General features: G+C 71.1%; 80 protein-coding genes, 4 pseudogenes and 1 riboswitch (1 of these 85 only partly in view). Of the genes and pseudogenes, 41 read left to right on the top strand and 43 right to left on the bottom strand.

Going from position 1 to position 94,711, the window contains the following annotated elements; all coding sequences use genetic code 11:
- The 8 genes from ACTMTU_RS31845 to ACTMTU_RS31880 all read left to right on the top strand — a co-directional run.
- A protein-coding gene (locus ACTMTU_RS31845) for a thiamine pyrophosphate-binding protein (protein ID WP_441266895.1) crosses the window boundary here: on the top strand, nucleotides 1-1,444 show its 3' portion. The gene continues 182 nt to the left of window position 1, outside the view; only the last 1,444 of its 1,626 coding nucleotides appear in the window; its start codon lies off the left edge, out of view; it ends in the stop codon at nucleotides 1,442-1,444.
- A gap of 57 nt (nucleotides 1,445-1,501) precedes the next feature.
- The gene (locus ACTMTU_RS31850; protein WP_441266896.1) at nucleotides 1,502-2,437 is read left to right on the top strand and encodes a PDR/VanB family oxidoreductase; all 936 of its coding nucleotides are present in this window, start codon (nucleotides 1,502-1,504) and stop codon (nucleotides 2,435-2,437) included.
- A 40-nt stretch (nucleotides 2,438-2,477) separates the two neighbouring features.
- Nucleotides 2,478-2,714 carry a recombinase-like helix-turn-helix domain-containing protein gene (locus tag ACTMTU_RS31855; RefSeq protein ID WP_441266897.1) on the top strand — a complete coding sequence of 79 codons (237 nt, stop codon included), beginning with the start codon at nucleotides 2,478-2,480 and terminating at the stop codon, nucleotides 2,712-2,714.
- A gap of 2 nt (nucleotides 2,715-2,716) precedes the next feature.
- Complete coding sequence (locus ACTMTU_RS31860) at nucleotides 2,717-3,733, top strand: Rieske 2Fe-2S domain-containing protein (protein ID WP_441266898.1); 1,017 nt, start codon at nucleotides 2,717-2,719, stop codon at nucleotides 3,731-3,733.
- A gap of 90 nt (nucleotides 3,734-3,823) precedes the next feature.
- On the top strand, nucleotides 3,824-4,696 hold the full coding sequence (locus ACTMTU_RS31865) for a helix-turn-helix domain-containing protein (protein ID WP_441266899.1): 873 nt from the start codon (nucleotides 3,824-3,826) through the stop codon (nucleotides 4,694-4,696).
- A gap of 161 nt (nucleotides 4,697-4,857) precedes the next feature.
- The gene (locus ACTMTU_RS31870) at nucleotides 4,858-5,622 is read left to right on the top strand and encodes an SDR family oxidoreductase (RefSeq protein ID WP_441266900.1); all 765 of its coding nucleotides are present in this window, start codon (nucleotides 4,858-4,860) and stop codon (nucleotides 5,620-5,622) included.
- A gap of 243 nt (nucleotides 5,623-5,865) precedes the next feature.
- Nucleotides 5,866-7,050 (top strand): low temperature requirement protein A, encoded by a 1,185-nt coding sequence (locus ACTMTU_RS31875; RefSeq protein ID WP_441266901.1) that lies wholly within the window; start codon nucleotides 5,866-5,868, stop codon nucleotides 7,048-7,050.
- A gap of 80 nt (nucleotides 7,051-7,130) precedes the next feature.
- Nucleotides 7,131-8,576, top strand: a complete 1,446-nt coding sequence (locus ACTMTU_RS31880) for a glyceraldehyde-3-phosphate dehydrogenase (protein WP_441266902.1) — start codon at nucleotides 7,131-7,133, stop codon at nucleotides 8,574-8,576.
- 65 nt (nucleotides 8,577-8,641) lie between these two features.
- Here ACTMTU_RS31880 and ACTMTU_RS31885 read toward each other — a convergent pair whose 3' ends face one another.
- A complete protein-coding gene (locus ACTMTU_RS31885) occupies nucleotides 8,642-9,697 on the bottom strand; it encodes a maleylacetate reductase (RefSeq protein ID WP_441266903.1) in 1,056 nt (351 codons plus the stop codon).
- Nucleotides 9,698-10,236: 539 nt separating this feature from the next.
- Here ACTMTU_RS31885 and ACTMTU_RS31890 point away from each other — a divergent pair.
- A complete protein-coding gene (locus ACTMTU_RS31890; RefSeq protein ID WP_441266904.1) occupies nucleotides 10,237-10,611 on the top strand; it encodes a hypothetical protein in 375 nt (124 codons plus the stop codon).
- A 125-nt stretch (nucleotides 10,612-10,736) separates the two neighbouring features.
- Here ACTMTU_RS31890 and ACTMTU_RS31895 read toward each other — a convergent pair whose 3' ends face one another.
- The 3 genes from ACTMTU_RS31895 to ACTMTU_RS31905 form a co-directional block, all read right to left on the bottom strand.
- The gene (locus tag ACTMTU_RS31895) at nucleotides 10,737-11,867 is read right to left on the bottom strand and encodes a PP2C family protein-serine/threonine phosphatase (RefSeq protein ID WP_441266905.1); all 1,131 of its coding nucleotides are present in this window, start codon (nucleotides 11,865-11,867) and stop codon (nucleotides 10,737-10,739) included.
- 127 nt (nucleotides 11,868-11,994) lie between these two features.
- The gene (locus ACTMTU_RS31900; RefSeq protein ID WP_005320750.1) at nucleotides 11,995-12,198 is read right to left on the bottom strand and encodes a cold-shock protein; all 204 of its coding nucleotides are present in this window, start codon (nucleotides 12,196-12,198) and stop codon (nucleotides 11,995-11,997) included.
- Nucleotides 12,199-12,430: 232 nt separating this feature from the next.
- Nucleotides 12,431-13,435, bottom strand: coding sequence for a glutathione S-transferase family protein (locus ACTMTU_RS31905; RefSeq protein WP_441266906.1), 1,005 nt, complete (start codon nucleotides 13,433-13,435; stop codon nucleotides 12,431-12,433).
- A 190-nt stretch (nucleotides 13,436-13,625) separates the two neighbouring features.
- Between ACTMTU_RS31905 and ACTMTU_RS31910 the strand changes: the two genes are divergently transcribed.
- The gene (locus ACTMTU_RS31910; RefSeq protein WP_441266907.1) at nucleotides 13,626-14,576 is read left to right on the top strand and encodes a GNAT family N-acetyltransferase; all 951 of its coding nucleotides are present in this window, start codon (nucleotides 13,626-13,628) and stop codon (nucleotides 14,574-14,576) included.
- 4 nt (nucleotides 14,577-14,580) lie between these two features.
- Here the strand turns inward: ACTMTU_RS31910 and ACTMTU_RS31915 are convergent, their stop codons facing one another.
- On the bottom strand, nucleotides 14,581-17,550 hold the full coding sequence (locus ACTMTU_RS31915) for an ATP-binding protein (RefSeq protein ID WP_441266908.1): 2,970 nt from the start codon (nucleotides 17,548-17,550) through the stop codon (nucleotides 14,581-14,583).
- Between the two features lie 357 nt (nucleotides 17,551-17,907).
- Here ACTMTU_RS31915 and ACTMTU_RS31920 point away from each other — a divergent pair, with 357 nt between their 5' ends.
- A complete protein-coding gene (locus ACTMTU_RS31920) occupies nucleotides 17,908-19,047 on the top strand; it encodes an isoafricanol synthase (protein ID WP_441266909.1) in 1,140 nt (379 codons plus the stop codon).
- A 52-nt stretch (nucleotides 19,048-19,099) separates the two neighbouring features.
- Here the strand turns inward: ACTMTU_RS31920 and ACTMTU_RS31925 are convergent, their stop codons facing one another.
- Both ACTMTU_RS31925 and ACTMTU_RS31930 read right to left on the bottom strand, forming a co-directional pair.
- Nucleotides 19,100-20,170 carry an alcohol dehydrogenase catalytic domain-containing protein gene (locus tag ACTMTU_RS31925; protein ID WP_441266910.1) on the bottom strand — a complete coding sequence of 357 codons (1,071 nt, stop codon included), beginning with the start codon at nucleotides 20,168-20,170 and terminating at the stop codon, nucleotides 19,100-19,102.
- 164 nt (nucleotides 20,171-20,334) lie between these two features.
- A complete protein-coding gene (locus ACTMTU_RS31930; protein ID WP_441266911.1) occupies nucleotides 20,335-21,342 on the bottom strand; it encodes an NADP-dependent oxidoreductase in 1,008 nt (335 codons plus the stop codon).
- Nucleotides 21,343-21,443: 101 nt separating this feature from the next.
- Here ACTMTU_RS31930 and ACTMTU_RS31935 point away from each other — a divergent pair, with 101 nt between their 5' ends.
- Complete coding sequence (locus tag ACTMTU_RS31935; protein ID WP_441266912.1) at nucleotides 21,444-22,370, top strand: LysR family transcriptional regulator; 927 nt, start codon at nucleotides 21,444-21,446, stop codon at nucleotides 22,368-22,370.
- Nucleotide 22,371: 1 nt separating this feature from the next.
- Here the strand turns inward: ACTMTU_RS31935 and ACTMTU_RS31940 are convergent, their stop codons facing one another.
- Nucleotides 22,372-22,695, bottom strand: a complete 324-nt coding sequence (locus tag ACTMTU_RS31940; protein WP_441266972.1) for a hypothetical protein — start codon at nucleotides 22,693-22,695, stop codon at nucleotides 22,372-22,374.
- Between the two features lie 146 nt (nucleotides 22,696-22,841).
- On the opposite strand from ACTMTU_RS31940, the pseudogene ACTMTU_RS31945 reads away from it, so the two are divergent.
- Nucleotides 22,842-23,606: pseudogene (locus ACTMTU_RS31945) on the top strand (PP2C family protein-serine/threonine phosphatase); the annotation flags it as partial.
- A 16-nt stretch (nucleotides 23,607-23,622) separates the two neighbouring features.
- On the opposite strand, the gene ACTMTU_RS31950 reads toward ACTMTU_RS31945, so the two are convergent.
- From ACTMTU_RS31950 to ACTMTU_RS31965, 4 genes are all read right to left on the bottom strand, one after another.
- Nucleotides 23,623-24,744 carry an amidinotransferase gene (locus ACTMTU_RS31950; RefSeq protein WP_441266913.1) on the bottom strand — a complete coding sequence of 374 codons (1,122 nt, stop codon included), beginning with the start codon at nucleotides 24,742-24,744 and terminating at the stop codon, nucleotides 23,623-23,625.
- Nucleotides 24,745-25,048: 304 nt separating this feature from the next.
- Complete coding sequence (locus tag ACTMTU_RS31955) at nucleotides 25,049-25,888, bottom strand: aldo/keto reductase (RefSeq protein WP_441266914.1); 840 nt, start codon at nucleotides 25,886-25,888, stop codon at nucleotides 25,049-25,051.
- Nucleotides 25,889-26,066: 178 nt separating this feature from the next.
- Nucleotides 26,067-26,366, bottom strand: a complete 300-nt coding sequence (locus tag ACTMTU_RS31960; RefSeq protein ID WP_441266915.1) for a hypothetical protein — start codon at nucleotides 26,364-26,366, stop codon at nucleotides 26,067-26,069.
- Nucleotides 26,367-26,640: 274 nt separating this feature from the next.
- A complete protein-coding gene (locus tag ACTMTU_RS31965) occupies nucleotides 26,641-27,081 on the bottom strand; it encodes a hypothetical protein (protein ID WP_441266916.1) in 441 nt (146 codons plus the stop codon).
- A gap of 277 nt (nucleotides 27,082-27,358) precedes the next feature.
- Between ACTMTU_RS31965 and ACTMTU_RS31970 the strand changes: the two genes are divergently transcribed.
- A complete protein-coding gene (locus ACTMTU_RS31970) occupies nucleotides 27,359-28,255 on the top strand; it encodes an RNA polymerase sigma-70 factor (protein ID WP_441266917.1) in 897 nt (298 codons plus the stop codon).
- Nucleotides 28,256-28,399: 144 nt separating this feature from the next.
- On the opposite strand, the gene ACTMTU_RS31975 is transcribed toward ACTMTU_RS31970, so the two are convergent.
- The 5 genes and pseudogenes from ACTMTU_RS31975 to ACTMTU_RS31995 all read right to left on the bottom strand — a co-directional run.
- Complete coding sequence (locus ACTMTU_RS31975; RefSeq protein ID WP_441266918.1) at nucleotides 28,400-29,035, bottom strand: DUF305 domain-containing protein; 636 nt, start codon at nucleotides 29,033-29,035, stop codon at nucleotides 28,400-28,402.
- Nucleotides 29,036-29,123: 88 nt separating this feature from the next.
- Entirely contained in the window at nucleotides 29,124-29,543 is a 420-nt protein-coding gene (locus tag ACTMTU_RS31980; RefSeq protein WP_441266919.1) for a DUF6153 family protein, read from the bottom strand.
- 419 nt (nucleotides 29,544-29,962) lie between these two features.
- Entirely contained in the window at nucleotides 29,963-30,325 is a 363-nt protein-coding gene (locus ACTMTU_RS31985; RefSeq protein ID WP_441266920.1) for an ArsR/SmtB family transcription factor, read from the bottom strand.
- Nucleotides 30,322-30,768, bottom strand: a complete 447-nt coding sequence (locus ACTMTU_RS31990; protein WP_441266921.1) for an SRPBCC domain-containing protein — start codon at nucleotides 30,766-30,768, stop codon at nucleotides 30,322-30,324. The genes ACTMTU_RS31985 and ACTMTU_RS31990 overlap by 4 nt, the downstream gene beginning before the upstream one ends.
- Nucleotides 30,769-30,944: 176 nt before the next feature.
- Nucleotides 30,945-31,868: pseudogene (locus ACTMTU_RS31995) on the bottom strand (iron chelate uptake ABC transporter family permease subunit); the annotation flags it as partial.
- A 97-nt stretch (nucleotides 31,869-31,965) separates the two neighbouring features.
- A riboswitch (cobalamin riboswitch) is annotated at nucleotides 31,966-32,162 on the top strand.
- 38 nt (nucleotides 32,163-32,200) lie between these two features.
- On the opposite strand from ACTMTU_RS31995, the gene ACTMTU_RS32000 reads away from it, so the two are divergent.
- From ACTMTU_RS32000 to ACTMTU_RS32030, 7 genes are all read left to right on the top strand, one after another.
- Nucleotides 32,201-33,229: an ABC transporter substrate-binding protein gene (locus ACTMTU_RS32000; RefSeq protein ID WP_441266922.1), complete on the top strand. Its 1,029-nt coding sequence runs from the start codon at nucleotides 32,201-32,203 to the stop codon at nucleotides 33,227-33,229.
- Nucleotides 33,230-33,273: 44 nt separating this feature from the next.
- The gene (locus tag ACTMTU_RS32005) at nucleotides 33,274-34,239 is read left to right on the top strand and encodes a FecCD family ABC transporter permease (RefSeq protein ID WP_441266973.1); all 966 of its coding nucleotides are present in this window, start codon (nucleotides 33,274-33,276) and stop codon (nucleotides 34,237-34,239) included.
- Nucleotides 34,236-35,018: an ABC transporter ATP-binding protein gene (locus tag ACTMTU_RS32010; protein WP_441266923.1), complete on the top strand. Its 783-nt coding sequence runs from the start codon at nucleotides 34,236-34,238 to the stop codon at nucleotides 35,016-35,018. Before ACTMTU_RS32005 ends, ACTMTU_RS32010 begins: the two co-directional genes overlap by 4 nt.
- A gap of 116 nt (nucleotides 35,019-35,134) precedes the next feature.
- The gene (locus ACTMTU_RS32015) at nucleotides 35,135-35,644 is read left to right on the top strand and encodes a DinB family protein (RefSeq protein WP_441266924.1); all 510 of its coding nucleotides are present in this window, start codon (nucleotides 35,135-35,137) and stop codon (nucleotides 35,642-35,644) included.
- Between the two features lie 256 nt (nucleotides 35,645-35,900).
- Complete coding sequence (locus tag ACTMTU_RS32020; RefSeq protein WP_441266925.1) at nucleotides 35,901-36,125, top strand: hypothetical protein; 225 nt, start codon at nucleotides 35,901-35,903, stop codon at nucleotides 36,123-36,125.
- Nucleotides 36,126-36,220: 95 nt separating this feature from the next.
- Nucleotides 36,221-36,679, top strand: a complete 459-nt coding sequence (locus tag ACTMTU_RS32025) for a CBS domain-containing protein (RefSeq protein WP_441266926.1) — start codon at nucleotides 36,221-36,223, stop codon at nucleotides 36,677-36,679.
- Between the two features lie 161 nt (nucleotides 36,680-36,840).
- Nucleotides 36,841-37,242 (top strand): hypothetical protein, encoded by a 402-nt coding sequence (locus ACTMTU_RS32030; protein WP_441266927.1) that lies wholly within the window; start codon nucleotides 36,841-36,843, stop codon nucleotides 37,240-37,242.
- Nucleotides 37,243-37,323: 81 nt separating this feature from the next.
- Here ACTMTU_RS32030 and ACTMTU_RS32035 read toward each other — a convergent pair whose 3' ends face one another.
- From ACTMTU_RS32035 to ACTMTU_RS32050, 4 genes are all read right to left on the bottom strand, one after another.
- Nucleotides 37,324-38,352, bottom strand: a complete 1,029-nt coding sequence (locus ACTMTU_RS32035; protein WP_441266928.1) for a LacI family DNA-binding transcriptional regulator — start codon at nucleotides 38,350-38,352, stop codon at nucleotides 37,324-37,326.
- Between the two features lie 73 nt (nucleotides 38,353-38,425).
- The gene (locus ACTMTU_RS32040) at nucleotides 38,426-39,262 is read right to left on the bottom strand and encodes an ATP-binding cassette domain-containing protein (protein ID WP_441266929.1); all 837 of its coding nucleotides are present in this window, start codon (nucleotides 39,260-39,262) and stop codon (nucleotides 38,426-38,428) included.
- Entirely contained in the window at nucleotides 39,262-40,254 is a 993-nt protein-coding gene (locus tag ACTMTU_RS32045; protein WP_441266930.1) for an ABC transporter permease, read from the bottom strand. Before ACTMTU_RS32045 ends, ACTMTU_RS32040 begins: the two co-directional genes overlap by 1 nt.
- Before the next feature lie 101 nt (nucleotides 40,255-40,355).
- Complete coding sequence (locus ACTMTU_RS32050; protein ID WP_441266931.1) at nucleotides 40,356-41,369, bottom strand: sugar ABC transporter substrate-binding protein; 1,014 nt, start codon at nucleotides 41,367-41,369, stop codon at nucleotides 40,356-40,358.
- Nucleotides 41,370-41,646: 277 nt separating this feature from the next.
- Between ACTMTU_RS32050 and ACTMTU_RS32055 the strand changes: the two genes are divergently transcribed.
- Both ACTMTU_RS32055 and ACTMTU_RS32060 read left to right on the top strand, forming a co-directional pair.
- Nucleotides 41,647-42,609 carry a carbohydrate kinase family protein gene (locus ACTMTU_RS32055; protein ID WP_441266932.1) on the top strand — a complete coding sequence of 321 codons (963 nt, stop codon included), beginning with the start codon at nucleotides 41,647-41,649 and terminating at the stop codon, nucleotides 42,607-42,609.
- 221 nt (nucleotides 42,610-42,830) lie between these two features.
- Nucleotides 42,831-45,389 (top strand): GH32 C-terminal domain-containing protein, encoded by a 2,559-nt coding sequence (locus ACTMTU_RS32060; protein ID WP_441266933.1) that lies wholly within the window; start codon nucleotides 42,831-42,833, stop codon nucleotides 45,387-45,389.
- Between the two features lie 101 nt (nucleotides 45,390-45,490).
- Here ACTMTU_RS32060 and ACTMTU_RS32065 read toward each other — a convergent pair whose 3' ends face one another.
- Together ACTMTU_RS32065 and ACTMTU_RS32070 are read right to left on the bottom strand one after the other, a co-directional pair.
- On the bottom strand, nucleotides 45,491-45,760 hold the full coding sequence (locus ACTMTU_RS32065; RefSeq protein ID WP_441266934.1) for a hypothetical protein: 270 nt from the start codon (nucleotides 45,758-45,760) through the stop codon (nucleotides 45,491-45,493).
- A gap of 444 nt (nucleotides 45,761-46,204) precedes the next feature.
- On the bottom strand, nucleotides 46,205-46,657 hold the full coding sequence (locus ACTMTU_RS32070) for a DUF7144 family membrane protein (protein ID WP_441266935.1): 453 nt from the start codon (nucleotides 46,655-46,657) through the stop codon (nucleotides 46,205-46,207).
- Nucleotides 46,658-47,126: 469 nt separating this feature from the next.
- Between ACTMTU_RS32070 and ACTMTU_RS32075 the strand changes: the two genes are divergently transcribed.
- The 3 genes from ACTMTU_RS32075 (at nucleotide 47,127) to ACTMTU_RS32085 (ending at nucleotide 52,622) form a co-directional block, all read left to right on the top strand.
- The gene (locus ACTMTU_RS32075; RefSeq protein ID WP_441266974.1) at nucleotides 47,127-47,534 is read left to right on the top strand and encodes an SHOCT domain-containing protein; all 408 of its coding nucleotides are present in this window, start codon (nucleotides 47,127-47,129) and stop codon (nucleotides 47,532-47,534) included.
- 226 nt (nucleotides 47,535-47,760) lie between these two features.
- Nucleotides 47,761-51,495, top strand: coding sequence for a S8 family peptidase (locus tag ACTMTU_RS32080; protein WP_441266936.1), 3,735 nt, complete (start codon nucleotides 47,761-47,763; stop codon nucleotides 51,493-51,495).
- A 134-nt stretch (nucleotides 51,496-51,629) separates the two neighbouring features.
- Nucleotides 51,630-52,622, top strand: coding sequence for a helix-turn-helix domain-containing protein (locus tag ACTMTU_RS32085; RefSeq protein WP_441266937.1), 993 nt, complete (start codon nucleotides 51,630-51,632; stop codon nucleotides 52,620-52,622).
- A gap of 88 nt (nucleotides 52,623-52,710) precedes the next feature.
- Here ACTMTU_RS32085 and ACTMTU_RS32090 read toward each other — a convergent pair whose 3' ends face one another.
- The 3 genes from ACTMTU_RS32090 to ACTMTU_RS32100 form a co-directional block, all read right to left on the bottom strand.
- Entirely contained in the window at nucleotides 52,711-54,081 is a 1,371-nt protein-coding gene (locus tag ACTMTU_RS32090) for a chloride channel protein (RefSeq protein WP_441266938.1), read from the bottom strand.
- Between the two features lie 171 nt (nucleotides 54,082-54,252).
- Nucleotides 54,253-54,942 (bottom strand): potassium channel family protein, encoded by a 690-nt coding sequence (locus tag ACTMTU_RS32095; RefSeq protein WP_441266939.1) that lies wholly within the window; start codon nucleotides 54,940-54,942, stop codon nucleotides 54,253-54,255.
- Nucleotides 54,935-56,278, bottom strand: a complete 1,344-nt coding sequence (locus tag ACTMTU_RS32100) for a TrkH family potassium uptake protein (RefSeq protein ID WP_441266940.1) — start codon at nucleotides 56,276-56,278, stop codon at nucleotides 54,935-54,937. The genes ACTMTU_RS32095 and ACTMTU_RS32100 overlap by 8 nt, the downstream gene beginning before the upstream one ends.
- Before the next feature lie 247 nt (nucleotides 56,279-56,525).
- Between ACTMTU_RS32100 and ACTMTU_RS32105 the strand changes: the two genes are divergently transcribed.
- The gene (locus tag ACTMTU_RS32105; protein ID WP_441266941.1) at nucleotides 56,526-56,705 is read left to right on the top strand and encodes a hypothetical protein; all 180 of its coding nucleotides are present in this window, start codon (nucleotides 56,526-56,528) and stop codon (nucleotides 56,703-56,705) included.
- A 218-nt stretch (nucleotides 56,706-56,923) separates the two neighbouring features.
- Here the strand turns inward: ACTMTU_RS32105 and ACTMTU_RS32110 are convergent, their stop codons facing one another.
- Nucleotides 56,924-57,289 carry a hypothetical protein gene (locus ACTMTU_RS32110; RefSeq protein WP_441266942.1) on the bottom strand — a complete coding sequence of 122 codons (366 nt, stop codon included), beginning with the start codon at nucleotides 57,287-57,289 and terminating at the stop codon, nucleotides 56,924-56,926.
- A 435-nt stretch (nucleotides 57,290-57,724) separates the two neighbouring features.
- On the opposite strand from ACTMTU_RS32110, the gene ACTMTU_RS32115 reads away from it, so the two are divergent.
- A complete protein-coding gene (locus ACTMTU_RS32115) occupies nucleotides 57,725-58,768 on the top strand; it encodes a LacI family DNA-binding transcriptional regulator (protein WP_441266943.1) in 1,044 nt (347 codons plus the stop codon).
- Nucleotides 58,769-58,855: 87 nt separating this feature from the next.
- On the opposite strand, the gene ACTMTU_RS32120 is transcribed toward ACTMTU_RS32115, so the two are convergent.
- Genes ACTMTU_RS32120 through ACTMTU_RS32130 form a run of 3 tightly spaced genes read right to left on the bottom strand, consistent with a single transcriptional unit; the run spans nucleotide 58,856 to nucleotide 62,336 of the window.
- Complete coding sequence (locus tag ACTMTU_RS32120) at nucleotides 58,856-59,566, bottom strand: TSUP family transporter (protein ID WP_441266944.1); 711 nt, start codon at nucleotides 59,564-59,566, stop codon at nucleotides 58,856-58,858.
- Entirely contained in the window at nucleotides 59,563-60,951 is a 1,389-nt protein-coding gene (locus ACTMTU_RS32125; protein ID WP_441266945.1) for an amidohydrolase family protein, read from the bottom strand. The genes ACTMTU_RS32120 and ACTMTU_RS32125 overlap by 4 nt, the downstream gene beginning before the upstream one ends.
- Entirely contained in the window at nucleotides 60,948-62,336 is a 1,389-nt protein-coding gene (locus ACTMTU_RS32130) for a uracil-xanthine permease family protein (protein WP_441266946.1), read from the bottom strand. The genes ACTMTU_RS32125 and ACTMTU_RS32130 overlap by 4 nt, the downstream gene beginning before the upstream one ends.
- Before the next feature lie 368 nt (nucleotides 62,337-62,704).
- Here ACTMTU_RS32130 and ACTMTU_RS32135 point away from each other — a divergent pair, with 368 nt between their 5' ends.
- Both ACTMTU_RS32135 and ACTMTU_RS32140 read left to right on the top strand, forming a co-directional pair.
- Nucleotides 62,705-63,541 (top strand): endonuclease/exonuclease/phosphatase family protein, encoded by an 837-nt coding sequence (locus ACTMTU_RS32135; RefSeq protein ID WP_441266947.1) that lies wholly within the window; start codon nucleotides 62,705-62,707, stop codon nucleotides 63,539-63,541.
- Nucleotides 63,542-63,730: 189 nt separating this feature from the next.
- Nucleotides 63,731-64,306, top strand: coding sequence for a dihydrofolate reductase family protein (locus ACTMTU_RS32140; protein ID WP_441266948.1), 576 nt, complete (start codon nucleotides 63,731-63,733; stop codon nucleotides 64,304-64,306).
- Here the strand turns inward: ACTMTU_RS32140 and ACTMTU_RS32145 are convergent.
- A complete protein-coding gene (locus tag ACTMTU_RS32145; protein ID WP_441266949.1) occupies nucleotides 64,303-65,295 on the bottom strand; it encodes a GlxA family transcriptional regulator in 993 nt (330 codons plus the stop codon). The two genes, ACTMTU_RS32140 and ACTMTU_RS32145, sit on opposite strands and share 4 nt — an antisense overlap.
- Nucleotides 65,296-65,367: 72 nt before the next feature.
- Here ACTMTU_RS32145 and ACTMTU_RS32150 point away from each other — a divergent pair, with 72 nt between their 5' ends.
- A complete protein-coding gene (locus tag ACTMTU_RS32150) occupies nucleotides 65,368-66,711 on the top strand; it encodes an MFS transporter (RefSeq protein ID WP_441266950.1) in 1,344 nt (447 codons plus the stop codon).
- A 204-nt stretch (nucleotides 66,712-66,915) separates the two neighbouring features.
- Nucleotides 66,916-68,805: an ATP-binding cassette domain-containing protein gene (locus ACTMTU_RS32155; RefSeq protein WP_441266951.1), complete on the top strand. Its 1,890-nt coding sequence runs from the start codon at nucleotides 66,916-66,918 to the stop codon at nucleotides 68,803-68,805.
- A gap of 59 nt (nucleotides 68,806-68,864) precedes the next feature.
- Here ACTMTU_RS32155 and ACTMTU_RS32160 read toward each other — a convergent pair whose 3' ends face one another.
- Together ACTMTU_RS32160 and ACTMTU_RS32165 are read right to left on the bottom strand one after the other, a co-directional pair.
- A complete protein-coding gene (locus ACTMTU_RS32160) occupies nucleotides 68,865-71,069 on the bottom strand; it encodes a tetratricopeptide repeat protein (RefSeq protein ID WP_441266952.1) in 2,205 nt (734 codons plus the stop codon).
- 70 nt (nucleotides 71,070-71,139) lie between these two features.
- Entirely contained in the window at nucleotides 71,140-71,523 is a 384-nt protein-coding gene (locus tag ACTMTU_RS32165) for a hypothetical protein (RefSeq protein WP_441266953.1), read from the bottom strand.
- Between the two features lie 574 nt (nucleotides 71,524-72,097).
- On the opposite strand from ACTMTU_RS32165, the gene ACTMTU_RS32170 reads away from it, so the two are divergent.
- Together ACTMTU_RS32170 and ACTMTU_RS32175 are read left to right on the top strand one after the other, a co-directional pair.
- Nucleotides 72,098-73,678 carry a GMC family oxidoreductase gene (locus ACTMTU_RS32170; RefSeq protein WP_441266954.1) on the top strand — a complete coding sequence of 527 codons (1,581 nt, stop codon included), beginning with the start codon at nucleotides 72,098-72,100 and terminating at the stop codon, nucleotides 73,676-73,678.
- A gap of 468 nt (nucleotides 73,679-74,146) precedes the next feature.
- On the top strand, nucleotides 74,147-74,911 hold the full coding sequence (locus ACTMTU_RS32175; RefSeq protein ID WP_441266955.1) for an acetyltransferase: 765 nt from the start codon (nucleotides 74,147-74,149) through the stop codon (nucleotides 74,909-74,911).
- On the opposite strand, the gene ACTMTU_RS32180 is transcribed toward ACTMTU_RS32175, so the two are convergent.
- A complete protein-coding gene (locus tag ACTMTU_RS32180; RefSeq protein WP_441266956.1) occupies nucleotides 74,889-75,878 on the bottom strand; it encodes a translation initiation factor 2 in 990 nt (329 codons plus the stop codon). The two genes, ACTMTU_RS32175 and ACTMTU_RS32180, sit on opposite strands and share 23 nt — an antisense overlap.
- Before the next feature lie 60 nt (nucleotides 75,879-75,938).
- On the opposite strand from ACTMTU_RS32180, the gene ACTMTU_RS32185 reads away from it, so the two are divergent.
- Genes ACTMTU_RS32185 through ACTMTU_RS32195 form a run of 3 tightly spaced genes read left to right on the top strand, consistent with a single transcriptional unit; the run spans nucleotide 75,939 to nucleotide 83,823 of the window.
- Complete coding sequence (locus ACTMTU_RS32185; RefSeq protein WP_441266957.1) at nucleotides 75,939-80,483, top strand: peptidase C14 caspase catalytic subunit p20; 4,545 nt, start codon at nucleotides 75,939-75,941, stop codon at nucleotides 80,481-80,483.
- Nucleotides 80,484-81,866 (top strand): hypothetical protein, encoded by a 1,383-nt coding sequence (locus ACTMTU_RS32190; RefSeq protein ID WP_441266958.1) that lies wholly within the window; start codon nucleotides 80,484-80,486, stop codon nucleotides 81,864-81,866.
- Between the two features lie 13 nt (nucleotides 81,867-81,879).
- A complete protein-coding gene (locus ACTMTU_RS32195; protein ID WP_441266959.1) occupies nucleotides 81,880-83,823 on the top strand; it encodes a pentapeptide repeat-containing protein in 1,944 nt (647 codons plus the stop codon).
- A gap of 531 nt (nucleotides 83,824-84,354) precedes the next feature.
- On the opposite strand, the gene ACTMTU_RS32200 is transcribed toward ACTMTU_RS32195, so the two are convergent.
- From ACTMTU_RS32200 to ACTMTU_RS32210, 3 genes are all read right to left on the bottom strand, one after another.
- Nucleotides 84,355-85,239, bottom strand: a complete 885-nt coding sequence (locus ACTMTU_RS32200; RefSeq protein WP_441266960.1) for a fructosamine kinase family protein — start codon at nucleotides 85,237-85,239, stop codon at nucleotides 84,355-84,357.
- 152 nt (nucleotides 85,240-85,391) lie between these two features.
- Nucleotides 85,392-86,303, bottom strand: a complete 912-nt coding sequence (locus ACTMTU_RS32205; RefSeq protein WP_441266961.1) for a DMT family transporter — start codon at nucleotides 86,301-86,303, stop codon at nucleotides 85,392-85,394.
- Nucleotides 86,300-86,869, bottom strand: a complete 570-nt coding sequence (locus tag ACTMTU_RS32210; protein ID WP_441266962.1) for an SDR family NAD(P)-dependent oxidoreductase — start codon at nucleotides 86,867-86,869, stop codon at nucleotides 86,300-86,302. Before ACTMTU_RS32210 ends, ACTMTU_RS32205 begins: the two co-directional genes overlap by 4 nt.
- Before the next feature lie 7 nt (nucleotides 86,870-86,876).
- Between ACTMTU_RS32210 and ACTMTU_RS32215 the strand changes: the two genes are divergently transcribed.
- The gene (locus ACTMTU_RS32215) at nucleotides 86,877-87,308 is read left to right on the top strand and encodes a TetR/AcrR family transcriptional regulator (protein WP_441266963.1); all 432 of its coding nucleotides are present in this window, start codon (nucleotides 86,877-86,879) and stop codon (nucleotides 87,306-87,308) included.
- A gap of 292 nt (nucleotides 87,309-87,600) precedes the next feature.
- On the opposite strand, the gene ACTMTU_RS32220 is transcribed toward ACTMTU_RS32215, so the two are convergent.
- Nucleotides 87,601-88,665 (bottom strand): GNAT family N-acetyltransferase, encoded by a 1,065-nt coding sequence (locus ACTMTU_RS32220; RefSeq protein ID WP_441266964.1) that lies wholly within the window; start codon nucleotides 88,663-88,665, stop codon nucleotides 87,601-87,603.
- 30 nt (nucleotides 88,666-88,695) lie between these two features.
- On the opposite strand from ACTMTU_RS32220, the gene ACTMTU_RS32225 reads away from it, so the two are divergent.
- Nucleotides 88,696-89,160: a MarR family winged helix-turn-helix transcriptional regulator gene (locus tag ACTMTU_RS32225; RefSeq protein ID WP_441266965.1), complete on the top strand. Its 465-nt coding sequence runs from the start codon at nucleotides 88,696-88,698 to the stop codon at nucleotides 89,158-89,160.
- 133 nt (nucleotides 89,161-89,293) lie between these two features.
- Here ACTMTU_RS32225 and ACTMTU_RS32230 read toward each other — a convergent pair whose 3' ends face one another.
- The 4 genes and pseudogenes from ACTMTU_RS32230 to ACTMTU_RS32245 form a co-directional block, all read right to left on the bottom strand.
- Nucleotides 89,294-89,731, bottom strand: coding sequence for a cytidine deaminase (locus ACTMTU_RS32230; RefSeq protein WP_441266975.1), 438 nt, complete (start codon nucleotides 89,729-89,731; stop codon nucleotides 89,294-89,296).
- Between the two features lie 24 nt (nucleotides 89,732-89,755).
- Nucleotides 89,756-90,017: pseudogene (locus ACTMTU_RS32235) on the bottom strand (IS630 family transposase); the annotation flags it as partial.
- Between the two features lie 305 nt (nucleotides 90,018-90,322).
- Nucleotides 90,323-91,126 (bottom strand): maleylpyruvate isomerase N-terminal domain-containing protein, encoded by an 804-nt coding sequence (locus ACTMTU_RS32240; RefSeq protein ID WP_441266966.1) that lies wholly within the window; start codon nucleotides 91,124-91,126, stop codon nucleotides 90,323-90,325.
- A complete protein-coding gene (locus ACTMTU_RS32245) occupies nucleotides 91,123-91,737 on the bottom strand; it encodes a TetR/AcrR family transcriptional regulator (RefSeq protein WP_441266967.1) in 615 nt (204 codons plus the stop codon). The genes ACTMTU_RS32240 and ACTMTU_RS32245 overlap by 4 nt, the downstream gene beginning before the upstream one ends.
- A 71-nt stretch (nucleotides 91,738-91,808) precedes the next feature.
- Between ACTMTU_RS32245 and ACTMTU_RS32250 the strand changes: the two genes are divergently transcribed.
- Together ACTMTU_RS32250 and ACTMTU_RS32255 are read left to right on the top strand one after the other, a co-directional pair.
- Nucleotides 91,809-92,597 carry an SDR family NAD(P)-dependent oxidoreductase gene (locus ACTMTU_RS32250; RefSeq protein ID WP_441266968.1) on the top strand — a complete coding sequence of 263 codons (789 nt, stop codon included), beginning with the start codon at nucleotides 91,809-91,811 and terminating at the stop codon, nucleotides 92,595-92,597.
- A gap of 297 nt (nucleotides 92,598-92,894) precedes the next feature.
- Nucleotides 92,895-93,656, top strand: coding sequence for a CBS domain-containing protein (locus ACTMTU_RS32255; protein ID WP_441266969.1), 762 nt, complete (start codon nucleotides 92,895-92,897; stop codon nucleotides 93,654-93,656).
- Nucleotides 93,657-93,898: 242 nt separating this feature from the next.
- Here ACTMTU_RS32255 and ACTMTU_RS32260 read toward each other — a convergent pair.
- A pseudogene (locus tag ACTMTU_RS32260) lies at nucleotides 93,899-94,579 on the bottom strand (IS701 family transposase); the annotation flags it as partial.
- Nucleotides 94,580-94,711: the final 132 nt, after the last annotated feature.

A 94,711-nucleotide genomic window follows, 5' to 3' on the forward strand; every position in this document is an offset into this window, starting at 1 on the left:
TGCCCGCGGCGGCATCGGCTGCGCACTGACCTCGACCGGCACCGGCGCGGGCAACGCGGCCGGTTCGCTGATCGAGTCCCTCAGCGCTGGCAGCTCCGTGCTGCACGTCACCGGCCAGGTCGAGAGCGAATACCTCGGCAGCGGCCGGGGGTTCATCCACGAGACCAAGGACCAGCTGGGCATGCTGCGCGCCGTGTCGTCGTACGCGGCGAGCGTGCCCGACACCGCGCAGGCCGGCCGGATCCTGCGCGAGGCGGCGCGCGCGGCGCTCGCCGTGCCGGGTGGTCCGGCGAGCGTCGAGTGGCCGATCGACCTCCAGTACGCGGCCCAGTCCGACGCTCCCGCCGAGCTCCCCGCACCGGCCCTCCCCAGCCCCGGGGACGGCGAAGTCGCCGTCGCCGGCGCGCTGCTGGCCTCCGCACGCCGCCCGCTGATCTGGGCCGGCGGCGGAGCCACCGGTGCCCGCGGCGAGCTCGTACGGCTGCTGGAGGCCACCGGGGCGGGCCTGCTCACCTCCAACTCCGGCCGCGGGGCGGTCCCGGAGGACCACGGGCAGGTCGTCGGCAACTTCGCCACCACCCCCGCCGCCCGCGCGCTGCTCGCGGACGCGGACGTCCTGCTCACCGTCGGTACGCACTTCCGCTCCAACGAGACAGCCGACTACACGCTCGGGCTGCCCGCGGCCCACATCCAGATCGACGCCGACGCGGCCGCGCTCGGCCGCGTCCACCCGGCGACGCACGGCCTGCACGGCGACGCGGCCGTGGTCCTCGGCGCCCTGCTGCCGCACGCCAGGCAGGCGGAGGCCGGCTGGGTGGAGCGGGTGGGGGCCGTACGTACCGAGGTGCGGGCGGCGCTGCACGACGGCATCGGCCCGCAGGCCGCGATCTGCGACGCGATCCGTGCCGCGCTGCCCCGGGACGCGGTCGTCGCCCGTGACGTCACCATCCCGTCCAGCAGCTGGGGCAACCGGCTCCTGGAGATGTACGACCCGAGGGACAACGTCTTCCCGCGCGGCGGCGGCATCGGGCAGGGCCTCGGCATGGGGATCGGCGCGGCGCTCGCCCGGCCCGGCGCGCCGACCGTGGTGATCGCCGGTGACGGCGGTCTCGCCGTCCACCTCGGCGAGCTCCTCACCCTCGCCCAGGAACGGCCGCGTCTGACGCTGATCGTGTTCAACGACGGCGGCTACGGCGTGCTGCGCAACATGCAGGACCGCTACGGCGAGCGGCGCTCCGGCGTGGACCTCAAGGCGCCCGACTTCGAGCTGCTGGCCCGCGCCTGCTCCCTGCCGTACCTGCGGATCTCGGCCGAGGAGCACGCCGCACCGGTGATCTCCGAGGCGGTCGCCTCCGACGGGCCGACGCTGGTCGAGGTCGATCTCGAGGCGCTCGGCCCGATGAAGAACCCGTTCACCCCGCCCGTGAGGATCCCGGGCCGGTAGTTCCGGACCCTCGAATCCCGCCCGTACTGCCCACTGCCGGTAAGGAGGCACCAGGCCATGAGCGAGAACACGCTGCAGCTGATCGTCCGACGTATGACATGGGAGGCCGAGGGCGTGCTGTCCGTCGAACTCGCCCACCCCGACGGCAAACCCCTGCCGGCCTGGACGCCCGGCGCGCATCTCGACGTCCACGTCGGCGGCCAGGTCCGCCAGTACAGCCTGTGCGGTGACCCGCACGCACCGGACGTCTACCGCGTCGGCGTCCTCAACGAGCCGTCGTCGCGCGGTGGTTCGCGGTATGTGCACACCACGCTGCGTCCCGGTCAGACGGTGACCGTGTCCGAGCCGCGCAACCACTTCGCCCTGGAGGACGCCGAGGGCTACGTCTTCGTCGCCGGCGGCATCGGGATCACACCGCTGCTGGCGATGGCCCGGGACGCGGGCCGCCGGGGTGCGGCGTGGCGGATGGTGTACGGCGGGCGGAGCCGCGCCTCGATGGCGTTCACCGCCGAACTCGCCGCGTTGGGCGGCGATGTGACGCTGGTGCCGCAGGACGAGCAGGGCCACATCGACCTGGACGCGGCGCTCGCGGACCTCGGCGAGGGCACCCTGGTCTACTCGTGCGGCCCCGAACCGCTGCTCGCCGCCGTGGAGGGCCGGTGCCCGGAAGGCCGGCTGCGGCTGGAGCGGTTCGCCGCTCCAGTCGTGGAACGCGACGGCGACGACGCGGCGTTCGAGGTCGAGTGCCGCGCCTCCGGGGTGACCCTCAGCGTCGGCGCGGACGCCTCGATCCTCGACGCCGCCGAGGCGGCCGGCCTGAGCGTGAACAGTTCCTGCCGGGACGGCATCTGCGGTACGTGCGAGACGCGGGTGCTCGACGGCACCCCCGAGCACCGCGACTTCCTGCTCAGTGAGGCCGAGCACGCCTCCGGCGCCACGATGATGATCTGCGTCTCGCGGTGTGCCTCCGGCCGGCTCGTCCTCGATCTGTGACCCCGTGGCCCCTCTTTCCCCCGCACTTTCAGGAGACACCGTGACCGACACCGCCACCGGCGCCTGGCCGTACCTGGACGTCCACCAGTCCCGTACCCACGAGCCGACACCGTACGAGTACCGACTCGCCGCCACCCTCGAGGAGATCTTCACCGAGGAGGGACACGAACTGGCCGACGTGGTCCGCGGCCTCAACGCGCGCAAGGTCCACGCCGCCGACGGCACGCCGTGGACCGAGAAGACCTTCCGCGCCGAGATGAACCGACTGGGAGCCTGACCATGACGCTGTCGACGTCCGCCACCGCGGACCACATCTACGCCAACGGGCTGCGCAACCAGTGGCACGCCGTCGTCCCCTCGCACTTCGTCGCCCCGGGCGCGATGCGCAAGGTGACCGCCCTCGGTGAGCAGTGGCTGCTGTTCCGCCGCTCCGACGGCGCCCTGTCGATGCTGGCCGACCGCTGCCCGCACCGCGGCGCGCCGCTGTCGCTCGGCAAGCACCTCGGGGACCGGGTCGCCTGCTGGTACCACGGCGTCGAGGTCGAGACGGACGGCACGGTCTCCTCCGTGCCGGGCCTGCCGGGATGCAACCTGGAGGGCAAGAAGCTCGTCACGTCGCTGCCGGTCCGTGAGGCCGCGGGCGCGATCCTCGCCTACTTCGGCGACGAGGAGCACCCGGAGCCGCCGGAACTGGTGCTGCCCGAGCCGCTGACCGATCCGGGCACGGACGCGTTCCTGTGCTACGCGGAATGGAACGTGCCGTGGCGGTACGCCATGGAGAACCTGCTCGACCCGATGCACGGGGCGTTCCTGCACCACGAGTCGCACACGATGTCCGACGGCGACACCACGGCCAAATTCCGCATCCGGGAGACCGACCGCGGCTACTTCTTCGAGAAGACCGATCAGCGGGGCGTCAACTTCGACTGGGTGGAGCTGTGCCGGACCGGTGTGGACTGGGTGGACCTGTCCATCCCGTACCCCCCGTCCGCCGGCCCGGGCGGACCGTTCGGCATCGTCGGCATGGCCTGCCCGGTCGACGCCGGACGCACCGGGGTCTTCTTCTGGCGCTACCGCCGGGTCGAGGGCTGGCAGCGCGACACCTGGCGCTTCCTCTACAGGACGCTGATCGAGAAGCGCCACTGGGAGGTGCTGGAGCAGGACCGGGTGATGCTCGAGGCGATGCCGGCCGACGCTGACCAGCAGGAGAACCTGTACCAGCACGACCTGGGCGTGGTGCGGCTGCGCCGGCTGTTCCGGGCGGCTGCGGAGGAACAGTCCTCCGCGGGCGCCTGAGCGCCGAACGGGCCGCCCGCAAAATGACGCCTGTAGGGCCGGACGCGGCGGCGGACGCCGCGTCCGGCCCTTCGGGAGGACAATGGCGGGGTGAGCGATTCGCACATCAAGCCTCACCTGCGGTGCCTGCACGGAAGCGGGGCCGACCTCGATCATGCCGTGGTCGAACGGTCGGTGGAGCGCGCGGCAGGCCTCTCGGACACGGCGCCACTGCCGGTCGGTCCGCCGGTGCACGTGCTGGTGGTGCAGACGGGCAGATCGGCGGATCTGCGCTGGTCCGCGGAGGGGACACCGCGCAGGGAGCGGTTCCATCCTGGGGAGGCCCTGGTCAATCCGGCGGGCTGGGCGTCGCGGCCGCGCTGGCAGGAGGACGTGGAACTGCTGCTCCTCGGCATCGACCCACTGTGGCTGGAGAAGCTGGCCGTCGAGGGCGGCGCCAAGGGACCCGTCGAGCTGGTTCCGCGGTTCCACTTCACCGATCCGCTGCTGAAGATGCTGCTGGAGCGGCTGGCGGCGGAGTACGCGGGCCCCGGCCCGGCGGACACCCTCTACGCGCAGTCGCTGGTACAGGCGGCCGCAGCCGTCGTCCTGCGGGTCGCCGGGGAAGGAGGGTCCCCCGGAAGCCGCGACGGCGGGCTGCCGCCCCGCCGACTGGCGGAGGTCTTGGACTACATCCACACCAACCTGGCCCGACGGATCCGGCTGGCGGACCTCGCGGCCGTGGCGGGGGTCAGCGAATCCCATTTCACCCGGGTCTTCCGGACGTCGACCGGCGAGTCACCGCACCGGTACGTGCTCCAGCGGAGGCTGGAACACGCGCGTCGCGAACTGACCCGCACGGACAGGCCGATCGCGGAGATCGCGGCAGAGGCGGGGTTCGCCGACCAGAGTCATCTGACGCGGATGATGCGGCGCCACGACGGCGCCACACCGCGGATCCTGCGCGACGGCGGCCGGGGCTGACCGCCGGGGCACGTCCGGGGCATGTGGTGAGTGCTTTGTTCCACGGCTGATCGGATCGTTCAAGATCGGTATGCCTGTTCCTGGCGAACCTGTAGGGGTCGCACGGCCACGGAACCCACCGGGGCCGCGCCTTCCAGCCACGACAACCGCAGGTGGGAATCATGGTCAACACACCGGACAAGACACTCGACGGCAAGGTGGCCTTCGTCGGCGGCGCGTCCCGCAACCTCGGCGCGCTCATCAGCACCACCCTGGGCGCCGAGGGCGCTCGGGTCGTCGTGCACTACAACAGCGACTCCTCCCGGGCCAAGGCGGAGGCCGTGGCCGACGAGATCAACGCCGGTCCCGGTGAGGCGTTCGCGATCCAGGCCGACCTCACCCGGATGTCCGAGGTCGAGCGCGTCTTCGACGAGGTCCTGAACCGGTTCGGCAAGCTCGACCACTGCGTCAACACCGCCGGCATGGTGCTGAAGAAGCCGCTGACCGAGATCACGGAGGAGGAGTACGACCGGATGTTCGCGGTCAACTCCAAGGCCGCGTTCTTCGTCATGCGCGAGGCCGCCCGCCGCATGGAGGACGGGGGCAAGATCATCACCATCGTCACGTCGCTCTTGGCCGCCTACACCGGCCTCTACTCGTCGTACGCCGGCAGCAAGGCACCGGTCGAGCACTTCACCCGGGCCCTGTCGAAGGAGCTGTTCGGCCGGAACATCTCGGTCAACAACATCGCCCCCGGTCCCATGGACACCTCGTTCTTCTACCCTGCGGAGGACGACGACTCGATCGCGTACCACAAGTCGTCCGCCATGAACGGGGACCTCACCAAGATCGAGGACGTCGTTCCCTGGGTGCGGCACCTGCTCACCGACGGCTGGTGGGCGAACGGCCAGACGATCTTCCTCAACGGCGGTTACACCACCCGCTGAGCCTTCCGCCGAGGAGGTGGTGGGCCGCGGCGCGGCCCACCACCTCGTCCGCGACGGGTGTGGTACTCACAGGGTGCCGGGTCCGCCCGGAGGAACGGGCGCACCCGGTGGCCCCCTCACCGGCCCCGGACGGCAGAAGAACCACCGGCAGAAGAATCACCACCCATGGAACCACCGGCCACTTCGGCAGCGAACCGTGCCCCAACCTTCCCCCGCCCCCCTCACGGCTGAGAACGTGCCCCCATGAGCCAGTCACACTCCGCCGCCGGTGCATGGCACCGGCCGATGGTCGCCCGTCTCGCGAGCGAGCAGCATCGCACCGCCACCGCGCTGGAGCTGTTCTTCGACCTGTGTTTCGTCGTAGCAGTCGCCCAGGCCTCCGCGGCCTTCGAGCACGAACTCGCCGAAGGACACGTCGGCCACGGTGTCCTCGGATACGCGCTGGTGTTCTTCGCGATCTGGTGGGCCTGGATGAACTTCACCTGGTTCGCCTCCGCCTACGACACGGACGACGTCCCCTACCGGCTCCTCACCCTCGTGCAGATCACCGGCGCGCTCGTCCTGGCCGCCGGAGTCGCGGAAGCCCTCGAGCACGACGACTTCACCGTCATCACGTGGGGCTACGTCATCATGCGGCTCGCGATGGTCACCCAGTGGCTGCGCGCCGCGCACTCCGATCCCGAACGGCGGCGCAGCTGCCTGCGCTACGCGGTGGGCGTCCTGGTCGTGCAGGTCGGCTGGGTGGCCCGGCTGGCGTTGCCCGACGACGGCGGGCTGCCCACCTTCCTGGTCCTGGTCGCGGCCGAACTCGCCGTCCCCGTCTGGGCCGAGAGCGCGGTCACCACCACCTGGCACCCCCACCACATCGCCGAGAGGTACGGACTGTTCACCATCATCGTCCTCGGCGAGACCATCACGGCCTCCACCACCGCCGTCCGCACGGCCCTCGACACCGACGCGGCCCTCGGCGACATCGCGACCATCGTCGTCGGCGGAGTGCTGACGGTGTTCGCCCTGTGGTGGCTCTACTTCATGCAGAACGCGCCGCGCCGGCTGACCACCCTCAGGACCGCGCTGCTCTGGGGCTACGGCCACTACGCGGTCTTCGCCTCCGCGGCCGCCGTCGGCGCCGGCCTCGCCGTGAACGTCGCCCATGCCACCGGCCACAGCCACCTCACCGACCGTGGTGCCACCCTCGCGTACACCGTCCCGGTCGCCGTCTTCCTCACCATGGTGTGGCTGCTGCACCACCGGGCCGCCGAGCTCCGCAGCCGGACGGACCTGATCCACCCGGCGGCCGTGCTGGCGGTCCTGGCCTCCGTCTTCACCCCCGCACCCGTCCTCGTGACGGGCATCGTCACCTCCGCCCTCGTCGCCGCGACGCTCGTGCTGGCGCGGCGCGCGGAGAAGGCCGCCGCAGCGGCGTGATCGCGCCCGGTGGACCCCCGTCAAGATCGAAAAGACGGGGGGTTAGCATATGAGCGCCACCTAGCTCGAAAGATAAACCTGTGACTGTCAACGAAGACGCGTTCACCAACTGGAAGACCCGCGAGGAGATCGCGGAGTCGATGATCCCGATCATCGGGAAGCTGCACAGGGAGCGGGACGTCACCGTCCTGCTCCACAGCCGCTCCCTGGTGAACAAGTCGGTGGTCAGCATCCTCAAGACCCACCGGTTCGCCCGGCAGATCGCCGGTGAGGAACTCTCCGTCACCGACACGATGCCCTTCCTGCAGGCCCTTACGACGCTCGACCTCGGCCCCTCCCAGATCGACCTCGCCCTGCTCGCGGAGGCGTACAAGGCCGACGACCGCGGACTGACCGTCGAGGGCTTCACGGCCGAGGCCGTGGCGGGCGCCACCGGCGCGAACAAGATCGAGCGCGGCGAGGGCCGTGACGTCGTCCTGTACGGGTTCGGCCGCATCGGCCGCCTCGTCGCGCGCCTCCTCATCGAGAAGTCCGGCTCCGGCAACGGCCTGCGGCTGCGCGCGATCGTGGTGCGCGGCGGCGGTGAGCAGGACCTCGTGAAGCGCGCCTCGCTCCTGCGCCGCGACTCGATCCACGGCCAGTTCCAGGGCACGATCACCGTCGACGAGGCGAACAGCACGATCGTCGCGAACGGCAACGAGATCAAGGTCATCTACGCCAACGACCCGTCCGAGGTCGACTACACGGCGCATGGCATCGACAACGCCATCCTGATCGACAACACGGGCAAGTGGCGCGACCGCGAGGGCCTGTCCAAGCACCTGCGCCCCGGCATCGACAAGGTCGTCCTGACCGCTCCGGGCAAGGGCGACGTCCCCAACATCGTGCACGGCGTCAACCACGACACGATCAAGCCGGACGAGCAGATCCTGTCCTGCGCGTCCTGCACCACCAACGCGATCGTCCCGCCGCTGAAGGCGATGGCGGACGAGTACGGCGTCCTGCGCGGCCACGTGGAGACCGTCCACTCGTTCACCAACGACCAGAACCTGCTGGACAACTACCACAAGGCCGACCGCCGCGGCCGCTCCGCGCCGCTCAACATGGTCATCACCGAGACCGGCGCCGCCTCCGCCGTCGCCAAGGCTCTGCCCGACCTCAAGGCGCCGATCACCGGCAGCTCGATCCGCGTGCCCGTGCCCGACGTCTCGATCGCCATCCTGAGCCTGCGCCTGGGCCGCGAGACCACCCGCGACGAGGTCCTCGACTACCTGCGCGACGTCTCGCTGCACTCGCCGCTCAAGCGCCAGATCGACTTCACCACGGCTCCCGACGCGGTCTCCATGGACTTCGTGGGCTCGCGTCACGCCTCGATCGTCGACGCCGGCGCCACCAAGGTCGACGGCGACAACGCGATCCTCTACCTGTGGTACGACAACGAGTTCGGCTACTCGTGCCAGGTCATCCGCGTCGTCCAACACGTCTCCGGCGTGGAGTACCCGACCTACCCGGCCCCGGCGGTCTGAGCCCGGCTGCCGAATAAAGCTGTGTCCTCACCCCCTGCGAGGCGGCAGGGGGTGAGGACACTGTGCTACCAGGCGCTGTGCAGGAGCCGGGTCACGGCCTCGGTCTCCGGCGGCCGGGGATTCGGATACGGCCGGTCCGCGACCCGCTCCGCCACGGCGCGCAGGGCATCGCGCGGAACTCCCAGGGCCCGGAGCGTGGTGGGGCCGTCGTGGCCTGCGGCGAGGCGGCCGACGACCTGGACCGGATCCCCGCCGGTGATCCGCTCCAGGCGGGCGGCGGCCTTCGGCGCCGACGGGAGATTGAACGCCATGACGTGCGCCAGCAGCATCGCGTGGAGTTCCGCGTGCGGCAGGTCGAACATCCCGCCGAGGACGTGCGCGAGTTGGTGGTGCAGCCCCGTCCGGGTCCGGGCCAGGCACAGGCCGGCGAGCCAGGCCGATTCCTGGAGCCGTTGGCGGTCCCGGAGCGCCGTCAGGTCGGCGAGGACGTGCGGGAGCGCGGTCAGGATGCCGTCGGCCGCCTCTGTCGCGAGGGCGTCGCTCAGGGCGGTCGCGTCCGGTGCCCAGAGCGCCTCGACCGCGTGGGCCAGGGCGTTCAGGGAACTGGTCAGCGTGAGGCCCGCGGGCATCGTCAGCGTCAGCTCCGGGTCGTAGACGACCGTCCCGGGCGTGATGGCCGGGTCGCGTCGCGTCGTCTTCACTCCGTTCTCCGTCTCGCCGAGGACGGGCGTCACCTCCGAGCCGGCGTACGTGGTCGGGACGGCGACCTGCGGCATCCCCGTCCGCGCGGACAGCGCTTTGGCGAGCCCGACGGCAGAGCCGCCGCCGATCGCCACCACGACGTCCGCCGACGTCCTGTCCACGACCTCCATCGCCTTGTCGGTCACGGCGACCGGGGTGTGCACGACGGCTCCGTCGAAGCGTGCCGCCGACCGGGGGCCGAGTGCCCCGGCGAGTTCGTCGGCCGCCGCCCGGGCCGACCCGGTCGCGACCAGCAGCACCCGCCGGGCACCGAGCCGCTCGATCTCTCCGGGTATGCGGTGGCGTGCGCCCGGACCCAGCAGGACGCGGGAGGGCGGCGTCTCGTGGACGGTCACGGGAGCTGCGGGGTTCTCGGACATCGGTCGGTGCCTCCGCGTTGCCGTACTCGGACGTGACGAGGACGAACGCCCGCATCTTGCCACGCGGACCGTGCGGTTCGCGTCTTCGCCCAGGTCCCGAGCTTCCCACGCCGGCGGAATCGGCCCGGACGACGGTGTTCCCCGGGTGCACGGGCCCGCCGCAGGCGGCACCTGCTCGCCTGCGCCAGACGGACGCCACAACCTGGCCGGCCATGACCTCGGGAGGGTCGGGGGCGCAGCGACGCAAGGTGGTCCCGCACGAAGTCCGCCGCCTTGCGGATCGATTCCTCGGCACCCGCCACCGTCGGCCTGCGGCGGCGGGGGCCGGACCCACGAAGCGCGGGGCGGCAGGGCGCTGGGCGAGGTGGGCACGCTGCCCGACGGATGCGAGGCCGACTACGGAACGCGAGGAAGCCCACGGATGAGACCATGTGTCCGCGACCGTGGGGGGCGCCCTGGCGCTGCCGTCCTGCCGGCCACGGACTGAGCGGCCCGACCGGAGCACCGGCGGCACCGCACTGCGGCACCTGGAGGGAAGCTTGGGGCAGAGCGGGACAACGGAAGTGCGCCGCCCGGAGCGCACACGTGCCGAGCGGCTGACCCAAGGACTGATCGTCGCCGTGGCGTCGGTCCTCTCGCTCGGCCTGCTGGCCGGACCAGCGGTCGTCTTCGGCACGACTGCCTGGCACCTGGTCACGGGGCCCGGCACCGCCGCGTTCAGCCGGATCGCGGCGCCGACGATCTTCCTTGCCCTCCTGGCGCTGCCGCTCGTCCTGGCCCGCGTGGCGTTCCGCTCGGGCCGAGGCAAGGGCCAGGAACGGCTGACGGCTGCGGTCGCGGCGGCACTGACGCTCCTTGGCACGTCCGTCGTGCCGTTCGCGGCTCTGTTCCTGATCTTCGTGCACGCGGACTGACCTCCGGCCACGACGGTCCACCCGACGTCCGAAGGGGCGGGCCTGTCGACGATCTCCGGCCGCTGCCCAGCGTTCTCGGGTCCCGCGAGAGCGATCCGCCGCGGCCACCGGCCGCCCACCCTTCGTCAGGTCTCTCGGGCCGGCGCGGCACGCGAGACGGCCACCATCGCGGCGTCGTCGCCCAGGTTCCCACCGGCCGCGTGGTCGAGCAGGTCCTGGCGGAGGCGGCCGAGGAGGGCCTGCGGGGTCAGGCCCGCGCAGTTCGGGAGACGGTCCATGAGCGGGAAGAAGGTACCGGCCCGGTCACGGGCCTCGATGACACCGTCCGTGTACAGCAGGAGGGTGTCGCCGGGCTCGAAGGCGAAGGTCTCTGCGGTGAAGGCCGGCCCCACGAACTCGGTGAGCCCGAGCGGCGGGACCGGATGGCGCACCTCCAGAGCGACGACCTTCCCGTCGCGCAGCAGCAGGGGCGGCGGGTGACCGCAATTGACCAGGTCGACGGACGGCACGTCGTCGGGGACGTCGAGCACGGCCGCGGTGATGAACGCCTCGGTGGGCGTGCCGCCGGGCCCGGTCGCACCGGGGTCGTCGAGGTCGGAGGAGACGGTTCCCTCCAGATAGGTGACCAGCGCGGGAAGGTCGGCCTGCCGGTGCGCGGCGCCCCGGAAGGCGCCGAGAAGGAGGGCGGCGTCCCCGACGGCCTCGAGGCCCTTGCCGCGGACGTCACCGATGAGGAGCCGGGTCCCGTGCGCGGTGCGCGCGGCCGCGTACAGGTCGCCGCCGATCTGCGCCTCGGCCTCGGCGGCCAGGTAGACGGAGGCGATGCGCAGGGGGCCGACCCGGTGCGGCAGCGGTCTCAGCACGACCTGCTGCGCGGCCTCTGCCACCGAACGCAGCTGGACCAGCTCCTTCTCGTGCCGTTCCCGCAGGTGGGCGAAGAAGGTGACGAACACCGAGATCAGTATCAGGGCGATGAGCTGGAAACTGTGGTTCAGGTCGATGAGGCTGGTGCGGACGATCGCGACCACGGCCTGGGCCAGGACGGCGACCGCGCCGATGCCGGCGGTGATCCGCGGGCCGGCGAACGAGGCCGTGACGGCGGGGGCGGCTGCCAGGAAGGGGCCCAGGTGGACCTCGGGGGGCGCGAGGATGTCCACCACCGTGACCGTCACGATCAGCGCGAGGACCACGGCCAGCAGCGTGTGGCCCGTCTCCCATGGCCGGGTGTGAATCCCGCGCGGCGCCCGATGCCCCATGCCTCCTGGATACACCCGCACCGGGCTCGGCACCTCCCCGCCTCAGCGGTGGGGAGGCGTGTCCGGGCACGACGGCGCCCCCGGCACATGGTGCCGGGGGCGCCTGTTCGCGCGAGGTGCCGTCAGGTCAGACCGGACGGACGTTCTCGGCCTGCGGGCCCTTCGGGCCCTGGGTGATGTCGAACTCCACCTGCTGGTTCTCCTCGAGAGAACGGAAGCCGGAGGCGTTGATCGCGGAGTAGTGGACGAAGACGTCGGGGCCGCCGCCGTCCTGGGCGATGAAGCCGAAGCCCTTTTCCGCGTTGAACCACTTCACGGTGCCTGAAGCCATGCTGCTCTCCAATTTCGGACGCGGGGCACCGGCTGTCCGATGCCCTCTGGGTGAGGTGATCGCCCTGGTCCTCGGACTGCTGAACAGCAAATGCGCCCACGGGAACTCCCCGTGAGCGCACGAGACTTCGGAACCACGACTGCTGTACCTGAAACTACCCCATGAGTGACCGCCCGGCCACAGAACGCGGCTGCGGAAATCCTCACGGCGCACAGGTTGTCCTTCATCGGGCCTACGACCTTCCCGTAACGGCCGGCACTTCCTCCCCCGGTGCGACCGGCCCCGGCGGCGTGCCGTCGCCGAACGGCCGCCCGCCGAGCGCCGCACGGTCGTGCGGCTCGAGCCAGCCCGACAGATCCGGGCCGGCCGGCACGATCCCGGTCGGGTTGATGTCGCTGTGCACCAGGTAGTAGTGCCGCTTGATGTGGTCGAAGTCGACCGTGTCACCGAAGCCGGGCGTCTGGAACAGGTCACGCGCGTACGCCCAGAGCACCGGCATCTCGGACAGCTTCTGCCGGTTGCACTTGAAGTGGCCGTGGTAGACGGCGTCGAAGCGCACCAGCGTGGTGAACAGCCGTACGTCCGCCTCGGTGATCGCGTCGCCGACGAGGTACCGGGACGCTTCGAGCCGCTCCGAGAGCAGGTCGAGCCGGGCGAAGAGGCGGTCGTGCGCCTCGGCGTACGACTCCTGCGAGCCGGCGAACCCCGCCCGGTAGACGCCGTTGTTCACGTCCTTGTAGACCACCTCGTTCACCGCGTCGATCTCCGGCCGCAGCTCGGGAGGGTAGAGCTCCGGTGCCCCGTCGCGGTGGTGGGCCTTCCATTCCAGTGACATGTCGATCGTGATCTGCCGGAAGTCGTTGGTCACGACCTTGCCGGTCGGCACGTCGACGAGGGCCGGCACCGTGATGCCCCGGTCGTAGCCGGGATCGCGGGCCAGGAACGCCTCCTGGAGCCGTTCGATGCCGAGCACCGGGTCACGGCCGTCGGGGTCGAGATCGAAGGTCCAGCTGCGCTCGTCGTGCGTCGGCCCGGCTATGCCCATCGACAGCACGCCCTCCAGCCCGAGCAGCCGCCGTACGATCACCGCCCGGCCGGCCCACGGGCAGGCCCGGCTGACCACCAGGCGGTAGCGGCCGGGTTCCACGGGGAAGCCGTCGCGTCCGTCCGCGGTGACGCGGGTGGTGATGTACCGGCTGTCACGCGCATACTCCCCGCCAGGGTTCACATAACTCACGCCCTCCCCCTACCCAGGCCCGACAGCGCCGAACGCGGCGACCGGAAGCGACCGGGAAGTACGGTGCGGTGGAGCCGGTCAGGCCAGCCGCGGCCCGGGCGGTCCGAAAAGGGCTGTGGACCGACGGCCGCCTGTGTGATCATCGCGGGGCGCCGCACACCGTGGCGCACCCCATGCCCCCGGAGGCCTTGTGCTCGTCCGCTCCATCACCGCCGCAGAGTCCGAACGCGTCGCCACGTTCCTCGCAGAGCCGCCGCTCGACTGGATCAGCGCGGACCGCTTCCGCGAGGACTGGGAGACACGGCAGTACCGGCCGGAATGGACGTGGACGGCCGAGGACTCCCACGGCGAGCTGCTCGGGCGGGCCCTGTGGTGGGGCCGCACGGACGCGGAGCTTCCGGTGGCTCTGGACTGCCTCCATGTCCGCGAAGGCGCACCGGACCGCGCGGCGGTGGCCGTGGCGCTCCTCGAGGCCGGCCACCGCGCGTTCCGGGAGCGTGGTGCCGAGCGGGATCCGCTCTACAACCTCGCGCTTCCCCGGGGCCGGCGCGGCGACGCCGGCACGGTGGCCGCGGTCGAGTGGCGGCGCCTCGCAGCCCACCGCGCCGGGCTGACCGAGGAGGTCGAGAGACTGCGTTACGAGTGGACGCCGCAGGCGGGCCTGCCCGAGGCCGGCACCAGGCTGACGTTCGCACCGGGTGACGACGCCGCGTTCCTCGACGCGTTCCGCCGTCTCGCCCACGGCAGCCTCGACGTCCGGACCGGGCGTGAACTGGCCGCCAAGAACGCGGACGTCCAGGCCCGGGAGGACATGCAGTTCTATCTCGACGCGCCCGGCGAACGGGACTGGTGGCGGCTCGCGTACACGGCCGACGGCACGCTCGCGGGCCTTGCCATACCGTCCAGCACCGGCGGCACCAACCGGAACGTCGGATACCTGGGCGTGGTCCCCGAGTTCCGCGGGCGTGGGCTGATCGACGAGGTCCTGGCCCACATCACCCGTTTCCAGGCGGCAGCCGGTGCGGAGCGGATCACGGCCACCACGGACACCGTGAATCTGCCGATGGCCGCGGCGTTCGACCGCGCCGGCTACGAGGTCACGGAGATCCGCCTGGTCCTGGAGCAGCCGCCGAAGCCGTGACCCGTCACGACGCCGCGGGGTCGTGACCCCGTGGGGCCGCCCGGGAGGCCGGGACCTCGTCGGAGTCGGGTCCCGCGAGCAGCCGTGGGAGTCCCGCCTGATCGCAGCCGGCCTTCAGGTATATGTCGGACAGCATCCGGGTCACCACCGGGTCCGCGGTGCCCAGCGCCTCCGCGATGCGGGCATTGGACCAGCCGCGGGCGGCCCATTCGGCCACGGTGCGCTCCTGCACGGTGAGTGAGTCGGCTGCCGCGGTGTGCGGCTGGAGCGGCCATATCCCCGTCGCGTCCAGTTCCTCGCGGGCCCGCGCCACCAAGGCGTCGGCCCCGCACTGCACGGCCCCCTCCAGCCCCCGGTGCAGTTGCTCGGCCGCGTCCTGCGGGAGGCCGCTGCGGCGCAGTGCCACTCCGTGGTCGATCAGCGCGCTCGCCAGGTCGTGGCCGGACGGAGAGCGCTCGAGGTGCGAGACGGCCTCGGCGAGGACCGCGACCCGCTCGGGGCCGGGCGTCACCGCGGCCATCGCGTGCAGCGCCTGTCCGACGGCGGACCGGGTGCCGAACCGCCGCGCCCTGCGGATGCCTTCGGCCGCGAGTTCCCGGGCCTGCTCGGGGTCGGTTGCCGCCTTGGTCCGGGCCAGGTGGAGCTGCCAGGGGCACCATGCCGGGTTGCGCATGCCGCGGGGCTCCAAGCGCTCGCCGACCTGTGCGAGCTGCTGTTCGGCCTCGCGGCGCCTGCCGAGGGCGAGCAGCAGTTCGCTGTGAACGGTCTGGGCGTCGGGGTACACCACGGCGCTGGGCACGATGTCGCCGTAGTGGTAGGTGGTGGCGAGCTCCTCGGCCTCCTCGGTGCGGCCGCGGGCGAGGAGGATCTCTATGAGGATGCCGATGGCGAAGTACTGCGCCGGCACCCGGTGTCCGACCCTGTCCGCGATCCGCAGACCGTCGCGGACCAGCGTCTCCGCGGAGTCGAGGCGCCCACGGCGGTAGCGGATGTAACCGAGGAGCGTGTAGCCGAAGGAGAGGTGCGCGCCGCGCCAGCCTCTGTCCTGGCACTCCGCGATGCCCTTCTGGAACAGTTCCTCCGCCCGTCCGGGCTGGTCGCAGTACATGAAGGTGAGGGCCACCAGGACCGGGACCTCGAAGCCCCACTGCTCGTCCGTCCACGGCAGTCCGTCGCCGAGGGCCTTCTCCGCCCACTCGAGCGCCGTCGCCGCGGGCTCGCCGCGCACCATCGCGTCCCAGGCCCGCAGGCCCATGATGTAGCGCTCGGCGGTGCCGTTGCCGGTGAGGTGGTCGGCGAGCCGGGCGAGCCTGCGTGAACGGGCGGGCGAGTCCTGCTCGTCGGCCCGGAAGGCGTTCCACATGAACTGCTCCGCCTGCATGTGCAGCCGGGTCCTGGCGTCGGTGGCCCAGCGGGCCCCGTCGGCGACCGTCCGGGCGGCCTCCGCCATCCGGTCGGAGTGGCCGAGGGCCTGCGCCAGCCGGTAGACGATCGCCTCCCGCAGGGCCGGGTCGAGGACGGGTTCGTCCAGCGCGGCCCGCAGGTGGTTGACCGTGATCGCGGGTTCCGTCAGCAGCGCGGAGCAGCCGAGGTCGAACAGGACCTGGGCGCGGTCCTCCATGGCCGGTGGTTCGCGCAGCGCCCGGGTGAGGCAGCGCCGGGCGGCGTCGGGAGCGCCTGCCCGGAGGTAGTCGCGGGCGGCTTCCGACAGTTGCTGCACCACCCACGGGTCGCTCTCGGGATGCGTCTCGAGCAGGTGCCGGGCTGCGGCGGTGGCGCCGAGACCGGCGTGGGAGATGACCGCGGCGGCCTGGCCGTGCATGGCGACGCGGAACGCCGCCGGTATCGCCCGGTAGACGGCTGTGGAGACGAGGGGGTGGAAGAACTCGAGGCGGTCGGACTCCTCGTCGTTCCCGTCGCGGGCGGGGTCGGCGAGGATGCGGGCCTCGCGCAGTTTGGCGACGGCGTCCGCGGACTCGGCGTCCCCCAGTCCGCCGACGCTCGCGGCCCGGCTGCGGGACGCCTCGGCGCCCAGCACGGCGGCGCCCCAGGCGAACCGGACGGCGGAGGTGCCGAGCCGCTCCAGTCGCTCGACGAGGCCGCCGCCCTTCACCGCCGAGGCCAGTTCCCGCAGTTCGGGCAGGTGGGCGACCTGGGGCTTGAGCCCGCGGTCGGCGACTCTGGCGGCGAGCTCGACCGCCTCGAACGGGTTCCCTCCGGTGACCGCCCAGGTCTCCCGGCAGAACGCGTCGTCGGCGTCCTCCCCGAGGGCGTCCCTGACGATGCGGCTGATCGCGCCGGGCGTGAGCGGCGCGAGGTCAAAGGGGCGTGACCCGTGCCGTTCGGCCAGTTTGCCGAACGCCAGGGCGTCGGCGGGGAGTTCGTCGGGTCGGTAGGCGACGACGAGGAGCATCGGCAGCTCGGTGACCCGCGGCGCGAAGCCCGTCAGCCAGGTCAGCGACTCGGCGTCCGCCCAGTGGGCGTCGTCGAGCATGACCACCAGCGGCGCGTGCTGGACGGCGAACCGCGTGGCGACCCAGTCCAGACCGTCCCGCACTCCCTGCGGATCGGGAGAGCTGTTGCCGGCGCCTGCCACCAGGCCCACCGCGGGGGCGACGATGTCGTACCAACTCCCCAATGTCCTGCGGTGTTCCTCCTCGCTGCCGGCCGCGAGCACGGGTTGCACGAGGTGGCGTACGACATGGAACGCGACGCCCTGCTCCTGCTCTCCGCCCCGTGCGGAGAGCACCGTGCAGCCGCGGGCGAGGGCCCTTCTGCGCACCTCGTTGAGGAGGGTGGTCTTACCGAGCCCGGCCGGCCCGGCGAAGACCAGCAGGCCGCCGGAGCCGGCCGCCGTCAGTCCCTGGGACGGGCCGCTCAGCTCGGCCAACAGGCTCTCCAGCGCCGCTGTTTCCGTCTCGCGCTCCAGCAGCAGTCGCTGCGGCCGCCCCGGCCGGTCTCCCATGTAAGCCATGTCCGTTCCCTCGACCGCGTGTCGTCCCTAGTTCCGGGCCTCGTCCCGGGATCCCAACTCCCGGGTGCGCAAAGCGTACGCAGGCGAGGACGATGTGTAGTCCTCCGCACGGCTATTTCTCTCGGGATGATGTGATCGCGGTACAGCATGGCCGGATCCAGGTACTCTCACCCCTCACCGGAAGAGGGGGCGCGTTCAGGGGGCGCACAAGTGACAGTGTGCGCGGGGCGCGCACCCCGTCCCCTCCGCCGACCACGGTCCTTCCACCTGCACAACGCCTAGTCTCGGAACGGCACTCGGACGTGTCGGACACGCACCACGTACCGGTCCGGCGCGCCGCGACACCCAGGGGGGCACATGGCACACGAGACGGTTTCCGGCCGCCGGCTCCCGGGTCCCGCGAGCCCCTCGGACCCCACCCGGCGCACCGCGGCCATCAGGATCCCGTTCCCGGCGCGGCTGAGCCCCTACGCGGAACGCGCCCGGCAGCACACGCTCCAGTGGGTGCAGGAAACGGGTCTGCTCGCGGACGACGTGGCTGCGGCGGAGTACGACGCGCTGCGCCTGGAGCGGCTGATGGCGTACTTCTACCCCGACGCCACGGCCGCCGACCTCGAGCTGGCCGCGGACTTCAACGCCTGGTTCTTCATCTTCGACGACCAGTTCGACGGAGGGCTGGGCACCCGGCCCCACGAGATCCGCGGCGTGGTGGATGCCCTCGTCGCGACCATGACGACGAACGGCGCACCGCAGGCGTCCGACGACCGGGACACGCCGCTGGTGCGGGGTTTCCGGGACATCTGGCTGCGGTCCACCGCAGGCGCTCCGCAGGAGTGGCGGCTCCGTTTCCGTGACCACTGGCAGGCATACCTCGCCGCGCATGTGGGGGAGGCACACCATCGCAATGCCGACCGCCTGCCCTCGCTCGAGCGGTTCCTGGATGTGCGGCGGCATTCCATAGGCGTGCAGCCGTGCCTCGACTTCACCGAGCGGTGCGGGGGTTATGCCCTGCCCGAGGACCTGCACGGGTCCTTCCCGTTGCGGGAGATGCGCGAGATCACCGGCGATGTGGTGATCTTCGTCAACGACATCGTCTCGCTCGTCAAGGAGCTGGCGGCCGGAGACATCAACAACAGCGTGGTCATAGAGCGGGAGCACAAGGGCTGCACGCTGGAGGAGTCGGTCGAGCACATCACCGCGCTCGCCAACGCCCGGACGGCCCGCTTCGCCCGGCTCGCCGCCTCCCTCCCCGCGACGCTCGCCGAGCAGGGCGTGCCCGCCGGGACACGCGAACACGTCAGCCATTACGTGGACGGCATGCGCCATGTGATGGCGGGCAACCTGACCTGGTCCCTGGCGACGTCCCGCTACGACGAGACCGGTATCGCCGCGGTGAGCGGCGGACGCCGGCGCCCCTGGGACGGTCTCACCACGGCGACGGGCCGGCCACGGCCCGGCACCACCGCAAGGCCCGGCGACCGCCGCGCGGCGCCGTGAATCCGGAGCCGGGCGCTCTCGTCCGGATCCTGCCCGATCCGGACGAGAAGCCCTAGACGGGCACACTGACCTCGTCGTGCCGCGGGCCGCCGAGCACGACCTTGAGGGCCCCGGTGTCCGTGGCGCGGGCGAAGACGTCGTACGCCTCCTCCATCTGCCCCAGTTCGAAGCGGTGCGTGACCATCGCCGACGCGGCCGGGAGCCGCCCGGCCGCCATCATCCGCAGCAGCATCGGCGTGGAGTGCGTGTCGACGAGTCCGGTCGTGATCGTCACGTCCTTGATCCACAGCTCCTCGAGATGGAGCGCCGCGGGCCTGCCGTGCACGCCGACGTTGGCGACATGGCCTCCGGGGCGCACCATCCGGGTGCATTGCTCGAACGCCTCGGGCACACCGACCGCCTCGACGACGACATCGGCTCCGAGTCCTTCCGTCAGGTCCTCGACCAGTGCCTCGGGGCCTTCGTCGGCACCGACGGTGGCGTCGGCGCCCATGTCCCGTGCCGCCTTCAGCCGGGATTCCGCCAGGTCGACGGCGATGATCCGCCCCGGGCTGTAGAGCTGGGCAGTGGCGATGGTGGCGAGCCCGACCGGCCCGGCGCCGACCACGACGACGGTGTCGCCGGGCCGCACCCGCCCGTTGAGCACGCCCACTTCGTACCCGGTGGGGAAGATGTCGGCCAGCAGCACGGCGTCCTCGCTGTTCACGGCCCCGGGAAGCGGGTGCACCGACAGGTCGGCGAAGGGCACACGGACGTACTCGGCCTGGGTACCGTCGATCAGATGCCCGAGCACCCAGCCGCCGCCCCCACGGCACTGTCCGTAGCGGTTCTCCCGGCAGAAGACGCAGCGGCCGCACGCCGCGATGCAGGAGACCAGCACCCGGTCACCGGGACGGACCGTACGCACCTCGCTGCCGACCTCCACCACCTCACCGACGGCTTCGTGGCCCAGGACCGTACCGGGCGCCACTTCGGGGACGTCGCCCTTGATGATGTGCAGGTCCGTGCCGCAGATGGTGACGGCGTCGACGCGAATCACCGCGTCGGCGGCGTCCTTGAGGTCGGGGTCCGGAACGTCCTGCCAGGACGTCTGTCCCGGGCCTTGGAACACCAGTGCCTTCATGACGTCGTCCTTTCCGGTGCCGCTCCGCCGGCGGCCGCACGGCGTGCGTCCGGGCCGGTCGCCGCCGGTCTCTTCCAGGGTCCCGCCGCCCCGCGACACCGCAAGTCCTGTTGCCGGCCCTCGCGCTCCTGGAGGGAACGCCCCGTCCGGTGCGCCCCACCGGTTCACTTTCCGGCCCGGGACACGAGCATCTTCCCGGTGTTCTCGCCCCTCAGCATGCCGAGGAACGCCTCCACGATGTTCTCGAACCCCATGACCACTGTCTGGTCCGGCGTGATCCGGCCGCTGCGCAGATGCGGCACCAGGAAGTCTTCGAACTCCTCCTGCAAGTGGGCATAGTCACGGACGAGTACGCCCTCCAGGCGCAGGCTCTTGCCGACGATGTCGAAGAGATTGCGCGGCGCTGCCGGCGGCCGCGCGTGGTGGTACTGGGCGACCGCCCCGACCCAGGCGATCCGCCCGTGATCGCGCAGGACCTCGACGGCGCCCTCCAGGTGGTCTCCGCCGACGTTGTCCACGTAGGCGTCGATCCCGTCCGGCGCGGCCTTCCGGAGCAGTTCACCGACCGAGCCGTCGTGGTAGTCGAAGGCGGCGTCGAAGCCCAGCCGTCCAGTGAGCTGCGCGACCTTGGCGGCGGAGCCGGCGCTGCCCACGAGCCGGCCCGCGCCCATGAGCCGGGCGATCCGGCCGGCCGCCGTCCCCACTCCGCCTGCGGCCGCCGAGACGAACAGGTCCTCCCCCGGCTCCAGCCGCAGCGTACGGGTGAGTGCCACATAGGCGGTCAGGCCCGTGCCGCCGAGGATGCTCAGGTGTGCGGAGAGCGGGACGCCGTCGTACCGCCGCAGCTTGCGTGTTCCGGCCGTGCCGAGCGTCACCAGGGCGTGGGTGCGCCACCCGCTGCGGTGGAGGACGAGGTCGCCTTCGGTCAGTCCGGGGTCACGGGAGTCGACGACCCGGCCGATCGTGCGGCCCTCCAGCGGTGCGTTCAGCGCGAAGTCGCCGTCCATCATCTCGCGGTGGTACGGGTCGACGGACCAGTGCAGGTTCTCCACGAGTGCCGTACCGGGCCCGGCCGCCGGTACGGGGGACTCGACGAACCTGAACTGGTGGGAGGTCGGGAAGCCCTCGGGGCGGGCGGTCTGGTGGACGGTGAGCGAGGTCTGCGTCGTCATGATCGAGACCGTAGGGAGATTCCCGCGGACCGGGCAGTAGGGTGCGTCGATGGAACCGCACCATCCATGAATGTCTCTCATACCAGGAGGTCAGCGCCTCGATGTCCGATCTCGCGCCGCAGGAACTGCGGGTGCTCGTCGCCGTGGGCGACGAGGGCGGCTTCTCGGCGGCGGCCACCACGCTCGGCATGACCCAGTCGGCGGTCTCGCACTCGGTGCGCGGCAGCGAACGCAAGCTCGGGGCGGTGCTCTTCGACCGGGGGCGCCGCGGGGCCGCGCCCACGGCCGCGGGCGAGAAGGCCGTGTCCCATGCCCGGCGGGTACTGCGGCTGCTCGAGGTGATGGGTGCCGAGGTGCGCGGGGCGGAGAGCCGCTCCGCGGCCGGGCCACTGCGCATCGCCGCCTTCCGCGGCGCCGCGCTCCACCTGCTGCCGCGCGCCTTGGAGGCGCTGGCCAGGAGCCATCCGGAGGTGGTGCCGGAAGTGCGGATCGTACGGGAGGTCGGGCGCGGCACGGCGGGAGAAGTGCTGGACGGGCGCGCGGACTTGGGCATCGCGACGATCGGGACGACTTCCCCCGTACCGCCGGAGTTGATCGGCGCGGTCCTGCTGGAGGAGGGATACGCGCTGGTGCACCCGGCCGGGCATCCGTCACCGCGCACACTGCCGCTGGTCGACTGGGCCGAGAACTGCACCTCGTACACGCGTACTTGGTGGCAGGAGCAGGAATGGCTGCCGCCGGCGACGGTCGAGGCCCAGGACGACGGAGCAGTGCTCTCGTTGGTGAGCAGCGGTTTCGGCATGGCTGTCATGCCGATGTTGTCCCTGATCGGAGCACCGGACACCGTCGAGATCATTGATCTCGGCCCGGAGCGCCCCACACGGTCGGTCGGCTATGTCACCACCCGTGAGCTGGCGGCATCGGCCGCCGTCCGGGCCTTGATCCGGGAGCTGCGAGCGCCGGGCGGGTCGGACTTCTCCGGCTCTTCCGGCGTCCGGAGCGGGGCCGGGCGGGGCCGGACCGGGTGACCTAGGCTGCGCCGGGCCCGTCGAGGAATCCGAGCAGCACGGCGGCCTCCGCGCGGAGTCGCGCGGCCCGGTCCGCGTGGGCCGGCGCGGTCAGTTCCGCCGCCGCCTCCAGCCGTTCGGTGATCTCGGCGCGCACGATGTCCGCGGTGGCGTGCTCGCTCAGCTCTCGCCGCGCGACCTCGGTCGCACCGGCGCCGACCGGCGACTCCTCAAGGGACGCCGCCCCACGGACGCCGGCTGAACTCATGGGCACCGCCTCTGCGTTGTCCAGCGCCGCGAGCGTCGCGCGGAGAGCGCTCACCGCGACCTTGTCACGGGCGCGCATGGCTTGGGGCAGGGATTCACGCATACGGATACGCAGAGACATGGGGGTGACCCTATGGCCGTGCCCCTGGCCCTACAACGGGATATCCGCCCTTCGGCCTGCCTGCCGAAACGCGCCGAGAGGCGCCCCGAGGTGACCGTCGACGTGTGGCCGGGCTGATCGCCCAGGCCGTCGACCGCGCCCGGCTCTACGACGCCAAGCACACCCTCGCCCACACCCTGCAGACAGGGCTGCTGCCCCACCGCTTGCCTTCCGTCGCCGGACTGGACGTCGCCGCCCGCTACCGGCCCGGCGGCCACGGCATGGACATCGGCGGCGACTTCTACGACCTGATCCGCTGTACGGCGACCACGGCGGTCGCCGCCATCGGCGACGTCCAGGGACACAACACCACGGCCGCGGCCCTCATGGGGCAGGTCCGCACCGCCGTCCACGCCCACGCCACCGCGGGCGCGTCACCCGGCGACATCCTCACCCGGACCAACCGCCTGCTGACCGATCTGGACCCCGGCCTGTTCACCGGCTGCCTCATCGCCGAGCTCGACCTCGCCCACCACCGGGCGCACCTCGCCACCGCCGGGCACCCGCCGCCGCTGCTCCGCCACCCCGACCGGCGCACCGAGGTCCTCGACGTTCCCCCGAGCCTGCTCCTCGGTGTCGACGAGAGCGCCGAATACCCCACGACGGAGATCGCTCTCCCGCCGGGCACCGTTCTGGCCCTGTACACCGACGGACTGGTGGAGGTCCCCGGCGTCGACATCACCGACACCACGGAAGGTCTCGCCCGGCGCCTCGCGGAATGCGAAGACCACGACGTGGACGACATCACGGACTGCCTCGTCCACCACGCCGACGGCTCCGCCGCCCGCACCGACGACGTCGCTCTGATCGTCGTCCGGCCGCAGCTCTGACCGGTCGCGCTCCTGATCAGTCGACGTACGACTCGAGCGTGCCGCGACGCCGGATGTCGAGCGTGGCGCAGTGGAACGAACCGCCGAACGGCGCGTAGTGGAGCAGGTCGCCGGGGATCGGCTCGAACCCCCATTTCTCGAGTGCGCGCAGCATCCCGGTGTGGTGCCGCTCCGCGATCACCCTCTTCTCGTCGATCATGAGAATGTTCATGCTCAGCCACTTGCCGCACATCGAGGTGATCTTGAGCAGGTGCTCGCCCATCGGGTCGGGCTCGGGGGCGATCAGGATGTCCCACGAACTCAGGACGTCGGGCAGCCGGTCGATGTCGATGTATTCGGGATTGACGAGTACCTTGCCGGGCGAGAGCGGCAGGAACGTCGTATCGATGTGCATGGGCGTGCGGCAACGGCTCTCGATCTCGTGAATGCGATAACCGGGCCCGAGATGGCGCCGCAGCCATTCGATGCCCATCCGGTTGGTCACGTTGCTGCGGATGACGAACAGGTCGCGTCCCGCGCGCACGAAATCCGCGGCGTCGAAGACCGGCTCGAACTCGGTGAGGATGTAGCGCATGGGCTCGCCGAGCCCGGGAGTACGGAAATCCGCCTCGAACAACGCGTCGGTGAGCTGCGGCCTCGGTGCCGCCGTCCACCGTGCTCCGCGGCGGAAATAGTCCTTGAGGATCGCGCGGTAGGAATGGGTCTCGAAATACCGGCACGGCCAGGCCATCGGGGTCTCGATGATCTCGTCGCCGATCACGAGCATGCTGTCCCGGGGGCAGGTGTTGCAGAATCCCCGCGACGACCAGTCGGGGGTGCTGAAGCGTTGCCTGTGGTCGACCGCGTCGGGGCGCCTGACGGTGACGCCGAGGGATTCGAGGAGGGCGACGAACTGCTCGAGTTCGTGCTGCGCCGGCTCGATCAGTCTGCGCGGGTACCTGAAGCCCGCGGCAAGTCCCTGCACCCGCGCCCCCCATGGGGGGATGTTGCACGCCACGACCGGATGGCGGGAGGGAATCGTCGCGCCGTCCAGACGCCCGACGATGATCTCCTCCAGCGGATCCCACTCGTTGTGCGAATTGACCGGCGACACGAGTGGACCCGCCGTGTCGGCGGCCGGTTCCGACGGCGCCGGCATCAGGGGTGCTCCACAGTCCGCATTCGGTCATGGTTCCCGGCCGATACCTTCCGAATGCCGGGCCTCCGCAACACCGTCATGCTCAACCGCTCCCCATCGCAGATTCGGTGACTCACCGCCCTTGCCACGTTACCGTGAGGCACATGGGAACTCTGTCGTCCGGCGCCCGGAGAGTGAACCCGCAGCCTTCTCCAACACGCTGAGATGCCGAAGAGGGGCGGAGTCGGCTGCCGCATTTCCGCAAGAAGAACCGGCGGGTCACAACTGCCGAGGAGCGGTCGTGAAATACGCGGCGGCCGTGACCCTATGCCGGCGTGGGCAGCCGGTCGAGGCGGTCGCGGTGGGCGGGCGGCAGTCGGAGACCTTCGGCGGCGAGGTTCTCTTCCAGGTGGTCGATCCGCGTGGTGCCCGGGATCGGCAGCACGACCGGCGAGTGCCCGAGGAGCCACGCGAGCACGACCTGGGTGGGTGTGGCGTCGAGCTCGGCCGCCACGGCGGCGATCTCGGCCGTCGCCCCCGACTTCCCCCAGGCGACCGGCCGCCACGGCAGAAAGGCGATCCCGGCCGCTTCGCACGCCTCGAGCACGGGCTCGTGCTCACGGTCGAGCAGGCTGTAGCGATTCTGCACGCTCGCGATGTCGACGATCCCTCTCGCCTGCTCGAGCTGGGTGACGGTGACCTCGGACAGTCCGATCCGGCCGATCTTGCCCTCGGTCCGCAGGTCCCGCAGCGTGCCGACCTGGTCGGCGAGCGGCGTCTCCGGGTCGATACGGTGCAGTTGGAGCAGCTCGATCCGCTCGACGCGCAGTCGGCGCAGCGCCTCCTCCACCTGGCCGCGCAGGACGCCCGGCCGGCCGTCGAGCCGCCACTCGTCCGAGGGACCCGTTCGCGCGACGCCGACCTTGGTGGTGATGACCAGCCCGTCCGGGTATGGGTGCAGGGCCTCGGCGAGGAGTTCCTCGTTGGCACCACCGCCGTACAGGTACGCGGTGTCGATCAGCGTGACGCCCAGTTCGACGGCCCGCCGGGCGACGGCGACAGACGATTCCCTGGCAGGCCGGGGCTCCGTCGGCAGGTGCATGGCCCCGAAACCCAGCCGCCGTACGGTCAGATCGCCCCCGATACGGAACGCGTTCGATGTCATCTGCTGCCTTCGCCCCCTTGTTCAGGCGGCAACGCTAGCAGCGCAGTCGGCCACGGGCGGCCGTCCAGGTGCCGGTCGGTGATGCGGAAACGGGCGCCGGACGCGCGCAGTTGAGCTGCCAGGTCCGGCCGACCGGTCCCCGGCGGCAGCGGTCGGCGCACGTCATGGACCGTGGCGCTCACCAGGTCGGCCAGGCCCGCCCGGTCCGCGGCGGCGCGCAGCTGATCGGGGCTTCAGGGTCCGGCACGAACAGGCTCAGCCGGTAGGTGGTCGGATGCACCACTCGTCCGCAGAGCGTGTCGATCCGGGCCGTCGCCCAGTCGATCCCCACGTCCGCGGAACGCAGACGGCGCAGGTGAGCACGGAACTCCGACGCGTCCTGGGTCTCGAACACCACGTCCCAGCGGCCGGCGCCAGGAGCGGTGACGCGTCGACTCGCGTCCTGCTGTCGGCGTTTCCTCTTCCGTTGTCCTGGCACGGGCCCAGCATCGCCCGCCGGGCGCCACCCCGGCAAGGCATTACCGCGGGCCCCCGCCGGGCCGCGTGCCCGGGCCGCCGGACCGGCGTGCAGGGGCGTGATCCGCACTCGGCAACCGCTGTTGGCAGCTGGTGCGCCGTCAGGATTGCTCGCCACGCGCGGTACGCCCGTGGCGAGGATCGCCGAGGTGACGTTCACCAGTACGCACTGGCGGCGCTGCCCGTAGCTGTGCGGCCCGCGGTGTTCGGTGACCGACGGTGCCTCCTCGCAGCCGTCACCCCGTACGTCGACCAACGCGTGCCGGCACACCGGCTCGGTCGGAGGGAGCGGCCCACACCGCCAGCGAGTGTGTCCGCGGGTGTTTGGCGACGGCGAGACCCGCGGCGGAAAGGATCGTCTCCAGCGCGTCCTCTATCGCCGGGTAGGCGGCGAGCAGCAGTTTGTCGGCGGAGCGGCGCGTCACGTGGTGTTCGGAGTCCTCGAACAGCCGGTTCGTGACATGCCAGCTGATCACCACATGGTCCGCGGGCGCGGAGACCGTACTCCCCTGCTCGAGGAAGACCCCGCCGTCGCCGGTGTCCACCGCCAGAGGAAGGCCGGCCAGACGCACCACGTGGCAGATCCGCTCCACCAACTGAGTGGGCAGCAGCTGCTCCTCGGGCGTCGGAGTGCGCTCTGTGCCGTGTCCGCTCGGTCTGTCCGCAACTCCTGTCATGCCGTCCAGACTGCCCGGACCCCGCATGCAGAAAGCTTCCTCTGCCTCCCTGTGGGGAGCACACGCAGCAGATTCCGGACGACTGCGCGCCCCAGCGCACGCGCCCGCGCGAGCCGGGCCGGTCGGCGGGTGCCATAAGGGCGGGCCCGTGCACTTGGTGTGATCTGCCGCACACGCTGTCACAGCGATCGTCCGCCCGGTGTCTTGTACGCCGGTGCGGATGCACACTCGAAGGCCGTCGGCGACCAGGCCCGGCCGCGAAGAAAGGGGCCAAGAGATGAGCGACCACCCCGCCGACCCGGCGACCGACACGTTCGTCGCCCACCGCAACCTGCTCTTCACCGTCGCCTACGAGATGCTCGGATCCGCCGCCGACGCCGAGGACGTCCTCCAGGAAACATGGCTGCGATGGGTCAAGGTCGACCTGGAACAGGTCCGCGACCACCGCGCCTACCTGGTCAGGATCACGACCCGGCAGGCATTGAACCGGCTGCGCACCATGAAACGCCGCAAGGAGGCCTACGTCGGTCCCTGGCTCCCCGAGCCCCTGCTCACCGCACCCGACGTGGCCGAGAACGTCGAACTCGCCGAGAGCGTTTCGATGGCGATGATGCTCGTCCTCGAAACCCTGTCGCCGACGGAACGCGCCGTCTTCGTGCTGCGCGAGGCCTTCGACGTCGGCTACGACGAGATCGCGGCCGCCGTCGACAAGAGCCCCGCGGCCGTCCGCCAGATCGCCCACCGCGCCCGCCGGCACGTCGACGCCCGCCGCCCCCGTCAGGCGGTCACCCCCGGCCAGACCCGGGCCGCACTGGAGTCCTTCCGGCGCGCGCTCGAAACCGGCGACCCGCAGGAACTCCTGGAGGTGCTCGCCCCCGACATCGTCCTGATGAGCGACGGGGGCGGCATCAAGCAGGCCGCGCCGCGGCCGATCATCGGCGCCGACAAGGTGGCCCGCTTCATGATCGGTGGTCTCGGCAAGAACAAGCTTCCGCTCTCCGTCTCTCCCACCATGGTCAACGGCAGCCCCGCACTCCTCGTTCATGTGGACGGCGAGATCGACGGCGTCATGGCGATCAGCCTGGAGGACGCCCGGATCACCGGCCTCTACTACGTCCGGAACCCCGAGAAGCTGAACCGCGTCGAAGCCGAGACCCCGCTCACCCTGCGGTGAACACCGGCGGCGGAGCCTTGCCGTGGCACTGGGCCCGGCCCGGGCAGCGCCGGACCCGGCCGGGGCAGCCGGTGCCGTCGGCTCGTGTGCCCGGTCCCCGGAGCGGGGGCGGCAGCGCCGCCCCCGCTCCGGGGACTCGCGCCGTCAGTTCTTGCCGAGCAGCTCGTTCATGCGTGTGATCTCGGCGCTCTGGGAGGTGACGATGTCACCGGCCATGTCCTTGGCCGGCTGGTAGGAGCCGTCGGCCTGTTCGGTCTTCGCCATGTCGACGGCACCTTCGTGGTGCTTGATCATCATCTCGAGGAAGGCGGTGTCGAAGGCCTCCCCGGACGCCTTCTCCAGCTCCGTCATCTCCTCGGGCGTCATCATCCCGGACATGGAGTGACCGGCGTGCTCGCCGCCCTCGTCCTTCGCGGGGACGTCCTCGCCCCACGAGGTGAGCCACCCGGAGAGCGTCTTGATCTCCGGGTCCTGTGCCTTCTTGATCTCGGCTGCCAGCGCCTCGACGTCCGCGGAACCCGCGCGGGTCGCCGCCAGGTCGGCCATCTCCACCGCCTGCCGGTGGTGCGGGATCATCCCCTGCGCGAAGGCCACGTCGGCGGCGTTGTGCTCACCCTCCTGGGCGGAGGCCGACGCCGAGGCGCTGGGCGCCGAGGGCGCGTGGCCGCCGTGGCCGGAGGAGCTGTCGTCTCCCCCACCGCAAGCGGCGAGCAGGACGGCGGCGGCTGCCGAGGCAGCGACAGCGGCGGCACGGCGGAGCGTGGAACGGTGTGCGGTCATGGTGGTGCTACTCCTGTGATGTGCGTTCGATCGGGCATGGCTCGCACGGCGGCGCCGGCCGGTAAAGGCCGGGCGCGCCGGGGGTGCCCTATATGCGCAGGAGTTGCAGTTGACTCAGTGACGGCGGGGCGCGCACGGCCGGGGCCGCCTCGAAGGCGGATGCCGGAGGATCCGCGGCGGGCGGCGTGCAGACCGCGGAGGGGACGGGGGCGGGAAGCGCGGGGGCCGCGCTCGTACCGCTCGCGGCGCACGTCTGGTCGGCGTGCGAGACATGTCCGCCCCCACCGTCGTGGGGGTCCCCGTGTACGCAGTCACAAGGGGCCGAGTCGTCGTGTGCCTCGGCGGGGGCCGCCGGAGCGGCGGTGGTCGACACCGTGCCGGTGTCGGCGAAGGCGGTACCGGGCGCCAGTCCGTGCATGGCCACGACGCCCAGAAGGAGGGCCAGCACCAGCATCACGTGGGCGCGCGCCCTGAAGGGGCGGTCCTCGCGGCGGGTGTGCTGGCTCATGCCCGCATCCTAACCAGCAGCCGTGCGCCGTCCCCGCCGAGCACCGCACCGCCGAGGTGTCGCAGCGTCGGGCACGTCATCAGCCCTCGGGCACCACACCGGTGAGCACCGCACCGCCGAGCATGCAGCCGGGCACGCCACCGTCAGGCACAGCACCGTCGGGCACCTCACCATCGGCAGTCGTTCTGCGCCGAAGGGGTGTGGCGGACCGCTGTCGTCCGCGGTCCGCTGGACGCCGTACGGCAAAAGCGGCGGCGTACGTCGTCGGGGCAGGCGCCGCCGCGGCCCGGTGCGAGTGAGTCGCTCACCGCGTCGCGACGGCGGCAGCGCCGGTTCCGTGGCGGCGCCTCCGTGAGCCGACCGTCGTCGGCCCATGTGTGCTCGAACAGTTTCACGCCGGAGCAACGGCAATCGGAGCGCTAACGCGGACCCCGCTCCGCTTCCTCCGCCGCCTCGGCGACGCGCTTGATGTTCGCCAGGCGCCGGTCCCAGTCGGCCGCGAGCGCGGCCATCCAGCGGGCCGTCGCGTCCAGCGCCGTGGGCCGCACCGCGTATCGCACCTCGCGACCCACCCGGGTCCCGGAGACCAGCCCGGCCGCGTCCAGGACGGCGAGGTGTTTGACCACCGCCTGCCGGGAGACGGGAAGCGGCTCGGCGAGCGTCGTCGCGGTGGCCTCGCCCTTCGCGGCAAGCAGTTCCAGCAGTTGACGCCGCGTCGGGTCGGCCAGCGCGACGAGCACGCTGTCGACGGTATCGCCGGCGCCGTGAGCCCCGTCGGTCACGCGGACGACTGCTCGGCGCGCGTCTTGAGTGCGTCGAGCTCCAGGGGCCAGCCCTCGCTGTGGTCCTTCCTGTTCTGGCTGCGCAGCTCCTGGGACCCGGCCAGTGCCGCGAACCCGCTCTCGACGACGTGGAGCCGCGTCCGCTCGCCTTCCTGGGTCAACGTGAACTCCACGAGGGTGCTGTTGTCCTCACGCAGTTCCTCTCCGGGGAACGCGCTGGTCCAGCGGTACGCCAGGTAGGTGGGCGGCTCGACCTTCTCCACCCGCACGGGGAAGTCGCCGTGCTCGGAGTTCTTGGCCACCATCGACTCGCCTTCCCTGGCCACGGTGCCGGGCAGGCTCGCCTTGTCGGCGACCCAGAACCCGGGCTGCGCGACCAGCGACCAGACCCGCTCCAGCGGCGCTGCGATGAGGGTTTCGCTTTCGATCCGGTCCTCGCTCATGAGGGGACTCCTTGTTCGCTTCCACCATCAGTGCAACCCCAGAGTTGCACATCAGACTTTGACGTGCAACCCAGGGGTTGCACCATGCGGGTGCCGGCCCTGCTGACCGGACCGGCGGTCCGTCGAAAACGGCGGCGCTCGCGCTACCTGCGGCTGCGTACGAGCAGATGGAGGAATTACGGAGTCCCGATCGCGGCGGTCATCAGGCCGGCACCGAGCTGGGCCGGTGCGATCACCGTGCGGCCCACCAGGTCGGCGGTGCACACGAGCACGGCGCCGAGGAGCACCGCGACCGGCACCACCCGTACGTGCTGCCGGCCGACGAGGGCACGGGCCGCGTGCGGTGCCACGAGCCCCACGAAACCGATCGTGCCGGCGGCGGCCACTGCGGTGGCGCTGAGCAGGACGCTGAGGACGAGGAAGCCGAGCCGCCCCCGTGACAGGCCGATGCCGAGGAGTCTCGGCATGTCCTCGTCGAGCGACATGAGGTCGAGTTCCGTGCGGCGCGTCACCGTGAAGGCCGCACCCACGGCGAGCACGACGGCGAGCGGCGCGACATCGGGCAGCGTGTGCCCATAGGTCGATCCGGACAGCCAGGTGAGCGCCTTGGTGGCGTTGAACGGGTCGGTGAGGACGATGAGGAGACTGATCAGCGCCGCTGCCCCGGTGGCGACTCCGAAACCGACGAGAACGAGCCGGTTCTGCTGGAATCCGCCTCGCCGGCGAGTCCGAAGACGACGAGGGAGCTGACCGCGGCGCCGGCGAACGCCGCACCGGCGACGCTCCATGATCCGGCCAGGGGCACCGTGGTCACAAGGAGTACGGCGCCGAGGGCGGCACCACCGGAGACGCCCAGGACACCGGGCTCCGCAAGGGGGGTTGCGGGTCACCGACTGGACGAGTGTCCCGGCCAGGGCAAGCGCCGCGCCGGCGAGGAGCGCGGCGAGTACCCGCGGAACGCGGGTGTCGAGGACGAACGTGATCGTCCGGCCGGCGCGCCCCTGGCACCAGTTCATCACGTCGCCCAGCAACAGCTTGGTGTCGCCGAGCAGTACAGCGGCGATCGTCACGCCCACGAGCAGGGCCGCCAGAACAAGGGTCTCGGTCCTTGGACACAAGGCCGAAACCGGCCGAGTTCACACGCTCCGGGCGACCGGCGCCCCACACCCCCGTGGACGGCCCGGACTTCGACCCCTGTGGTAGCTTCCGCGAGCCAGTCGAACTCCGTACGTGCGTGTACGTGAGTCAGGGAATCCGGTGCGAATCCGGAGCTGACGCGCAGCGGTGAGGGCGACGGGCGTGGCACACAGCCACTGGGCCAGGACACCGGCCCGGGAAGGCGCCTCGTCCGGTTGACCCCGAGTCCGAAGACCTGCTGGCACACCGTAGGGACGGGCCCCGCGCATGGGCCCTCGACGCTAGGAACGACGCTGTGCCCTTCAACCGCCCGACCGCTTCGTCCGCCGTACTCCTCAGTGGAATGCTGCTGCTGACCGGGTGCGGTACCTCGCCCCGGCCTTCTTCCGCTCCGCAGGCCGGTGCGCGGGTCATCGAGAACTGCGGGAAGAAAGTGGAGATCCAGGGAGACGGTCCACAGCGCGCCGTCTCCCTGAACCAGGGCACCACCGAGATCCTGCTCGCTCTGGGCCTCGCCGACCGGATGGCCGGGACAGCCACCTGGACCGACCCCGTCATGAAGGGCCTGGAGAAGCCCGCCGCCGGCGTGGAGCGTCTCGCGGAGAACAACCCGTCCTTCGAGAAGGTCCTCGCCGCCGAACCCGACTTCGTCACCGCCTCGTTCGCCTCCACCCTCGGCAAGGGCGGTGTGGCCACGCGCGAGCAGTTCGAGGAACTCGGCGTGCCGACATACCTCTCGCCGTCGGACTGCGTGGGCAAGGACAACAGTGGTGACGGGGACGGCGTGCGCACCAGCCCGCTGACGATGGACACCGTCCACGGTGAAGTACGCGACCTCGCCCGCGTGTTCGGCGTCGAGGAACGCGGCGACGAGCTGGTCGCGGAACTCGAGGCCCGCGTGCGCAAGGCCACCGCGGGACTCGACGCCTCCGACGTCACGTTGATGTACTGGTTCGCCAACGCCGAGTCCCCGTACATGGCGGGATGCTGCGGCGCTCCCGGCGTCATCACCCGTGAGACCGGTGCGAAGAACGTCTTCGACGACACCACAGAGGAATGGCCGCAGATCAACTGGGAGACGGTCGCGGACCGCGACCCGGACGTCCTGGTGATCGGCGACCTGACCCGCAAGTCGCAGACCGCGGAGAGCGCCGCGAACAAGATCCGGTTCCTGGAGACCGATCCGGTCACACGGAACATGGACGCCGTACGCCACAAGCGGTACGTCCTGCTCAGCGGCCAGGCCATGAACCCGACGATCCGCACGGTGGAGGGCGTCGAGCAAGTGGCCGACGCGCTGCGCCGGTTCGGCCTCGCGAAGTGACCTCCGCGCTGCTGCGCGGAGCGGCCGGGTTCACCGCGCTGGCGATGTCCGTCGCACTCGCCATCACCATCGGGCCGGCGGACATCGGCGTCCGTGACGTCTGGTCCGTCGTCGCCTCGCACCTGAGGGGCGACGTCTCGGGTCTCACCCCGATCCGTGACGGCATCGTGTGGAACCTCCGCCTCCCGCGCACGCTTCTGGCGGCCGTGTGCGGCGCGGGACTCGCGCTGTGCGGGGCGGTGATGCAGTCGTTGCTGCGCAACCCGCTCGCCGATCCCTTCGTCCTGGGCGTCTCTTCCGGAGCTTCCACCGGTGCCGTCGCCGTGGTCGTCCTGGGCGTCGGCGGCGGGGTGCTTTCCGTCTCCGCAGGGGCCTTCACCGGTGCTCTGTGCTCGTTCGCCGCGATGCTTCTGCTGAGCCACACCCTTGGCGGCACCACCGACCGGGTCGTGCTGTCCGGCGTCGCGGCGATGCAGTTGTTCTCCGCGCTCACCTCGTTCGTCGTCGTCACGTCCGCCGACGCGGAGACCACCCGCGGCGTGCTGTTCTGGCTGCTCGGCTCGCTGAGCGGGGCCGGCTGGACCGACGTGTGGTTGTGCCTCGCCGCTCTGGGGGCCGCTCTGGCCGTCTGCCTGGGTCACGCGAGGACCCTGGATGCGTTCGCCTTCGGGCAGGACGCGGCGGCCACCCTGGGCGTGAACGTCGGCCGCGCCCGACTCCTGCTGCTGTGTGTCACCGCCCTGCTCACGGCCGCCCTGGTCAGCTCGGCGGGCGCCATCGGCTTCGTCGGCCTGGTACTCCCCCACGCCGCCCGCGCCCTCGTCGGGCCCGGACACGGCAGGTTGCTTCCCACCACGGCCTTGGGCGGAGCCGTCTTCCTGATCTGGGTCGACACCGTCGCCCGGACCGTCATCGAACCCCAGGAAGTGCCGGTCGGTGTCATGACCTCCCTGATCGGCGTGCCCGCGTTCGTGCTCGTTCTGTACCGCACCCGGAGAGTGGCCCGATGACCCTCATCGCCGATCGCGTCTCCCGCACGGCCGGTGGACAGTTGATCCTCGACGGCGTCAGTGTCGCACCGGGACCCGGTGCGACGACCGCCCTGCTCGGTCCCAACGGCTCGGGAAAGTCCACACTGCTGCGCATCCTCTGCGGCGTGCTCGCCCCTGCCTCCGGGGTGGTCACGCTGGACGGCCGGCCCCTGGAGCGCATACCCCGCCGGGACGTCGCCCGTCGGGTGGCCGTCGTCGAGCAGCAGGCGGACACCGTGGTCGAGCTGACCGCCGTCGACGTCGTACGGCTCGGTCGCATTCCCCACCGGCGTGCCTGGGCCCACCCGTCGCCGGCCGACGAACGGGCCGTCCGCGACGCCCTCGACCGCACGGGGCTCACCGACCGGGCCGACCGCGCCTGGCACACGCTCTCCGGAGGTGAACGCCAGCGCGTGCAGATCGCCCGGGCCCTCGCCCAGGAGCCACGCGAACTGCTCCTGGACGAACCGACGAACCACCTCGACATCCAGCACCAGCACGACCTGCTCCGCCTCGTCAGCGGACTCGGCGTGACCAGCGTGGTCGCCCTGCACGACCTCAACCTCGCCGCGATGTACTGCGACCACGTCGTGGTCCTGCGGCAAGGAAGTGTCGTCGCCGCGGGCACCCCGCAGGAGGTGCTGACGGAGACGCTGATCGCCGACGTCTACGGCGTACGCGTCGCGGTCACCGCCCCCGAGCCGGACGGCCGCCCGCACATACGCGTCCTCGGCACCCTGACGCGGCGCCCCGCATGACCGACGGCGCCGCGGCTCCACGGTGGCTGTCGGACGTGATCGACGATCTCCGCACGGGGCCGGCCGGCGGAAGCAGATACTGGCCCTCCATGCAGGCACGGACGAGGAGCAGACGAGTGACCAGCGACCACCGCACAGGACCGCCCGGTTTCGGCAACGAACGTGACATGCTGCGCGCTTTCCTCGACTACCACCGGGCCACCCTCGCCATGAAGTGCGAAGGGCTCACCGACGAGGAGTTGCGGCAGCAGTCGATGCCCCCGTCCACGCTGTCGCTGCTCGGCCTGGTGCGACACATGGCGGAGGTGGAGCGTGCGTGGTTCCGTCGGGTGTTCGAGGACAACGACGCGCCCATGGTCTGGTCCGACAAGATCGACTTCCAGGCGGCGTACGACGCGAGCGCGTCGACCAGGGAAGAGGCGTTCGCGGCCTGGGAGGCCGAGGTGGAGAACTCGCGCCGTATCGAGCGGGAGGCGAACTCCCTGGACCAGGCCGGATATCAGCCCAGATGGGACAAGGAGGTCTCGTTGCGGATGGTGATGGTGCATGTGCTTCTGGAGTACGGGCGTCACAACGGGCACGCGGACTTTCTGCGTGAGGGTGTCGACGGGACCGTGGGTGCCTGAGCCCGCAGCGTCCACCGTTCTCCCGGCGTCGTAGGACCCGCGGCGCTTCGTCAGAAGATCAGCCCGTGCTGTGCGACGAGCGCCATCGTCGCCGGGAGCCTCGGGCCGCTCCCGCTGCCGCTCCACGCCGCCCTCGGGGTGAGCGGACCGGCTCCTTCCCGGTCGCGCGACGACCGACAGCGACGCTCAGCGGCGGCGAGCAGAAAAAAGCCCGGTATGAGTGGCTGCCGTGCCCACGAGACGGCAGTCTTGAGGTGTGGGTAGGGCGCCGATCGTTGTGCACCGGCCGTCGCCGTCGGGCGGCCGGCGGGTGACGGTGCACCTGTCCGCCAGGGACGAGATCCTGGGTACCGCCTACTCCGATCACGACCTGGTGGTCTTCCTCGAGGCCGCCGGGATCGACGACCCGGACACGGTGATCGACGACCCGGGCATGGTGGAGTGGCGCGGCGGCCGGGCCCACGAGTGGACCGCCGCCTGACCCACAGCCCGCTGACCTGGAACTGCGAGGCGGACGCGGCTCCGAGAAATTCGGACACGCCCTCGGCTCGCAGGCAAGGGCGAAGGAGGACGGCCGTGCGTGCGCGGGATCTTGCGGAGGCGTATCCGTTCGTGACCACCGACGACGGCGCGATGGACGCGGCCAGGATGCTGGCCGAGCGGGTACTGCCGGCCCTGCTCGTCCTCGATGCCGATGGGCATCCCTACGCCATCGTGCCCGGCTCTCAGCTCGTGCGGCAGCTCGTGCCCCACTACATCCTCGAGGATCCACGGCTCGCGGCCGTCGTCGACGAGCGGTCCGACGTCGATGTGGCCGAGCGGCTGGCAGGACTCACCGCCGCGGAATGGGCACCCCGGAGTGCTTTCCCGCCGCCGGTCGTAGGACCTGACGCCCGTCCGATGGAGGTCGCCGCGCTGATGGCCCGCACGCGAAGCCCTCTGGTCGCGGTCATCGAGCGCGACGCCGACGGCGTGCGCCTGCTGGGCACGGTCACTGCCGCGCGTCTCATGGAGCACTTCATCGGGGACACGTGAAACGGGCCGACCGGCCTTCTCACGCACGCGCGAAGCCCCGTCCGCATCGCGCCCGGTGCGCGACCGCGGATGCGCCCGCTCGATGAGCAGCGGCGGGCCGACGACCAGAGGCAAGCCGGACCACTTGACCTCGACCGTGGTCGAGGTTTCAGGATCGACCCATGAGCCGACACGACGACGGAATCCTTCTCTTCCGCAACACCATGCGTATCACCGACGGCCACCTGGAGAGCTTCCGCGGCGCCATCGCCAGAGCCGTGGACTTCGCAGAGCGGCATGGCCCGCAGCTGACGGTCCAGACGTTCGTCGACGAGGAGCGGATGCTCGCGCACAGCTTCCAGCTCTATCGGGACTCCGACGCGGTCCGCCTGCACTGGAAGCTCGCGGACCCGTACATCCAGGAGGTCATGGAGCACTGCCGGGTGGAGCACTTCGAGGTGTTCGGTGAGCCGGACGCCGACGTGGCGGCCGGACTGCGCTCAGCACTCGGCGAGCACGGAGCGCTCAGGTTCTCTCCCCGTATCGCGGGCTTCGACCGCTTCACCGCGTCGCCTCGGGCGTAGGCGGCGCCTGGACCGGCCGGGCAATCGCCGCCGCTGCGGGCCCATGGCCACCGACGCACGCCCGCACAGGTGACAAGCGGATCAAGAGGTACGGGCCCGCCGTGGCGGCCTGCTGGAGCCGCGGACGACCAGGCGCGTGGGGACGGTGACGGTACGGGCCCGGGAGCGGTCGCCGTCCAGGCGGGCGAGCGCGGTCCTGGCCGCCGCTTCGCCGATGGCTGCCGGATCCTGCGCCACGACGGTCGGAGCCGGTTCGAGCACCTCCGCCAGCGGGAGGTCGTCGAAGCCGACCAGGGCGACGTCCTTCCGGCCGGCGCGGGTCAGTTGGGCGACCACACCCATGGCCACGATGTTGTTGCCCGCGAACAGGGCGGTGGGCGGATCGGGAAGGCCCAGCAGTGCGGTGGTCGCGGCAGCGGCCGACTCCTGGCCGTGGGCGCCGGTCACCAGAGCGCGGTCGTAGGGCAGGTCCGCCTCCTCGAGCGCCGACGTGTAGCCGGCGAGCCGCTCACGCCGGGTGTAGAGCTTCGCGGGCAGGTCTCCGATGAACCCGATGCGCCGGTGGCCTTGCGCGATGAGGTGCGACACGCCCTCGTGGACACCGGTCCGGTTGGAGCTGACGACGCAGTCGGTGGACAGGCCGACCCCGGGGCGGTCGAGGAACACCACCGGCAGGCCGGCCGCGCGTGGCACCTTGAGGTGGCGGTGGTCGGCTCCGAACGCCGGGACCACCATCAGGATGCTGACACGGCGGGCCAGGAAGGTCTCGGTCAGCATTCGTTCCCGTTCGGGATCTTCGGCGGACGAGCCCATGAGCAGGGTCAGTCCGCGGGTGCGGACCGCCTCCTCGATGCCGCCGGCGACCGTTCCGAAGAACGGGTTGCCCAGGTCGGGCACGACCAGGCCCACGGTGGTGTCGGGGCCTCCGACGCGGATGTTCCGGGCCATCAGGTTGGGCTGGAACCCGAGTTTCGCCACCGCCGCGAGGACGCGCTCCCGGGTCTGCGGGGAACTCGGACCGTCCTCGTTGAGCACCCGTGAGACCGTCTTGGCGCTGACGCCCACTTCTCGGGCGACATCGGCCAGTGTGGGGCGGCGGGTCGCGGCCATGTACCACCGTTCCTGTGCGTTCGCCGGGCCCGGCCCGTCCGGGCCGGGCCCGCTGTCTTCTCTGTCTGCCGGCTCAGTGGGCCGACACGCCTGCCGCCTTGGCGGCGTCGGCGTCGGTGACGACGGTACCTCCGTCGCTCTTCACCGTGAGCGCCCCGGTCATGATGGCGACCACCTCGGCCATGGAGTGGTCGGAGGGCTTGATCAGTGCCTCGCGCCGCCCGAGCCGGTGGACATGGATCCGGTCGGCGATCTCGAACACGTGCGGCATGTTGTGACTGATCAGGACGACGGGCATGCCCTTGTCGCGGACCCGGCGGATGAGGTCGAGCACCTGCCCCGACTCCCTGACGCCGAGCGCCGCTGTGGGCTCGTCCATCACGACGACGCTTCTGGCCCAGGCCACCGCGCGGGCGACGGCGACGGCCTGGCGCTGACCGCCGGAGAGGGTCTCCACCGCCTGGGTGAGCGACCGCAGGCCGATCTTCAGATCGGCCATGTGTGCGGCGGCCTCCTCCCGCATCCGCTTCTTGTCGAGCAGGCGGAACGCGCTGCCGAGGACGCCGGGGCGGCGCAGTTCGCGCCCGAGGAACATGTTGGAGGCGATGTCCATGGAGGCCGCCACGGCGAGGTCCTGGTAGACGGTTTCGATGCCGTGTTCGCGTGCGCTCTGCGGGCCGCTGAACCGGATGGGCCTCCCGTCCAGTCTGATCTCGCCCTCGTCCGGGACGACTGCGCCGGTAAGCGCCTTGATCAGGCTCGTCTTGCCGGCTCCGTTGTCACCGATGACGGCGAGGACCTCGCCGGGCATGAGGTCGAAGTCGGCGCCGTCGATGGCGGTCACATGGCCGTACTTCTTGACCAGGCCGCGGGCCTGGAGGACGGGCGTCGCGGACGTGTCGGTGCTCATCACGCCTTCTTCCGGGAGATCTGGTCGACGGTCACGGCGAGGATGACGAGGATGCCGGTGATCAGCGTCTGATAGATCGACGCGACGCCCATCAGCTGAAGCCCGTTGCGGAAGACGCCGACGATCAGAACGCCGATGAAGGTGCCGAGGACGGCGCCCCTGCCGCCGAAGAGGCTGGTCCCGCCGAGGACGACAGCGGTGATGCTGTCGAGGTTGTCGGTCTGTCCGGCCTGGGGATCGCCCACGCCCGTACGGGAGACGAGCAGGAGGGCCGCGACGCCGTACACGAGCCCTGCGAGCGTGTAGACGCCGATGGTCAGCCGGGAGGTGCGGATGCCGTTCAGCCGAGCGCTTTCCGGGCTGTTGCCGAGGGCGTAGACGTGGCGGCCCCATGAGGTGCTGCTCAGTGCGTAGGCGAAGGCCAGGAAAAGGGCGATGGTGACGAGTGAGCCGTAAGTGATGTCGGTCCCGCCCAGGGGGAAGGTCTCGCCGAGGGCGGTGAGCGGGGCGGGCAGATCGGTCACCGTCTGCTCGGCGGAGTAGATGTGCGTCAGCGCGAACGCCACGTTGAGCATGCCCAGCGTCACGATGAAGGGCGGCAGCGGGATCAGCTGCACGAGCAGGCCGTTGAGGAGCCCGAAGCCGCCGCAGACCACCAGTCCGAGGGCGATCGCGGCGAGCGGGGGAAGCGTTCCCTGAGCTGCCGTCTTGGCGATGACGATGCTGCCGAACGCCATGACGGCGCCGCAGGAGAGGTCGATGCCGGCGGTCAGGATGATGAGGGTCTGGCCGATGGCGAGGGTGCCCACGACCATGACCTGCTGGACGATCAGGGAGAAGTTGCCGCCGGACAGGAACTGCTCGGTCGTCAGCGAGAAGAAGACACAGGCGAGCAGGAGTGCGGCCAGAGGGCCCGCGGTAGGTGTGGCGATCAGCCGGCGGACCGCGGTCGGTCCTTTCAGCTGGCCGTAGGGCGTGGTCGTGGCAGTCATGGTGGTCCTTGCCGGTGATGGGTGCCGGAGGTGCGTGCCGAAAGCCGGTACGCGAGGCGGGTGCTGGAAGTCGTCGCCGGTGCGTGGTGCCGCTGCGGGGCTCAGCCCCAGCAGTTCTCCAGGCCGTACGCGGTGTCCTTGGCGTCGATCCCGGTCTGCTCCTGGTCGGTGATCAGGGTGACGCCGGTGTCGGTGTAGCCGGAGGTCTTCTTGCCGTCCGCGGCGAAGTCCGCGACGGCCTTGACGCCGAGGGACGCCATCTTGAGCGGGTACTGCTGCGAAGTGGCGGCGATCTTGCCTGCCTTGACTGCTTCGGTGCCGGTGCAGCCCCCGTCGACGGAGACGACGAGCACCTTCTTCTCCAGGCCCTTGGCCTTCAGCGCCGTGTAGGCGCCGAGCGCGGCCGGTTCGTTGATCGTGTAGACGACGTTGATTCCGGGTGCCTTCTGGAGGCAGTTCTCCATGGCGGTCTGGCCCTTGGCCTGGTCGCCGCCGGTGTCCTGGCTGCACACGATCGACGGGTCTCCCTCGGGGACGCCGAAGCCCTTGAGGAAGCCCTCGTGCCGCTGCACGCCCACCGCGACTCCCGGGGCCAGGTCGAGTGTGGCGATCTTCGCCTCCTTGCCGGCCATGGCTGCCTTCGCGTACCGGCCGATGAGTTCGCCGGCCTTGACGTTGTCGGTCGCGAACAGGGCGTCGGTGGCGTCCTGGGGCTCGGTCGGGCTGTCCAGTGCGATGACCAGTACTCCCTTGGCGCGGGCCTTCTCGAGCGCCGGCACGATCGCCTTCGAGTCGTTGGGCGTGATGAGGATGCCCTTCACGCCGGAGTTGACCATGTTCTCGACCGCGGTGACCTGGCCCGCGTTGTCGCCGTCGAACTTGCCTGCGGCGCTGACCAGTTCGACGCCGCTCTCCTTCGCGGCCTGCTCCGCGCCCTCCTTCATCTTCACGAAGAAGGGATTGGTGTCCGTCTTGGTGATCAGGCCGACCTTCACCCCGCCGCCGCCGGAGCCGCCCTGTGCTCCGGAGCCGCAGGCCGTCAGTGCGAGGGTCGCGGCAGTGGTGCCGGCTGCGGCTCTGATCAGGGTGGTAACGGCACGGTTGTTTCTGGGCATGACTGAACTCCTGCTGGTTTCGGGCGGAGCGGCCGCGCTGCCCAAAGGCTCCGCGGCGCGAGGAGATTGCTGCTGCGGCGGTGTCATCGTTGACCTATGTCATCGTTGACACTGCTTGCGGAGGATGATGGACTCCGGCTCCCGGCAACGTCAATGCCTTGACGACGTCACAAATCCGCAACGCAGAGCCGGCCACCGCACTTCGGCGGCGCCGGCCCTCGGGCTCCCCCTCCGCGGCACTCCGCCCCCGCGCCGCCCTACCCGGAGAGAAGCAGTCATGCGCCTGCCTCAGATCACCGTCCTCGGTGAATGCGTCGCCGACGCCTTCACCGTCCCCGCACCCGCACCGGACGAGCTCGGCCTGCGGGTTCTGCCGGGCGGCGGCCCGGCGAACACGGCCGTCGCCCTCGCCCGGCTGGGCACGCCCGCCCGCTTGCTGGCCCGGCTGTCGGACGACGTGTTCGGCCGGCTCTTCCGTGCCCGCCTGGAGTCGTCGGGCGTCGATCTGTCCCAGGCCGTACGCGCCGGGGAGCCGAGCACCCTGGCCGTCGCCGAGCTCGACGCGGCGGGCCGGGCGGCGTACTCCTTCCACGCGCAGGGCACCGCGGACTGGCAGTGGACGGCGGACGAACTGGCCGCGACGGACCTGGCGTCCACCGCCTGCGTGCACTCCGGATCGCTGGCCCTCGTCCGCGAACCCGGCGGCCCGGCCGTCGAGGAGTTCCTGGCCCGCGCCTCGGCCACCGCCACGATCTCCCTCGACCCAAACGTCCGGCCGCTGCTCGTGGCGCCCGACGTCTACCGGGAACGCCTGCCGCGCTGGTGCGCGCTCGCCGACGTGCTGCGCGTGAGCGAGGACGACCTGGAGCTGCTGCTGCCCGGTCACCCGATCGACCGGGCATGCGACATCTGGCACGCGGCGGGCGCCCGGCTCGTGGTCGTCACCCTCGGGGGACGCGGCGCGATCGCCTCGCTGGACGGCGAGCGGGTCACGGTCCCGGCGCCGCCGACCGCCGTCGTCGACACCGTCGGGGCCGGCGACTCCTTCACGGCAGGGCTTCTCCACCACCTCGGGGCCAAGGGACTGCTCGGCGGCCGGCTGACGGGCCTGCGCCTCGAAGACGTCACGCAGGCATGTGTGTACGCGGCCAGGGTCGCGGCTCTGACCTGCTCGGTCAGCGGCCCGAACCCGCCATGGGAACGTGAGTTGCGGCAGCCGGCGGCTTCGGTCGGGACGTAGGGCCGCGATCCTTTCCCGTTCCGGCGGATCCGCCGGAACCATTGACGGACCGCCCCGAGCGCGCTCATCATCACTCGCCAGCGGGTGTCATCGCTGACATATGTCAGCGATGACACCGATGTGCCGGGCCGCCTCGCCGCCCGGCACCGCGATCCCCTTCGGCAGCGTGTCCCCGCAGCGGACGCGGGCAGGACGCCGCCGCCCACAGTGCAGGAGAGACCATGAGCCCAGGCCCCGCGTACCGACGTGCCCGGCTGCGCCTCGCCGCCGCGGCAGCCGCGACATGCGCGCTCGCCGTCACCGCCGTAGTCCCCCCGGCGGCGGCGACCGGCACGGCGCCCCACACCGAGACCTACCGGCCCCAGTTCCACTTCTCACCGGAGAAGAACTGGATGAACGACCCCAACGGGCTGGTGTATTTCAAGGGCGAGTACCACCTCTTCTACCAGTACAACCCGAGCGGCAACACCTGGGGCAACATGTCCTGGGGCCACGCGGTCAGCACGGACCTCGTGCACTGGGAGGAGCTGCCGCTCGCCATCCCGCACGACGACGAGGAGATGGTCTTCTCCGGCAGCGCGGTCGTCGACCATGAGAACACCAGCGGTTTCGGGACCAGGGACGACCCCGCGATGGTGGCCGTCTACACCAGCGCCTACAAGAAGGACGGCAGGCAGGCACAGTCGCTGGCGTACAGCACCGACCGGGGCCGCACCTGGACCAAATACGAGGGCAACCCGGTCCTCGACATCGGCTCGAAGGAGTTCCGCGACCCGAAGGTGCAGTGGTACGCGCCGACGAAGAGCTGGCTGATGACGGTGTCCCTGTCCACCGAGCACAAGGTCCGCTTCTACTCCTCGAAGGACCTCAAGAGCTGGACGCACCTGAGCGACTTCGGACCGGCCGGAGCCGTCGGGGGCGTATGGGAGTGCCCCGACCTGTTCCCGCTGCCCGTCGACGGCGACAGCGGGCGCACCAAGTGGGTCCTGGTCGTGAACATCAACCCCGGTGGCATCGCGGGCGGTTCGGCCGCCCAGTACTTCGTCGGCGACTTCGACGGCACCCGCTTCACCCCGGACGACGACGGCTCGTACACGCCTCCCCCCGGGCATGTCGTCCAGGACTTCGAGTCAGCCGGCTACGGAAACTGGACCACGACCGGCACGGCCTTCGGCGGAGGACCGGTCCCCGCGCCGGCGCCCGGCTCCTCGGGCACGAGCGGCGTCGAGGGCCGGGGGTTCGTCGACAGCTTCCACGGCGACGACGCCGAGACCGGCACGCTCACTTCGCAGCCGTTCACCGTGGACAGCGCGTACCTCAACTTCAAGGTGGCCGGCGGCCGTCACCCGCACGTCCCAGGCTCGGTCCTGGGCGACGCACCGGCGCCCGAGGGCACGGTCCTCGCCGACTTCGAGCAGGACGGCTACGGATCCTGGACCGCCACCGGCACCGCCTTCGGCGACGGCCCCGCCGCGGGAACACTCCCCGGCCAGCAGCAGGTGTCCGGGCACACCGGCGACCGGCTGGTGAACAGCTTCCTGGGCGGCGACTCGACCACGGGCACGCTCACCTCGCCCGAGTTCACCGTCACGGCGAAGTACCTCAACCTCCTCGTCGGCGGCGGCCGGCACCCGTCCGGAGCCGAAGCGCCAACCGCCGTACGCCTCGTCGTCGACGGCCGGACCGTACGCAGCGCCACCGGCGCCGACTCGGAGGCGCTCAACTGGGCCTCCTGGGACGTCGGGGACCTCGCCGGCCGCAAGGCGCACATCGAGGTCGTCGACGAGAACACCGGCGGCTGGGGGCACATCCTGCTCGACCAGGTCATGCTCTCCGACAGCCCGGCACGGCCGCGTTCGACCGAGACGGCGGTCAATCTCGTCGTCGACGGCAAGGTCGTCCAGAGCGTCTCCGGTGCGGACAGCGGAAGCCTGGACTGGGCGTCGTTCGACCTCCGCGCCCACCAGGGCGAGCAGGCCGCCGTCCAGCTGGTCGACATGAACAAGGGCGGCTGGGGCCACATCATGGCCGACCACTTCGTCGCCGCGGACAGGCCCGCGACCTCCAGCGTCCAGCGGGCCCACTGGGTCGACCACGGCAAGGACTACTACGCCGCCGTCTCCTGGGAGGACGCGCCGGACGGGAAGCGCCGCATGATCGGCTGGATGAACAACTGGCAGTACGGCAACAGCATCCCCACCTCCCCCTGGCGCAGCGCGCAAAGCATCCCTCGAGAGATGGCGCTGCGCACCGTGGACGGCCGGATCCGGCTGACGCAGCAGCCGGTGACGTCCGTCCGGTCGCTCCGAACCGGGCAGGCTGTCGGTGTCCGCGGGCTCACTGTGACCGACGGCTCCACGCCGCTGGCCGGTGGGCGGGCGGACGGAAAGTCCCTCGACCTCGAGGCCACCTTCTCCCTCGGCGACGCGGAGCGCTTCGGGCTCAAGGTCCGTACCGGTGAAGGGCAGGAGACCGTCATCGGGTACGACACGAAGACCCAGGAGCTGTACGTCGACCGCACGAAGTCGGGCGCGGTGGACTTCCATCACGACTTCCCCGGCGTCCAGCGCGCGCCACTGGCGGCCGAGGACGGCAAGGTCAGGCTCCGGATCCTGGTCGACTGGTCGTCGGTGGAGGTGTTCGGCGGCGACGGCCAGGCCGTGATCACCGACCAGATCTTCCCCGACCCAGACAGCGACGGTATCCAGGTCTTCGCGGAAGGCGGCTCCGTCGGCGTGGACCGGATCAAGGCCTGGCAGCTGCGGTCCTACCGCGACTGACGCTCACGGCGAAGCGGGCGGGGCGGCGACCGCCCCGCCCGCTTCGCGCCGCACCGGCCCGTGCCCCGGCCCGTCAAGGGGAAGGCCTCCGCACCTCGCCGTCACCGCTGTCGTGGTGGGTGCCGGTCCGTGCGTCGACGCAGGATGATCACAGCACCCAGGATGCCGAGGGCCCAGGCAATCAACAGGGCGCCCCACAGCGGCATGGTCACCTCGGGGACGAGCAGGCGGATCTTGACGCTCTCGCGGTTCTCGAAGATGAATACCAGCGCGATCGCGGTGATCAGAGCGAACGGTGCGAGGCGGCGGACGCCCGGGCGGGAATGGAACGGTGTATGCGACTGCTGGTCGTCTGTTCTGCTCCGAGCCATGAGATCCCTCTCCATCAGGTGACTCCGTCGCCGGCGTCCCCCCTGCGGCACGTTGCTTGCCGCCGAGGGGGTCGGGACGCGTGCCACGGCACGTCGGGCAACGGGCTCCCTTGCTCTCTCAGAGGTTCGCCCCGGGCGACCGTGACGGCCTCACCCGCAGAGGGTGATTGCGACACAGGCCAAGTACCGCCGGGGAAGGTGCGACAGGGCAGTTGTGGCGTGCTCGGCCGCCGGACGGACCGAGCCGGGCCGGGCTCGGCTCGGCAGGCGGCGCATCTCGGCCACATGCAGGCCCAGTTCCGGCCCCCCGGGCGCCTTGTCGACGCCGAACCGGGCACGGACCGATCGGCGACTGACTGAGCATCGCCTCCAGCGCCTTCGCGCGGATCCCGCCCGGTATCGACGTCTTCTCGCTCCTCGCCGGCTGCTCACCGCGGACCGGAGTCACATGTGGTGAGCGCTGCGGCCGCCGGTGCCCCCTGTCGGGGCGAAGTCGTCCTTGCGGGCCGTGCACAGGCCCCAGATGACGAAGGTGTACATGGCGATGGCCACGATCGACCAGACCGGGTAGTACGGCAGCGACAGGAAGTTGGCGATGATGAGCAGGCCCGCCAGCGCCACGCCGAGGACACGCGCCCAGACGGCGGCCTTGAAGAGGCCGATGCTGACGATGATCGCCAGTGCACCGATGATCAGGTGCAGCCAGCCCCACGTGGTGAGGTCGAACTCGAAGACGTAGTTCTGGGTGTTGACGAAGACCTCGTCCTCGGCGATGGCCATGATGCCGCGCAGGACATCGAGGATTCCGGCGATCAGAAGCAGGACGCCGGCGAACACCATCAGCCCGCTCGCCATCGCTGCCGACCGGTGGGTGTCCCGCTGAAGAGTGGTGGTCATGGTGCCTCGATTCGGTTCTCGCCGGTGATCTGTGCTGAGCACACTGCCCGGCGTGGCGGCGACCGGGAGTCAGCGCCGGATCGCCTTCCTGACGGTGGACCTGTCCGAGATCCACCGCGCGAGCCGATGCCGGCTCACGTCCAGTCATCATGATTCGCGGTGCGCGAAGGCGCTTCACCCGCAAGGGGTGAGCGATGCGGCGACCACCTGTGACCCCAGCACGTGGCCCGGTGTTCACCCCGGAGCGTCCCGGCCCTCCGGTGACGCGAGCCGGCTCGACGAGGCGTTTCAGAAGGGTGTCGAACTACGGGGCGTCGCAGGCGGTAACGGTACGCAGTCCCTGATGGCCGAGGCGGGGGCCGTGAATCACCCGTCGCGGGTGATGGCATCGCCGGTGCGCGTGCCGAAGCTGGGGTCACGACCGGTGCCGCACTCCGGCAGGCACCGTGGAGGGCCACAAGGAGTGACGATGGACAGCCATCTGTTCCTGGCGTACGACTACCCGGTGCTCGGCGCGTTCTGGACCGTGATGTGGATCTTTCTGTGGGTGATGTGGCTGCTGCTGCTGTTCCGCATCATCGTCGACGTCTTTCGCGACGACAGGATGAACGGGTGGCTGAAAGCGGCCTGGTTGATCTTCGTGCTGGTCGTGCCCTTCCTCGGCGCGCTGGTCTATGTGATCTCGCGGGGCAGGGGCATGGGCGAGCGGGAGCTGCAGCACACCCGGGAGCAGAAGGCCGCGGTCGACGCCTACATCCGCGAGACTGCCGGAGCCCGCAGCAGCACGGACGAGCTGGCCAGGCTGTCCGAGCTCAAGGCAAAGGGAGACATCACCGAGTCGGAGTTCCAGAAGGCCAAGGAGAAGGTTTTGCACTGACGCGGCGTCGGCCGCGGCCGTCACCGCCCCGAGGCGCTTTCCACCGAACGACCGAACAGGCTGTGCAACGGCACGCCGGTTCAGGACACATCAGCAGGGGGTCGTCGGTCCGAGTTCACTCTTCCGCACGGAATGCGTGGTTCGCTGCTGACAAGCATCTGCCATGGCGAGGACTTGCCGCTATGAGGCCTTCACGACGGCAGTCACCGGTCGATAGACCCTTGGCATGCACTCCCCCTCCCAAGATTCCGCCTTCCGGCGCAGACGCCGGCAGTTGTTCGCGGCAGCCACCGCGGTGCCCCTGTTGGCGTCGGGTCTCGCCCTTCTGCAGGCACCCGCACAAGCCGCTCCCAGCAAGCCCACCGTCACCGCCAAGCCCTCGGGGACCCACAAGGTCACCCTTGTCACCGGCGACGTCGTCACGGTCACCACGACCGCCGACGGCAAGCAGACAGCCGACGTCGACCGGCCGGACAGCGCCGTCGGCGGCGTGAAACTCCAGGAGATCAAGGGCGACGTGTTCGTCATCCCGGACGAGGCGGTGCCGCTGCTGGGAACGGACAAGCTGGACCGGCGGCTGTTCAACGTCACCGACCTGATCGAGATGGGGTACGACGACGCGAAGTCGGCCGCCGTACCGCTGATCGCGACCTACTCCGAGCCGAAGTCCCGCGCGGCCGCCGAGCGGACGGCCCCCCGGGGCAGCAAGCTGACCCGCGAGCTCAACGGCATCCGCGGTGCTGCGCTCAGCACCGAGAAGCGGCAGGCCCGCACCTTCTGGACCTCCGTGGCGCCGCAAGGCAGCGCCACGTTGGGAGCGGGTGTCGAGAAACTGTGGCTCGACGGTCGTGTGAAGGCCAGTCTGAAGGAGAGCGTGCCGCTGATCGGCGCGTCCGAGGCCTGGACCGCCGGCTACACCGGAAAGGGCGTCAAGGTCGCCGTGCTCGACACCGGCATCGACGCCGACCACCCCGACTTCGCCGGCCTGATCGACGCCACGGCGAGCTTCGTGCCGGGTGAGGCCGTCACCGACGTCAACGGGCACGGCACGCATGTGGCCGGCACGATCGTCGGTTCGGGCGCCGCCTCGGGCGGCGAGAACAAGGGTGTCGCCCCCGGCGCCGACCTGTACGTCGGCAAGGTGCTCGGCGGCGCGGAGGGCTACGGCCAGGACTCCTGGGTCATGGCCGGCATGCAGTGGGCCGCCGAGTCCGGTGCGGACGTCGTCAACATGAGCCTCGGTGACTCCTATCCCACGGACGGCAGCGACCCGATGTCGCAGACGGTCGACGCGCTCTCCGCGCAGTACGGCACGCTGTTCGTCATAGCCGCCGGCAACTCGGGCCCGGAGAGCATCTCCGCCCCGGGTGCGGCCGCCGCGGCGCTGACCGTGGCGGCCACGGACAAGCAGGACCGGCTCGCGGCCTTCTCGAGCACCGGCCCGCTCGCCCACTCCGGCGGCATGAAGCCGGACATCGCGGCGCCGGGCGTGGACATCACCGCGGCCAGGTCGCAGGAGATGACCGACGGTGGTGAGGGCCTCTACCGCACCATCAGCGGTACGTCGATGGCCACGCCCCACGTCGCCGGCGCGGCGGCGATCCTGGCCCAGCAGCACCCGGACTGGACCGGCGCGCAGCTCAAGGAGCACCTGACGAGCACGGCGAAGGGCCTGGACGGCGACTACTCGCCGTACGAGGTCGGAACCGGCCGTCTCGATGTGGCTGCGGCCGTGCGCGCCACCGTCCGAGGCACCGGATCGCTCTTCTTCGGCAACCACACATGGCCGCACGAGCCGAGCGACGTCGCCGCCACGAAGGACCTGACCTTCACCAATACCGGCTCCGCCGACATCACGCTGGGCCTGGAACTGACCGACACCGACGGCCCGTTCACACTGGGCGCCGCCACGGTGACCGTCCCTGCGGGCGGCAAGGCCGCCGTCCCGGTGACCGGCGACCCGCGGACCGCCTCGGCGGGTCGGCACGTCGCACACGTGACAGCCACCGACGCGGCGACCGGCAAGCACGTGACCCGCACGTCCCTGGCGCTGCTCAAGGAGGAGGAGCGCTACGACCTGAACATCAAGCTGGTCGGCCGTGACGGCAAGCCCGCCGCCGGCTGGGTCGGCATCAATCTGGCCGGCGACTCCTGGCCGTGGAGTGTCTACGTCGACGGCTCGACCACCATGCGCATGGCACCCGGCCTCTACACCGTCGCGGGGTACCTCGATGTGGCGGGCGAGAAGGCGGACCGCTCGGGCCTGGCCGTGCTGGTCGACCCGGAGACGGTACTCAAGGACGGCTCCGCCGATGTGGTGCTGGACGCGAGCAAGGTCCGCCTGCTGCAGACCGAGGCGCCGCAGCGCACCGAGGACCGTCAGCGCAAGGTCGACTTCAACGTCCACTACGACGGCCTCGACCCGTACATGGACTACCGCAGCGCGTACGTGCTGCCGCCGACGTACGACGACGTCTACGTCGCGCCGACGGAGCCGATGAAGCAGGGCGAGTTCATGTTGGTCACCCGCTGGCGCAAGGGCGAGCCGCAGCTCGGCCTGAGCTCGGCGGACGGTCGGCTCCGGTTCGAGACACTGGTGCAGGCGGGCAGCACGCTGGGTACCGCCACGGACAGGCTGGAGGCCGTCCACGCCGGTGACGGCGCTGCGGCCGCGTACGAGAAGGTCACGGCCAAGGGCAAGGTCGTCGTTGTCGGCCGCAGCGACGAGGTCTCGCCGCAGGAGCGAGCCGAGGCCGCGGCCGCGGCCGGAGCCAAGGCGCTGATCGTGGTCAACGACGGTGTCGGTCCCCTGATGGAGTACGTCGGCGAGTCGACCGTCCCGGTCGCCTCCGTGCACCGCGACGCGGGTGAGACCCTCATTTCGATGGCCAGGGCCGGCAACCTCGAGCTGACCGTGAAGCAGACCGAGCACACGCCGTTCGTCTACGACCTGACCCGGGACTATCCCGGCCAGGTGCCGGACCGGGCCCTGGTCTACAAGCCCTCCAAGGGCGACCTCGCCCGCATCGACGCCCGTTACTACGCGGCCGCCGGCGGCCGGTCGGCGGAGGGCTACCGGTCCGACTTCACCCTAAGCCCGTCGTTCAACTTCCCCGACCGCGAGTGGCACCCGGGCGTCCGCACCGAGTGGGTGACCCCGGGTCAGGTGTGGCGGGAGTTCCACGCTCAGGGCATCGACGGAAACCTGCCGTGGGTGATGGTGTCGGGCGACAACACGTACACCAAGGGCAGCACCACCCGGCTGGACTGGTTCGCCCCGGCCACCCGCCCCGCCCAGAGCGAGTCCTTCGGGGTGTACAACTCCCGGTGGCAGAACTTCATGACCTGGAACGTGCAGGCATGGGCCTCCGCCGGCGACACCATGCGGCTGGGCGGCTACCTGCCGTGGGGTGAGACACCGTCCCACCTGCAGGTCTTCCAGGGCGCCAGGCTGATCCACGACAACCCGGTCGGCGGTGACATGCAGTGGGTGGAGGTGCCGGCGGGCAAGCTGCCCTACCGCGCCGTCCTCGACGTGGAGCGGCCCGATGACGTCTTCCGGCTGTCGACACGCACCCACACCGAGTGGACCTTCGTGTCAGACACCGTCGACTCGGACTCCTTCGAGCCGTTCTCGGTGCTGAACCTGGACTACAAGCTGGAGACGGACCTGCACGGCGACGTCAGAGCCAACGCGAGCCAGAAGATCGCGCTCAAGCCGGTGTCGATGGACCTCGGCACCGTGCCGGGCACCGTCACCACGGTGAAGCTGGACGTCTCGTACGACGACGGCGCCACCTGGCAGATGGTGACCCTGGCCAAGGGCCCCGACGGCTACTGGACAGGGTCGTTCAGGACGGCCAAGAAGCCCGGTGGCTTCCTCTCGGTCCGTGCGAGTGCCGAGACGGACAGCGGATACAGCGTCAAGAACGAGATCGTCCGGGCGTACGGCCTGCGATGAGCCGCACTGTCGGGCCCCGGGGAGGCGACTCCCCGGGGCTCCCCTCGCACCCGCTCCCAGCAGGGACTGTTCAAGATCTGCTGCCATGGCGGATACTCTCCCCGCTGCGGCAAGCGGAAGAGAGTCGGTCGCCGATGCTGGATGTTCTGGGCCTCGAACCCGATGACGAGCGCGTCTACCGGACGCTGCTCGGACAGCCGAACTCCACCGCGGACCGTCTCTCGGACGTGGTCGCCGTGTCGCAGGCTCACGTCGACAAGGCACTGTGCCGTCTGGTCGAGTGGGGGCTGGCGACCAGGTCGGCGGACGAGCGGTTCACCGCCGCGCCGCCGGCGATGGCACTCGGCGCCCTCATCAGCCAGCGCCGGGACGGACTGCGCAGGGCCGAACAGGCACTGGTGACCTTCGCCGAGGAACACCGGGCCGCGATGACCGGCAGCAGCATCACCGACCTGATCGAGGTCGTCACGGGCGTCGACGCCATCCGTCATCGATTCCTCCAGGTGCAGCAGGCGGCCCGGACACAGGTCCGCTCCTTCATCACCGCACCGTTCGTCGCCCTGCCTCCCGACGAGAACACGGCCGAGCCCATGGCCCTCGGCCGCGGAGTGCTCTTCCGAGCTGTGCTGGACCGCGCCGTGCTGGCAGAGCCGGGCATCGTCCAGGACGCGATCGATTCCCAGCGCAACGGCGTGCAACTGCGCGTCGCCGACCACCTCCCGATGAAACTGGTGCTGGCCGACGCCGACCTGGGCCTTGTCCCGCTCGCGGTCACGCCGGCCGGAGAGCCGGGCGCCGTGCTGCTGCACCGCAGCGGCCTGCTGGACGCGCTGGACGCGCTGTTCGAGACGGTTTGGCGCACGGCCCACCCGCTCGAGTTGTCGGGCTCCGCAGCCGAGTCCCCGCTCGACGTCGAGTTCGGTCCGCAGGGCCCGACCGAGCTCGACCGCAGGATCCTCGCGCTGCTCCTTGCCGGTCTCACGGACCTGACGGCCGCGACCCAACTCGGTGTGTCACCGCGCACGCTGCACCGGCGCCTGCGTCATCTCATGGACATGGCCGGAGTCCGGACCCGGATGCAGCTCGGCGCCCATGCTGTGCGGAACGGCTGGACGGAGCCCCTGTGAAGGAGGACCGTCACCTGGCCCGGTGCGGTCCACCGGGAATCAGGCCGGCGGGCTCCGGTGTCACGGGACGAGGCTCCCCCGCCTTCGATCAGGACCTCACGCTGCCGCCGCGAGCAGCCTTCTCGCGCGGGGGCAGCGGCGTGACCGCCGGGCCCTGCGGCAGCAGTTCCGTGGTGACGAAGGCCGTCACGGCCGCCAGGATCACCACCGGGATCGTCTCCGAGTTCCCGAGTACGAGGACGACCAGGGCCACGCTGCAGACCGGAAGCCGCAGCGCGGCCGCCGATGCCGCTGCCATCCCGGCGGCGACACCGGGGATCACCCCGAGCCCAGGGAGCGGAGCGAGCAGCACACCTGCCGCCGCTCCCAGGAAAAGGACCGGGAACACCAGGCCACCGCGCAGGCTGCCCAGGCACAGGGCGTACGCGGCGGATTTGAACACCAGCACGGCCAGCAGCGCGCCGACACTCCAGGAATGCGGATCGGCAGCCAACGCGGCCAGTGTGGCCTGGCCGGACGAGGCGACCTCCACCGGGGTGCGGCCCGTGGCGACCGTATAGAGGGCCGCGCAGCCGCCGGCGGCGATGGCGCAGACCACCGTCCGGACGAAGGGGGCCCCCGCCACGAAGGCGGCTGTCAGGCGCCCCCCGGCGATCACCAGGTGGACCAGCACACCGATGCCTACCGCCAGCACCATCGACCACACCACGTCCCCGGTGTCCAGACGCGGGGGCGATGTCGGGAAGTGGACGGTGAGACTGGCGGTGTCGAGCCCCGTCCAGCGTCCGAAGCCCGTGAACACGATCCCTCCGACGCCACTCGAGAGCAGCGCGGGCAGGAGGATGATGAACAGTTGAGGTCCGCCCACACCCGCCACTTCGATCAACAGCACCGCGCCGATGAGCGGATTGCCGAAGATCGCGGCGATGGCCGCCGCCGCGCCGGCCGCACCCAGCAGTGCGGTGCTCTCCGGGGTGGCGGGGGCGCGGACGAGATGCCGGAAGAGCAGGGCCAGCCCACCGCCGACTGCGATCAGTGGCGCCTCCGGGCCGAGGGCCGCACCGAGCGGCAGGCTCGCGGTCGCGGCGATGAGCACCCCGGGAAGTGCGGCTGCCGAGGCGCCTCCGGCGTGCAGGCCGTACGCGGGAACGTGACCGCCGGCGCCGGGCAGACGGGTCACGACCAGCCCCACGACGACTCCGGCGACGGCGAGCAGGGGCAGCGGCCACCAGGCCGGGGGGACGTCCCAACCCCATGCCTCCGGCAGGTCCGCCCACATCACATGCTCCAGCTCGTGCAGGGCGACAAGGAACCAGAACGCCGCCAGCGAGATCGGGATGCCGATCAGCGCGCTGAAGACCAGGACCTTGCGGTACGCCGGCGTACGCAGGAGATCCCGCAGCCGTTCCGCCTCGTCGGACTCCGCGGGCTGCGGGGAGGGGGCCTTCGGGGCCGTCATGGGTTCAGTCCTTCCGGAAGCGGAACGAAAGGGTCACGGTTCATGCTGCTCCGGCGCGGAGGACGGTTCGCAAGCGGCGGAGACCCGCCGTCGAGGCCGCGACGGTGGCGACGAGGTCTGGCGTGGAGCGACGCCGCACCCAGGCACCGCGAACAGGCCGGCCCGGGGCGGTTACTGCAGTTCGCTGAAGCGTTCGGTGTCCCGGGTGCGTCCGGCGACGATGATGGTGTCGTCGGCGCGGACGACGGTGTCAGCCGTGGCGTAGGTGAAGCCTTCGCCCGGGCGTTTGATGGCGACGACGGTCAGTCCGAAGCGAGTGCGGATGGCGCTGTCGGCAAGGCGCTTGCCGATGACGTCCGCGGGCGGATTGGTCTTGGCCATGGCGAAGTCGTCCTCGAACTCGATGTAGTCGAGCATGCGGCCACGCACCAGGTGCGCGACGCGCTGTCCCATGTCGTGCTCGGGGTAGACGACGTGGTGCACGCCGAGCTGGGTGAGGATGCGGCCGTGGGCCTCGCTGATCGCCTTGGCCCACACATCCTGGATGCCGAAGGAGACGAGCAGCGAGGCGGTCAGGATGCTGGCCTCGAGGTCGCTGCCGATGGCCACGACGGCGCGGTTGAACTCGTGGACGGCCAGTTGCCTCAGTACGTCCTCCTTGGTGGAGTCCGCCCGAACGACATGGGTGAGGGACCCGGACAGCTGCTGGACGACTTCGGCGTCCTCGTCGATGCCGAGGACCTCGGCGTCCTCGTCGACGAGCTCGAGCGCCAGGGCGCGCCCGAAGCGGCCCAGACCGATGACCACGACGGAGTCGTTCTGGGCGATGCGGCGGGTGAGGTGACTGCGGTTCCTAGCCAATGACGGGTCGCTCCTCGGGCAGGTCGTACAGGCGGACGCGCCGGCGCAGGGCGAGCGCGGAGGCCACCGTGATGGGTCCGAGACGGCCGATGAACATCAGCACGATCAGCAGGACCTGTTCGGCGGAGGGCAGATCCGCGGTGATACCGGTGGACAGGCCGACGGTGGCGAAGGCGGAGATGACCTCGAACAGTGACTGGTCGAGGTTGATGTCGGTGAAGACCATGAACATCACCGTGGATCCGACGACGGCGGCCACCGACAGCAGCACCACCGTCAGCGCTTGGCGCTGGGTGTCGCCGTGCAGACGCCGGTGGAAGATGTTGACCGCGCTCTCACCGCGTACTTCGGCGTACAGGACGAAGAACAGCACGGCGAAGGTGGTGACCTTGATGCCGCCCGCAGTGCCGGCGCTGGCGCCGCCGACGAACATCAGGACGTCCACGCCGAGCCAGCTCGCGGGATTCATCTGCGCGGTGTCGATGCTGCTGAAGCCTGCGGAACGGGGCATCACGCCCTGGAAGAAGCCGGCCAGGAGCTTGCCGGGAACGTCGAGCGGTCCGAGGGTCGCCGGGTTGGTCCATTCGATCCCGGTGATGAACGCGCTGCCGCCGACCAGGAAGACCGCGCTCGCCCACATCACGATCTTGGTGTGCAGCGACCACGACATCGGCCTGCGCCAGCGGCGCCGGAGCTCGAACAGCACGGGGAACCCCAGCCCGCCGGCGATGACCGCGCAGGCGATCGGCAGGCAGATCCACGGGTCGGTCACGAACCCCATCAGGCTGTCCGAGTAGAGGGCGAAGCCCGCGTTGTTGAACGCGGAGACGGCGTGGAAGACGCCCAGCCACAGGGCCCGCGGCCACGAATTGTCGTAGCCGGTGGCGAAGCGCAGCACCAGCACCAAGGCCGTGACCGCCTCCAGGAGCAGACTGACCTTGACCACGCCGAGGACGACCGACCTGACCTCTCCCAGGCCCAGTGTCTTGGTCTCGGCCGCCGCGGTCAGACGGGCCCTCAGCCCGAGCCGGTGGGAGACGAGCACCACCAGCAGGGAGGCGAACGTCATGATGCCCAGGCCGCCGAGCTGGATCAGGCACAGGATCACGACCTGCCCGAAACCGGTCCAGTGAACCGGGGTGTCGACCACGTTCAGCCCGGTCACGCACACGGCGGAAACCGATGTGAACAGGGCTTCGAGCAGACTCGCGCCGCCGGGCCCTCTTTTGGCCACCGGGAGCATGAGCAGCGCAGTGCCGACGCCGGCCGCGAACGCGAACCCGGCCACGACGACCTGTGCGGGATGCCGCAGACGCGGCCACCGCCGACTCACCACGGCAGCTCCGCACCGGTGCCGGAACACAGTTCGATCGCTCGCACCGGACGACGATAGCCATCCAAACGCGATCTTTACGCGAACGCCGCACTCTCATACGCGGCCCTGACGTCGTAGCGCCACCGTGTGCGTGGTGCCGCCCCTACCGTTGCGTCATGCCTCGTTCGCACACCCGGCCGAAGACAGCAGACCCTCCGGTGGCGTCCCACGGCCAAGGGGTTCAGCGGAGTCCCCGGAGAGAGTGTCCGTGACCGACCGCCGCATCCGATGGGCCGTTCTCGCGCTGACCTTGACCGCGACGGCCCTGATCATCGGTGGCTTTCTCGCCCGGGCCGTGTGGCTCATCGGCATCGGCGCCTGGCTGGTGATCGCCGCCTTCCTGCTCGAGATGATTTACCGGCCCGGTCGGTACCCGGGCGAGCGGTGACCGAAAAGCGGCGGCGCCGCGGACCGGCCCCGGACGGTGCGAGTCGCACGAGCCGGGCGGCACTGTGCTGCCTGACATGCCGTCGGGCACGGCGAGGACGGTCAACGGCAGGCCCGCGGCCCGCCCGGCAGGGCATGGCCCGGCCGGGCCGGGCGAGCCGCGGAGCAGCACGGCTGGGGCGGCCCCGGCGCTCGGCTCGCCCACTCCGGATCAGGGCACTAGCGGCGGCGCAGCAGTCTTCCGCGGAGCCGCCTCAGGAAGGGGGCGGGCGACGGGTCCCGCCACAGTGGGCGGTCGGAGCCGCGGAGCGGCACCAGCGGCATCAGGTAGCGCATGCCGGCACTTTCCATCGCGCAGAGCGGCGCTCCGTCGGCGCCTTCCACCGGGGCGAGCAGGATGCGGAACGGACGCGGCGGATCGCCGGGCAGTTCGGCCGTGAGTACCGTGGTGTCCTTGCCGAGTCTCCTCCGGTACGCCACCACCTTGCCGTCCACCAGCACTTCGACCTCGCCACGTGCGCGCCGGAGCTGAACCGTGACGGAGTGCCCGTCCTGGTCCAGGTGAAAGCGCCGACCGCGCGCCATGAAGTGCCTCCTGCGCTTGCCACGAGACGCTGTGGTTCCAGCTTAAGCAGGCGGAGGTATCGCAGACGAGCGGCGGTCTCGGCGGCGAAGAGACCGTGACGGCCGGGTTCGCCTTCCGCACAGCCCGTTTCGACGACAAGGGCACCAGGACCGAGGACGCCCGCGTCATGGTGGTGCGGAACGGCACGACCGTTCGCGGTGGCGTGGCGATCACAGGACCGACCGGTGCGGGGCGCCCGCGAGGGTTGACGGCGGGCGCCATCCGCCTCCCGGACCACGGGAACAGGGCGCGGAACCGCACCGACCAGGTCGACCCTTGGCGCGGAGGTCCCGCCGGGGCGGCCGTTCTCAGGGGCCCGGTACGGCCGGCCGCCCCGGCGTTCGGCGAAGATGGGGGTGTCACTGGTCCTCAGCACGCGAGGAGCGTCCGCGCAGATGCCCACTTCCGGTTCCGGCACGAAGCCGCCGACGATCGCCGATGTCGCGCGGGTCGCCGGGGTGTCGCGCACGACGGTCTCGCATGCCCTCAACGGGCTCGGCAAGGTCGACCCCCGGACCCGCGAACGCATCAAGCAGGTTGCCGCCGAGCTCGGTTACCGACCCAACCTGCGGGCGCAGCGGCTGCGGCGCGGGCAGGCCAGGGCCATCGCGCTCGCCTCGTCCATGCCGTTCGCGGTGGCCGGAGGGCCGTCCCGGCTCGGGTTCTACATGGAGGTCGCCGCCGCTGCCGCCGAGAGCGCCCTGCTGCACGACTACGCCCTGGTGCTCGTGCCGCCCGTGCAGTCCCGGTCCGCGCTGTACTCCGTCGACATCGACGGGGCCATCGTCGTCGAGCCCGACGTGGACGACGCGGCGGCGGCCCAGTTGAAGGAGCGCGGGTTGCCGTACGTGACGCTCGGCCGGCCGGTCTCGCCGGACGAGGACGCGCCGTACGTCGATCTGCGCGGTGGGCTCGTCGCCGAACTGCTGCTGGCCCATCTGCGCGAGCGGGGGGCACGGCAGCCGGCCCTGATCATCGGCTCCGGCTCGCGGCATTCGTCGGTCGACGCCCGCGCAGCCTTCGAGCGGGTGGCGAAGGAGCACGGGTGGGCGCCGATCGTGGCGACCGCTCCGGAGTCGGGCGGCGAGCAGGCCGGCTACGAGCGGTGCGCGGCCCTGCTGGCCGAGCACCCCGGCATCGACGCCGTATGTGCGCTGGTGGACGCCTTCGCGGTGGGCGCGGTCCGGGCGGTCCGGGACAGTGGGCGCACCGTCCCGGACGACGTCATGGTCGTCACCCGGTACGACGGTCTGCGCGCCCGTACGTGCGAGCCGCCGTTGACCGCCGTCGACCTGCGCCTGGACCGGGCGGCGGCCGACGCGGTGGAGCTTCTGCTGGGGAGGTTGCGCGGCGACGCCGCCGCCCCGGCGGTGGCGACGGCGCCCGAGCCGCGGGTGATCGCCCGTGCCTCGTCGCTGCGGGGCACGGCCGGGCGGTGAGCCCGCCGCCGGGACCGGGCCCGCGCGGGGCAATGAGCGGTCCTGCGCGGGCCGTTGATGCGGTCGGAGCTCCAGGGCTTCGTACGGTCAGAGCCCCAGCATGAGGACCAGCCCGGAGACCAGGGCGAAGACGAGTACGAACAGCCGCGTACGCCGCGCGTCGAGCCGGTGGTGCACCAGGCGGCTCAGCCACGCCCCCGCCGCGATCGCCGGCACCAGGGCGAGGGCCCACCCGAGGTCCGCCGGGTCCCCCTCCCCCGTCGCGAACAGCAGGAGCAGCGAGGCGACTTCACCGACGAGGAAGCAGGCGGCGACTGTGGAACGCAGCTCGCCGGGCGGCCGGTGCTGGTAGACCAGCGCCAGCGGCGGACCGCCGACCCCCGTCGCCGTCTCCGTCAGGCCGGTCACCGCGCCCGCGCCCACGTAGGCGGCCCGTCCGGGCGTGAACGCGGGCGCGGCAAGGCTCACCACGGCCGCCAGCACGGTGGCGATGCCCACGAACAGGCCCAGACTGCGGTCGGGGATCAGCCAGAGCAACGCCAGACCGCCGGGCGTGGCGGCGAGCCGCGCGGCGGTGATCCAGCCCGCGCCGCGCAGGTCGAGCGAGGCCCGTTCGCGCCAGGCGACGTACACGTTGAGCGGGATCATCGCCGCCAGGACGAACACCGGGAGGAGGCCGGGATCGAGGAGGCCGGCCACCGGGGCGACGATCAGGGCGAATCCGAGTCCGCTGCTGCCCTGGACGAACGCGGCGGCGGTCACGGTGACGGCGAGCACGGCCAGGGTCTCGGTGGTCACCGTGCGGTGCTCCGTTCCCGTGCCGCCGTGGAGGTGGGGTGCACGCGGGTGATGGCGGCCCTGCCCACGGCGGCGCGGGCCGTTTCTGCCGCCTGACGCACCAGGGCCGGACCGTCCCAGCCGACGGGCGCACCGCACCACAGACGTATGCGTCCCTCGACGAACACGGCGGTGATCTGGTCGCGGTTGCCGCGCCGTACGAGTTCCCACGGCAGGTCCCAGGAGAGCGCGAGCTCCGGGTTGGTGACGTCGACGAGGAGGAAGTCGGCGGCCAGGCCCTCGGCGACCGTGCCGGTCCGTGTTCCGAGGCCGACGGCGTCGGCGCCGCCGCGCGTGGCGTGCTCCAGCCACGTCCAGCCGGCCCCGCACGACGAGTCGCCGGTGACCAACCCGTACGCGAGACGCTGGGCGAACTCGGCCGCCTCGGTGAGCCGGAACCCGTCGCCCCGGGTGCCGTCGGTACCTAGCCCGAAGCGGATGCCGCGTTCGGCCATGGCGGTGGCGGGCGCGACGGCGTTGCCCTTCCAGGCGCTGGCGACGGGGTTGTAGCTCACCGCCGTCCCGGTGTCGGCGAGCAGGGTGAGCTCGCGCGGGGTGAGGAGGGTGGCGTGGGCGGCGAGCAGTTGGGGGCCGAGGGCGCCGATGCTGTGGAGGTGTTCGAGGGGGCGCAGTCCATGGCGTACGAGGGAGCGTTCGACACCGGCCAGGTGCTCGTTGACGTGGATCTGGACGACGGCCCCCGCCTCTGCGGCGAGGCGGGCGGTGTGCCGCAGGGTCTCCTCCGTGGCCGCCTCGGGGATGGAGACGGCGAGCGAGGGATGGATCAGCGGGTCGCCGTCGTAGCGGACGAGGTGCTTCTCGGCGCGGTCGGGGACGGACGGGTTCTCGTCGTCGGCGTCGTTGCAGACGAGTCCCAGCACGCAGCGGATCCCGACGTCCCGTGCGGCGGACGCGACCACCTCGATGTCGACGTCCGCGCGGGTTCCGGCGTCGGCGACGGTGGTGAAACCGCCGCGGAGGGCCTCGAACGCCGCCAGCTTGGTCGCCACGTAGGCGGCTTCCTCGTCCAGCGCGCCCTCCAAGGGCACCCAGACCCTGCGGAAGATCTCGGACGGTTCCCCGAAGGCGAGCGCGGATCCGAAGCTCTGCGTGAGGTGGTGGTGTGCGTCGACGAAGCCGGGCATCAGCAGGTGTCCGGGCAGGCGTACGGGGTCGAGGTGCGGGTGCGTGCGCGCCAGTTCCCCGGCGGGCCCCACGGCGCCGAAGGAGCCGTCGGCGACGACGACCGCGTGGCCGTCGGCGGGGCCCTCGGGCAGGAGGACGGCGTCCGGTACGAGGAGGAGCGGGCCCGGGCCGTCGAGGAGGTCGGAGGTGAGCTGGTTCATCGGTCGCTTTCCGTGCGGGCGGTGGACAGGCGGGCGGCGATGCCCGGCCTGACATGGTGGAAGAGGATGTTGAGGACGGCGGCGACGAACGCGCCGACGGCGACGCCGCTTTCGAGGAGGATGCGGACGTTCGGCGGGAAGCCTCCGTACACGCCGGGGACGAGGATCGGCAGCAGGCCGAGTGCGAGGGCGACGGCGCAGACGAAGGTGCTGGTGTGCCGGTCGAGGTCGGAGCGGCCGAGCATCTGGACGCCCAGCACGGTGATCACGGCGAAGACGACCATGGCGGTGCCGCCGACGACAGCGGACGGGATGACGCTGATCGCGCGGGTCACGGGTGCGAGGAACCCGATGGCGATGAGGACGACGCCGGCGGCGGCGGTCACGAAACGGCTGCGTACGCCGGTGACCCGGACGATCCCGATGTTCTCGCCGCTGGTGACCATCAGCGGCAGGCCGAAGAACCCGCCGAAGAGGGAGGTGAGCGCGTCGCCGCGGACGGTCTTGGGGACATCGGCGCGCTTGTCGATGTCCTTGCCGACGGCTTCGGCGTTGATGACGGTCTGGCCGGTGGCCTCCGCCATGGAGGCGAGGCTGTAGAGCATCAGCGGCAGCGCGGCGACCAGGTTGAACTGGGGTGAGCCGAACGGCATCAGCTGCGGCAGGGTGAGCAGGCCGCCGTCGGCGGCGCGGTCGAGGTCGACGCTGCCGAGGACCGCGGCGAGGCCGGTGCCGGCGAGGAGTCCGAGCATCACGGCGAGCTGGCGCAGGATGCCGCTGGAGAGCAGGTAGAAGGCGACGGTGAACCCGATGGTGGCCATGCCTAGAGCGAGGTTCGCGGGGTCGGCGAAGCCGGGCTCGCCGGGGCGGCCGGTGACGAGGACGGCGCCGACCTTCACCAGGTTGACGCCGACGATGACGATCATCGTGCCGATGACGAGCGCCGGGAAGAAGACGAGCAGCCGGGAGAAGACCGGCAGCACGACGAAGTAGAAGGCGGCCGTGAGGATGACGGCACCGGTGGCTGTGGGCAGGCCGTGCTGCTCGGCTATGGCGAGGAAGAGGATGAGCGGCGCTCCCCCGGGCAGCATCACGAACGGCAGCCGGGGCCCGAACTTCCACGGCCCGAGCGACTGGATCAGGGATCCGACGCCGGAGAGGACGAAGGCCGCGGAGAGCAGGTTGACGGTCAGGCCGGGGTCGAGGCGGAGGGTCGCGCTCATCAGGAAGATCGCCGAGATGGGCGTGGCGGCCATGACGAGGACGTGCTGGATCCCGAAGAGCAGGATCCGGCCGAGGGGGCGGGATTCGTCGACGGGGTGCGGTGGGGCGGGTGCGGGTGCTTGTTGTTCCGCACCGGGCAGGGTCTGGCGGGCACTGGACACGTTCGGGCTCCGTTCGGGCGTTTCGGCACGTCGGTTCTCAGCCGCGATCCGGCCCTGGACGGAGAGCCAAATCGATTTGGCCAAATCGATTTGGCCGCCAGTATCCGAGGGCGGTCGCCGACCGTCAAGGGGGTGAACGGTGGTGTGCCGCGGACTCTGAGCGGCGCATTCGGCCGTGTCGCGCCGCGCGGAAGGCGCGGCGCCCCGTGTGCACGGGCTGCGGCACAGGACCGGCCGACCTGGTCGGGGCGGCTGCTTCGTCCGAGCGCAGGACATGCGGGACACCGCATGCGCTGCCGACAACCCCCGTCCCATAACCTTTGCGTGGAGACGTCAGTCGCCCTGTTATCCACTGCGAGGAGGCAAGGGTGCTCGGAAGGGGCACGCGGTTGCTCGCGGGCGCCGTGATCGTGGCCTGCGCGGTGCTCATCGGCCCCAGTGCACCGAGCGGCGCACTCTTCGCCGGGCCACTGTCCGCCGAAGCCGTCAAGGACGTCGTACCGAACCGGGTCATGACGTGGAACATCTGCAACCCCTGCGACACGAGCAACGTCGACCGGGCAGCGGAGATCGCCACGTACGGGCCCCAGGTCATCGGCCTGCAAGAAGCGTGCGTGCGTGACGTCGAGAGGATCCGGGACCATCTGAGGCGCCGTCACGGGCTGGTCTACCACGTCGAGTACGGCTCGGTACTCCAGAACTGGGGCCGCTGCGGCGGAGTGCCGTGGAGCCCGGGGGCCTACGGCCAGGCGGTCCTCTCGGCGGCACCGATGACGGACCGCGTCAGCGTGGAATATCCCGACGGGGGATCCGAGGACCGCGGGTACATGGCGGTCACCACCATGGTGGGCGGCAAGCCGGTCCGGGTATTCAACACGCACCTCGCCGAACGACGTCAGGAAGCAGTCCGGGCAGACCAGACCGGCGTGATCGCCGCCCAAGTAGCCCGGCACGACCGGGCGATCGTTCTCGGCGACTTCAACGCCGTGCCGGACGCGCCCGAAATCACCGGGATGCAGGCACTCGCCGCGGATACGGACCCGGAGTGTCTTCCCTCGTCCGCCGGCGCCTGCGAGGCCACCACCGACTGGCAGCGCAAGTTCGACTACGTCTTCCTGCGAGGCATCACCTCGCTCGAGCACGGTGTGCATCCCACCCCGCACTCGGACCACCACCTGCTGCACGCCGACCTCGACCTCGCTTGAAGACACCACGGCAACCCGTCGCCGCCGCCCCGCCGTTCATCCCGGGCCGGGCGGCGCCGACGTCGACACAGCGGTGCTCTCGAATGCCTGCCGGTGCGGCGGGGAGATCGGACAGGAACCCGCGAGCCGTGATGAGTCCCCGGTGGCCGGCGGTCTTACTGTCGAACCCGTTACCGAGGAGGACTGCTGATGCGCAGCGTGACTTATTCGATGAACGTCTCACTGGACGGCTACATCGTCGGGCCGGACGGCAGCTTCGAATGGACGGCGCCCGATGAGGAGGTGTTCCGCTTCTGGACGGACGAACTCCGACAGGTCGGCGTCCACCTGTTGGGGCGACGGCTGTACGAGACGATGTTGTACTGGGAGACCGCCGACCAGGATCCATCGCTCGACGACGCGATGCTCGAGTGGGCCGCGCTCTGGAAGCGGCTCCCGAAGGTGGTGTTCTCCACCACGCTTTCGGCGGTGCAGGGCAACACCCGCCTGGTCTCCGGGGGCCTGGCGGAGGAGATCGAGCGGTTGCGGGCCGAGCCGGGGGAGGGCGAGATCGCGATCGGCGGCGCGACACTCGCGGCCGAGGCGGCCGCGTCGGGTCTGATCGACGAGTACCGGGCCGTGGTCTACCCGGTGCTGGTCGGCGGTGGCATTTCCTTCTTTCCCCAGCAGGAGCGCCGGGTGGATCTCGAACTCGTCGAGACCCGCACCTTCAGCTCTCGATTCGTCTACCTGCGCTACCGCGTGGCGCGCCCGGCCGTGCCTTAGCTGTTGCTGATGTCCGCGCGGAAGGCGCGCCGGTAGGCGGCGGGGGTGGTGCGCAGGGCCTCGTGGAAGCGCCGGCGCAGGTTGACTGCCGAGGAGAGGCCGACCCGGCGGGCGATGGTCTCCACCGGCAGGTCGGTCTCCTCCAGCAGCGCGCGGGTGGCGGCGATCCGCCGGGCGAGCAGCCAGCGTCCGGGACTGATGCCCAGCTGTTCGGTGAAGCGCCGGGTCAGCGTGCGGGCCGAGACTTGGGACCGGAGCGCCATCTCGGCGACGGTGACCGGCTGGTCCAGCCGTTCGGACAGCCACTCCAGCAGCGGGGCCAGCGAATCGGTGACCGGTCCTGAGGTGGGCAGTTCGGTGTACTGCAGCTGACAGCCCTCGCGGTGCGGAGGCATCACCATCTGCCGGGCGATCCGCATCGCGTACGCGGCGCCGTGGTCGGCGCTCACCAGGTGGAGGCAGAGATCCACGCCGGCCGCCGATCCGGCGCTGGTCGCTACGTCGCCGTGGTCCACGTAGAGCACCGCGGGATCGACCCGGACCCGCGGGAACAGGGAGGCCAACTCGGCGGCGCGGGCCCAGTGGGTGGCGGCCCGTCGGCCGTCCAGCAGCCCGGCGGCGGCGAGCACGAAGGCACCCGAGCAGATGCCGACGATCCGCGCGCCGCGCCGGTGGGCCCTGCGGACCACCTCGACCACCGGCGACGGCACTTCGGTGCCGGGCGCCTGCTGCCAGCCGGGGATCAGCACGGTGTCCGCGTGCTCCACCGCCTCCAGGCCCGCCGTGACCATCAGGTCGTGGCCGAGCTGGGTACGCACCGGACCGGGGTGTCGCGTGCAGATCTCGAACGCGTAGCGGGCGGGGATCGCCGGGCCGTGGTCGGCGAACACCTCTGCCGCGCAGGCCAGCGGGAAGGTCGACTGCGGGGGGTGCAACAGGGCCACCACCCGGTGCGGAGCCGGGGACTTCGGCGGCGGACGAAGCGTCATGGCGCGAAAGTACCCCATCACGTCGTTCGAGACACTGGGATGAATGGATTGGTCTAGTCCAGCATCTGTACGGTGACCACTTCGCAGACGCAGACGCACAACCGGACCGCCCGGATCGATCCGTCGGCCGCCCCTCCCCCGTTGTGGGACCGGCGCTTCACGCTCTACTTCACCGCCCGCACGGTCTCGCTGTTCGGCGACGCGATGATGCCCGTGGCCACCGCGCTCGCCGTCGGGGCGCTGTACGGGGTTTCCGGCGTCGGCCTCGTCCTCGGCACCTGGACCGGGACGTTCGTCCTCCTGGTCCTGTTCGGCGGGGTGCTGGCCGACCGGTTCGGCGCGCGCCGGATGATGGTCGGCGCGGACCTCGTCCGGGTGCTCACCCAGGGAGTGCTGGCTGCCGCGTTCTTCGCCGGCCCGCCGCCGTTCTGGCTGCTGGTGACCATGGCGGCGCTGGCCGGTGCGGCCGTCGCGATGTTCCTGCCGGGAGTGAACGGGATGGTCCCGCTGGTCGCCCGCGAGCCGCAACGGGCCAATGCCACGCTCAAGGTGGCCGACGCGCTCGCCCATCTGCTCGGCCCGGCCTTGGCGGGCACGCTGATCGCGCTGACCAGCGCCGGGACCGTGTACGCGATCGATGCCGGCACCTTCCTGCTCAGCGCTCTGTGCCTGGCCCTCATCCGGCTCGCCCCGGCCGGCGTGCCCACGGACACCCCGGTCGGCGCCGACTCCTCTGCCCGCACCGGCAGTTCACTCCGTCGTGACCTGCGCCAGGGCTGGCAGGAGTTCCGCGCACGTACCTGGATGTGGGCCGTGATCCTGATCTGGGTGGTCTACGGCGTGCTGGTCTTCGGCCCGCTGGTTCCGCTCAGCTCGACACTGGTCGGCGCCCGGCTCGGGCCGAACGCCTACGGACTGGCGGTCTCCTTCCTCGGCGTCGGAACCGTGGTGGGCGGCCTGCTGGCACTGCGGCTGCGCCCGGCCCGGCCGCTGGCCGCAGGCGCGGCGGCGATGGCGCTGTACACCGTGCTGCCGCTCTGCGTCGCGCTGGACGCCGGCCTGCCGGTACTACTGGCGGGCCATGTGCTCGGCGGCGGCGCCATGGCGTTCTGGTCGGTGATGTGGGCGACCAGCGTGCAGACCCACACCCCGCCCGCGGTGCTCAACCGGGTCACCGCGTACGAGCAGGCCGGCTCGGTGTCCGGGATCGCGCTCGGCCAGATACTGGCGGGGCCGGCCACCGCGCTGGCCTCCCCGGGGCGGCTGCTGCTGGTGTCGGCGGGCGTCTGCCTGGCGGGCTGCGTGGCGCTGTTCGCGACCCGGGAGATCCGCACACTCCGCCGCGCCGCACCGGCGGACGGCGGCAGGCCCGGGGCACCGGGCACCCCGGACGGAGAACCGCCCGGCACTGGCTGACGCCGCGTGGAGACTCGGCGTTTCGGCCATCCGCCCCGGGAGGACACCCCGGGCACGGCACGGGTCGGTGCATCGCCCATGCTCCGCATCTCCCGCAGTCATACGGATTTCGTCGCGTCTGAAACACGTGTGTTCGAAATTCCGCCCCCTGTCGTTGACCCCGCGACAGCACCCGATCGACCAACCGACATCCAGGGGGACCAGTTGACCTCGGCCGACACTCACAGCAAACAGAACGCCGCCCCTCCCCCACCGCCACCGGCCGAGATCACATACAGCGGCCAGTACTCGGTGAACCCGCTCGGCAAAGCGTCCTTGCGGAAGATGGGCGCCCGGATTCCCGCAGTACTGCGACGGATCGCCCGGATGTCCTGGGGCATCGACCGCCGGGCGGTTCAACTGCTGGTGGCCTGCCAGGTGGTGACAGGCGTGGCCGCGGCGATCCTGCTGGCCGCGACCGCCCGGGCGATGGAACCGATCCTCGGCACCGGTGCCGTGAGCGAACGACTGCGCACGGCGCTGCCGGCGCTCGTGGTCGTGGCCGTTGCCGCCGCGTTCGCCCGCGGTGCGGTTGCCGTGGCCACCTATGCCGAACGGCGGATCACCCCCAAGCTCACTACCCGGACGGACGTCGCCCTGGTCGAGGCGGTCTGCCGGGTCGAGGCGTCGGCGTACGCGGTGGACGGGTTCGCGGACCGGCAGGAAGCCGCTGAGATGGGAGTGCTCCGAACCCATGTGATGGTCACCGACGCTCAACGCTTCATGTCGGCCCTGATCCGCATGATCAGCGCCGGAAGCGTCCTGTCCGTACTCAACGTCCTTATGCTGCCGCTGCTGCTGCTCGCCGTCCTGCCGGCCGGGGTCGGCGCCGTCCTCAGCGCCCGCGTCGACTACGAAATCCACTACGCGAACGTCGCCGACCGCAACGTGCGCGGCATGATGCGCTGGTGGTCGACCACCCCCAAGTACGGCGACGAGGTCCGGGCCAACGGCATGACGGACTACCTCCTGTTCTGGTACCGCTCCCTGTCCGAACGGTGCGACCGGCGAACTCTTTCCGCTGCCCCGCGGACCCTCCGCATCGCCCTGCTCTCCTCACTGGCCGGCGGCGTATTCCTCGTCGCGACGTGGGCCGCACTGGCCTGGCTGGCCGTGACCGGCCGGATCGAGCTCGCCATCGCCGCGACCGCGGTCGTCGCGGTCCAGACGACGCTCGCGGCCCTGTCCCAGGTCGTCATCAACGGCGCCGCCGTCTTCCACACCAGCCTCTACCTCACTGACATGCAGACATTCCTCGACGATGCCGGCGCGAGGGCACCCAGGCGCGGCAACGTGACGATCAGCCCGCCCGTGGAGGAGATCCGCCTCGATGAGGTCGTCTATCAGTACCCCGGCAAGGAGCAGCCGGCCGTCGACGGCGTCTCCCTGACCTTGAGGCGGGGGCAGATTCTCGCGATCGTCGGAGCCAACGGCTCCGGGAAGTCGACCCTGACGCGTCTGATCACAGGCATCTACCTGGCCGACAAGGGCCGTGTCAGCTGGAACGGCTCGGACCTGGCCGAGGTCGACCCTGCCACCGTCTGGAACGCCACCGGCCTGGTACCGCAGATCTTCGCGCAGTGGCCGCTGCGCGTCCGCGAGAACGTCACCCTCGGTCAGCCCCGCACCCTCGACGACGGGCCCGTGTGGGAAGCCGTCGACGCGGTCGGCATGCGAGAGGCCATTGACGACCTGTCGGCCGGCCTGGACACCCTCCTCGCCCGCGAGATCTTCGGGGGCGCGGAACTGTCCGGAGGCCAGTGGCAGAGGCTGGCCTGCTCCAGGGCCCTGTACCGCCGCCCGGCGCTGCTGATCCTGGACGAGCCGACCTCACAGATGGACCCGCGCGGGGAACACCAGATCTTCGAGGAGATCAAGGCCATCGCCGGCGACCGCATCACGATCGTGGTCACCCACCGGCTCGAGAACACCAAGGTCGCCGACCACATCGTGGTCATGGAACACGGCCGCATCACCGAACAGGGCCACTATGACGACCTCGTCAACGCAGGCGGGACCTTCGCGGAGCTCCTGGAACTCTCCCAGGACCGCTAATTCATGAGCTGGTCCTCATGGCCGTACACGGTGACGCCCATGGAGCGGATCGGTCAGCATCACGTACTCCGTCCTCTGCCCCGGCGCGTCTTGGCAATGCGGTGCCACAGTCCGCCTCTGTCGGCAGGGGTCGGCAGAGCGCGGGTGATTTCGGTCAGCACCGCGGTCACCTCGGCATCCCCATCGAGCCGCGCCGCCAGTGCCAGCGCCTGTGCGTGGAGTTCGCGAGCCTCCTCGGTCCGCCCGACGGCGACCAAAGCGAGCCCGAGCCGTGCGAGGGCGTCGCAAAGGGCGTGCTCGTGCGCCCTGAGATCCTCTGCGGCCAACTGCCTGAAGACCTCCACGCCCTCCGAGGCCCGAAGCACGGCGTCGTCCGTTCGGCCTGCCTCCAACAGCTTCGCACTGAGGTGGATCAACAGATCGGCGTAGTACCTCTGGAAGGCTCCCGGGGCCGCCCGTGCCTGGCGTCTGCGGATCTCCATGGCTTCCTGAGCGGGGGCGACGGCCTCCGAGTGCCGACCCAGGTCCGCGAGCGCAACGCTGAGGTTGTGCAGTGCTCCCGCGAGTTCCACATTGGGAAGTGCGGGGTCGTCCCCGCGTGTCCATCGGCGTCCGATGGACACGGCCTCCTCGGCGGCCACCCGGCGCCTTTCCGGATCGCGCTCCTGGATGGCGAGGTTCGCAAGGGAACGTCCCACCAGGGGTTCGGCGTCAGGCTGGTCCCGGGCGAGTTCCCGGTAGATCCTGATCGACTCTTGTGTCGCGGCGACAGCCTCCGCCCGCCGCCCGGCCCCGAACAGCGCCATGCCGAGGATGGTGTGGAGCCCGCCCCTGTCGCTCGTCGTTCCGTGACCGTCGACCACTGCCAGCGCCGCTTCCGCCACAGCCGTTCCGTCGTCGAAGTAGCGCCACTGGAAGAGGCGATACACGAGGTCGAAAGCGATGCGAACCACGACGTCAGGGTGGCTCCCGGCGAAGGTCTGGGCGGCAGCGGTGAGGTTCGCGCGCTCTTCCTTGAGCCAGCCGAGCGCTTCACTGCGGCTGCCGAACCGCTGACGGATACGCTCCTCCGGCAGGTCCACCAAAAGCGCGGTCGCGGCTTCGAACGTCGTGGAGTAGTGCTCCAGCAATCGGTCCGCCGCCTCCGCCCGGGCCCTCGCGTCGTCCCCCTCCGCCAGTTCCGCCGCGTACAGCCTGATCAGGTCGTGCATCCGCCACCGCCCTGCGCCCACCGGCTGCTCACTCAGCAACGCCGTGCGGGCGAGGTCCGCCAGCAGGCCCCGGGCAGGGCGGCCGATCAGGGCTTCCGCCGCGTCCGTGGCCAGGTCCGGGCCGGGGTTGAGGGACAACAGGCGGAAGAGCAGGGCCTGTGCGGGGTCCAAACGACGGTACGAGCCCTCGAAGGCGGCCCGTACGGCGAGGGAGTGGCCGCCGTCGTCGTAGCGCAGTTGCTCCAGGCGGCCTCGGGTGTCCGCAAGTTCGGCGGCGAAAGCGGCGAGGGTGAGGCCCGGGTCGCCGGTGAGGCGGGCTGCGGCGATCTCCAGGGCGAGCGGGAGCCTGCCGCAGTGGCGCACGACCTCGTCCAGTGCCTCACGCTCGCGCGAGGGACGGGCGTCGTCGGGGCGCGCGCGGGTGAGGCTGTCGCTGATGAGTTCCCGGGCCGGGCCGGGCGCCAGTTCGTAGAGGCTGAGCTGGCGCGCGGGGAGGGCCGCGAGGATGTCCCGGGAGGTCACCACCAACCGGTGTTCGCGACGCGCGGGAATCAGGGGGCTCACCTGCGCGGCCGTTGAGGCGTTGTCCGCCACCAGCAGCACGCGTCGGCCCTGGTCGGCCATGCGGGCAAGCTCGGAGCGGTAGACGGCCGCCTGTTCGTCGGTCGTGGACGGCAGGTCCTTGTCCCGCACGCCGAGTGCCCGCAACAGCGCGGCAAGTGCCTGCCCGCCCGTGACCTGGCCCTCCGGGTCGTAGCCGCGCAGATTCACGAACAGCACTCCGCCGGGGTACCAGTTGCGTACGATCGCTGCCTCGTGGGCAACATGCAGCGCCAATGCGGTCTTGCCGACCCCCGCGAGTCCGGAGACGGCGGAAACCACGACGGCCGAGGGGCCCTGCCCATCGGGATCGAGGAGTTCCAGCAGTTGTTCGGCCTCGGACGTGCGGCCGACGAGGTGCGCCGGTGGGGCCGGAAGCGCGGCCGTTGCCTGCGGTACGGGGCCCGTGCCCGTGGAGATGATGTTGTACTGGTCGCCGGCGAATTGCTCCACGCGTCCCGTTCCCTGGGCGCGCGCGTGCTGCTCTGCGCGAAGGGTACGCCGCTTCTCCCCCGCCATCCGGCTACCGCCCACCGCTGTACTGATCGCCGCCGATCTGCGTAATGCGCGCAGTGCCCGACGATTCGGCCTGCTGCTCCACATCCCCAGAGGGCCGGGAGGCCGTGCCACCTCGGCTGCCGCCGATCTGTACCGTCCGTGAGGCGTCCCTCGCCGTCGCCCGCTGGACCACCCGGCCTCCTGCCCGCGTCTCGCGCCCGGCCCACCAGCCGAGCGGCGCCCCAACCGCACCCGCGGCGATGGTTGCGAACGCGGCGGCGACTGCCCAGCGTTCGGCCTCCCCGCTCGGCAGCCAGCCGGAGAACACCGATCCGGCCAGCCACAGTCCGACTCCGAAGGCCACGACCGATGCGGTCGCCGCCACTGCCCACCGAACCGTTCGCGCCACAGCGGAACTCCTCTCGTGGTCCCAGTGGTTCGAGTGTTCCAGGCCCCGGCCGGCGTGGGAACACAGCCAAGGCCCGCGGCGCTCCTCGCGAAACCACGGGCCTGGCCCTGCGCCGCGATCGCCTTCATGGCCCTCATGCGAACCACCGCCTGGACAGGGTTCGACGGACGTGTCCAAAACGAAGGCATACAAGGCGATGGGGTTCTCCGGTGTGCCCAGTCTCGCGTCAGGGCGGTCTGTACGAACCTCTCCTGGACCCTCAAAGTGGACCTGGGCCGGGAGCTCGACCACATGGACGCCCAAAAGCTGCACCACCCTCGAACCGGTGCTTGAGGATCCATACATGGAGTGGGTGCCGTACATGGACCTGAGCTCGAGCCATCTCCACCTGGAGATCACCACGGTCCCTCACGATTCGCCCGCCTCTCGCGCGTCATCGACCCCACGCGTTCATCTCGGCACCGGGGGCGTCACCGAGCTCCCCGGGCGTAGCAGCACGACTGGATCACGCGCCATCCGGTGCGCGTCCACGCATCTTCGTTCGTGACCACGCACTCTTCATTCAAGGGACGGGATGAGCATGTACGACTACGTCATCGTCGGCGCCGGATCCGCGGGCTGCGTGCTCGCGGCGCGACTGTCGGAGGATCCCGAGGTACGGGTGGCCCTGATCGAGGCCGGCGGCCCCGACACGGCGCAAGAGATCCATATCCCGGCCGCCTTCCCGCAGTTGTTCAAGTCCGGACTCGACTGGGACCTCGACTCCGAACCGGAGCCGAGCATCGGCGGCCGGCGGACCTACCTGCCCCGGGGCAAGGTGTTCGGCGGCTGCAGCTCGATCAACGCGATGATCTACATCCGGGGCAACCGCATTGACTACGACAGCTGGGCCGCGGCCGGGGCCACCGGCTGGTCGTACGACGACGTGCTGCCGTACTTCCGGCGTGCTGAGGACAACCAGCGCGGCGAGGACGCCTTCCACGGCGTGGGCGGACCGCTGACGGTCAGCGACGGCAGGTCCGGCCATCCGCTCCCCTCCGCCTTCGTGCAGGCCGCCGAGCAGGCGGGACACAAGACGAACGACGACTTCAACGGCGAGACGCAGTTCGGCGTCGGGCGCTACCAGCTCACACAGCGCGGCGGCATGCGATGCAGCACGGCCGTCGCCTACCTGCACCCCGCCCTTGAACGGCCGAACCTCACCGTGCTCCCCTGGGCCCGTGTCCACCGCGTGGTCATCGAGGGCGGCCGGGCGACGGGTGTGGAGGTGGAACGGGGCAGCGGCGGTGCCGTCGAAGTCGTGCGCGCAACGCGCGAGGTGATCCTTTCCGCAGGTGCCTACGAGTCCCCGAAGCTGCTGATGCTTTCCGGGATCGGGCCCGCGGCCACCCTGTCCGTCTTCGGCATCGACGTCGTCCGCGATCTGCCGGTCGGACAGGGCCTGCAGGACCACTACATGACGCTGCTGAACTTCCGCACCGACCTCGAGTCGCTGATCAGCGCGGCGAGCCCGGACAACGCCGCGCTGCTGCAGAGCGAGGGACGCGGCCCGCTGACCTCCAACATCGGCGAGGCCGGCGGCTTCTTCCGCAGCCGCGACGAACTGGACGCCCCGGACCTGCAGTTCCACGCCGCTCCCGTGCTCTTCCACCAGGACGGGCTCGGAGCGGCCTCCGAACACGGCTTCGCCTTCGGCCCGTGCGTACTCGCCCCGACCAGCCGCGGCGCGGTCACGCTGCGCTCGCCGCGCCCGGACGTCGCCCCCCGGATCGTGCACAACTACCTGTCGACGGCGGAGGACCGGGAGTCCATCGTCGCCGGCATCCGGATCGCCCTGGAGATCGCGGCGCAGAAGGCGGTTGCCGACATCGTCACGGGACCGTACGACGTGCCGGTTTCGGACTCCGACACGGAACTCCTCGCCTGGGCGCAGCGGTCCGGACAGACCTTGTACCATCCGACGTCGACCTGTGCCATTGGCACGGTGGTCGACCCCGAACTGCGCGTGCTCGACGTGCCGGGCCTGCGGGTCGTCGACGCCTCGGTGTTCCCGGCGGTGCCCCGCGGCAACACCAACGCACCCACGATCATGGCCGCGGAGAAGGCCGCCGACCTCATCAAGGCAGCCAACGGCGCCGAGGGAATCGCGCCGTGACACCGTCCGGACGGAGGTCGATCGGCCTCTGTGCCGACAGTGCCGCCGATTCTGGGGGCCCGACCCTGCTCACAGCCCCGGCTCCTCGGGGTTACCACCCCATGACAGCCGCGAGGCCTCGACATACCACTGCCATGTCAGTGGCAGCCTCCATCCACGGACCGACGATCAGCGGGAACAGGGTCTCCCCCGCGACCGTGACACGCTCCCACTGACACGCAGTCGACACGTCGCAGCGGGAAGAGCCCGCGAAACCGTCCAATCACACCCGCCGACCGGGTCCGCTGGAAGCCGGCATGCCGGGGCCGCTGAACACCGTCAGGGCCGGCAGTTCGGACTCGCCCCCTCATCAGCCGATCCACCCACGGCCCGATGGCCGAAAGGCCGCCGTTGCGTCAGCTCCTATGCATACCCCGACAAGTACGGCGGGCAGAGTCGTCCAATACGACAGCCGCGAGGGGGAGCTGGATGTCACACGGCGTCAGGCTGGCACGGCAACGACGGGACCGTGACCTCCGCATACGTCACCGCGCCGGGCCGCCCCCGCCCTCCCCGAAGGATCTGCTGATCATCGGGGCGGGCGGGATGGGCCGTGCTCTCGCATCGATGTGCGCCCAGGACGCAGACGAGGCGGGCACACGACGGTGGCGGGTACGGGGCTTCATCGACGAGGACAGGGAACTCCACGGCACCCGGGTCGACGGCCTGCCGGTCCTCGGCGGGCTGGAGGCCGTCGGCCGCTGCCCGAGCGCGGATCTGGTGATCTCGATCTGCCATGTCGACCATCAGGGCGCACGCCGCAGGATCGTTCAGGCACTGGGACTCCCGCCGCACCGGTACCCGACGATCGTTCACCGCACAGCAGTGATTGATCCCAGTTGCACCGTGGGACACGGCACGGTGCTGATGCCGATGGTGTGTGTCCTACCGGGCGTGACGATCGGCGATCACGTGATCGTCCGGCCGCACACCATGATGGCGGCTGACGTCGTGGTCCGGGATTACGGCACCGTCGCGGCCCAGGTGTTCCTCGGGCGGCATGCTGTGGTGGAGGACAACGCCTACGTCGGTGCGGGTACGAAGGTCAGGGAGTACGCCTCCGTGGGGTCATCGTCCGTCGTCGGTATGGGGTCGCTCGTCCTCGGCCACGTGCCTCCGGGGGAGATGTGGGCGGGAACCCCCCTGAGACGTCTCGCCCCGGCCTCCCGGCTCACAGATCACGGTCCGCCATGACCTTCTGCTCGGCCTGCTCCACAGCGAACCGCCCGGCCGGGTCACCGCCGGCGCGCTCCACGGCACCGCGTACCAGGGCAAGATAAAAGAGGGTCGGCGCGCAGGGCGTCCACCGCTCCTCCGGCTCGTCCGCGATGAAGCCGAACACCGACTCCGGGTCCGCGTCCACGAACTCGAACCGGTCGTGCTCCCACTTGTCGGTGACACCTCGCGTCCAGCGAAGACGCAGCGTCGGCTCGTCGAGCTCGGGCACCACCGCGCGGAAGAACGCCGCCCACTGGTGGTTGACCAGGTCGAGCCCGAACCCGAGCAGCTCCACCTGGGTCTTGTCCCCGTCATGCACGGCAAGCTCCTCGAAGAGGGCGCGGCGCGCCACCGCGTGCAGGCTGACCGGGCTGCCGTCCCGAGGCAGGTCGTGCTGCCGGGCCAGGCCCTCGTTGGCGGAGGAGTTCCACCGCGCGCTGTTCGGCCCGGCAACCTGGGCGCTGCGCCGGGAGAACAGCATTTTGCCGTCCTTGCCGGTCTCCAGCGCCACGTTGACGCCGAAGCTGCAGTTCATCCAGGAGGGCGCGTCGGCCGGGTCGCCACCCTCCAGATACTGCTCGCGCAGGGTGAAGCCGTTCTTCTGCCGCCGGTCGAGGTTGAGCGAGGTGGTGAGGAAGTCGAAGTAGTCGGCATCCCGCATGGTGAGGGACACCACGGGCTCCTCGGCCAGATGCGTACGGGTGACCACGACCCGCTCGACCGCGAACCGCGCGTTGTTCCACCGGTGCGGCAGCCCTCCGGCCTCCTTGCGCTCCTCCTCCGCCTCGATGGACCGCCGCCAGGCGGCGATCTCCTCGGGGAACCGCACACGCTCCGGCTTGTACTTGACGTGGACGTTCTCCTCGTCGATCGGCCGGGTCCCGTCACCCTCGAAGAGATGACAGCCTGTTGCCCGGCCAACCACGGTGAATCTGTCTCGCATCGCCAACTCCACTGGTAAATAAGCTGTGGTGGACACTTACGGGGGGGTGCTGTCGATCTCATGGTACGAAGCGACACGTACAACCGGCTGGCGTTACTGAAAGCCGAGCGGCGATCCTCTTCCCTGGTGGGCACGATCGCCGTACCGGAGTACCTCCACCCGGACGAGGAAGAGCGGCAGCGGCTGCGCCGCCCGCAGCTGGAAGAGGTCCGTGACCGCTTCACCGAGACCGCGCGGGAGAAGCTGGGGTTCGGGGAGGCCCTCCGGGCCGACCGGAGCGGTGCGACCCGGCAGCGTCTATGGGCCGGGCTGGAGGAATTCGTGGCTGCCGGCGCCCAGCGGAAGATCCTCTACTGGACGGGGCACGGCGTCCAGCGCGGCGACAAGGGCTACTTCCTCGCCTGCGCCGACTCCTGGCAGTCGGGCGAGTTCGACCCCGCTCGGGCCGTCTCCGTGCTGGAGCTGGTGGGTCTCCTGCTGCGCCCGGAGTACGAGACGGACACCCTGCTGATAGTCGACGCCTGCTCGTCGCAGAGCTACAACTCCCTGGGCGAGGCGGTGCGGCACGCTGTGGAGCTGGAGCGGGATCCCGCGGTGATCCGGGCGCGGGAGAGCCGTCGGAAGGGCTTCGCCGTCATCGGCACCTCGGGGGCGGACGCGCAGGTGCCGGCGGGCCGCTGGGTGACGTGGCTGGAGGAAGCTCTGGCGAAGCCGGACTTCGTGGCGGACGACCAGGCCCGCCCGTTCGAGCCGTCCGCGCTGTATCTGCCGCTACCGTATCTCTGCCGTGCCGTGGACGCGCGGGCCGCGGACGACGGTCTCGACGACCCGGCGCAGCGGCCGGACTGCCGGGAGGTCCGGGCACTTCCCAACAACTTCCTCGACAATCCCTACTACCGCCAGTCCGATCTGCCGGTGTACACGCCGGCCGTGCTGACACGGCGGAAGCCGTGGATCGAGGCCGAGCAGTTCGGTCTCGAGGAGAACAGTCATCTCAGCCGCCACTTCGCTGGGCGGCGGGATGTGCTGAGCCGAACAGTGCGCTGGATGGACACCCACCCGAAGGGGCTGCTCGCGGTGACGGGCCTGGCCGGCACGGGGAAGACCGCGCTGCTCGGCCGACTGGCACTCACCTCCCTGCCGAGCTGGCGGGAGACCCTCGGTCCGGACCTCGACCCCGCGACGCTGCCCCGGGCGGGAACCGTCCACGCGGCGCTGAGCTGCCGGGGGCAGTCCGCCCATTCTCTGGCCGAGCATCTGCGAGAGGTGCTGGCGGACATCGACGGTGCCCCGCCCCTGCCGGAGGAGCCGGTGACGTCGGAGAAGTTCACCATCGCCTTCGAGAAGTTGGTGGGCCGGGCGGGTTCGGTGAACCTGCTCTTCGACGCGCTCGACGAGGCGCTGCCGGACCAGGCATACGCGATCGCCCGGCACCTCCTGAACCCCCTGGCGGCCACGCCCGGTGTCCGGGTGATCGTCGGTACCCGGACGCAGCCCCGCCGGCGTACCACCGCGCCCACGGAAGAGGAGTCGCTCCTGGACACCCTGGAACTCAGCGTCGAACCCGTGGTCCTCGGGGACGACGAGGAGGCGCGCGCGAGCATCACCGGCATGGTGCGGTCCGTACTGGACACCGAGCACTCCCCGTACCGGGGTGCCGCGCGACGGGAGGACCGCGACTGGACGGCCGAGATCGTCGCGGCGCGGAGTCACGGCTCGTTCCTGGTAGCCCGGTTGGTCGCGACCCGACTCGCCCGGCGGACCACGGTCGCCACCGAGGCCGAACTACAGGCGTGGCTGCGTAACGGCGGTACGGACCTGCGCACCCGCTTGGCGGAGGAGACGCGCTACCTGAGCGAGCAGCCCGGCGCACGGCGCGCCCACGAGGTGCTGCGGGCGCTGGCAGTGGTCCAAGGCCCCGGGCTGACCCCCGACGCGGCCTGGCTGACGCTCGCCAACGCACTGCGCGAGGCCGACTCATTGGAACTCACGCCGGAAGATCTGCGACAGGTGTGCCGGAGCGCCGACGGCGGCATCGTCGCCACCCAGAAGGACGGCACGCCGCAGACGGCCGGGCGGGCCCGCTATCAGCTGGCCCATCCGAGTTACGGCGAGTTCTTCCTCTCCGACGCCGGGCTGACCACCCGGGAGGCACACCGCAGGGTGCTCGACGCGCTGCGCGCCCGCGTCGGCGGCGACTGGAGCGGCGCCGACGAGTACACCCTCGAATACCTGGGCGCCCACGCCGCGCAGGTGGGACCGGAAGCCCTGCGGCAGCTCTTCGAGGACGTGGGCTTCCTGCTGCGTACGAACCCCGATGTCATGCTGCCGCTCGCGGCGGGTCTGGCCAGGGACTGCGACGGCGCAGCGTTGTACGGCAGGGTCGCGGGCTCGTTCCCCCGCGCGTCCCGTCCGCTGCCGGCGTCGGTTCTGCTGGAGCGCAAGGCCCTGCTCAGCGCCACCGCCTTCGTCAGCCACCGCGACGCGACGTACCGGACGCTGCGCCGCACCGACGGCTTCCTCCCCTGGCAGGAGTACTGGACCGATGTCCCGCCGGACCCCCCGGAGTGGCGACGCGCGGCGCCTTCGGGCGGCGCGCGGGCGCTGAGCTGGCGCGCCGGGACCGGAGCGACGGGGCTGACCCACACGGACACCCTGACCGCCGGCGGACTGGCGGAGATCCAGGTCCTGCACCCGGAGTCGGGCGCCCGGTTGCTGACCCGCCGGCTCCCCCGGACCGGCGGGGAGCGCGGACGCCCGCTCAGTGAGGTGCGTGAGGTGGGCGCGGGGGCCCGCTGGGCCACCATCGCCCGGGACGACCGGGCCGTGTACTTCTGGCGCGCGGGGACCCGGCTGCCCGATCAGGAGTACCGGTGGGGCGGCAGCCTGCGCGCGCTGTCGGTGGCCGAGATGGAGGGCGAGAGCGTGGCCCTGGCGGCCGACGGGGACCGGGTTTGGCTGTGGTCCTGGAAGGGTTCCAGCCATTTGGACACCCAGCTGAGAGTGGTCCTGACGGCGGATGTGCGGCAGCTCGCGGCCATCACCCTGGGTACGCGGATGTTCGTTCTGGCGGCGGGCGCCGAGCGGGTGGAGCTGTTCGAAGTCAGCCGCGACCGCAACGGGGTGAACGGTCTGCACGCCTGCCGGACCGATCCCGGCGTGACCCTGGCGGCGCCTGCGATGGCCGCCGCGGCGTTCGCGGTCTCGCCCCGGGAGGGCTTTCTCGCCGTGGCCGACGGGACCGCCGTATACGTCTGGCGGCTGGTACCGGGCCCCGAGCCGGTCGTGGAAGAGGTGGCGACGTACCTGTCGAACGCGCGCGGCCTGGCCTTCGGGCGGCACGGCGATGAAGTGCTGCTCGCCGGATACGAGGAAGTGGCCGTCCGGATATGGTCCGCGGGGCGGTCAGGGCGCGAGGCCACGCTCGTTCTGAACGCCCCCCGCGAGGGCGCCGTCGCGTTCGAGCCGGGCGGTCAGGGGCTGCTCGCGGTCGCCGACGGCCCGTACATCCGGGTGGTCGACGTGGTCCCCGCACTGGAGACCGGTTACGGGATCCAGCGGCGGCCGAACGACGAGCGTCCGGTCCTTGCCCTGGCCGGCGCACCGGACGGTCCGCCGCTGCTGTGCCGCGCCTGGCACGACCGGATCCGGGTCTCCCGGCCGGAGCAGGGGGATCCGGCCGCCCTGCCGGCCACGGAACTCGCCCACGAGGGGCGCGTGGTGACGGCGGTGGCCGCGGTGCGGGCGGCAGGCGGCTGGACGGTGGCCGCCGCGGCCGTCCGGCAGATGGCCCCCGCGACCGGCCGGACGGTGGCTGCCGAGGACGGCCGGATCGTACGACTGTGGCGGCTCGACGACAGCCTGTCGGTCATCGCCCACCGGGACATCCCGCTCGGCGGTGTCGCAGGCCAACCGGTCCGCGCGCTGAGCCTGGTCGGCGGTCCGGACGCCGGGACGCTGCGCTTGAGCGTGGCCGACGGTTGGCGGCTGGTACGCCACGAGGTCCCGGCCGATGTGTCTTCCTCCGGGATCGCGGTGCGCGAGATCCGGCCCGACAGCGGGTTCTGCGGGTTCGACACGAGGGTCCTCCGGGACGGTTCGTACTGGATGGCCGGTGATCTGAGTGACCAACTGCGGGTCTGGACCGAGGGCGAGCACGGCATCGAGCAGCGCGTCCTGCTCACGGCCGACCCCTCCTGCCTCGCCCTCGGGGAGCTGTACGACGACGAGGACGACGTCTCGATGCCCATGCTGGCCTGGGCGGACCACGGCAGCGTGTACGTCAAGGACTGCTCCGGCGACGGGAGTATCCCCCCGGAGCGACTGCCGGGGGACTATCCCGAGGTGACGTCCCTGGTGTTCGCGGGCCCCGTGGAGCGGCCCGTGCTGCTGCTCTGCATGCCGGAGGCGGTGTCGCCCGCGTGGGACGTCTGGTCCCGGGAATGGCTGGCCGGGCCGGGGATTCCCACGCGAGGGTACGGCGTGCACGCCGTGCGTACCGCCATGGACCCGGAGGGTCTGGTGATGGCGTTGCAGGGGGAGGACCGTTGCGATCTGATCCGGCTGCCGCACACGTTCTTCGGCGCCGGGACACGGGGAGAGTGAATGGAACACGATCTGGTGGTTTTCGTCCCAGGGTTTCTGGGCACCCGGCTGTGCCGGGACGGCCGGGACCTCTGGGCGAGTTGCGGTGAACGGCTGATCGGCTCGTCGGCCGCGGCGCTCGCCGAAGTGGCCCTCCCGCCGGGGCTGGGGGACGCGCCGCCCGAGGGACCTTTCCGGCTGGACGCCGACACCCTGCTGGAGGTCCCGGACTCCGTGCCCGGGCTGCTGTCCTGCATGGGCTATCCCGATATCCGTGCCGCCCTCGGCGACCCGCTCGACGTGCAGTTCGTGCCGTTCGGTTACGACTGGCGGCTGTCCCACCGGCTGGTGGCCCGGCAGCTGAAGGCGCGGGTGGCGCGCGAGCTCGAGCGGTGGCGGGCCCAGGTCGACGCGTACTACCCGGACCGGACCGATGATCCGCGCGTCATTCTGGTCTGCCATGCGACGGGCGGTCTGATCGGGCGGCACTACCTGGAGTGCGAGGACGGCCGGGAGACCGCCCGGACCCTGGTGGCCCTCGGCACGCCGCAGCACGGGCTGGTCCAGGCTGCCCGGCTGCTGGCCGGTCATGCGGTCCCCGGCGACGCAGGCCCCGGCGCGGACGCGGCCGCCCGGCTGAACGATGCGCTGCGCGAGTGGGCGCTCACCCTGCCCGCGGTCGCCGAACTGCTGCCGGGGTACCCCGCGGTGCGGGTCGAGGGAAAGAGCCGCGAACGGCAGATCACCGACAACCGCTACCCGGTTCCCGGGCTGCCGGGCGACGCCGTCCGTGAGGCAGTGGCCTTCCGGGAGGAGTTCCGCTCGGCCTGCGACGAGCACCGGCGCGTCGGCCCCCTCCCGTACACCGTGCACTGTCTCGGCAGCGTCGACTTCCCGAGCCCCGAGGCGCTCATGCTCTCCTCCGATGGGTCATGGAGCACCGACGGTCTGCTGGGGAGCGGCGACGGGACGGTGCCACGCCGGTCGGCCGTCGCGGACTGGACCGGCACGGATCCCATGCTGTGGACCGGCTTCCGGAACGCGGACCTGGCGAGCGGGCCCGCGCTCCGGGACGCGATGCTCGCGATCCGCGCGGGCCGCGCGCCCACCGGCACACTCGCCGGTGAGGAGGGCATCGTCCTGCACTTCCCCCGGGACCCGGTCGCCGCCGGCCGTCCGTTCGTGATCGAGCTGCTGGGGCACGACCTCCTGCGACGCAATCTGCGGACATTCAGGTGGCGTTCAGGCCGTACCGACAAGCAACCCGTCGTCTTCCAGCAGTACGAGCCCGACCGTTATCGGGCCGAACTGGAAGCCACCACCCCCGGGCGCTGGGTGGTCGAGGCGCTGGTCGACCGGCCGAAGGGGCGTGACCGGAGGGACGTGACGGTGGTGGCGGTATGAGACGGGAGCTGGAATGACCGGAACCGACGCCCCCGCGTGGCCGCAGTGCGGACACCTCGACACGGGGGAACGCTGCCGGGGGCGCAGAGTGGGCTCGTACACGGTCTGTCTGGCGCATCTGGACAGCGCCGAACGGGCCGCCCACCTGGCCTCGCTGACCCCCGGCGCCGACCTCGACCACCGGGGCACACCCTTCACCCAGAGCCTGCTCGACGAGCTCCTCGCACCGCTCAGGGATCCGGGGAGCCGGCGAGCGCGGGTGGGGGACGCATCGTTCGACGAGGTGCGATTCACCGGAGATGCGGAGTTCGAGGGGATCGAATTCGGCGGCTTCTGCTCCTTCGCGTCGGCTGTGTTCGACGGGGGTGTGTACGTCCGTGAGGTACATGCCGGGGGTGATTTCCGCCTCGGTGCGGCGCGGGTCGCGGGAGATGTGTGGCTCGATGACACCGAAGTGGGCGGTGATGCCTGGTTCTACGAGGTTCGGATCAAGGGCACGTTGCGGTTCTGTGTCCGCGAGGTCGGCCGCGGTGCGATGTTCAAGGGCATGACGTGCGGGGATGCCTACTTCTCGGGTGTACGGGTGTGTGGCGTCGCCTCCTTCGACGGGGCAGTCATCGACGGGGAAGCCGCCTTCGACGGTGCGGTCTTCGAGGACGGTGCCGACTTCGAGAGGATCCGGATCACCGGCCGGGCCTGTTTCGACGGTACGCATTTTCATCGGGGCAGAGCATGCTTCAACGGGGCGGACATCGGCGGGGACATGCCGTTCGCCGAGGCTCACTTCGCTGCGGAAGCCACGTTCGACGGGGCCGCGATCGGTGGTGACCTGTCGTTCTCCGGGGCCCGGTTGGAGGCCGGCGTGGGATTCCGGCGGGCGGTGTTCCGGCGTACCGCCCGGATCGGCCCGCTGGTCTGCCCAAGGACGGTGGACTTCTCCGACGCCGTGTTCGAGGCCGCGGTGACGCTGGAGGCCGCCGCGCGGGAGGTGCGCTGCCGGCGGACACGCTGGGCGTCCACCGCCGCGCTGCGGCTGCGGTACGCCAGGGTGGATCTGAGCGACGCCGTGGTGGAGTTCCCGGTGACCGTCGTCGGCCGGCCCCGCCGGTTCGTCTCGCCGGAGGGTGAGGTGATCGCCGAACCGGGGCTCACCGATGACCGGGTGCGTGTCACCTCGGTCAAGGGCGTGGACGCCGCGTATCTGGTGCTGGCCGACGTCGACCTGACCGGCTGTCTTTTCGTGGAGTCGGTCCACCTGGACCAGTTGCGGCTCGAAGGCCGCTGCATCCTGTCGCCACCACCCGGCGGGCTGCGCTGGATACGCCGCCGGACCCTCGCCGAGGAGCACCACTGGCGGGCGACCCGGTACGGCGATGGCTGGACGCCCGCACCGCCGGGCGTCGAGACGCATGAACCCGCCGTGCTCGCGCCGGTCTACCGGCAGCTCCGCAAGGCGCTCGAGGACGGCCGGAACGAGCCGGGCGCGGCCGACTTCTACTACGGCGAGATGGAGATGCGCCGCCACGACGCCACGGCGTCCCGCGGTGAGCGGACGCTGCTGCGGCTGTACTGGGCACTCTCCGGATACGGCCTGCGCGCCATGCGTGCCCTGGCCTGGCTGGTCCTTGCGATGACGGCCACCGTGTGCGCGCTGATGCTGTGGGGGCTGCCTCAGGCCGACCCGGACCCGGTCAGTGCGGGGACCACCGACGGCCGCCGAATAGCCCTGACGACCAGGAAGTCGGCACCCGTCAACCCGGAAGGGCCGTACACAAGGCGTCTGTCGACCGCGCGGTTCGAGAAGTCCGTGAGGGTGGTGGTCAATTCGGTGATCTTCCGGGCTTCCGGGCAGGATCTGACCACCACCGGGACGTACGTCGAGATGACTGCCCGCCTCGTCGAGCCGGCTCTGCTCGGGCTTGCCATCCTCGCCGTGCGCAGCCGCGTGAAGCGATGACGTGTCGCGGTCTCGCCGGGCACGCCGTCACGTCGGATCAGTGTGCGATCACCGCCTCAGTGTCAATCGTCACGGACGGGACGATCGTGGAGAAGGGCTCCCTAGGCTCGGCGAAGGTGCTGGGCGAGGGTGTCGACACCAAGAACCGTGACTGTCTACTGGGCCGACGTGCGCGGTTCCATGCCCGACCTCGTCCAGGCCGTGGGCCGCGCTCTCCGGTTGCAACCGGGCGAGGGGAAGGTGGCCGGCCTGGTGGTGCCGGTCCTGCTGGGGCCAGGCGAGAGGGCGGACAGCATGCTGACCTCGCAGGCATTCGGCGGGTTGGCGAAGCTGCTGGAGGCGTTCGGGGCGCACGACGCCGGGGTGGTGGGGCAGCTCGCCGAGCAGCAGGCCGTTCCGCGAGGCCGCGGCCTTCCTGCCATTCCCGAAGTGCTGGAGCGTTCTGGCCGCCGGCCCCGATCCCTGGGCACTTCAACCGGCACGCCACGGCCCCATGCGGCCGCGCGGACGGCGGGACCGGCCCAGCAGAACTCAGGGCCGGTGCCGGAACGGGGCGAGCGTGGCGCGCACGAGGTCGGCGGCGCCCCAGTCGGGGTCGAACTGGGCGATCACAGCCAGGTGTTGGCGTAGCTGGAGGATCGGCATCCGTTCGCGCCAGTCGCGGTCGAGCCCGGTCAGCTCGGCGTACAGCTCGAAGAACACATGCGCCTCGGGCGGTGGCGCTGTCGTCCAGAGGTGGGCCAGGTCGACCTCGGCCCACGTGTACGACACGGCCGGGTCGATCAGCGCGGGCCGCCCGTCGGGCGTGGCCATGACGTTCAGCGCCCACAGGTCGCCGTGCGTCAGGCACGCGGGCCTGACCGGCAGCAGGTCGGGCAGCCGGTCGCACAGCCGCTCCAGCGCCGCCCGGTCTGCGGCGTCGAGCGCCTCCTGGACACGACGTTCGCCGAGCCAGCGCAGCAGACGGTGCTGGGCGAAGAACTCGAACCCGTCTTCTTCCCAGGTGTTGACCTGCCGGCGACGGCCCAGCCAGTTGTCCCGGTGCCACCCGAATCGGGGGTACCGCGTGGTGGTGTGCAGGTGGGCGAGCGCATGCGCGAGCTGCTCCCAGATGGCCTCGGTGCCCGGGCGGGGCTGCAGCACGGACAGCACGAGCAGGTCACGGTCCGCGAGGATGATCTCGGGGGTCGCGATGCCTCCCGCCTCGCGCAGCACGGTGAGCCCTTCGGCCTCTGCGGCGAAGGTGTCGTCCGACGGTGGCTCGCCGAACGCCTTGACGAACACCGACGTGCCGTCGATGCGGCGCGCGAGCCCCGCGGTCGCGGCGAGGCCTCCAGTGGCCGGCTCGACCGCGACGACGTCGGTCTGGTCGGCCGCGTGCAGGCGTTCGAGCAGGAAGGACGTCGCCTCTGTCACGGGTGTGCTCCTCTCTGCCGGTCACGCATCATGGCCATCAGGGCCGAGCCCGCGACGGCTCATTCGTTGAGCCTGGTTGGGACGCACACCCTCAACGCCGCCCTGTCGGCCGCCTGTCCGCGCGGACCTCTTATTGTCTGGGTGAACACCGATCAGACCAACTCGTCAACTGCCCCTTGGGGACGGTGCGATCCCGGACGGGCGCGGCGGGGCTGTCGCAGGCCGACGGCGACGCCGACTGTGACGAGCAGGGCACCGGTGACGTCGGCGGGGCCTGCCTGGCCGAGGCCGAGTGCGACGGTGGTGAGCAGTGCGCCTACCGGTACGAGGCCGGCGAAGAGGCCCGCACGGTCGGCTCCGAGGCGGCGCAGTGCGTCGTACCACAGGAAGAACGCGGCCGCGGTGACGATCGCGCCGAGGTAGCCGATGGCGGCGGCTTGGCCGGGTGTGGGCAGCCGCAGGGAGTCCGTACCGTCCAGGGCGAGGCCCGCGGCCAGCAGCATGGGTATGGAGAGAGCGGCGGGATAGGCGGCGACCCTCAGGGGGCCGAGTTTGGGCAGGAGCGGGACGGCCAGCAGGGAGAACGCCACCTCGCCGGCGAGTGCACCGAGGGACAGCAGGAGGCCCGTCACGCTGCCCGAGCCGAGGCCGGCGGCGACGGCGGTGCCGAGTGCCACCACGAGTGCGGCGCCGACGGTGCGGGGTGCGGGGCGCCGGCGTTCCATCAATGGGCCCACGAGGGCGAGCACGAGAGGGACGGCTCCGACCACGGCGGCGATCATGGCGGGCCCGGCGTGCCGGGTGGCTTCGACGAGGAAGACGTTGAACCCCGCCAGACCGGTGGCGGCCAGCGCGATCAGCAGCAGGACGTCACGTGCGGTCAGGCGCACGCGGGGCAGGCGCCGGTGGCCTACGACGGCCAGCAGGATCGCCGCGGCAAGCGCATAACGTAAGGCCTGTCCGGCGAAGACCGGGTAGTCGGCGATGGTGGCGGAGACCGCGGTCGAGGTGCCGACGAGCAACATCGCCGAGGCGGCGCCGACGGGGGCGGCGGAGGCTCTCATGCGGCGTGCTCCGGCAACGTCGAGGGGGCGGCCGAGGTGGCCAGGACCTTCCGCGTGACGCGTTCGGCGATGGCCGCGACCAGGGTCCGGGGGCGACGGGGTGTCAGGTGTGCGGTCAGGGCGTTGCCGAGTCCGGGGGCGACATAGCCGCGGTCGCGGTCCAGCGCGCGCAGCGCGGCGCGTACGACGGGCTCCGGGGTGGTCATGGAGCCGGTGACGGCCGCCCGGCGGGTGCCGATGGTGTCGAAGAAGGCGGTCTCGACCGGGCCGGGGCACAAGGTGAGCACGCGGATGCCACGCCGGCGGTACTCCTGACGCAGGGCGAGGCCGAAGTTCAGCACGAAGGCCTTGGCCGCACCGTAGACGGCGAAGTAGGGGGACGGCTGGAAGGCGGCGTTGGAAGCGACGTTGACGACCGAGCCGCGGCCGCGCTCCAGCATGCCGGGCAGCAGCTCATGGGTGAGGTCGACGAGTGCCACGACATTGACCATCAACTGGTCGTGGTCGCGGGCCCCGGGTATCTCCTCGAAGCGGCCGCAGGTCCCGAAGCCGGCGTTGTTGACCAACAGGTCGATGCTCAGCTCGCGGGCGGCCAACCGGCAGGCGCTGATCGAGGCGCTGGCCTCGTCCGCGGCCCGCCAGCTCGCCCAGGCGGTGGACGACGGCCGGCCGGACACCGCACCGCCGTTGGTGGCGATGCACCGGATCACGGCCAACGTGCTCCAGGTCAAAAGCGCCTGGGCGTTCGCCCTGGAGCTGCCGGCCGACCCGGAGGGCGAGGCCGCCGTCCTCCATCAGGACATCGCCCGCAGCTGCATCGCCGTGCTGAAGCGGGCCCAGGACGACAAGCTCATCGACGAAACGGCCGACCTCGACTGGGTGCGCCGGGTCTACTACGCGCTCATCGGGGAATCCCTGCACGGCAACGCGGACGGCGCCGACCCGGACACCCTCGCCACCCGCATCATCGACACCCTGCTGCACGGCGCCGGCCCACGCGCCTGACCCGAGAACCGCAGCCGATTAGTTGCAGTCAGCGACCTCGGCGCTCGACCTGGGAGGCGGACGCGGGCCCGGGCCCAGCACCGAGGCGGGCCGAGGTCGAGGTGCAACGCACGCGGAGACCTTCGGCGTGGAGGTGCTCCTCGGCGCGCACCACGGCGCTCAGGATGCCGCGTTCACCGGGCCCGTCGGACAGCTCCCAGCCGTGGACGCCCGCCGGCCGGCCTGATCGACTGGTCCGCGGCACAGGCGTCCGCTCCGGCTGCGGGCCTGCCGGAGCCGACGGCGCCGGCGCTCAGGCGGGGACGGCTTTGACCAGACCCACCACGCCGTCGTCCGGCGCATCGGGAAGCGGAGCGTACCCCTGCCCCTGATAGAGAGTCAGGTTGCGGTGGCTGGCAGCGCCGGTGGACAGGACGATACGCCGGCAGCCCTCCCCGGCCGACTCGGCCCGGGCCAGCAGCCACCGGCCCACGCCGAGTCCCCGCAGGTCGGGGGCGACGGCGAGCCGCCCGACGTGCAGGTCGGCTCCGATGCGACGCGTGCGGACCATCCCGAGCAGGCGCCCGTCCCGCCACAGTCCCGTCGTGTGCCAGTCGGCCAGCCAGGCGCGCACCTCGTCCGGCGACTCCTGGAGCGCCGGGATCGCCAGGGTGTCGTTGTCGAGCGCCTCCTCCATCCAGCAGCAGCGCTGAAGCACCGTCACCTCGGGGGCGTCGTCCGGGCCGAGACGCCGCGCGTACGAGCCGGGCAGCGGGCCCGCCACGGCGTCCGGGTGTGCGTGCTCACGTAGCGGGGCCAATGCCCGCGAGACCCGCACCAGTTCCGCCAGCAGCCCTTCGGCGGCGTCAGCATGACGCGCCGCGGGGGCGAAGCGGTCCTCCCGCATCGCGTCCGCGATCCGTATCGCGACGGTAGCCCCCAAGGGGACCAGGCGCAGGGTGGTCACCACCTGCTTGGCGTGCTGGACCGCGCGCGTGCCGGCCGAGGTGTGGCCGTAGCTGACGAAGCCGACCGGCTTCCAGGCCCATTCCGGGCCCAGGTAGTCGAGCGCGTTCTTCAGGGTCGCCGGCATTCCGTAGTTGTACTCCGGCGTCACGAAGACGAAGCCGTCCGCCCCGTCGACGATCCGGCTCCACCGGCGGGTGTGCTCGTGGTGGTGGACGCCGGTCGACGGGTGCTCCTCCTCGTCCAGGAAGGGCAGGCCCAGATCGCCGATGGCCAGGGGTACGAGGTCCGCGTCGAGCATGTCGGCGCTCGGCGCCAGCGTCTCGGTCAGCCACTCGCCGAAGGCGGGGCCGAGCGCGCCGGGGCGTGTGCTGCAGACCAGTACGACGATGCGAAGCCGTTTCGTTGTCATGGAAACGAAATTAGCCGGTAGGTTGATTACATGTCAACGAATGAGACGGACCCTTCGGTCCGCTGGCTCGCAGCCGACGAGGAGCGCGTCTGGCGGGCGTACCTCCGCATGGTGACCGCGGTGCAGGCCCGCACCGCGCAGGACCTGGCCGCGCACGGGTTGTCCGAGCCGGACTACGAGGTGCTCAGCACCCTGTCCGAGCGCGCCGAGGGCACCAGCACGCTGCGCGAACAGGCCGCCAAGATGGGGTGGTCGCGAAGCCGTCTGTCCCGCCACGCCACCCGCATGGAGGCGCGCGGACTCATCCGGCGCGCACCGGACCCCGCCGACGGAAGGGGCTGCCTCCTGGTCCTCACCGAGACGGGATGGGACACGCTCCGGGAAGCCGCCCCGAGCCATGTCGCTTCCGTGCGACGGCACTTCGTCGACCGGCTCGACCCTGAGGAACTGGCGGCGCTCGGCCGCATCGCGGAGAAGATCGCCGATGGTCCGTAGGGCGTCCGCGTTACCCGGACGGCCCCACCGGGCCGCCGACGGCGGCGAGCGGCCCGGCGAGTCCGCGGAGCCGGTCCGGGCCCACGGCTGCGCCGGCTGTCAGGCAACGTTCGCCCGGTAATCGTCTGGGGTGTCATGTGGTGCTGAGTGGTGCGCTCTCCTCAGGGTCGAGCCGGTGGTCCGCCCAGACGTAGCTTTCGGGAAGCAGGTCGGTGACGGGCACCGTTCGGAGGCCGCCGTTTGTCCCGACGATGACCTTGAGGGCTGGGAAGTAGTCAAGGAGCACCTGGCGGCAGCGGCCGCATGGGGGCACCACGCCTCGGTCGCGGTCCCCCACGGCGACGATGGTGTCCAGGTCATAGGCGCCCTGGGCGGCAGCGGTGCCGATGAGGACCAGCTCCGCGCAGGGGCCTCCGGTGAAGTGATATGCGTTCACCGCGGTGACGATCCGGCCGTCTCGGGCGCGGGCGGCAGCCGCCATGGTGTGGTTGTCGCCCCGGCAGCGTGTGGCCGCGACGTGGGCAGCTGCCCGGATCAGTTCGTGGTCGACATGGTCGGTCCGTGTGGTCATCTTCCCTGCCTTCTTGCACGGTCGGGCGACGTTGGCCCTGTCGACGACGGCGCGTAGGTGCCGGTCGTCGGCGTGGCGGTTTCGCCGGATGATGCAGCAGCAGATCATGCTGCCCTGTTCCTTGTGGCTGGCGTGGTCGGTGCCGTCGAGGGTGAAGTAGCGCAGGGCGGTGAGCTGGGCTTCGATGCGGTCGAGCCAGGAGCTGTTGGTCGGGGCCGTAGAGCCTGTCCCTGGCCAGGTCAAGGGCGGCGAACAGGTGCCGCACTGTGCCGTAGCGGTTGTAGGTCTTCAGACCTTCTCTGGGGTAGAGGTGTGGCGCGAGGCGGAGTTCGATGACCCGGTGCAGCTCAGCGCCGGTGTCGTTGATTGACATCCGGCACAACAGGTGTGGCGCCATCGCTGAATCGAGCGATAGCGCCTTGCCGTAGGGAGACTCACTTTGCTCACATGAGAAGGTGGCGCGAGGTGTCGGCCGGCGATCACAAGCCGTCGAAGCCCGCGAAGCCGGCGCCCCGGCCGGAACTCGCCGCCACCAGAAGGAGCGAACAGGCGGTCCGGGGTTGCCTGGGAGGCGGGCTTCCCGTGCCCCGGTCAGATGACGTTGACGGCGTCGAGGAAGCGGGCGGCGAGCTCGGTGTCGCCGGTGACCGTCACGTCGCTGTCGCGCCAGGAAGAGCGCTGCGTGCCCCAGTCGGGGAACGTCAGCGCGGGGGCGGTGACGTGCGCGGCGACCGCGCCGTTGGACGGGGCCAGGCCGCCTGCCGCATCGATCCACCAGGTCCCGCAGCCGGGGCCGGTGAGGGTCAGGGCGACGCGGGCGTCGAGCCCGGCGACTGGCGCCCGCGCGACCTGATTGCTCAATACGGCGATCATCCACGTCACGACCGCGCGCATGCGGTCCGCGTCGGTGGGCGGTGCTGGCCGGCCGAGCGCCGGGGCCATGTCGTGGCGCAGGTGCGTGTGATGGTCGAAGACGAGTGCGCCGCTGATCATCAGCGCCAGGGGGTGGCGGCCGAGTTCGGCCAGCGGAACCCGCACTCGGGCGGCGGGCGTGCGTCTGACGACGTCGAGGAGCATGGTGGCTCGCCGACTGGCGCGCTGGTACTCGGCCATCACCTTCGCGCGGCTCCAGTGGCGCCGTCGGTCGACGGGGTCTTCGTTGAGCTGTTCGAGGCTGCCGGCGAAGATCGTGCGCATTCCGGCGGGTGTGTAGAAGCTCCGCGCCGTCGCGCCGATGTGGGCGACGACATCGGCGATGCGCCATCCGGCCGCGGCGCTGGGCGCGGTCCATTCGACGTCGGTGAGGCTGCTGGTGAAGCCCAGCATCTCGGTGCGTTCGGCGCGCAGGGCGGCGGCCATGTTCGGCAGGTCGGCGGGGGGCAGGCGCCTGCTCATGTCGTCTTCTTCTCTGGTTGCGGGCCGGGGCGGCGGATCGCCTGTACGGCGGTGTCGTACAGGTCGAAGTGGTCGGCCTGTCCGCCCAGGCGCATCCACTCTTCTGTTGCTGCCTGAAGGCAGGTGATCGCCGCGGCCGCGATCGCGCGCGCCTGCAGGGCGCGGCGGTCGGAGTCGGGCAGTCGCGGCTCGATCAGCGGTGCGAGCAGGTCCTGCCAGCGGGCCTGCTTCTCGGCGTGGCCGGCGCGCAGGGATTCATTGCCGAACAGCAGCGTGATCATCTCGAGCCGGCGCTCCGCCGTGAGGTCCATCTCCTCGAGCACCTGGAAGGCAGCACGCAGCGACGTCCACGGATCCTCGTCGGCCGGGCGCTCGGCGAGCCGTGCGGCGATCAGTTCCCCCTGCTCGGACAGGCCGTTGAGGGCGAGGTCTTCCTTGCTGCGGAAGTAGTTGAACAGGGTCCGTTTGGAGACCCCCGCTGCGGCGGCGATCTCGTCGAGAGTCGTGTCGTCGTACCCCTTGGCGGCGAACAGTTCGAGGGCGGTTTTGGCGAGGAGCGCGCGAACCACCGAGCGGGTCTGCTCACGAAGAGGTGCCGGTTTCTGAGCCATGCACCGATGGTACATCTCTTCGCGAGATGCAATTGTTTGCACTCAGTGCAAGAGCGTGCGTAGAGTGCAGCATGAGCAAAATCGACTATCGCCGCCAGACCGTCATCGTCACCGGAGCCAGCTCCGGGCTCGGCGCGGAATTCGCCCGCCAGCTGGCCCGTCGCGGCGCGGATCTCGTACTCGTCGCCCGCCGAGCGGACCGGCTCAAGGACCTGGCCGGCGAACTCACACGCGCCCACCGCGTGACGGTGACCGTCGTCGCCCGCGACCTCGGCCTGCCCGACGCCGGCCGCACCCTGCGCGCCGAACTCGAATCCCGCGGCATCTACGCCACCGGCCTCGTCAACAACGCCGGCTTCGCCACCCACAACGCCCTCACCGACGAGGACCCGGACCGCCTGCAGAGCATGATCGCGCTGAACGTCAGCGCGCTGGTCGACCTCAGCCGCGCCTACATCGACCCGCTGACCTCGGCCGACACCGGCGTCCTGATCAACGTCGCGAGCCTGCTGGGCTTCCAGCCGACCCCGTACCTGAGCGTCTACGGCGCCACCAAAGCCTTCGTCCTCAGCTTCACCGAATCGCTGTGGGAGGAGACCCACGACACCGGTCTACGCGTCCTCGCCGTGTGCCCCGGCGCCACGAGGACCGAGTTCTACGACGTCGCCGGCAGCCAGTCGGCCGACTACGGCACGAAGCGAGCCACGCCCGCCCACGTCGTCAAGATGGCCCTCGACACGCTCGACCGCCGCTCCGCGCCCCCGTCGGTGATCACCAACGGCCGTAGGCTCGCCCTCGTCAGCAAGTTCCTGCCGCGCCGCCTGACCGTCCGGTTCATGGGCCGCATGGCCCGCCGTTGACCGGCGCCGCTCCTCCCCCGGGTCGGCTGCGGCACCGAGCGCGTCGACGAGCTCCACGGAGAACTCGCGCATGTCGTGGGTGGGCAGGTAGCGCGACGTCCAGCACCACGGTGCGGCCCTCGGGGGTGCGCATCATCTCCACGAACATGCGGCTGGTCGCGCCCATGACCGTGCTGTCCTGCTCGGCCCGGGCGGCCGTGGTCAGCACCAGGTCCTCGTCGCCGCAGGAGCCGCAGGCTGCTGGCCCTCCTCACCAGGTCAAACAACCGCTGGCCTCCCGAGCGGCGGGGTGCTGTCATGGGTAGGGAAGACGCGTTGACCAACCAGCAGGGCCGCGGGGCCGACGCGCCGCGCAACATCGCCCGGGCGCTCCGACCGCGGCCACCCGCCGCAAAAACGGAGGAGGCCGAGGCCATGCTGCACCGCCGCACGGTCGGTGACGTGATGACCGGGGAGGTCATCACCCTCCGCCCCAGTACACCGCTCCATGAGATCGCCGCTCTACTGGACGCGAACGACATCGTCGCGGCCCCCGTCATCGACGACGACGGCGCCCCCGTCGGGGTCGTGTCCGCCTCCGACGTGCTGCGGCACGAGACCGGCATGCCCGATCCGCAAGGGCAGGACGGGAACGACGAGCGCGCCTGGGGCAAGGCCCGGGCCCGGACCGCGGGCGCGCTCATGAGCAGCCCGGTCTTCACCGCGCGCGCCGACTGGACGATCCCCCGGGCCGCGCGGGAACTCCGCAGGCGGCACGTCAAGCAGTTGCCGGTGGTCGGCGAAGACGGGCTTCTCACCGGCATCGTCAGCCGTAGCGACCTGCTGAACGCCTTCATTCGCTCCGACGCCGAGATCCGCAATGAGGTCGAGCAGCACGTCTTGGGACGCATCCTCGGCCTGGACGAGGGCGCTGTCGCGGTCGAGGCCCGGGACGGCGTCGTCACCCTCCGGGGGAACGTCCCGAACCCGCGTCTCGTCCCGGTAATCGTAGGCCTCTGCCAGGGCGTCGACGGGGTCGTCGACGTGGACGCCCACCTCGCCGTCGCCCGGGCGCGCTAGTAGGACTCCGTTAGGTCTGTCTTGATCTTGATGTTGTGTGTGGCCTGCTGGGCAGGGGCTGGTGGCAGGTGGTGCAGATGCCGGTCCAGCACCTCAGGATGCCCTGGAGGGCGTCGAGGGTCTGGTAGAGGGTGAGCCCGGTGTGGTTGCTTTTGGGGCCAGCCGCTGTTCGGTAAGAAATGCGTGGGCGGCGGTCACGAGGGTGACGTGGTGGTGCCAGCCGGGCCAGGACCGGCCTTCGAAGTCACGTCCGCGCGGACGGCCAGCACGTAGGCGATTCCCCGCTGGGCCAGGCCGGCCCGCAGGTGGGCATTGGTGCCGTAGGCCGCATCGGCCACGACCACGGGCGGCCGCATGCCCCAGCCGGCCAGCTCATCGAGCATGTCCAGCGCCAGCCGCCACTTCTCACGGTGCGTGACCTCGGACGGAACCCGGGCAAGGGCCCGGCGGTAGGTGTCCGCCGCCCACTCCTTGGGCAGGAACAGCCGCCACTGCAGCGGGCAGGAGGCGGTGTCACTGGCGGCGTGGACGCTGACCGCGACCTGACAGTTGGCGCGTTTACCCAGGGCCCCGCAATACTGCGGGGCCACGGCGACCGACATCCTTCCCTCCTTGGGCACCGACACGTCGCCGATCACCCAGGCCGTCGGGACGACCAGCGGCAGCATCCTCTCCGCGATCCGCCGCTGCACCGGCACCGGGTCCCAGGTGGACTGGTTCACGAACTGCTGCAGGTTCTGTTCGTTGCCGTCCGGCAGCCTCGAGGCCATGGCCTGGACCGACTTGCGGCGGCCGTCCAGCATCAGCCCCCGCAGGTAGCAGTCGCCCTTGGCCCGCTGGTCCTTGCGCGGCACCGACGCGAACACATCAGCCACATACAACGCCAACTTCGCCCGGACCCGGCTCACTTCATATGCGCCCATCCACCCAACATGCCCAAGAACAGGCCGAACCCAAAGACCTAACGGAGTCCCACTTACTGATCGTTTCAGAATGAGGTTCGGAGTCGTCTCAAGCAGATGATGCTGCAGGCGAGTTGGAGCAGGCTGAGGTGG

This window comes from Streptomyces sp. OZ13, assembly GCF_052068155.1.
GTDB lineage: Bacteria > Actinomycetota > Actinomycetes > Streptomycetales > Streptomycetaceae > Streptomyces.

Excerpts from the sequence above, each read along its gene's own strand:
- ACTMTU_RS31885 (WP_441266903.1), bottom strand. The coding sequence starts at position 9,697 with ATGTCCGAGAACCCCGCAGCTCCCGTGACCGTCCACGAGACGCCGCCC.
- ACTMTU_RS32005 (WP_441266973.1), top strand. The coding sequence starts at position 33,274 with ATGTCCGTCGCACTCGCCATCACCATCGGGCCGGCGGACATCGGCGTC.
- ACTMTU_RS32010 (WP_441266923.1), top strand. The coding sequence starts at position 34,236 with ATGACCCTCATCGCCGATCGCGTCTCCCGCACGGCCGGTGGACAGTTG.
- ACTMTU_RS31980 (WP_441266919.1), bottom strand. The coding sequence starts at position 29,543 with ATGAGCCAGCACACCCGCCGCGAGGACCGCCCCTTCAGGGCGCGCGCC.
- ACTMTU_RS31940 (WP_441266972.1), bottom strand. The coding sequence starts at position 22,695 with ATGCGCGCCCGTGACAAGGTCGCGGTGAGCGCTCTCCGCGCGACGCTC.
- ACTMTU_RS32215 (WP_441266963.1), top strand. The coding sequence starts at position 86,877 with ATGCTCAGCTCGCGGGCGGCCAACCGGCAGGCGCTGATCGAGGCGCTG.
- ACTMTU_RS32185 (WP_441266957.1), top strand. The coding sequence starts at position 75,939 with ATGGTACGAAGCGACACGTACAACCGGCTGGCGTTACTGAAAGCCGAG.
- ACTMTU_RS32250 (WP_441266968.1), top strand. The coding sequence starts at position 91,809 with ATGAGCAAAATCGACTATCGCCGCCAGACCGTCATCGTCACCGGAGCC.
- ACTMTU_RS32075 (WP_441266974.1), top strand. The coding sequence starts at position 47,127 with ATGGACAGCCATCTGTTCCTGGCGTACGACTACCCGGTGCTCGGCGCG.
- ACTMTU_RS32240 (WP_441266966.1), bottom strand. The coding sequence starts at position 91,126 with ATGAGCAGGCGCCTGCCCCCCGCCGACCTGCCGAACATGGCCGCCGCC.
- ACTMTU_RS32060 (WP_441266933.1), top strand. The coding sequence starts at position 42,831 with ATGAGCCCAGGCCCCGCGTACCGACGTGCCCGGCTGCGCCTCGCCGCC.
- ACTMTU_RS32180 (WP_441266956.1), bottom strand. The coding sequence starts at position 75,878 with ATGCGAGACAGATTCACCGTGGTTGGCCGGGCAACAGGCTGTCATCTC.
- ACTMTU_RS31850 (WP_441266896.1), top strand. The coding sequence starts at position 1,502 with ATGAGCGAGAACACGCTGCAGCTGATCGTCCGACGTATGACATGGGAG.
- ACTMTU_RS31955 (WP_441266914.1), bottom strand. The coding sequence starts at position 25,888 with ATGACATCGAACGCGTTCCGTATCGGGGGCGATCTGACCGTACGGCGG.
- ACTMTU_RS32230 (WP_441266975.1), bottom strand. The coding sequence starts at position 89,731 with ATGACCACACGGACCGACCATGTCGACCACGAACTGATCCGGGCAGCT.
- ACTMTU_RS31935 (WP_441266912.1), top strand. The coding sequence starts at position 21,444 with ATGTCCGATCTCGCGCCGCAGGAACTGCGGGTGCTCGTCGCCGTGGGC.
- ACTMTU_RS32110 (WP_441266942.1), bottom strand. The coding sequence starts at position 57,289 with ATGGCGCGCGGTCGGCGCTTTCACCTGGACCAGGACGGGCACTCCGTC.
- ACTMTU_RS32245 (WP_441266967.1), bottom strand. The coding sequence starts at position 91,737 with ATGGCTCAGAAACCGGCACCTCTTCGTGAGCAGACCCGCTCGGTGGTT.
- ACTMTU_RS32050 (WP_441266931.1), bottom strand. The coding sequence starts at position 41,369 with ATGCCCAGAAACAACCGTGCCGTTACCACCCTGATCAGAGCCGCAGCC.
- ACTMTU_RS32175 (WP_441266955.1), top strand. The coding sequence starts at position 74,147 with ATGTCACACGGCGTCAGGCTGGCACGGCAACGACGGGACCGTGACCTC.
- ACTMTU_RS32140 (WP_441266948.1), top strand. The coding sequence starts at position 63,731 with ATGCGCAGCGTGACTTATTCGATGAACGTCTCACTGGACGGCTACATC.
- ACTMTU_RS32225 (WP_441266965.1), top strand. The coding sequence starts at position 88,696 with ATGTCAACGAATGAGACGGACCCTTCGGTCCGCTGGCTCGCAGCCGAC.
- ACTMTU_RS32145 (WP_441266949.1), bottom strand. The coding sequence starts at position 65,295 with ATGACGCTTCGTCCGCCGCCGAAGTCCCCGGCTCCGCACCGGGTGGTG.
- ACTMTU_RS31915 (WP_441266908.1), bottom strand. The coding sequence starts at position 17,550 with ATGGCTTACATGGGAGACCGGCCGGGGCGGCCGCAGCGACTGCTGCTG.
- ACTMTU_RS31990 (WP_441266921.1), bottom strand. The coding sequence starts at position 30,768 with ATGAGCGAGGACCGGATCGAAAGCGAAACCCTCATCGCAGCGCCGCTG.
- ACTMTU_RS32085 (WP_441266937.1), top strand. The coding sequence starts at position 51,630 with ATGCTGGATGTTCTGGGCCTCGAACCCGATGACGAGCGCGTCTACCGG.
- ACTMTU_RS32170 (WP_441266954.1), top strand. The coding sequence starts at position 72,098 with ATGAGCATGTACGACTACGTCATCGTCGGCGCCGGATCCGCGGGCTGC.
- ACTMTU_RS31895 (WP_441266905.1), bottom strand. The coding sequence starts at position 11,867 with ATGGGGCATCGGGCGCCGCGCGGGATTCACACCCGGCCATGGGAGACG.
- ACTMTU_RS32045 (WP_441266930.1), bottom strand. The coding sequence starts at position 40,254 with ATGACTGCCACGACCACGCCCTACGGCCAGCTGAAAGGACCGACCGCG.
- ACTMTU_RS31870 (WP_441266900.1), top strand. The coding sequence starts at position 4,858 with ATGGTCAACACACCGGACAAGACACTCGACGGCAAGGTGGCCTTCGTC.
- ACTMTU_RS32125 (WP_441266945.1), bottom strand. The coding sequence starts at position 60,951 with ATGAACCAGCTCACCTCCGACCTCCTCGACGGCCCGGGCCCGCTCCTC.
- ACTMTU_RS32070 (WP_441266935.1), bottom strand. The coding sequence starts at position 46,657 with ATGACCACCACTCTTCAGCGGGACACCCACCGGTCGGCAGCGATGGCG.
- ACTMTU_RS31930 (WP_441266911.1), bottom strand. The coding sequence starts at position 21,342 with ATGACGACGCAGACCTCGCTCACCGTCCACCAGACCGCCCGCCCCGAG.
- ACTMTU_RS32115 (WP_441266943.1), top strand. The coding sequence starts at position 57,725 with ATGCCCACTTCCGGTTCCGGCACGAAGCCGCCGACGATCGCCGATGTC.
- ACTMTU_RS31860 (WP_441266898.1), top strand. The coding sequence starts at position 2,717 with ATGACGCTGTCGACGTCCGCCACCGCGGACCACATCTACGCCAACGGG.
- ACTMTU_RS32065 (WP_441266934.1), bottom strand. The coding sequence starts at position 45,760 with ATGGCTCGGAGCAGAACAGACGACCAGCAGTCGCATACACCGTTCCAT.
- ACTMTU_RS32220 (WP_441266964.1), bottom strand. The coding sequence starts at position 88,665 with ATGACAACGAAACGGCTTCGCATCGTCGTACTGGTCTGCAGCACACGC.
- ACTMTU_RS32080 (WP_441266936.1), top strand. The coding sequence starts at position 47,761 with ATGCACTCCCCCTCCCAAGATTCCGCCTTCCGGCGCAGACGCCGGCAG.
- ACTMTU_RS32055 (WP_441266932.1), top strand. The coding sequence starts at position 41,647 with ATGCGCCTGCCTCAGATCACCGTCCTCGGTGAATGCGTCGCCGACGCC.
- ACTMTU_RS32195 (WP_441266959.1), top strand. The coding sequence starts at position 81,880 with ATGACCGGAACCGACGCCCCCGCGTGGCCGCAGTGCGGACACCTCGAC.
- ACTMTU_RS32090 (WP_441266938.1), bottom strand. The coding sequence starts at position 54,081 with ATGACGGCCCCGAAGGCCCCCTCCCCGCAGCCCGCGGAGTCCGACGAG.
- ACTMTU_RS32190 (WP_441266958.1), top strand. The coding sequence starts at position 80,484 with ATGGAACACGATCTGGTGGTTTTCGTCCCAGGGTTTCTGGGCACCCGG.
- ACTMTU_RS31970 (WP_441266917.1), top strand. The coding sequence starts at position 27,359 with ATGAGCGACCACCCCGCCGACCCGGCGACCGACACGTTCGTCGCCCAC.
- ACTMTU_RS32205 (WP_441266961.1), bottom strand. The coding sequence starts at position 86,303 with ATGAGAGCCTCCGCCGCCCCCGTCGGCGCCGCCTCGGCGATGTTGCTC.
- ACTMTU_RS31975 (WP_441266918.1), bottom strand. The coding sequence starts at position 29,035 with ATGACCGCACACCGTTCCACGCTCCGCCGTGCCGCCGCTGTCGCTGCC.
- ACTMTU_RS31925 (WP_441266910.1), bottom strand. The coding sequence starts at position 20,170 with ATGAAGGCACTGGTGTTCCAAGGCCCGGGACAGACGTCCTGGCAGGAC.
- ACTMTU_RS31900 (WP_005320750.1), bottom strand. The coding sequence starts at position 12,198 with ATGGCTTCAGGCACCGTGAAGTGGTTCAACGCGGAAAAGGGCTTCGGC.
- ACTMTU_RS32255 (WP_441266969.1), top strand. The coding sequence starts at position 92,895 with ATGGGTAGGGAAGACGCGTTGACCAACCAGCAGGGCCGCGGGGCCGAC.
- ACTMTU_RS31950 (WP_441266913.1), bottom strand. The coding sequence starts at position 24,744 with ATGCCGGCGCCGTCGGAACCGGCCGCCGACACGGCGGGTCCACTCGTG.
- ACTMTU_RS32040 (WP_441266929.1), bottom strand. The coding sequence starts at position 39,262 with ATGAGCACCGACACGTCCGCGACGCCCGTCCTCCAGGCCCGCGGCCTG.
- ACTMTU_RS31920 (WP_441266909.1), top strand. The coding sequence starts at position 17,908 with ATGGCACACGAGACGGTTTCCGGCCGCCGGCTCCCGGGTCCCGCGAGC.
- ACTMTU_RS31965 (WP_441266916.1), bottom strand. The coding sequence starts at position 27,081 with ATGACAGGAGTTGCGGACAGACCGAGCGGACACGGCACAGAGCGCACT.
- ACTMTU_RS32030 (WP_441266927.1), top strand. The coding sequence starts at position 36,841 with ATGAGCCGACACGACGACGGAATCCTTCTCTTCCGCAACACCATGCGT.
- ACTMTU_RS31875 (WP_441266901.1), top strand. The coding sequence starts at position 5,866 with ATGAGCCAGTCACACTCCGCCGCCGGTGCATGGCACCGGCCGATGGTC.
- ACTMTU_RS32035 (WP_441266928.1), bottom strand. The coding sequence starts at position 38,352 with ATGGCCGCGACCCGCCGCCCCACACTGGCCGATGTCGCCCGAGAAGTG.